General features: G+C 70.9%; 82 protein-coding genes, 1 tRNA gene and 3 pseudogenes (1 of these 86 running past the window's edge). 25 read left to right on the top strand and 61 right to left on the bottom strand.

The features are described 5' to 3' along the window. Positions 1-284: the 5' end (the start) of a M16 family metallopeptidase gene (locus ACFC79_RS19900; protein ID WP_376241833.1), read on the bottom strand. The gene continues 1099 nt to the left of window position 1, outside the view; only the first 284 of its 1383 coding nucleotides appear in the window; the start codon lies at positions 282-284; the stop codon falls past the left edge of the window. Between the two features lie 26 nt (positions 285-310). Next, positions 311-1693, bottom strand: a complete 1383-nt coding sequence (locus ACFC79_RS19895) for a M16 family metallopeptidase (RefSeq protein ID WP_376241832.1) — start codon at positions 1691-1693, stop codon at positions 311-313. Between the two features lie 337 nt (positions 1694-2030). Here ACFC79_RS19895 and ACFC79_RS19890 point away from each other — a divergent pair, with 337 nt between their 5' ends. Next, entirely contained in the window at positions 2031-4481 is a 2451-nt protein-coding gene (locus tag ACFC79_RS19890; RefSeq protein ID WP_376241830.1) for a DNA topoisomerase (ATP-hydrolyzing) subunit A, read from the top strand. Between the two features lie 40 nt (positions 4482-4521). Here the strand turns inward: ACFC79_RS19890 and ACFC79_RS19885 are convergent, their stop codons facing one another. Both ACFC79_RS19885 and ACFC79_RS19880 read right to left on the bottom strand, forming a co-directional pair. Further along, complete coding sequence (locus ACFC79_RS19885; RefSeq protein WP_376241828.1) at positions 4522-5655, bottom strand: CobW family GTP-binding protein; 1134 nt, start codon at positions 5653-5655, stop codon at positions 4522-4524. A gap of 21 nt (positions 5656-5676) precedes the next feature. Further along, positions 5677-6837 (bottom strand): citrate synthase/methylcitrate synthase, encoded by a 1161-nt coding sequence (locus ACFC79_RS19880; protein WP_376241826.1) that lies wholly within the window; start codon positions 6835-6837, stop codon positions 5677-5679. Between the two features lie 104 nt (positions 6838-6941). On the opposite strand from ACFC79_RS19880, the gene ACFC79_RS19875 reads away from it, so the two are divergent. Continuing rightward, the gene (locus ACFC79_RS19875; RefSeq protein ID WP_376241824.1) at positions 6942-8270 is read left to right on the top strand and encodes a citrate/2-methylcitrate synthase; all 1329 of its coding nucleotides are present in this window, start codon (positions 6942-6944) and stop codon (positions 8268-8270) included. A gap of 172 nt (positions 8271-8442) precedes the next feature. Here ACFC79_RS19875 and ACFC79_RS19870 read toward each other — a convergent pair whose 3' ends face one another. The 5 genes from ACFC79_RS19870 to ACFC79_RS19850 form a co-directional block, all read right to left on the bottom strand. Then, positions 8443-10035, bottom strand: a complete 1593-nt coding sequence (locus ACFC79_RS19870; RefSeq protein ID WP_376241822.1) for a cation acetate symporter — start codon at positions 10033-10035, stop codon at positions 8443-8445. Beyond that, the gene (locus ACFC79_RS19865; protein WP_376241951.1) at positions 10032-10475 is read right to left on the bottom strand and encodes a DUF485 domain-containing protein; all 444 of its coding nucleotides are present in this window, start codon (positions 10473-10475) and stop codon (positions 10032-10034) included. Before ACFC79_RS19865 ends, ACFC79_RS19870 begins: the two co-directional genes overlap by 4 nt. A gap of 131 nt (positions 10476-10606) precedes the next feature. Next, a complete protein-coding gene (locus ACFC79_RS19860; protein WP_376241820.1) occupies positions 10607-11284 on the bottom strand; it encodes a response regulator in 678 nt (225 codons plus the stop codon). After that, positions 11281-12444, bottom strand: coding sequence for a sensor histidine kinase (locus ACFC79_RS19855; protein ID WP_376241818.1), 1164 nt, complete (start codon positions 12442-12444; stop codon positions 11281-11283). The genes ACFC79_RS19860 and ACFC79_RS19855 overlap by 4 nt, the downstream gene beginning before the upstream one ends. A gap of 392 nt (positions 12445-12836) precedes the next feature. Further along, positions 12837-14957 (bottom strand): type IIA DNA topoisomerase subunit B, encoded by a 2121-nt coding sequence (locus ACFC79_RS19850; protein ID WP_376241816.1) that lies wholly within the window; start codon positions 14955-14957, stop codon positions 12837-12839. A 439-nt stretch (positions 14958-15396) separates the two neighbouring features. Here ACFC79_RS19850 and ACFC79_RS19845 point away from each other — a divergent pair, with 439 nt between their 5' ends. After that, a complete protein-coding gene (locus tag ACFC79_RS19845) occupies positions 15397-15630 on the top strand; it encodes a hypothetical protein (protein WP_376241814.1) in 234 nt (77 codons plus the stop codon). Between the two features lie 106 nt (positions 15631-15736). Here the strand turns inward: ACFC79_RS19845 and ACFC79_RS19840 are convergent, their stop codons facing one another. The 11 genes and pseudogenes from ACFC79_RS19840 to ACFC79_RS19790 all read right to left on the bottom strand — a co-directional run bounded on the left by ACFC79_RS19840 (position 15737) and on the right by ACFC79_RS19790 (position 30554). After that, positions 15737-16567, bottom strand: coding sequence for a trypsin-like serine protease (locus ACFC79_RS19840; protein ID WP_376241812.1), 831 nt, complete (start codon positions 16565-16567; stop codon positions 15737-15739). Positions 16568-16700: 133 nt separating this feature from the next. After that, the gene (locus ACFC79_RS19835) at positions 16701-18248 is read right to left on the bottom strand and encodes an RNA polymerase sigma factor (RefSeq protein WP_376241810.1); all 1548 of its coding nucleotides are present in this window, start codon (positions 18246-18248) and stop codon (positions 16701-16703) included. A 324-nt stretch (positions 18249-18572) separates the two neighbouring features. Continuing rightward, the gene (locus ACFC79_RS19830; protein WP_376241809.1) at positions 18573-19460 is read right to left on the bottom strand and encodes a FadR/GntR family transcriptional regulator; all 888 of its coding nucleotides are present in this window, start codon (positions 19458-19460) and stop codon (positions 18573-18575) included. 160 nt (positions 19461-19620) lie between these two features. Beyond that, the gene (locus tag ACFC79_RS19825; RefSeq protein WP_376241807.1) at positions 19621-21414 is read right to left on the bottom strand and encodes an ATP-binding cassette domain-containing protein; all 1794 of its coding nucleotides are present in this window, start codon (positions 21412-21414) and stop codon (positions 19621-19623) included. Between the two features lie 112 nt (positions 21415-21526). Next, positions 21527-22291 (bottom strand): NUDIX domain-containing protein, encoded by a 765-nt coding sequence (locus ACFC79_RS19820; RefSeq protein ID WP_376241806.1) that lies wholly within the window; start codon positions 22289-22291, stop codon positions 21527-21529. A 348-nt stretch (positions 22292-22639) separates the two neighbouring features. Next, complete coding sequence (locus ACFC79_RS19815; RefSeq protein ID WP_376241804.1) at positions 22640-23983, bottom strand: DUF4192 domain-containing protein; 1344 nt, start codon at positions 23981-23983, stop codon at positions 22640-22642. Positions 23984-24647: 664 nt separating this feature from the next. Then, the gene (locus tag ACFC79_RS19810; RefSeq protein ID WP_376241802.1) at positions 24648-26912 is read right to left on the bottom strand and encodes a thioester reductase domain-containing protein; all 2265 of its coding nucleotides are present in this window, start codon (positions 26910-26912) and stop codon (positions 24648-24650) included. 57 nt (positions 26913-26969) lie between these two features. Further along, positions 26970-27266: pseudogene (locus ACFC79_RS19805) on the bottom strand (polyketide synthase); the annotation flags it as partial. Then, positions 27200-27703: an acyltransferase domain-containing protein gene (locus ACFC79_RS19800; protein WP_376241949.1), complete on the bottom strand. Its 504-nt coding sequence runs from the start codon at positions 27701-27703 to the stop codon at positions 27200-27202. The gene ACFC79_RS19800 and the pseudogene ACFC79_RS19805, both read right to left, overlap by 67 nt. 58 nt (positions 27704-27761) lie before the next feature. Further along, positions 27762-28292 (bottom strand): annotated as a pseudogene (locus ACFC79_RS19795) (acyltransferase domain-containing protein); the annotation flags it as partial. A 102-nt stretch (positions 28293-28394) separates the two neighbouring features. Continuing rightward, complete coding sequence (locus tag ACFC79_RS19790; RefSeq protein ID WP_376241800.1) at positions 28395-30554, bottom strand: RecQ family ATP-dependent DNA helicase; 2160 nt, start codon at positions 30552-30554, stop codon at positions 28395-28397. 466 nt (positions 30555-31020) lie between these two features. Here ACFC79_RS19790 and ACFC79_RS19785 point away from each other — a divergent pair, with 466 nt between their 5' ends. Further along, entirely contained in the window at positions 31021-31662 is a 642-nt protein-coding gene (locus tag ACFC79_RS19785) for a hypothetical protein (RefSeq protein WP_376241798.1), read from the top strand. Between the two features lie 63 nt (positions 31663-31725). Here the strand turns inward: ACFC79_RS19785 and ACFC79_RS19780 are convergent, their stop codons facing one another. The 6 genes and pseudogenes from ACFC79_RS19780 to ACFC79_RS19755 all read right to left on the bottom strand — a co-directional run bounded on the left by ACFC79_RS19780 (position 31726) and on the right by ACFC79_RS19755 (position 39105). Continuing rightward, on the bottom strand, positions 31726-32379 hold the full coding sequence (locus ACFC79_RS19780; protein ID WP_376241947.1) for a hypothetical protein: 654 nt from the start codon (positions 32377-32379) through the stop codon (positions 31726-31728). A 24-nt stretch (positions 32380-32403) separates the two neighbouring features. After that, positions 32404-33114: a ribonuclease HII gene (locus ACFC79_RS19775; RefSeq protein ID WP_376241796.1), complete on the bottom strand. Its 711-nt coding sequence runs from the start codon at positions 33112-33114 to the stop codon at positions 32404-32406. Positions 33115-33364: 250 nt separating this feature from the next. Next, positions 33365-35062, bottom strand: a pseudogene (locus ACFC79_RS19770) (DUF4153 domain-containing protein); the annotation flags it as partial. A 476-nt stretch (positions 35063-35538) separates the two neighbouring features. Further along, entirely contained in the window at positions 35539-36450 is a 912-nt protein-coding gene (locus ACFC79_RS19765; protein WP_376241794.1) for an ADP-ribosylglycohydrolase family protein, read from the bottom strand. Positions 36451-36462: 12 nt separating this feature from the next. Then, on the bottom strand, positions 36463-37122 hold the full coding sequence (locus tag ACFC79_RS19760) for a histidine phosphatase family protein (RefSeq protein ID WP_376241792.1): 660 nt from the start codon (positions 37120-37122) through the stop codon (positions 36463-36465). Positions 37123-37494: 372 nt separating this feature from the next. Then, complete coding sequence (locus tag ACFC79_RS19755; protein WP_376241790.1) at positions 37495-39105, bottom strand: ABC-F family ATP-binding cassette domain-containing protein; 1611 nt, start codon at positions 39103-39105, stop codon at positions 37495-37497. A gap of 198 nt (positions 39106-39303) precedes the next feature. Between ACFC79_RS19755 and ACFC79_RS19750 the strand changes: the two genes are divergently transcribed. Then, entirely contained in the window at positions 39304-39993 is a 690-nt protein-coding gene (locus ACFC79_RS19750; RefSeq protein WP_376241788.1) for a TetR-like C-terminal domain-containing protein, read from the top strand. A 21-nt stretch (positions 39994-40014) separates the two neighbouring features. On the opposite strand, the gene ACFC79_RS19745 is transcribed toward ACFC79_RS19750, so the two are convergent. Continuing rightward, the gene (locus ACFC79_RS19745; protein ID WP_376241786.1) at positions 40015-40620 is read right to left on the bottom strand and encodes a DUF4937 domain-containing protein; all 606 of its coding nucleotides are present in this window, start codon (positions 40618-40620) and stop codon (positions 40015-40017) included. 330 nt (positions 40621-40950) lie between these two features. Here ACFC79_RS19745 and ACFC79_RS19740 point away from each other — a divergent pair, with 330 nt between their 5' ends. Next, the gene (locus ACFC79_RS19740) at positions 40951-41487 is read left to right on the top strand and encodes a TerD family protein (RefSeq protein ID WP_376241784.1); all 537 of its coding nucleotides are present in this window, start codon (positions 40951-40953) and stop codon (positions 41485-41487) included. 775 nt (positions 41488-42262) lie between these two features. Here ACFC79_RS19740 and ACFC79_RS19735 read toward each other — a convergent pair. Together ACFC79_RS19735 and nrdR are read right to left on the bottom strand one after the other, a co-directional pair. Beyond that, entirely contained in the window at positions 42263-45154 is a 2892-nt protein-coding gene (locus ACFC79_RS19735) for a vitamin B12-dependent ribonucleotide reductase (RefSeq protein WP_376241782.1), read from the bottom strand. A 161-nt stretch (positions 45155-45315) separates the two neighbouring features. Next, positions 45316-45828 carry a transcriptional regulator NrdR gene (nrdR, locus tag ACFC79_RS19730; RefSeq protein WP_376241780.1) on the bottom strand — a complete coding sequence of 171 codons (513 nt, stop codon included), beginning with the start codon at positions 45826-45828 and terminating at the stop codon, positions 45316-45318. 607 nt (positions 45829-46435) lie between these two features. Between nrdR and lexA the strand changes: the two genes are divergently transcribed. Next, a complete protein-coding gene (lexA, locus tag ACFC79_RS19725; RefSeq protein WP_376241778.1) occupies positions 46436-47230 on the top strand; it encodes a transcriptional repressor LexA in 795 nt (264 codons plus the stop codon). Between the two features lie 263 nt (positions 47231-47493). Here lexA and ACFC79_RS19720 read toward each other — a convergent pair whose 3' ends face one another. Genes ACFC79_RS19720 through ACFC79_RS19700 form a run of 5 tightly spaced genes read right to left on the bottom strand, consistent with a single transcriptional unit; the run spans position 47494 to position 55769 of the window. Continuing rightward, entirely contained in the window at positions 47494-49464 is a 1971-nt protein-coding gene (locus ACFC79_RS19720) for an ATP-dependent DNA helicase (RefSeq protein WP_376241776.1), read from the bottom strand. Positions 49465-49502: 38 nt separating this feature from the next. Continuing rightward, a complete protein-coding gene (locus ACFC79_RS19715) occupies positions 49503-51491 on the bottom strand; it encodes an IucA/IucC family protein (RefSeq protein ID WP_376241774.1) in 1989 nt (662 codons plus the stop codon). A gap of 60 nt (positions 51492-51551) precedes the next feature. Beyond that, complete coding sequence (locus ACFC79_RS19710) at positions 51552-52409, bottom strand: GNAT family N-acetyltransferase (protein ID WP_376241772.1); 858 nt, start codon at positions 52407-52409, stop codon at positions 51552-51554. A 44-nt stretch (positions 52410-52453) separates the two neighbouring features. Beyond that, positions 52454-54361 carry an IucA/IucC family protein gene (locus ACFC79_RS19705; RefSeq protein WP_376241770.1) on the bottom strand — a complete coding sequence of 636 codons (1908 nt, stop codon included), beginning with the start codon at positions 54359-54361 and terminating at the stop codon, positions 52454-52456. Between the two features lie 28 nt (positions 54362-54389). Continuing rightward, positions 54390-55769, bottom strand: a complete 1380-nt coding sequence (locus ACFC79_RS19700) for a diaminobutyrate--2-oxoglutarate transaminase family protein (protein WP_376241768.1) — start codon at positions 55767-55769, stop codon at positions 54390-54392. Between the two features lie 345 nt (positions 55770-56114). Between ACFC79_RS19700 and ACFC79_RS19695 the strand changes: the two genes are divergently transcribed. Continuing rightward, positions 56115-57332 carry a trypsin-like serine peptidase gene (locus ACFC79_RS19695; protein ID WP_376241766.1) on the top strand — a complete coding sequence of 406 codons (1218 nt, stop codon included), beginning with the start codon at positions 56115-56117 and terminating at the stop codon, positions 57330-57332. Positions 57333-57807: 475 nt separating this feature from the next. On the opposite strand, the gene hflX is transcribed toward ACFC79_RS19695, so the two are convergent. The 6 genes from hflX to miaA form a co-directional block, all read right to left on the bottom strand. Next, complete coding sequence (gene hflX, locus ACFC79_RS19690; RefSeq protein ID WP_376241764.1) at positions 57808-59328, bottom strand: GTPase HflX; 1521 nt, start codon at positions 59326-59328, stop codon at positions 57808-57810. 153 nt (positions 59329-59481) lie between these two features. Then, positions 59482-60936 carry a M1 family metallopeptidase gene (locus tag ACFC79_RS19685; RefSeq protein WP_376241762.1) on the bottom strand — a complete coding sequence of 485 codons (1455 nt, stop codon included), beginning with the start codon at positions 60934-60936 and terminating at the stop codon, positions 59482-59484. Positions 60937-61033: 97 nt separating this feature from the next. Then, positions 61034-63157, bottom strand: a complete 2124-nt coding sequence (locus ACFC79_RS19680) for a RelA/SpoT family protein (RefSeq protein ID WP_376241760.1) — start codon at positions 63155-63157, stop codon at positions 61034-61036. 208 nt (positions 63158-63365) lie between these two features. After that, positions 63366-64235 (bottom strand): diaminopimelate epimerase, encoded by an 870-nt coding sequence (gene dapF, locus ACFC79_RS19675; RefSeq protein ID WP_376241758.1) that lies wholly within the window; start codon positions 64233-64235, stop codon positions 63366-63368. A gap of 140 nt (positions 64236-64375) precedes the next feature. After that, complete coding sequence (locus tag ACFC79_RS19670; RefSeq protein WP_376241946.1) at positions 64376-64822, bottom strand: hypothetical protein; 447 nt, start codon at positions 64820-64822, stop codon at positions 64376-64378. A gap of 107 nt (positions 64823-64929) precedes the next feature. Continuing rightward, positions 64930-65868: a tRNA (adenosine(37)-N6)-dimethylallyltransferase MiaA gene (gene miaA / locus ACFC79_RS19665; RefSeq protein WP_376241756.1), complete on the bottom strand. Its 939-nt coding sequence runs from the start codon at positions 65866-65868 to the stop codon at positions 64930-64932. Positions 65869-66150: 282 nt separating this feature from the next. On the opposite strand from miaA, the gene ACFC79_RS19660 reads away from it, so the two are divergent. Then, complete coding sequence (locus ACFC79_RS19660) at positions 66151-66420, top strand: antitoxin (RefSeq protein ID WP_376241754.1); 270 nt, start codon at positions 66151-66153, stop codon at positions 66418-66420. A 142-nt stretch (positions 66421-66562) separates the two neighbouring features. Here ACFC79_RS19660 and ACFC79_RS19655 read toward each other — a convergent pair whose 3' ends face one another. Together ACFC79_RS19655 and miaB are read right to left on the bottom strand one after the other, a co-directional pair. Beyond that, on the bottom strand, positions 66563-67276 hold the full coding sequence (locus ACFC79_RS19655; protein ID WP_376241752.1) for a class III extradiol dioxygenase subunit B-like domain-containing protein: 714 nt from the start codon (positions 67274-67276) through the stop codon (positions 66563-66565). Positions 67277-67441: 165 nt separating this feature from the next. Next, positions 67442-68971 carry a tRNA (N6-isopentenyl adenosine(37)-C2)-methylthiotransferase MiaB gene (gene miaB, locus ACFC79_RS19650; RefSeq protein WP_376241750.1) on the bottom strand — a complete coding sequence of 510 codons (1530 nt, stop codon included), beginning with the start codon at positions 68969-68971 and terminating at the stop codon, positions 67442-67444. An 89-nt stretch (positions 68972-69060) separates the two neighbouring features. On the opposite strand from miaB, the gene ACFC79_RS19645 reads away from it, so the two are divergent. Continuing rightward, a complete protein-coding gene (locus ACFC79_RS19645; protein ID WP_376241748.1) occupies positions 69061-70059 on the top strand; it encodes a TAXI family TRAP transporter solute-binding subunit in 999 nt (332 codons plus the stop codon). 46 nt (positions 70060-70105) lie between these two features. On the opposite strand, the gene ACFC79_RS19640 is transcribed toward ACFC79_RS19645, so the two are convergent. After that, complete coding sequence (locus ACFC79_RS19640; RefSeq protein ID WP_376241746.1) at positions 70106-71500, bottom strand: sensor histidine kinase; 1395 nt, start codon at positions 71498-71500, stop codon at positions 70106-70108. 15 nt (positions 71501-71515) lie between these two features. Beyond that, entirely contained in the window at positions 71516-72208 is a 693-nt protein-coding gene (locus ACFC79_RS19635) for a response regulator transcription factor (RefSeq protein WP_376241745.1), read from the bottom strand. Between the two features lie 364 nt (positions 72209-72572). On the opposite strand from ACFC79_RS19635, the gene ACFC79_RS19630 reads away from it, so the two are divergent. The 9 genes from ACFC79_RS19630 (at position 72573) to ACFC79_RS19590 (ending at position 80359) form a co-directional block, all read left to right on the top strand. Continuing rightward, positions 72573-73358 (top strand): amino acid ABC transporter ATP-binding protein, encoded by a 786-nt coding sequence (locus tag ACFC79_RS19630; protein ID WP_376241743.1) that lies wholly within the window; start codon positions 72573-72575, stop codon positions 73356-73358. 32 nt (positions 73359-73390) lie between these two features. After that, entirely contained in the window at positions 73391-74314 is a 924-nt protein-coding gene (locus ACFC79_RS19625; RefSeq protein ID WP_376241741.1) for a glutamate ABC transporter substrate-binding protein, read from the top strand. 108 nt (positions 74315-74422) lie between these two features. Then, positions 74423-75070, top strand: coding sequence for an amino acid ABC transporter permease (locus ACFC79_RS19620; protein ID WP_376241739.1), 648 nt, complete (start codon positions 74423-74425; stop codon positions 75068-75070). Continuing rightward, positions 75067-75984 (top strand): amino acid ABC transporter permease, encoded by a 918-nt coding sequence (locus tag ACFC79_RS19615; protein ID WP_376241737.1) that lies wholly within the window; start codon positions 75067-75069, stop codon positions 75982-75984. The genes ACFC79_RS19620 and ACFC79_RS19615 overlap by 4 nt, the downstream gene beginning before the upstream one ends. A gap of 590 nt (positions 75985-76574) precedes the next feature. Continuing rightward, positions 76575-78200: an FAD-dependent monooxygenase gene (locus tag ACFC79_RS19610; RefSeq protein ID WP_376241735.1), complete on the top strand. Its 1626-nt coding sequence runs from the start codon at positions 76575-76577 to the stop codon at positions 78198-78200. Between the two features lie 32 nt (positions 78201-78232). Then, positions 78233-78319, top strand: coding sequence for a putative leader peptide (locus ACFC79_RS19605; RefSeq protein WP_336621184.1), 87 nt, complete (start codon positions 78233-78235; stop codon positions 78317-78319). A gap of 74 nt (positions 78320-78393) precedes the next feature. Then, positions 78394-78942, top strand: coding sequence for a cysteine dioxygenase (locus ACFC79_RS19600; protein WP_376241733.1), 549 nt, complete (start codon positions 78394-78396; stop codon positions 78940-78942). Then, positions 78939-79346 (top strand): rhodanese-like domain-containing protein, encoded by a 408-nt coding sequence (locus ACFC79_RS19595; protein ID WP_376241731.1) that lies wholly within the window; start codon positions 78939-78941, stop codon positions 79344-79346. Before ACFC79_RS19600 ends, ACFC79_RS19595 begins: the two co-directional genes overlap by 4 nt. A 335-nt stretch (positions 79347-79681) precedes the next feature. Then, positions 79682-80359 carry a hypothetical protein gene (locus ACFC79_RS19590; RefSeq protein ID WP_376241729.1) on the top strand — a complete coding sequence of 226 codons (678 nt, stop codon included), beginning with the start codon at positions 79682-79684 and terminating at the stop codon, positions 80357-80359. 133 nt (positions 80360-80492) lie between these two features. Here the strand turns inward: ACFC79_RS19590 and ACFC79_RS19585 are convergent, their stop codons facing one another. Beyond that, on the bottom strand, positions 80493-81143 hold the full coding sequence (locus tag ACFC79_RS19585; RefSeq protein WP_376241727.1) for a TetR/AcrR family transcriptional regulator: 651 nt from the start codon (positions 81141-81143) through the stop codon (positions 80493-80495). Between the two features lie 165 nt (positions 81144-81308). On the opposite strand from ACFC79_RS19585, the gene ACFC79_RS19580 reads away from it, so the two are divergent. Next, entirely contained in the window at positions 81309-82763 is a 1455-nt protein-coding gene (locus ACFC79_RS19580; protein ID WP_376241725.1) for an MFS transporter, read from the top strand. Between the two features lie 206 nt (positions 82764-82969). Here ACFC79_RS19580 and recX read toward each other — a convergent pair whose 3' ends face one another. From recX to ACFC79_RS19560, 4 genes are all read right to left on the bottom strand, one after another. Continuing rightward, positions 82970-83689 carry a recombination regulator RecX gene (recX, locus tag ACFC79_RS19575; protein WP_376241723.1) on the bottom strand — a complete coding sequence of 240 codons (720 nt, stop codon included), beginning with the start codon at positions 83687-83689 and terminating at the stop codon, positions 82970-82972. 3 nt (positions 83690-83692) lie between these two features. Further along, the gene (recA, locus tag ACFC79_RS19570; RefSeq protein WP_376241721.1) at positions 83693-84820 is read right to left on the bottom strand and encodes a recombinase RecA; all 1128 of its coding nucleotides are present in this window, start codon (positions 84818-84820) and stop codon (positions 83693-83695) included. 335 nt (positions 84821-85155) lie between these two features. After that, entirely contained in the window at positions 85156-86322 is a 1167-nt protein-coding gene (locus ACFC79_RS19565; protein ID WP_376241944.1) for an AI-2E family transporter, read from the bottom strand. Between the two features lie 176 nt (positions 86323-86498). Beyond that, on the bottom strand, positions 86499-86693 hold the full coding sequence (locus tag ACFC79_RS19560; RefSeq protein WP_376241719.1) for a DUF3046 domain-containing protein: 195 nt from the start codon (positions 86691-86693) through the stop codon (positions 86499-86501). A gap of 79 nt (positions 86694-86772) precedes the next feature. Between ACFC79_RS19560 and ACFC79_RS19555 the strand changes: the two genes are divergently transcribed. Further along, positions 86773-87687 (top strand): hypothetical protein, encoded by a 915-nt coding sequence (locus ACFC79_RS19555; RefSeq protein ID WP_376241718.1) that lies wholly within the window; start codon positions 86773-86775, stop codon positions 87685-87687. Between the two features lie 304 nt (positions 87688-87991). Here the strand turns inward: ACFC79_RS19555 and ACFC79_RS19550 are convergent, their stop codons facing one another. The 3 genes from ACFC79_RS19550 to ACFC79_RS19540 form a co-directional block, all read right to left on the bottom strand. Then, positions 87992-88309: an AzlD domain-containing protein gene (locus ACFC79_RS19550; RefSeq protein ID WP_376241716.1), complete on the bottom strand. Its 318-nt coding sequence runs from the start codon at positions 88307-88309 to the stop codon at positions 87992-87994. Continuing rightward, positions 88306-89067: an AzlC family ABC transporter permease gene (locus ACFC79_RS19545; protein ID WP_376241942.1), complete on the bottom strand. Its 762-nt coding sequence runs from the start codon at positions 89065-89067 to the stop codon at positions 88306-88308. Before ACFC79_RS19545 ends, ACFC79_RS19550 begins: the two co-directional genes overlap by 4 nt. Positions 89068-89155: 88 nt before the next feature. Beyond that, a complete protein-coding gene (locus ACFC79_RS19540) occupies positions 89156-90025 on the bottom strand; it encodes an AraC family transcriptional regulator (RefSeq protein WP_376241714.1) in 870 nt (289 codons plus the stop codon). An 81-nt stretch (positions 90026-90106) separates the two neighbouring features. Between ACFC79_RS19540 and ACFC79_RS19535 the strand changes: the two genes are divergently transcribed. From ACFC79_RS19535 to ACFC79_RS19525, 3 genes are all read left to right on the top strand, one after another. After that, positions 90107-94789, top strand: a complete 4683-nt coding sequence (locus ACFC79_RS19535; RefSeq protein ID WP_376241712.1) for a DEAD/DEAH box helicase — start codon at positions 90107-90109, stop codon at positions 94787-94789. Positions 94790-94894: 105 nt separating this feature from the next. After that, the gene (locus tag ACFC79_RS19530; RefSeq protein ID WP_376241710.1) at positions 94895-95734 is read left to right on the top strand and encodes a DNA-formamidopyrimidine glycosylase family protein; all 840 of its coding nucleotides are present in this window, start codon (positions 94895-94897) and stop codon (positions 95732-95734) included. Between the two features lie 142 nt (positions 95735-95876). Then, complete coding sequence (locus tag ACFC79_RS19525; protein WP_376241708.1) at positions 95877-96641, top strand: SDR family NAD(P)-dependent oxidoreductase; 765 nt, start codon at positions 95877-95879, stop codon at positions 96639-96641. A gap of 1065 nt (positions 96642-97706) precedes the next feature. Here ACFC79_RS19525 and ACFC79_RS19520 read toward each other — a convergent pair. The 8 genes from ACFC79_RS19520 to ACFC79_RS19485 form a co-directional block, all read right to left on the bottom strand. Continuing rightward, on the bottom strand, positions 97707-98090 hold the full coding sequence (locus ACFC79_RS19520; RefSeq protein ID WP_376241706.1) for a helix-turn-helix domain-containing protein: 384 nt from the start codon (positions 98088-98090) through the stop codon (positions 97707-97709). A 109-nt stretch (positions 98091-98199) separates the two neighbouring features. Then, positions 98200-98709 (bottom strand): CinA family protein, encoded by a 510-nt coding sequence (locus ACFC79_RS19515; RefSeq protein WP_376241704.1) that lies wholly within the window; start codon positions 98707-98709, stop codon positions 98200-98202. Next, positions 98706-99482, bottom strand: coding sequence for a CDP-diacylglycerol--glycerol-3-phosphate 3-phosphatidyltransferase (gene pgsA / locus ACFC79_RS19510; protein WP_376241702.1), 777 nt, complete (start codon positions 99480-99482; stop codon positions 98706-98708). Before pgsA ends, ACFC79_RS19515 begins: the two co-directional genes overlap by 4 nt. Further along, entirely contained in the window at positions 99479-100954 is a 1476-nt protein-coding gene (rimO, locus tag ACFC79_RS19505) for a 30S ribosomal protein S12 methylthiotransferase RimO (protein ID WP_376241701.1), read from the bottom strand. The genes pgsA and rimO overlap by 4 nt, the downstream gene beginning before the upstream one ends. Before the next feature lie 208 nt (positions 100955-101162). Beyond that, positions 101163-101957: a helix-turn-helix domain-containing protein gene (locus ACFC79_RS19500; RefSeq protein ID WP_376241699.1), complete on the bottom strand. Its 795-nt coding sequence runs from the start codon at positions 101955-101957 to the stop codon at positions 101163-101165. A 273-nt stretch (positions 101958-102230) separates the two neighbouring features. After that, positions 102231-105002 (bottom strand): DNA translocase FtsK, encoded by a 2772-nt coding sequence (locus ACFC79_RS19495; protein WP_376241697.1) that lies wholly within the window; start codon positions 105000-105002, stop codon positions 102231-102233. A 284-nt stretch (positions 105003-105286) separates the two neighbouring features. Then, entirely contained in the window at positions 105287-105964 is a 678-nt protein-coding gene (locus tag ACFC79_RS19490; RefSeq protein WP_376241695.1) for a two-component system response regulator, read from the bottom strand. 244 nt (positions 105965-106208) lie between these two features. Then, positions 106209-111668: a HAMP domain-containing protein gene (locus ACFC79_RS19485; protein ID WP_376241693.1), complete on the bottom strand. Its 5460-nt coding sequence runs from the start codon at positions 111666-111668 to the stop codon at positions 106209-106211. A 402-nt stretch (positions 111669-112070) separates the two neighbouring features. Between ACFC79_RS19485 and ACFC79_RS19480 the strand changes: the two genes are divergently transcribed. Then, a complete protein-coding gene (locus ACFC79_RS19480) occupies positions 112071-114698 on the top strand; it encodes a SpoIIE family protein phosphatase (RefSeq protein WP_376241691.1) in 2628 nt (875 codons plus the stop codon). Positions 114699-114949: 251 nt separating this feature from the next. Here ACFC79_RS19480 and ACFC79_RS19475 read toward each other — a convergent pair. Beyond that, positions 114950-115022, bottom strand: a tRNA-Thr gene (locus ACFC79_RS19475). Between the last annotated feature and the right edge of the window lie 321 nt (positions 115023-115343).

Here is a 115343-nt window from a genome sequence, read left to right as displayed (position 1 = left end):
GCGTCGAGCGTGGCGCCGCAGCGCTCCAGCTCGGCGGCGAACTCCTCGGCGGTGCGCTTGTCGGTGCCCTCGGACAGGGCCCGGGACATGATCGTGGCCACGCCGTCGAGGCCCTCGGGCTCGGCGTCCAGCGGTGCGTCGAGGAAGAGCTCGACCGCCACCACCTGCTGGCCGGGGCGGTGACAGCGCAGCACGGTGAGGCCGTTGGGCAGCGCACCGCGTTCCGGCGCGGGGAAGGCCCACGGGCGGGCGACGCCGGGGGCGGGCTGCGGGTGGTACTGCATCGAAACTCCAGTCGCGGCAGCGTCGGTCACTTGTCCGCCCCTTCGTGCGCGTCGGTGTCGTCGGCGTCGGTCCCATCGGTGTCCGCCGTGTCCGCGGACTCGGCGGGTTCGACCGGTTCGTAGACCAGCACCGCCCGGTTGTCGGGCCGCAACTGGGCCTGGGCGACCGCCTGGACCTCCTCCGCCGTGACGTCGAGAACCCGCTGCACGGCGGTGAGCGCGAGCTGGGGATCGCCGAACAGTACGGCGTAGCGGCAGAGTTCGTCGGCACGGCCCGCGACCGTACCGAGCCGGTCCAGCCACTCGCGTTCCAACTGGGCCTGCGCGCGTTCCATTTCCTCGGGCGTGGGGCCCTCGGCCGCGAAGCGGGCGAGTTCCTCGTCGACCGCGGTCTCGATCTGCGGGACCTCGACGCCGCCGGACGTCTTGACGTCCAGCCAGCCGAGGGACGGGGCACCGGCCAGCCGCAGCAGCCCGAACCCGGCCGCCACGGCCGTGCGGTCGCGGCGCACCAGTCGGTTGTGCAGCCGCGACGACTCGCCGCCGCCGAGCACGGTCAGCGCGAGGTCGGCCGCATCGCACTCGCGGGTGCCGTCGTGCGGCAGGCGGTAGGCGGCCATCAGCGCCCGCGCCGGCACCTCCTCGCGCACCTCCTCGCGCAGCTGCTCGCCGATGATCTCGGGCAGCGTGCCGTCGCGCGGCGGCCGCTTGCCGTCGTGGGAGGGGATGGAGCCGAAGTACTTCTCGATCCAGGCGAGCGTCTGCTCGGGATCGATGTCGCCGACGACGGAGAGCACCGCGTTGTTGGGCGCGTAGTACGTGCGGAAGAACGTGCGCGCGTCCTCAAGTGTGGCGGCGTCGAGGTCGGCCATCGAGCCGATCGGCGTGTGGTGGTACGGGTGGTCCTCGGGGTAGGCGAGCGCCGTCAGCCTCTCGAACGCCGTGCCGTAGGGGACATTGTCGTAGCGCTGGCGCCGTTCGTTCTTGACGACGTCGCGCTGGTTCTCCATGGACTCCTCGTCGAGCGCGGCGAGCAGCGAACCCATCCGGTCCGCCTCCAGCCAGAGCGCCAGCTCCAACTGGTGCGCGGGCATCGTCTCGAAGTAGTTGGTGCGCTCGAAGCTGGTGGTCCCGTTGAGCGAACCGCCGGCCCCCTGCACCAGCTCGAAGTGTCCGTTCCCCTTCACCTGACCGGAGCCCTGGAACATCAGGTGCTCGAAGAGGTGAGCCAACCCGGTGCGTCCCTCGACCTCGTGGCGCGATCCGACGTCGTACCAGAGGCAGACCGCGGCGACCGGGGTCAGATGGTCCTCGGAGAGCACCACGCGCAGGCCGTTGGCCAGACGGTGCTCGGTCGCTGTCAAGCCGCCGGAGCCGGCCTGGGCTGTGGCCGTGTGACCCATGGGCATGTACGTCCCTTCGATCGCGTTTCTGGTTTTCGTGCGAGACCTGCCACTGTAAGCAAGCGCACGTGCACCTGGCGAAGTTCCCATACCTCGGAAGTTTCGCGTGAAAGAGGGGCGCGCGCCCGGCGCGTCCTCGTCGGGGCGCACCCCGGGCCCCGGCACTGCCCTCCCCGGAACGCCGCCGCGGGCTTCTCGGAGCGGCGCGGCAGGCCGCCCCGGCACGGGTGGGAACGACGCTTGGGACGGGTCGAGGTCGGCGATGTCAGCGCGGAGGTCCACAATGGTCCGCGTCAGAACCTGAGGTTGCCCGAACAGAATCCGTGAAGGAGTCGCAGCAGCGATGGCCCGCCGCAGCACGAAGACCCCGCCGCCGGACGACTTCGAGGAGAAGATCCTCGACATCGACGTCGTCGACGAAATGCAGGGCTCCTTCCTCGAGTACGCGTACTCGGTGATCTACTCACGGGCACTGCCGGACGCCCGTGACGGCATGAAGCCCGTGCACCGCCGCATCGTCTACCAGATGAACGAGATGGGCCTGCGCCCCGACCGCGGCTTCGTGAAGTGCGCGCGCGTCGTCGGCGAGGTCATGGGCAAGCTGCACCCGCACGGCGACGCGTCGATCTACGACGCGCTGGTCCGTCTGGCGCAGCCGTTCTCCATGCGGCTCCCCCTGGTCGACGGCCACGGCAACTTCGGCTCGCTCGGGAACGACGACCCGCCGGCCGCCATGCGGTACACCGAGTGCCGGATGGCCGACGCGACGTCCCTGATGACGGAGTCGATCGACGAGGACACCGTCGCCTTCCAGTCGAATTACGACGGTCAGGAACAGGAACCCACCGTTCTCCCGGCCGCCTACCCGAACCTCCTGGTCAACGGGGCGTCCGGGATCGCCGTCGGCATGGCGACCAACATGCCGCCGCACAATCTGGGCGAGGTCATCGCCGCAGCCCGCCACCTGATCAGGCATCCGGGCGCGGACCTGGAGACCCTGATGCGGTTCGTGCCCGGTCCCGACCTGCCGACCGGCGGCCGGATCGTGGGCCTGGGCGGCATCAAGGATGCGTACGCCAAGGGACGCGGGACGTTCAAGATCCGTGCGACCGTCTCCGTGGAGAACGTGACGGCGCGCCGCAAGGGCCTGGTCGTCACCGAACTGCCCTTCGCGGTCGGCCCGGAGAAGGTGATCTCCAAGATCAAGGACCTGGTCGGCTCGAAGAAGCTCCAGGGCATCGCGGACGTGAAGGACCTGACCGACCGCGAGCACGGCCTGCGCCTGGTCATCGAGGTGAAGAACGGCTTCGTGCCGGAAGCCGTTCTGGAGCAGCTCTACAAGCTGACCCCGATGGAGGACTCCTTCGGGATCAACAACGTGGCGCTGGTCGACGGACAGCCGCTCACGCTCGGTCTCAAGGAGCTGCTGGAGGTCTATCTCGACCACCGCTTCGACGTGGTACGTCGGCGCAGCGAGTTCCGCCGGGGCAAGCGCCGGGACCGGCTGCACCTGGTCGAGGGGCTGCTCGTCGCGCTGCTCGACATCGACGAGGTCATCCGGCTCATCCGGTCCAGTGACAACTCGGCGCAGGCGAAGGAACGGCTCATCGAGCGCTTCTCGCTGAGCGAGATCCAGACGCAGTACATTCTGGACACCCCGCTGCGTCGGCTGACCAAGTTCGACCGGATCGAGCTGGAGAGCGAGCGGGACCGGCTGAACGCCGAAATCGACGAGCTGACCACGATCCTCGAATCGGACAACGCGCTGCGCAAGCTCGTCTCGTCGGAACTGGCCGTGGTCGCCAAGAAGTTCGGCACCGAGCGGCGTACGGTGCTGCTGGAGTCGGCCGGTACGCAGGTCGCCTCGGTGCCGCTGGAGGTGGCGGACGACCCGTGTCGGGTGCTGCTCTCGTCGACCGGTCTGCTGGCCCGTACCGCCAATGACGACCCGATCGTCTTCGCCGAGGACGCCAAGCGTGCCAAGCACGACGTGATCGTGTCCGCCGTGCCCGCGACGGCCCGCGGCGACATCGGTGTGGTGACGTCGACGGGGCGGCTGCTGCGGCTCGCGGTCATCGATCTGCCGCAGTTGCCGGACACCCACGCGGCTCCCAACCTCTCCGGCGGAGCGATGGTCTCGGAGTTCCTCACCCTGGGGAGCGACGAGGAGGTCGTCTGCCTGACCACACTGGACGAGGCGTCCCCCGGTCTGGCGATCGGCACCCTGCAGGGCGTTGTGAAGAGAGTGGTGCCGGACTACCCGGCCAACAAGGACGAGTTGGAGGTCATCTCGCTCAAGGAGGGTGACCGCGTCGTCGGTGCGGCGGAGCTGCGCACGGGCGAGGAGGATCTGGTCTTCATCACGTCCGACGCGCAGCTGCTGCGCTACCAGGCGGCGCAGGTACGGCCGCAGGGCAGGCCCGCCGGCGGTATGGCGGGGGTCAAGCTGGCGGCGGACGCGGTGGTGGTCTCGTTCACCGCGGTGGATCCCGCGTCGGACGCGGTGGTGTTCACGGTGGCCGGTTCGCACGGCACGCTGGACGACTCGGTGCTGACGTCCAAGCTCACCCCGTTCGACCAGTATCCGCGCAAGGGCCGGGCCACGGGTGGGGTGCGCTGTCAGCGCTTCCTCAAGGGCGAGGACGTCCTGGTGTTCGGCTGGGCGGGCGCGGCGCCCGCGCGGGCCGCGCAGAAGAACGGCACTCCCGTCGACCTGCCCGCGCCGGACCCGCGCCGCGACGGTTCGGGGGCACCGCTGGCCAAGCCGGTCGCGGTGGTCGCGGGCCCGGTGTAGGCCCGCTGCCCGGCGGCGGACGGGTCCAGCGGCCAGGCCGCTACCCGTCGTCGCCGGGCCTGCGCACGTACCTCAGGACGCCCCACATGCTTCGTTCATGTGGGGCGTCCTGTGCCGTCCCCGCCTCCGGCGGGGTGATCGCGCGGCAGTCGGCCAGCTCCTTGTGCAGAGCCTCCGGGTCGATTCCCGAGCCGATCAGCACCAGCTGGGTGAGGCGTGGTTCGTCCCGCGCCCACGGCTGCGGCTCGAACCGCAGGAACCTGCCGACCGCGTGCAGAACGTACTTGTTGGCGTGGTCGCCCGGCCCGAAGTCGACGAAACCCTTGATCCGGTACAGCCCCGGGGGCCGGGAGTCGAGGAAGTCCATCAGCCGCCGGGGGTCCATGGGCGAGTCCGCAGCGAAGGACACGCTCTCGTAGGCGGCGTGGAGATGGTGCGCGTGCCCGGTGTCGCCCTCCGCCTCGGCCCGCTCCGCCAGCAGCAAATCCTCGAACGTGAGCTGGAGCGCCTTCTCCTCGCCGTCCGGGCGCAGCGACGGGTCGAAGAGCAGCTCGGGATCGATGCGCCCGTGGGTGGCGCCGATGACGGCGGCCGCGCCGCGGCCCGCCGCCCCCTCGCCGCCCGCCGTACCGCGCGTGGCGACGGCGTCGCGGATGCGGACCAGTTCCTCGTCCCCGACGCGGTCGGTCTTGTTCAGAACGACGAGATCGGCGACGGCGAGGTGACGGTCGATCTCCGGATGGCGCTGTCGCGTGGCATCGAACTCCGCCGCGTCGACGACTTCCACCAGTCCGCCGTACACGATGTGCGGGTTGTCGCTGGCCAGGAGCATACGGACGAGTTCCTGCGGCTCCGCCAGCCCACTGGCCTCGATGATGATCACGTCGAGGCGGGCGGACGGCCTGGTGAGCGTTTCCAGGAAGGTGTCGAGTTCGCTCGCATCGACCGCGCAGCACAGACAGCCGTTGCCCAGTGAGACCGTCGAACCGACCTGTCCCGAGACCGTCATGGCATCGATCTCGATGGCGCCGAAGTCGTTGACGATCACGCCGATCCTGTTCCCCGCGCGGTTGGCGAGGAGGTGATTGAGCAGTGTCGTCTTGCCCGACCCCAGGAACCCCGCGAGGACGATGACCGGGATCTGCTTCTTGCGGGGCGGGGGCGACGGGTTCAACGGGAACCTTCCTCGGGAGCGTCAGGGCGCCGGGACCGGCTGCGGCGGGGGTGTACCGACGTATCGGGCCGCCGGACGGATGATCTTCGAGTCCTCCGCCTGCTCCAGGATATTGGCGCTCCAGCCGACCGCCCGCGCCACACAGAACGTCGGCGTGAACATCTCGCGCGGCAGCCCGCACAGCTCCATGACGACGCCGGCGTAGAACTCGACGTTGGTGTGGAGTTCGCGGCCCGGCTTGAGCTCGGCGAGGATCGCCTCGACCTGTCGCTCGACCTCGACGGCGAAATCGACGAGCGGGCCGCCGAAGCCCCGGGCGATGTCCCGGAGCATGCGCGACCGGGGATCCTCGGTGCGGTAGACGGGGTGGCCGAAGCCCATGATCCGCTCCCCCGCGAGCACGCGTTCACGGATCCAGCCGTCGATGCGGTCGGGGGTGCCGATGGCGTCGAGGGTGTCCAGGGCCCGGCTGGGAGCCCCGCCGTGCAGCGGCCCGGAGAGGGCCCCGACGGCCGCCACCAGGCAGGCCGCCACGTCGGCGCCGGTGGAGGCGACGACCCGGCCGGTGAACGTCGAGGCGTTGAAGCCGTGGTCGATCGTGGAGATCAGGTACTGCTCCACGGCCCGGGCACGTGCCTCGTCCGGCACGGACCCGTTGAGCATGTACAGATAGTTGGCCGCGTAGGGCAGATCGTCGCGCGGCTCGACCGGTTCGAGCCCCTTGTCGAGCCGGTACAGAGCGGTGAGCACGGTGGGAACCGCGGCACAGGCGATCAGCGCGTCACCGCGCCGCTGCTCGGCGTCGATGTCGTACACCGGCCGGAATCCTGCCGAGGCACCGAGGAGCGATAGCGCGGTGCGCAGACCGGCCAGCGGGCCGGAGGCGGCCCCCGCACGGGCTATGGCGGGCAGGGCGTCACGCACCTCCGCGGGCAGCCGTCGCAGTGCGGCCGTGCGGGCGGCGAACTCCCGACGCGCGTCGGCGTCGGGCAGTACGCCCTCGGACATCAGGTACCAGACGTCCTCGAAACTGCGGGTCCGCGCGAGCTCGATCGCCGAGTACTGCCGGTAGTGGTAGAAGCCCTCGCGTCCGCGAACGTCGCCGAGCACGGTCTTCGTGACGACGACTCCGGCGAGGCCTCGGGGTACGTCGAGCGAGTCCCGACTGGTCGTGATCGGCATGTCTTCCTCCATGGGTGCACCGGCCATCAAACTTGATTCGACCATCCATGCTTGACTTACATCTTGTCAATGTTGATTGAGTCAATATGGATACGGTTGACGGCATGACGGATCAAGCAGGTACCGGTGATGTCTCCGATGCGGCGGCCCCGCGACGACTCAGCACCAAGGAGACGGCCGACCGTCTCGGAGTGAAGCCCGAGACGGTGTACGCCTATGTCAGCCGGGGTCAGCTGAGCAGCCGGCGCGCTCCCGGTGGTCGTGGCAGTACGTTCGACGCCGCGGAAGTGGACGCGCTGGCCCGGCGCACGGGACGCCGGGAACCCTCCCCCGCCTCCGGTGATCTGGTCTTCCGTACCGGCATCACCCTGATCGAGGACGACCGCTACTACTTCCGTGGTGTCGATGCCACGGAACTGGCCGGACGGTACACGTACGAAGAGGTCGCCGAATGGCTCTGGACCGGCGAACTGCGACCGGGAATCCGGTTCGCGGCACCTGCGGAGGCCCTGGCCGCGGCACGCCGGGCCGTCGCCGCACTGCCCGCGCACAGCGGGTCCACCGACCGGTTGCGGGTGGCCGTGATCGCCGCGGCGACGGCCGACCCCCTCCGGTTCGACCTCTCGCGCGAGGCGGTGCTCGCGAGTACGCGGGGGCTGATCCCGACCTTGGTCGGCGCGCTGCCCCGGGTCGCTGGGGCTTCGACGGCGGACGGCCCGTCCGAGGGAACGGACGGGATTCGGACGGCGGACGGCGGGGCCGCACTGGCCCGGCGCCTCTGGCCCAAGCTCACCGCCCGCCCGGCCGACGAGCCGTCGATCACGGTGCTGGACACCGCGCTCGCGCTGCTGATCGACCACGACCTCGCGGCCTCGACGCTGGCCGCCAGGGTCGCCGCCTCCGCACACGCCCATCCGTACGCGGTGGTCTCGGCGGGTCTGGGTGTTCTGGAGGGGCCCCTGCACGGGGCCGCGAGCGGCCTGGCGCACCGGATGCTGGCCGAGGTCCTGGAGCGGGGAAGCGCGGTCCCGGTGGTCGCGGACCACCTCCGCACCGGACGCCGGGTACCCGGACTCGGTCATCGGCTCTACGTCTCGGAGGACCCGCGGGCGCGCACGCTGTTCACCCTGCTCGCCGACGTCCCTCAGGCGGCTCCCGCGCTCGCCGCCGCGCACGACGTGGTCACCACGACCGCCCGCCACGCCCCGCTGCACGCCAACGTCGATCTGGCGCTCGCCGTCCTCTCGGTCTCCTCCGGCATGGCTGCGGAGGCCGGCGAGACGGTGTTCGCGGTGTCGCGCACGGCGGGCTGGATCGCACACGCGCTGGAGGAGTACGGGGAGCGTCCGCTGCGCATGCGCCCCAGCGGCCGGTACGAGGGGCCTCGCCCTCCTCGTCCGCTCCCGACGGCAGTGGACGAACCGCCTCGGTGACGCCCCGCCGGTCGGGAGATTCCTCGTGACGCGCAGGGACGCTGCCCTCGGGAGCGCGGAGCGGAGAACCGGGTGCCGGCGCCGGGCGGCGGAACCCGTCGTCCACGGCCCCGCGCCGGCCCGTCCCGGTTCTCACGACGTACCACCACCGCCCGTACGGCGCGGGCGGTTGTCACACCGCCCCGGCACCCGTGAGCGCACGGACCTCGGTCTCCGCGTGCTTGGCCGCATCGGGCGGCTCGGCAGAAGTGATCGTGCCGACCCAACCGGCCAGGAAACCCAGCGGAATGGAGATCAGGCCGGGGTTCTCCAGGGGGACGAGCCGGAAATCGACGCCGGGAAAGAGGGAATCGGGGCTGCCTGACACGACCGGTGAGAACAGCACGAGCAGCACGGCGGGAATCAGACCGCCGTAGACCGACCAGACCGCACCCCGGGTGGTGAACCGCCGCCAGAACAGCGTGTAGAGCAGCACCGGAAGGTTGGCCGAGGCGGCGACCGCGAAGGCGAGCCCCACCAGGAACGCCACGTTCAGGTTCTGGGCGATCAGACTGAGTCCGATGGCGACCACCCCGATCCCCGCTGCTGCGAGCCGGGCCACCGTGACCTCGCGGTACTGCTTGGAACCCGAGCTCCGGAGCGAGGCGTAGAGGTCGTGGGCCACCGAGGCCGACGAGGCGAGGGTGACCCCTGCGACAACTGCGAGGATCGTCGCGAAGGCGATCGCGGCGACCACGGCGAACAGGATCGTCCCCGCAGTGGATCCCTCGCCTCCCCCGATGACCAGGGCCAGCAGCGGAACAGCCGTGTTGCCCGCAGGATTCGATTCCCGCACCTCGGCCGAGCCGACCAGCGCCGCCGCCCCGAAGCCGAGCACGATCGTCATCAGGTAGAAACTGCCGATGAGCCCGATCGACCAGACGACCGACTGCCGGGCCGCTCGGGCGGTCGGCACGGTGTAGAAGCGCGACAGGATGTGCGGCAGCCCCGCCGTACCGAGCACCAGGGCCAGTCCCAGGCTGATGAAGTCGATGCGTGCGGTCCAGGTTCCTCCGTAGCGGAGCCCCGGCGAGAGGAACCGGCTCCCGTGCCCGCTCCGTTCGGCCGCGGAGTCGAGCAGGGCGTTGAAATTGCCGTGGAAGTGGAGCAGGACGAGCACGGTCAGCACGACCGCGCCGACCGTCAGCAGCACAGCCTTGACGATCTGGATCCAGGTGGTGGCGCGCATCCCCCCGAGCGATACGTAGATCACCATGAGTGCTCCGACGCCGATGACGGTCCAGGAGCGGGCCGCGCCGCTGGTGCCGCCGAGTAGCAGAGCGACGAGACTGCCCGCACCCACCATCTGCGCCACCAGGTAGAGCACGGAGACCGTGACGGACGATGCGCCCGCGGCGATCCTGACCGGTCGTTCCGCCATCCGAGCCGCCACGACGTCGGCGAGCGTGAACCTGCCGCAGTTCCGGACCAGTTCGGCGACCAGCAGGAGAACCACGAGCCAGGCGACGAGGAAGCCGACCGAGTACAGCATGCCGTCGTAGCCGAAGAGGGCGATCAGTCCGGAGATGCCGAGGAAGGAAGCGGCAGACATGTAGTCGCCTGCGATGGCGAAACCGTTCTCCATCGGAGAGAAGAGCCTGCCGCCCGCGTAGAACTCCTCGGCCGATCCGTGCCGGCTCCGGCTCACCCAGGTGGTGATGGCGAGCGTCACCGCGACGAAGACGCTGAACAGCACGAGGGCGAGCGTCTGATGGTTCCCGTTCAACGTCCCGCCCCCCGTGTCATCTCCTGTGTCTCCCAGCGCAGTTCGAGTGCTGCCCGGTCCCGGCGCAGCCGTGCGTGCCGCGCGTAGGCCCAGGTGAGGAGGAACGTCGTGAGGAACTGCGCGAGCCCCGCGATCATCGCCACATTGACCGATCCGGCCACCGGCCGGGCCATCAGCCCGGGTTCGGTGATCGCGACGACGACGTAGGCGAGATACCAGACGAGGAAGGCGACGGTCGCCGGAATGACGAAGCGCCGGTACCGACGGCGCACCTCCTGGAAGGCACCGCTGCGCTGCACCTCCAGATAGATCTCGGCCGCGCTGTGGCCGTGTCGCGGTTCCACGGGGCCGGATGGGCCGACGGGGGCCGGAATCCACACGCCGCCCGGCTCGCCCCGGCCAGAGGCGAGCGTGTCGTACCACGGGTCGTCGAGCCGCACCGTTGCGGCATCACGCCCTGCTTCCTTCTCCACCGAACAACTCCCCTTGTCCACGGACCACTTCGGCCGCGTACCCAAGAATGGGCAGATTGGGAAGTTCTCGGGCAGTTCATTCGCCGATCTTCACCTCATCAGGTGACAACCCGCCCGGGCGGCTGAGCGATGCCCCGAACGTACGCGTAGCGAACGGCCTGTGCTCGGTCTCGCACTCCGGTCTTCGCGAAGAGGCTGTTGATGTGACTCTTCACCGTGGCCTGTGAGATGTGCAGCCTGCGTGCGATTTCCGGGTTGGACAGTCCTTCCGCGATCAGGGCCAGCACCTCCAGCTCACGTGGTGTCAGGCCGTCGGGCGCTTCCGGATCGGAGGATGGACCGGGCGGGGGCGGCGACATCGTGACGCGTTCCAGGAGCCGACGCTGCACGGACGGCGCGAATCCGGCCTCGCCCGACTGCACCGCCTGAATGGCCCGCACGATCTCCTCCCCTCCCGCGTCCTTGGTGAGATATCCACGCGCCCCCGCCTGCAGCGCGGGAAAGAGCGAGTCGTCGTCCGCGAACGTCGTGAGCACGACCACCTGGGTTCCCGGGTGGTCGCGACGGATCCGCCGGGTCGCCTCCGCCCCGTCGCATCGGGGCATCCGCAGGTCCATCAGGACCACGTCGGGGGCCAGTTCGGCCACGAGCTCCACGGCCTCCTCGCCGTCCCTCGCCGATCCGACCACCTCGATTCCGGGCAACAGCCCCAGAAGCATCACGATCCCTTCGCGCACCACCGACTGGTCGTCGACGACCACCACCCGCGTGTTCACGTGGGCACCCGCAGACTCACCACGAAACCCTCCTCTCCGGAGCCGGCCTCCAGCGTCCCGCCCAGCAATTCGGCCCGCTCTCGCATCCCCAGCAGACCGTATCCGGAACCACTGCGTGCGATTTCCCCCGCCGGACCGTGCCCGCCCGAGTCCCGCACCTCCAGGGCGACTTCGTTCGGCAGGTATTCCAACCGCACGAGGACCTCGGCACCGGGCGCGTGCTTGCGCACATTGGTCAGCGCCTCCTGTGCCACCCTACGGACCGTCTGTGACACCTCGGGGGTCAAGGGCCTCTGTTCACCCATCATGCTGATCTCCGCGGGCTCGGACGCAGCCAGTTGCCTCAGGAAATCCTCCACCGGGGACATCTCCCCCCTGAGTGCCGAGAGAGCCTGGCGGGTCTCCGCGAGCCCGTCACGCGCCATGAACCGTGCCGCCACCACTCGCTCCAGCACCTGGTCACGGAACTCCGCCGCCGGCTCGCGCTCGATCAGTATTCGCGCCGCCTCCAGATGCACCAACTGCGCGGAGAGGCTGTGGGCGAGCACATCGTGGATCTCCCTGGCGATCCTGGCCCGTTCGTCCAGGGCGGCCGTCCGGGCCTCCGCGGCACGCGCCGCCCGCTCCTGGGCCAGGAGTCGCTGCGTGTTGCCACGGGCCTCCGCGTCCAGGCGGATCACATAACCGGCCAGGCAGAGGCCGGTCGTGGTCATGGCCGTGGCCGGCCAGCCGTCGGTGTTGACAGCCGCGTACGCACCGAGCGCGAGGGCCGTGGCGGGGGCGCCCGCCACGAGCGGCAGTCTCTCCAGAGCAGTGACCGCGCACCCGCACCACAGAATCATCGCGGGCAGACCGGCACCCGCCTGTTGAGCACCGAACGCCGCCGCCATCAGCAGCGCCAGCAGCCCCAGTGAAGGCAGCAGCCGGTGCTCCAGACTGGTCCGGAAGAACGCCCACGCGGCGGCCGAGCAGGCAATTGCCCCCATCAGCCCGACCATGACCTGCCAGGGGGTGAAGCTCCCGTTGGCGAAGGTGCCACCGAGCAGGGCAAGGAGCAGCACCAATCTCACGGACCAGGTGATCACCTGTCGCGAGCGACTGTGTGTCTCTGTCGAGAGCGCTTCCCGGGTGGGCCAGCTCAACCATGTCGTACGCGTCATGTGTAGCCCCTTCCCCCGCCCTGCGGCGACATCGCCTCGGTGGATGGTCCGCCGCCGTACGCGGGGAGCACACCGCGATGGGGGCCGACCGGTCCGCGCCCACGGAGCGAGACGTCGGGAAGAACACCCGGCAGGGCCCAAAGGCGCCGGTCGTCGGATATCCCCCGTTCCGAGCGCCGGCGGACCAGGACGACAACGACGGTCACCAGGACACCGATGAACCCCGACATGGCTGCCTCCGTGATGCGGGAAGGTGGGACGCCTTCGACGCTACGGGCTCGACCGGGGCGGAGGATCGGCTCAGGGGTTGATCACGGGTGGAGATGCTGTCTCCACCCGTGGGTGGAGACAGCACACCAGTGGAGACAGCACGCCGGTGGAGACGGCTTTGCTCAGGCGTCGATGCGCGAGCGGTCGAGCGTGGCTGCCGAACTGGTGATGAACTCCTTGCGCGGCGCCACCTCGTTGCCCATCAGCAGGTCGAAGACCTGCTCGGCCGCTTCCAGGTCGCCGATGTTGATCCGGCGCAGGGTGCGGTGGCGGGGGTCCATCGTGGTCTCCGCCAGCTGATCGGCGTCCATCTCGCCCAGACCCTTGTAGCGCTGGATCGAATCCTTGTACCGGACGTTCTTGCGTTGCAGCTCCAGCAGCCGCTGGCGCAGTTCGTTGTCGGAGTACGTGTAGATGTACTTGTCCTGGCCCTTCTTGGGCTGGACGAGCTCGATCCGGTGCAGCGGGGGCACGGCCGCGAAGACCCGGCCCGCCTCGACCATGGGCCGCATGTAGCGCTGGAACAGCGTCAGCAGCAGGATACGGATGTGCGCACCGTCGACGTCGGCATCGACCAGCAGGACGATCTTCCCGTAGCGAGCGGCGTCGATGTCGAAGGTCCGCCCGGAACCGGCTCCTATGACCTGGATGATCGCCCCGCACTCGGCGTTCTTCAGCATGTCCGACACGGACGCCTTCTGCACGTTGAGGATCTTGCCCCGAATCGGCAGCAGGGCCTGGAACTCACTGTTCCGGGCGAGCTTGGCCGTGCCGAGCGCCGAATCGCCCTCGACGATGAACAGCTCGCTGCGGTCGACGTCGTCGCTGCGGCAGTCCGCCAGTTTCGCCGGCAACGAGGAGGTCTCCAGGGCCGTCTTGCGACGCTGTGCGTCCTTGTGCTGACGGGCCGCGATACGGGTGCGTGCGGCGGCCACGGCCTTGTCCAGGACCGCTCGTGCCTGCGCCTTGGCGTCACGCTTCGTCGATGTCAGGAACGCCTTGAGTTCCTTGGCCACGACGTTGGCGACGATACGGTTCGCCGCCGAGGTGCCGAGCACCTCCTTCGTCTGCCCCTCGAACTGCGGCTCGGCCAGTCGGACGGTGACGACCGCCGTGAGCCCCTCCAGGGCATCGTCCTTGACGATGTCGTCCTCGGCCACGCGGAGCAGCTTCGCGGAACGCAACGCTTCGTTGATGGTCTTGGTCACGGAGCGTTCGAATCCGGTCACATGCGTGCCACCCTTGGGCGTGGCGATGATGTTGACGAAGGACTTGATGTTGCTGTCGTACCCGGTGCCCCAGCGCAGCGCGATGTCGACCCCGAGTTCCCGGGTGACCTCGGTCGCCGTCATGTGTCCGCGCTCGTCCAGGACCGGCACGGTTTCCTTGAACGTGCCCTGCCCCGACAGGCGCAGCACGTCGCATACCGCCTTGTCCTGAGCGAGGTACTCGCAGAATTCGCTGATGCCGCCGTCGAAGTGGAAGGTCTCCTCGGTCCTGTCCCCACCGTCGAGACCGCGCTCGTCACGGACGACGATCGTGAGGCCGGGCACGAGGAACGCCGTCTGCCGCGCCCGCTGGTGAAGCGTCTCCAGGCTGAGCTTGGCGTCCTTGAGGAAGATCTGCCGGTCCGCCCAGTAGCGCACCCTGGTGCCGGTACGCGTCTTCGGCACCCGCTTTCCCTTGATCAGGCCGCTGGCCGGATCGAACGGGCTGTCCGGTCCCCGCTCGGTGAAGATTCCCGGGACTCCGCGCCGGAAGCTGATCGAGTGCGTCGCGCTGTTGCGGTCGACCTCGACGTCGAGGCGGGCGGAGAGTGCGTTGACCACGGAAGCACCCACGCCGTGCAGGCCGCCCGACGCGGCGTACGAGCCACCGCCGAACTTTCCGCCGGCGTGCAGCTTCGTCATCACGACCTCGACGCCCGACAGGCCCGTCTTGGGCTCGACGTCGACAGGGATGCCGCGTCCGTTGTCGCGGACCTCGACGGAGTTGTCGTCGTGGAGAACGACCTCGATGCGGTCGCAGTAGCCCCCCAGCGCCTCGTCGACGGAGTTGTCGATGATCTCCCAGAGGCAGTGCATGAGGCCGCGGCTGTCAGTGGACCCGATGTACATACCGGGGCGCTTGCGGACCGCTTCGAGCCCTTCGAGTACGAGGAGGTGCCGCGCGGTGTAGTTGGAACCGTCTCGGTCTGCTCCGGTCAGCAGCGCAGTGGACGGCACGGACGTATCGGCGGTCACGCGGTTCGCTCCTCGCTGAATTTCATGTGGGGCCCGGGTGGGTAACGGGCTTGGCTACGGTTGCCGCTGAGAGGGTACCGAGGCCAGGTAGAGCGGATGCAACGCCACCCCAGGAGAACTCTCACACTAGCCCAGCTTCGCATGCATGTTCGATCGCTTGCCGGAGTGACGCACACATCACGTTCCCTTCCAGGCATGAACCATTTAGGCTCCGGGCACGTCCTCATGAACAAACCGGCAAGCCGGCCGGGAGGATCGATCCACCAAGACAAGCAACGCGAACCCGTAGCGCTACGCAATACGGCACATTCGCCGCCAACCGGCAACAGACAGCCATCTTGAGAAGAAGTTTCGAAGAAAAGCCACGAGCGGGAACGTTTTCGGCCTGGTTGGATGTTGACCCTGGTACGACAGCTCGTCGAGCTAGAGAAGAGGCGACGTGACTACTGTTCTGACCCCCGCGAGCCCGCTGACCGCAGCAGACCGCTGTGACCGTTGCGGCGCCCAGGCATATCTGCGCGTCGTCCTGATCAGCGGCGGTGAACTGCTGTTCTGCGCCCACCACGGTCGCAAGTTCGAGCCGGAACTCAAGAAGATCGCCGCGGAAATACAGGATGAGACGGACAGGCTGACGGCCGTGCAGGCCCACGCCGCCGAAGAGGAACAACGCTGACGCCTCACATCCACGACGAGCCAGGGCCAGGTCGCGGACCTGCCGACGGGCGGCTCCCCGAGGGGAGCCGCCCGTTCTCGCGTCCGCGCTCGCGGTACGGCGTCAGTCAGACACCCTCCGGAATCCAGCCGACTGCGGCGGAGACGCGCGTGTACACGCCGGGGCTTCCAGGCCGACCGCAGCCGTTCCCCCAGGACACCAGCCCGATGAGCCGCCCACGGGCCACCAGCGGCCCTCCGCTGTCGCCCTGGCACGCGTCGTACCCACCCTGCAGTGCGCCCGCACAGAGCATCGCCGAGGCGTCGTACGCACCGTTTCTGCCGCCCGGGTAGGCCTGCTCGCACATACGGTCCGACAGTACGCTCACCTTCGCGGAACGAAGTGACGATGCGTAGTCGCTGTAGCCGGTCGTGTCGCCCCAGCCGTAGACCACCGCCGACGTGCCCGGCTCGTATGCCGCGTCCCCGGATTCGGCCATCGGGATCACACTGCTCGCGGGAAGCGGGTCGGCCAGGGTGAGCACCGCCACGTCTCCCGCATTCGTCGCGGGATCGAATCCGGGATTGCTCCACGTGGCCCGCACCGGAATCTCCTTGCCGCCGCTTCCGCGCAGGCTGTCCCTCCCCACGATGACCTTCAGGTCCCGCACCTTGCCGACATCGACTCCGAGCGCCGCCCGACTGAGGCAGTGCGCGGCGGTGAGCACCTTCTTCGGACCCACCACGGCGCCCCCGCAGAACTGGCCGGCACGCGTCTCCCCGAAGCGTTCCCGGCTGGACAGCGCCACGACCCAGGGGCTGTCCGCGACGTGCGCGGGCTGACCGCCGACGACAATGCTGTCCGCCACGGCGGGAACGGGGGATCCGAGCGGTATGACGGCCGTGGTGGCGGCCAGGGCGAGCGCTCCGGTCACGGCGCGGAAGGCGGTACGGGACATGCTCGCTCCTGACTCTGTGGTGAACCTCTCCCACCCAGAGTCATCCGAGCGGCCACCGACCGCACCCGCAGATGGGCCGAGGACCCCGGACCCTCGTGGGGTTCGGGGCCCTCGGCCCGGAAACTGCTGCGGCTCAGTCCAGGTAGTCCCGCAGGACCTGCGAACGCGACGGATGGCGCAGCTTGGACATGGTCTTCGACTCGATCTGACGGATGCGCTCACGCGTCACGCCGTAGACCTTGCCGATCTCGTCCAGCGTCTTCGGCTGACCGTCGGTGAGCCCGAAGCGCATCGAGACCACGCCCGCCTCGCGCTCGGAGAGCGTGTCGAGTACCGAGTGCAACTGCTCCTGGAGGAGCGTGAAGCTGACCGCGTCCGCCGGAACGACCGCCTCGGAGTCCTCGATCAGATCGCCGAACTCGCTGTCCCCGTCCTCGCCCAGCGGGGTGTGCAGGGAGATCGGCTCGCGACCGTACTTCTGGACCTCGATGACCTTTTCCGGGGTCATGTCGAGCTCCTTGGCCAGTTCCTCCGGCGTGGGCTCGCGGCCCAGGTCCTGGAGCATCTGGCGCTGCACACGGGCGAGCTTGTTGATGACCTCGACCATGTGCACCGGGATACGGATGGTGCGGGCCTGATCGGCCATGGCACGTGTGATCGCCTGACGAATCCACCAGGTGGCGTACGTGGAGAACTTGTAGCCCTTGGTGTAGTCGAACTTCTCGACCGCGCGGATCAGGCCGAGGTTGCCCTCCTGGATCAGGTCGAGGAAGAGCATGCCGCGGCCGGTGTAGCGCTTGGCCAGCGACACCACGAGACGGAGGTTGGCCTCCAGCAGGTGGTTCTTGGCCCGGCGGCCGTCCTCGGCGATGATCTCCAGCTCACGCTTGAGCTTCGGCGCGAGCTTGTCGGAGTTCGCCAGCTTGTCCTCGGCGAAGAGACCGGCCTCGATGCGCTTGGCGAGCTCGACCTCCTGCTCGGCGTTGAGGAGGGGAACCTTGCCGATCTGCTTCAGGTAGTCCTTGACCGGGTCCGCGGTGGCACCGGCGACGGCAACCTGCTGCGCGGGCGCGTCGTCCTCGTCGTCGTCGGAGAGAACGAAGCCCTTGTTCTCGCCCTCGCCCTCCTCTTCCTCGCCCTTGCCGATCTTGACTTCCTCGACCGCCTCGTCGCCGTCGAGGAGCTCGTCGTCCTGCTTTCCGGACTTCTTCGTCGCTGTCTTCTTCGCCGCTGTCTTCTTCGCGGCGGTCTTCTTGGCTGCCGTCTTCTTGGCCGCCGCCTTCTTCGCGGGTCCGGCCGGGGCGGCGTCGTCCGCCACCGCGTCCACGGTCCCTGCCGACGGGGCGGCAGTGGCCGCGACAGTCCTGGTCACGGTCGTCTTGGCCGCGACAGTCTTGGTGGCGGTGCGCTTGACCGGGCTCTTCGCTGCGACGCTCTTGCGGGCACGTTTGGACGGCTCCGCGGCACTGACCATCAGCGTCACACCCTCTTCCTCGAGGATCTGGTTGAGGCTGCGCAGAACATTCTTCCACTGGGTTGGCGGAATCTGGTCAGCCTCGAAGGCCCGACGCACGTCATCGCCGGCGATCTGCCCATCAGCCTTTCCCCGCTCGATGAGCGCCATCACAGACTCGGACTCGGCGATCTCCGGCGGGAGCGTACGGGATGTGCTGGCCGACACGAACAACCTCTCGGAACGATGGAAACGGCTTCCGGCCCGGCCCGTGGGAGGGCTTGAGCCGACGACCGTCGGGCTGGGAATGTACCGACGGCGCGGGTTTGGCCTCAGAACTGCACAGCGCACTGAACGGCTGCTGTATTCCTTCCGTGGCGGTCACCTCTTAGGTCATCGCGCTGTTTCGCGGAGTGTTACGCCCAATCCGCGTGGCCCGAGTCACACCTCATTGGCGACGAAAGGGACCAAGAGTGCCATTCCGCCACATTCATGTCGCCGGGCCGCTCAGAGCCCGGCGACACCTGGTTCGCACCCCCGACCGCGCCGTGTTCAGTGCTCGCGGGGCGCGGGCACGACCCGTTCCACCTCGGGGTGGACGACGAGCAGTTGACGCATGGCGGCCTCGGCGCCCGCCGCATCACCGGACGCAAGGGCGTCGACGATCCGGGCATGGTGGCCGAGGGACGCCTCGGTGGGGCGGTCACAACCGGTGACGGGACCACCCGAGACCTGCAGGGCCGCCGCGACGATGCCGGACAGGTGCTCCAGCATGCGATTGCCCGCGGCCTGGATGAGCAGGGAGTGAAACTCCGCGTCGGCCCGGGAGCAGGTGATCATGTCGCCCTGACCGAGCGCGTGCCCCATGATCTCGACCATGTCACCGAGACGCTGCTGGAGATCCTCACGACCGTGCCCCGCCGCGAGTCGGGCCGCGAGCGGCTCGATGGTCCATCGGAGCTCCCCCAGCTCGCGCCGCTGGTCCTCACGCTGCGGGCCGAAGGCGCGCCATTCGATGATGTCGGGGTCCAGCAGGTTCCAGTCACTGACCGGACGGACCCGGGTTCCCACATTGGGGCGGGCACTGACCAGGCCCTTGGCCTCGAGAACACGCAGCGACTCGCGCACGACGGTGCGGGAGACCTCGAAGCGCTGACCGATCTCCTCCGGCACGAGGGGACGATCGGCACCCAGATCGCCGGAAACGATCATCTGGCCCAGCTGCTGAACGAGTTGGCCGTGGAGGCCGCGTCCCCGACTGGCCGAGCCCCGTCGGCCCGCCCGGCCGAGCTCGACGTCGGACCCCTCCCAGGAACGCAGAGCGGCACGCTCGCCGGCCGGCGCCTCCGCGTACGAGTAGCGGTCGAGTTCACCCGGGCCGGCGAGACCGGAATCGGCGGAGCGGGCAGCGGTCATCATGGTGTGCGCAAGGGTACTCACGCATCCTTTGTCGGCGCCGGTCCGCCGCCCCTTGAGGTCTTTGGTGAAAAGCACACGAAAGGGTGATCGGCACCCACCCCCCAATTGACGCCTTATCGGCGCAAGCCAGGCATTTTCAAGGCAGTTGCCGCGATGTGCGTGCCTCAACGCCGCCACACAGTCACCAACGGACCCTGCCGCGAAGGCTGGTGAACGCGTACGCACAGACCAGAACCGACAGCGACAACGACAAGGCGGTCCCCACCGGGTGCGCCACCACGCGCAGGGCGCCCGCCAGCCAACGGTCCGCCTCGTGCGGCCAGTGCGGCCACACCAGTCTGCGAAGTCGGTCCGGCAGCCCGGCCACCGCACGAGGTTCGACGCCTGCAGATGCCGCGCGGACCAACGGGACGACGAGCACAGGCACGGCGAGAACGGCGGCGACGCCGGCCGATGCCATCCGGAAGACTCCTGCACCCAGCAGCCCCGCCCAGGCACTGCCCACGGTCAACCCCGCCCAACTTGCCCCCAGAAACAGGAAATCGGTCGGAATTCGCATCAAATCGCCACCATGGACGAGGTGAAGGGTCGCAGCGGAGGCCAGCACCGCGGTCACCCCGAGCACCAGGGCAGCCCCCGCTGACACCACCAGCTTGGCGAGAAGCAGCCCGAGGCGGCGCGGAACGGTGCCTCGACCCGTCGCGAGCGCCGGGTAGCGGAACTCGTCACCGAACGAGAGCGCGCCCAGCAGCCCTGCCCCCATCGCCGCGGGCGGCAGCGGCAGCAACGACGGCCAGGCCGCCAACGCCCTGGGCAACTGGGTGTAGTCCGAGCGGGCGAGAAGAAGGGAGAGTGCGACCGAGACGGCCATAACGAAGGACGCGACCAGCGGTGTTGTTCTGACGCCGAGGAGGCGGCGCAGTTCGTAGCGCAGGGGGTGGAACGGACCGCGCGGCGGACGGCGCCGGATCGACAGAGTGGCCGGCGCACCGGTTGCCCGGCCGGTCGGACCGGCCCCCCGTCCCGCCGATCGGCCGACGGCGGGCTCGGCACCGGGATCCACCGGACCGGTGCCGGCGACCTCGCCGCACGAGCCCGTGTGACCGGCGTCGACAACCTCGTCCGTGAGGCGGTGCACGGGAAGGCTGTGACGGAAGGCCGTGTCACCGATCTCGGCGCAGGTGGCTCCGTGCACAGAGAGCCGGCCGCCCGCCTCGGCGACCACCTCGACCGAACGCCTCGCCGCCCGGGCCTCGCGGCTGACGACGGAGGCGAGACGAGCGGCGTGCGGACTGCGGACCGCGACCCGGGCACGGAGGCGGGTTCGCGAGAAGTCGCCGACGCTCTGGTCGGCGACGAGCCGCCCACCGTCGATAGTGACCACCCGGTCGGCGATCCGGACGGCCTCCCTGGGATCGGTCGTGGTGCAGAGGACTGTCCCGCCCTGCGCCGCCCGGTCCTTCATCAGCCCGCGCACCCGCTGCTCCTCACGCGGGGAGAGACCGTCCGCGGGATCGTCCAGGACGAGCGTGTGCGGGTCACCGAGCAGCGCCGAAGCGAACGCGAGCATGCGGTCCATGCCCGGCGAGAGCGTGCCGATGCGCTGGTCCCGGAGTCCCCCCAGACCGACGGTCTCCAGAAGTTCATCGGCCCGGGAGGCCGACACGCCTGCCGCGGCGCAGAGCATGCGGAGCTGACCACGGACGGTACGGGCCGGGTGCCCGGGAACGTCCCCGAGGAGAACACCCACCTCACGCGCGGGGTTCGGGATGCGGTGAAGCGGCCTGCCCCGGAAATAGGTCACGCCGCGCCCCGAATCGAGTTCGAGCATCAGGCGGAGCGCCGCGGTCTTGCCCGACCCGGTCGCCCCCAGAAGGGCAGTGACATGGCCGGACGGGGCATCGAAGGTGAGATCGTCCACGGCGACCGGTCGGCCGCGTCGAGGGGCGCTGGTGAGTCCGATGACCTGGAGCATCGCTTCTCTCGCGGGAGGTGAGACCGCTCGGCGGCAGGGCTGGGTGCTCCAGCAAGATAACGCGACATATCCGACTTTTCGCGCAGCTCCCCTGGCCGGGCGTTCCGCGAGGTCAGACTTCCGGTCTCAGCATCGGCGGGTTGAGCACCGTCGCGGCACCGGCCCGGAAGAGCTGGGCGGGGCGACCCCCCTGCCGAGTGGTCGTCCCCCCGGCGGGCACCAGAAAACCTGGGGTGCCGGTCACCTTGCGGTGAAAATTGCGGGGATCGAGGACCACACCCCACACCGCCTCGTACACCCGCCGGAGCTCACCGACGGTGAACTCCGGCGGGCAGAAAGCGGTGGCCAGAGAGGAGTACTCGATCTTGGACCGTGCGCGTTCGACACCGTCGGCGAGGATCCGCGCGTGATCGAAGGCCAGCGCGGTCTGGCTCACGCCCTCGCGGCCTGTCGCACCCTCCGGCCCGAGCAAATCCTCCACGGGCGCCCAGCGGGCGCTGTTCGCGTCGCCACCCGCCCGGGGGGCCGGCAGATCGGGGGCCAGCGCCAGGTGGGCGACGCTGACCACCCTCATACGCGGATCGCGCCCGGGATCCCCGTACGTGGCGAGCTGCTCAAGATGCGCGCCGTTGCCGACGGCCGGTGCTGCCGGGTCCTGGGCACACAGGCCGGTCTCCTCCACCAGTTCGCGCGCTGCGGCGGCTCCGAGGTCCTCGTCCTCCTTGACGAATCCGCCGGGTAGTGCCCATCGGCCCTGATAGGGCGGCTCGCCACGGCGTACCACGAGCGCGCAGAGTGCGTGGCGGCGCACCGTGAGCACAACCAGGTCGACGGTGACTGCGAAGGGCGGGAAGGTCGACGGGTCGTAGGGCGGCATGCGCTGATCATAGTCGTCTCCCTGACGATAAACACTCCGTACGCCGTGCTTCTCGGGACTGACTGCCGTTGTCGTGCCCCGCGTTGTGCCCCGCCGCTCCGTTTCCGTTCCGTGTGCGCGGTGATCCGCGCTCCCGGCATCCGCCCGCCCGGAGCGCTCGGGACCGTCCGCAGGCCCGGCACGGGCGGATGGTCCCGCCGGCACGTCCGGAGCCGCTGCGAGGACGGAACGGCGGTCCCGGCCCGGTCACGGACATGGGTGTCGGAGTCCTCCCGCGCCCGGGGCCGGGCGGCGCCGCGGGACAGGGCGGGTCACACGTGGTGGGACGGCACCGTGGAGACGGAAGTGTCATCGGCCGCTCCTGGACCCGCGACGGCCGGGCGTCCGCCCTGTGCCACGCCGACCGGGCACCGCCCCCGGGCGTACGGGGCTCTGTGGTGCCTTCTTCCGCCGAGCGTTGGTCCGGTGCAGGGCGTGCTGCCGGGAGCGCCGTACCGACGGATGGCGTGTGCCGTGTTCCGCCGGGTGGCGCGTGGCGTGTTCCGTGGAGTGGTCCGGTCGGTTCATCCTGGCACTGCGCTCTCCCCTGAGGCAGCGGCGCAGCGTTTCCGGGTCGAGGCCCTGATTGCACGCCTCATGAAGAAGTTGGGCAAAGGTGTACTGGGAATCCGCCTTCAGCGCGAGGCCGAGCGCGACCCGCGCACCGGGTTCGTCCCCCGTCGACCAGGAAACCCAGCCGGCCAGAGTGAGCGGCGCGGCGGCGTGCTCCTCGTACGGTGCCACGCAGCGCCGGGAGAGTACGCGCCAGAGCCGCAGTGCCGCCTCGGCTTCGGGCCCTTCCATCCACTCCGCCGCCCTGTCGCGTGTTTCCCGGTCCTGCAGGCCGAGAATCATCTCGGCGGCCTCGTCGTGGCTGATCAACCGGTCGTCGTTGATGTCCGACAGCGAGGGTGTCGTCACCGGTGTCTCCGCGAGGCGCTTCATGAGCCTTCCGGCAAGTCCGAGGGTCTGACGGGACACCTCCGCGCGTCCCGTCTCGTCGAGGAGCTTCGGGATCAACTCGGCACCGACGGAGTCGAATGCGCGCTGCTGCCCGTCCGCCGCCGACGTGCTGGGCGGTGCGAGCCTGGCCTCCATCTCCCGCAGTGTGCCGCGCACTTGAATGCCCGCATACGCGGCGGCGGCCGCCATCACCGATGTCCCCGGCATCACCATCGGGTTTCCTTCGGTCGGGCAGCAGCGCTTGTCCGGGCAGCAGTACGACCAATACCGGCCGTCGGAGATGCAGAGCGCTTCGAGCACGGGCACGTCGAACGCACCGCAGGCCGTACGCAGATGCTGTGCGAGAGGCCGCAGGCGCTCCATGATCTGGTTGCCGTTCTCACCCTCGGCCGGGTCCTGGCAGAGGAACACGACGATCGCGTCGGGGCGTTCGCCGCGTCGCTCGCTTCCCTTGATCAGGCATTCGGCGAGCTGCCCGGCGACGGACGGCCATTCGCGGGGCGACTGCGGGATGCCAAGCCTCAGCCGCCCGCCGAATCGGCCGCGTCCGCCATGCAGGGCGACCATGACAACACTGTCGTTCGGATGGAACCCCATGAGGTACGGAAGGGCGTCGGCGAGGTCGGCAGGCCCTCGCAGGGTGATCTGCTGCTCGTCGACCGGACCGGTGGATTCGTGGTGCTGGTTCATGTCCAAGACCGTCCCGCGAACGGCCCGATTCCGCGACCCCTGTGGATAACTTTATCCACAGGCACCGCGGCTCGCTCGCGGTCCGCCCCGGTCATCGGTTTGCATGGGGTGCATGACCCATGCAAACCACGCAGTGTTCAGGGCTTCGGCCCACCTCTCGATTGCCCGACGGGGCGAATGCGCCTGCGGTACCACACACCCGCGGAAGGACCGGGGTGATGCCCGTCGGGGTGCTCGTCGACGACGACAACAGCACTCCCTCGTCCGGCGCGAGGGCCGGAACAGGACCGCGACGCGCTACGTCGCCACGGCGCCGTTACCCGTGCGGTGGTGGACGCATCGCGACCGCCTCACCATGACGAATGTCGCCGCGCGGCCGAAACGTGATCACCGCCCGGACCGGTGTCCGGGCCCGCGGCACTCATGCCGGAAAGCCTCGTGGCCGGACAACGCCCTGCCTCCGCCGGGTCGCTGCGACCATCCGGTGCGGACGCCCCGTCGCACCACCGGGCCCCGCGGCGGTTTCCCACGCACCGACGCGTCACCGCGCGCAGGCCACCGCCCGCCTCACCGGATTCCACCTCGCCGCCAACCATGTCCGGTCGGCGGCGAGGTGATCCGCGAGAAACGGTCGCGGCCGTTCCATGCCGTCCCCTTGCTCTGCCTACTTCGCCGGGAAGTACCCCTTCCGCACAAAGAAGTCGACGTGTTCGTTGAACAGCTCGCAGGTCGCTTCCGGGCACTTGATTCCGCTGCCCGCCAGCGCCTCGACCGTTTCGCGGTCGTCGATCGGCGGGTAGAAGGCGTCCGGAGCGGCTGCCATCACCTCGAACGCGTCGAGGAGCGGGACCACCGCGTTCTCCGGGTCTGCCGTCACGCGTTCGCGCCAGCCGTCCCAGTTCAGTTCGTCGAGCGTGTACCCGTGGGCCCTCAGTTCCTCCACCACGGCGCCCAGGGCCAGATCCGTGTGGCCGCACACGTGGAACGTCCTGCCGTCGTTCCCGGTCTGCCGGGAGATGTGCAGGATCGCGGCGCTCGCGTAGTCGACCGGCATCAGACGGAACCGTACCGGGATGTCACCCGGCACCGCTGCGGCCTGGAGCAGGCCCTTCAGGCTCAGCCACACGAAGTCACGGGTCTGGCAGGCCCCGCTCCGGTGGTTCCCGGCGATGAGGTCGACCCGGTAGACGGAGACCGGCAGTGCCCTGTCCCGGGCCAGCTCGGTGATCTGTTCCGCCACCCACTTGCTCTGTGTGTAGCCGGTCGGCAGGGTTTCACCGGGACCGCTGGGATCGGTGACCTTGATGCCCGTACCACCGGTGTCCCGCCCGACGTACACACCGAGGGTGGACACGTAGTGCACGGGAACGGTGCGATGGCGGGCGGCCGGCCGGAGGACCTCCTCAGCGCCCGACACATTGGCCGCCTTGATCGTCGCGTACGGCTGGACCCAGTTGACCATGGCTCCCGGGTGGTAGACCGCGTCCACCGTTCGGGCCAGTTCGTCGAAGCGCTCGGGAGCGAGCCCGAGGGCCGGCAGACCGAGATCGCCCACCACGATCGACAGCCGCTCGCCGTCGATCTGGTCCCAGATTCCGTACCACCGGAGATTGGCCCGCAGCCGTTCCAGCGCCTCGGCCTCGTCGGCTCCGCGCACCAGGCAGTGCACGGTCGCGTCGGTGGTCCGCATCAAGTCGCGCAGCAGGTACGCGCCAAGGAATCCGGTGGCGCCGGTGAGGAAGACCTCCATGGGGTGCTCGACGACACGGTGCACCTCGGTGGCCGGACCGATGTCGTCGGCAAGGCGGATCTCCGCCGCGAAGTCGACCGCGGGCCTCTCGGCCGGCCCGTCGTCGGTGTCCGTCCGCCCCACCAGTTCGGTCCACAGGTAAGCGGTGAGACCGGCCGGGGTGGCGTGGTCGAAGACGAGCGTGGTCGGCAGCCTCAGCCCGGTCACCGCGCCCAGCCGGTTCCGCAGCTCGACGGCGGTCAGCGAGTCGAAGCCCAGTTCCGCGAAGGGCCGTTGTTCGCCGATGGTGTCCGGTGCCGGGTGGCCGAGCACCACTCCGGCTTCCGCCCGCACGAGGTCGAGCACCCGGCCGCGCTGTTCCTCCTCCGGCAGACCGCTGAGGTCCCGGGCCAGGGAGCCGACCGGGACATCGCTGTTCCGGGCGACGGCACGCGAAGGTACGCGCACCAGCGAACCGAGCACCGCGGGAACCTGACGCGGCTGTTCGCGCAGGGTCTCGATGTTCAGGGGGGTCGCGACGGCGGTCGCCCGGTCGAGGCCGAGCGCGACGTCCGGCATCGCCGGGCCGTGCTCGGAGGCGATGGGCGGGTATCCGGCCCGGGCGATGCGTTCCAGATCAGCCGACGACAGATCACCCGTGGTGCCGGTTCGTGCCCACAGTCCCCTGGCGACGGAGGTCGCGGCCAGGCCGAGACCGGCCCGGTACTCGGCGAGTACGTCCAGGAAGGTGTTGGCCGCCGCGTAACTGGACTGGCCGACACCGCCGATGACACCCGCGAGGGAGGAGAACAACACGAACGCGGACAGGCCCAGGTCACGGGTGAGTTCGTGCAGGTGCCACGCCGCGTCGACCTTCGGCCGCAGCACTCCGTCCAGGCGTTCCGGGGTCATCGTCGTGATCAGTCCGTCGTCCAGCGTGCCCGCTGCGTGCACCACACCGGTCAGCGGGCGGTCGTGCGGTATCGCGGCCAGCAGGCGGGCGAGCGCGTCCCGATCGGCGGCGTCGCAGGCGGCGACGGCCTCGGCGCCCAGTGCGGCAATTTCTGCCGTGAGCTCCGCAGCGCCCGGCGAGTCGGGGCCCCGGCGGCTGGTGAGCAGCAGCCGGGTGACACCGTGCTCGGCGACGAGGTGGCGGGCGAACAGGCCGCCCAGGATGCCGGTACCGCCGGTGATGAGCACCGTGCCCTCGGGGTCCCAGGTTCCGGAGGGCGCCCCCGCAGCCGTCCGAGGTACCCGTCACAGACGCGGCAGCAGCGTCCTGCCCGCGCGAAGGGCCATCTGGGGCTCGTCGGAGAAGACGCTCGCGGACAGTGCCTCGGGCGAGGGATGGTCGTCGGTCCGGGCGGAGTCCACGAGTACGAACCGGCCCGGGTTCTCCGACTGGGCCGAGCGGATCTGGCCCCATGCGGCTGCCGCTCCGAGATCGTGGATGCCTTCGCCGGGTACGGGTGCCACCGCTCCCTTCGTCAGGACGAGCAGTGGTGTGTCGACGAGCGAGTCGTCGGCGAGCCACGAACGGACCAGCGACAGCACGCGATGCGTGGCCGCGTGCGTGGCGGTGACGGGGTCGTCCGTGTCGTGCGACTCCAGGCATACAACGACGGCGTCGGCGGCCCCGGCCCCCACCGGAATGCCCTCCTGGTCTCCCGCCTCCGCGAAGCGCAGCGGCTCTTCGGGTCGGGTGAGTGCGATCGGTGTCCACGGCCTCCACCTGATGCCGAGTGCGAGGCGAAGTCCGTGGGGAATCGTTTGGTGCGCGCGCCTTCCGTCCGGCATTGCTCGATGAGTTCTCCGAGCGCGTCCCGGTCCCCCGCGACCAGCACCGAACTGGGGCCGTTCTCCACCGCGATCGACAGCCTGCCGCCCCACTGCTCCAGGCGTGCCTCGACGTTCTCCCGCGGCAGTCCGACGGCGCCCACGCCGCCGGCGCCCTGCAGCTCGAGGCCGATAATGCTGCGCAGGGCGACCACTCGGGCGGCATCGTCCAACGACAGTGCTCCCGCAACACACGCGGCGGGCGACCTCGCCCTGAGAGTGTCCGACGACGGCCGCGGGTTCCACACCGTGCGCACGCCACAGGCCGGTCAGCAAGACCATGACCATGAACAACACGGGCTGCACCACGTCGAGCCGTTCCAGCGGCGCCGCTCCCTCCGCGCCGCGCAGCACATCCTCCAACGACCAGTCGATGTACGGCTCCAGCGCCTTGGCGCATTCGGCGATCCGCTCGGCGAACACATCGGAGGTGTCGGGCAGTTCCCTGGCCATCTCGGGCCATTGGCTGCCCTGCCCGGGGAAGACGAACACCGTCCTGCCGGTCTCGCCCGCGGTCCCAATGACGACGTTGCAGTTCTCGGTGCCGTTCGCCAGCGCGTCCAAGGCGTCCAGAAGCTCTTCACGGTCCCGGCCGACGATCAGGGCGCGGTGCTCCATCGCGGCGCGGGTGGTGGCGAGCGACAATGCCACGTCGAGCGGTCCGGGTCCGGTGTCCCGGGTGGCGAAAACATGCAGTCGGCGTGCCTGGGAGCGCAACGCGTCGGGGGTCTTCGCGGACAGCACCCACGGCACGGCAGGCGTGTCAAAGGCCGACACCGGCTCGGGCACCGGCGCACCGGCTCCCCGGTGCGCCGCTGCCCGTCCGCTGACGGCGGGCGGGGCGGTTCAGCCCGCCGCGGCGAGGACCAACGGAAGCACGCGCTCGGCACCGGCCCGACGGAGCATGCGGGCGGCGACCGCGAGGGTCCAGCCGGAGTCGGTGCGGTCGTCCACGAGCAGGACCGGTCCACGGGTACGGGCCAGGGCACCGGCCAGCTCCTCCGGGACGGTGAAGGCGCCACAGAGCGCCCTGAGCCGTTGGGCGGAGTTGCTGCGCCGCGCCGCGTGCGCACCGTCCGGCCCGGTGTACGCCAGGCTTCCCAGCAGGGGAAGGCGGCCGACGCCCGCGATGCCCTCGGCGAGGGAACCGACAAGCCGCGGACGGGTCAGGGACGGTACCGCGACGACTCCCACCGGCCGAGCGGAGGCGTCCGGCGCGTCCGGGGCCCAGCCGCCCGGGGAGCGCGCCCAGTCGGCGAGGACGGCCACCGCGGCTTTCAGGACGTCGTCGGGGACCGGGCCGTCGGGTGCGTTCTCGGCGAGCAGGGGGCGCAGCCGGTTGCCCCAGCCGATGTCCGAGAGACGTCCGAGGGCGCGTCCGGTGGCGCACTGCTCACCCGCCGGGATCCGTCCCTTGAGGCCGATGCCCAGGGCCGGCATGCCCGTGGGCCACATACGGCGCGGGTCGATCTCCACGCCCGGACGGTCCAGTTCCTCGGCCGCCCCTGCCAGCGCCTCCGTCGAGACCGAGAAATCGATCCAGGCACCGGCGCAGTTGTCGCACCGGCCGCACGGGGCCGCGCCCTCGTCGTCCAGCTGTCGGCGGAGGAACTCCATCCGGCACCCGTCCGTGTCGACGTAGTCGCGCATCGCCTGTCGCTCGGCCGCCCGCTGCCGGGCCACCCACGCATACCGTTCCGTGTCGTACGTCCAGGGCCGTCCGGTGCTCTCCCAGCCGCCCTTCACCCGGCGGACCGCGCCGTCCACGTCGAGGACCTTGAGCATCGTCTCCAGCCGGGTGCGGCGGAGGTCCACCGCCGCTTCCAGCGCCGGTACGGACATCGGCCGTGCCGCGTCGGCGAGGGCGGCGAGGGTCTGCCGGACCTGCGCCTCGGGCGGGAAGGCCGTGTCGGCGAAGTAGCGCCAGATCGCCTCGTCCTCCTTGCCGGGCAGCATCAGCACCTCGGCGTGCTCCACGCCCCGGCCGGCGCGGCCGACCTGCTGGTAGTAAGCGATCGGGGAGGACGGGGAGCCGAGGTGGATCACGAAGCCCAGGTCCGGCTTGTCGAATCCCATGCCCAGCGCGGAGGTCGCCACCAGCGCCTTGACCCGGTTCCCCTGGAGGTCGGCCTCGGCCTGGAGCCGGTCGGCGTTCTCCGTCCGGCCGGTGTAGGGGGCCACGTCGAAGCCCCGCTGCCGCAGGAACGCGGTGGCCTCCTCGGCGGCGGCGACGGTGAGGGTGTAGATGATCCCGGACCCGGGCACCTCGTTCAGGTGCTCGGCCAGCCAGGCGAGCCGGTGCGCGGCGTCGGGCAGCCTGACCACGCCGAGCCGCAGGCTCTCCCGCTCCAGCGAGCCGCGCAGCACCAGGGCCTCACCGGCGCCGGTTCCCAGTTGCTCGGCGACATCCGCGGTGACCCGCGCGTTGGCGGTCGCCGTGGTGGCCAGCACCGGCACGCCGGGCGCGAGGTCGCCGAGCATCGATCGCAGGCGACGGTAGTCCGGGCGGAAGTCGTGGCCCCAGTCGGAGATGCAGTGCGCCTCGTCGACCACCAGCAGACCGGTCGTGGCCGCGAGCTTCGGGAGCACCTGCTCGCGGAAGTCCACGGAGTTGAGCCGTTCCGGACTCACCAGGAGGACGTCGGTCCCCCCGCGCTCGACCTCCTCGTAGATGGCCCCCCATTCCTCCGGGTTCGCCGAGTTGATGGTGCGCGCCCGGATGCCCGCCCGTTCGGCCGCCTCGACCTGGTTGCGCATCAGCGCCAGCAGCGGCGAGACGATGACCGTCGGCCCCGACCCACGCCGCCGCAACAGGGCCGTGGCGACGAAGTACACCGCCGACTTGCCCCAGCCGGTGCGCTGCACGACCAGCGCACGCCGACGTTCCCGCACCAGAGCCGCCACGGCCTGCCACTGGTCTTCCCGCAGCTGCGCCGAGCCTCCCGGGGCGCCGACGAGTTCGGCGAGAACGGCATCGGCTTCGGCGCGGAGGTCCTGGGTGTCCATGCCCCCATGCAACCTGATGCGGGGGACCGACGGCCAGCTCACCCAGTGTGACGCCGCGCTCGCGTCCCCGCGCCGCCGGGCACCCGACCGGTGCCACCCCCGGGCCGCGCCCGGCCCGGCCGGACCCGAGGGCCGTGACGGCGTACGAGAGTTCCCGGTCCCGGCCGCGCGGGCGCGGCCGCGGCCGGTGCGCAAGGGATGTTTCCGCTGGTCCTCACCGTTCGCATGGTCCTCACCGTCCGCACGGGACGGAATGCGCCACCCGGGCTGGAGGTGGGCAGGGATATCGGAGTCATTCCCGTACATTCCCGTCGGCCGAGCCGATTGCTCGTTGCCGCCCGCCGATGTGCCAGGAAGAATTGGACTCGCTTCCCGCACAGCCGTTCCCCCGCGGGGAACACCTGTGCCCCGGCGCGCCCCCACTCGTCCCTGCCCGCCTCGTGGGCGCGTATGCGAAGGGAGGACCGTGACCTTCGGATTCATCCCGTCCGCGACCACCTCGGTGTCGGCGCCGACCGCGTCCGCCGTCCCCGCCAACCGCCTTGCCAGAATGCTCGAACCGGCCGAGTGGGCCGAGGCGGGTATCCCCCTGCTGCGCAGCCCCCGCGAGGTCGTCGGCGGGCTGTGCGCCCGGCACCGGCCGGCACCGGAAACCGCCGTGGTCGCCGTGCTGGATCACGAGGAACGCCTCGTCGCCAGTGCCTCGTTCGCCCGCGGTACCACGGCCGCCGACGGCTGGGAGTTCCGCAACGCCCTGCTGGCGCGTCTGCGCCGGGTCGTACCGCACGACCTCCGCCGCCGCACCCCGGTCCGTACCGCCGTCCTGCTCTACTGCCGTGAGGGCGACGCGCGTTGGACGGAGGAGGACGGGGCGTGGATGTGGGGACTGCGGGACGCCTGCACACTGCACGGCCTGCGATGCGGCGCGTACATCACGCTGACCCGTGACGGCTGGCGGGTACTGGGCGAGGGCCGTGGCGGCCGGCGGCCCAGTGCCGTGTCCGGGCCGCCCGCCCCCTCCGGCACCGTGCTCGGCTCCGGCCCAACGCCGCCGGTGCGCAGCGGCGGCGGAGCGGCCCGGACACCACGTCATACGGCGGCACGCTGAACGACGGCCGTGGTGCCCCGGCCGCCCGTCGGACAGCGGAGGCACCACCGCCTGCGTGTCGGCTCAGACGCCGGCGCCGAGCACCGCGTTGATCCGCTCCGGATCGCCGCACACGATCATCAGGGCGCCCGCCCGCGCGCGGGCGCCGGACAACGCGGCGGCGACGCCGTCACCGCCGTCGTTGACCGCGACGACGACCACGGGACGGGGCCTCAACCGATCGGCGGCCTCGGCACGGGCGAAGAAGACGTCCTCCCCGGCCTCGTGCTGAGCCCAGTAGGCGGTCTCGCCGAAGGACAGCTCGTGCGCGGCCCACGGGTGGTCGTCACCGGTGGTGAGCACCAGGATGTCGCCCGGTGCCCGCCCGGAGTCGAGCAGCAGGTCCACCGCCTCGTCGGCGGCGTCGAGCGCACCACCGGCCGAGGCGGGGATCAGCTGGATCTGTGGTGCGGAACGATTCTCCTGACGGGCCGTCTGCGACGCGCCGGAGGTGGGTTGCGGGCGCTGCGCGGGGGGCGCGGGCCGCGCGGGGCCGGGACCCGGACGACCGGGGCGCGGCGTGGCCGCTGAACGCGGGCCGGGTACGGGACGGGGGGTCGACGCGGTGCGGCCTGCGGCCGGAGTGGCGCGGGGACCCTGGGCGCTCTCGTGAATCTGAGGCTCCTCGGGATGAGAGGCATGGGTGGTTGTCGGTGCGTGCGCCGACCCGTGAGGGATCGGCGTACGGGCGCGTGTGCGTGGTCAGAAGTCGAAGCCGAGTTGGCCCCCGCTTTCCAGTGCGGCCGCCTCGGCGGAGATACGGACCTTCTTGAGGTGCTGCCACCTGGGCAGCCCGTCGAGGTAGGACCACGAGAGGCGGTGGTGGGGTGTGGGACCCAGCTCCGCCAGAGCGGCCTTGTGCACGGGCGATGGATAGCCGGCATTGGTACCGAAGTCGAATGCTGCGTACTCGCCGGAATCCGCGCCGAGTTCGGCCATCAACGCGTCCCGTCGGACCTTCGCGATCACCGAAGCCGCCGCGACCGCGATACAGGACTGGTCGCCCTTGATCACGGTGCGGACCTGCCAGGGCTGTCCCAGGTAGTCGTGCTTGCCGTCGAGTATCACCGCGTCGGGCCGCACCGGGAGGCCCTCCAGGGCGCGCACCGCCGCGAGCCGCAGTGCCGCTGTCATTCCCAGGTCGTCGATCTCCTGCGGAGAGGCGTCCCCCACCGCGAACTCGGTGACCCAGTTCTCCAGCAACGGGGCCAGCTCCGCGCGACGCCTGGCGCTGATGAGCTTGGAGTCGGTGAGCCCGGCGGGAGGTCTGCGGAGGCCGGTGACGGCCGCACACACGGTGACCGGTCCCGCCCATGCTCCGCGTCCGACCTCGTCGACACCGGCGACGATCTTGGCACCGGTCGTGGCGCGCAATGAGCGCTCGACGGTATGCGTGGGTGGTTCGTACGGCATGGCGCCTGTCAGCGTACGCCGATGGGGACGTCGGCAACACCCCGGGGGCGCCTGACGACCGCCCCCGGGCCCGCGCCGTGCCGAGGTGCGGCGACGCGACCGTCGTGGACCCCCGGCGCCGCGGCCGCGCGGGGGTTCGTCGACGCCGCTCCGGTGCGGCGGGTACGGCGGCGCGCACGACCCCGTCCCGCCCCGGACGCCTCCGGATCAGCGCGAGGCGGGAACCAGGTCGCCGCGGGATTCCTCGTAGCCCCGATCGCCGTCCACGCCGCTCGTGCGCACGGCCTCGCACGCGCTCTCCGGCGCCTTCAATCCCCCGCTTCCGCAGGATGTCCCGGGCCCGTGCCTCGCCCAGACTCGTGGCGTACCAGGGCGAGTCCGAGGTGCGCAGCGAGCGTTCGATCTCCGCCAGGGCACAGGAGCGCAGTGGTTCGCGCAGGGTATCCAGTGCCGGAACGGCGTCGGCGGACAGGCCGCGGAGGTAGCGGACGCCGATCGCGTGGTCGTCGCGGTAGCGCTGGACGTTCTGTTCCGCGATCAACCCGTCGGGCGAGACGAGCCCTAACGCGAGCACGCCCACGGCCGCGCTCGCGGCGACGGCGCGCGGCAGCAGCCGCGGACCGAACGCGCCGACCATCGTGATCAGGACGAGCACGACGCCCAGCCAGAGTTCCACCGCGGCCACAGAGATACGCAGCCGTGTCAGGCCGTACGCGTCGACGTACAGGTCCATGCGCCGCAGCGCGGACGCCACGACGACGAGCGTGAGCAGGCACAGCGGTCCGAGGACGCCCCGCACGAGCGTGCGGTCCCCGGCCCGTCCCCGGGGAGCCGATCGCAGGGCGAGTCCGATGACCAGCAGGGTCAGAACCGCGGCCCAGAGGAGCTGCCAGAAACCCTGCCGCGCGTACGCGGAGTGGCTGAGGTGGGTCGACGCCATCACCTTGTCGTAACCCCCGAGCAGCACCGCGAGCTGGACGGCGACGAAGGCGGCGAACAGCAGATTCAGCACGATGAGCGGCAGTGCCCACTCCAGCCGTGCGCGCGCCTTCCCGGGGCGGACCGTGATGCCGTCCCAGTGCACCGGCGCGGCGGCGGCGTACGCGGCGGCGAGGGCCCCGACCAGGCCGACCGCGAAGAGCAGCACCCGCCAGGGGCTGCCGCCCAGCGAGGCGTCCGGGACGAGCTTGCCGAGCACATCGGCGAAGGCGGCGTCGGCGCTCGCGAACAGCGTGCCGAACACGATGAGCAGGACGGCCGCCACGGCGGTGCCGCGGAGCACGACGCCCCATCGGCCCCGGGAACCCGCCATTCTCTCTCGCACGCCCCGTCCGCCCCAGGCCAGAGCGCCTGCGACGGAGCTGAACAGTCCCAGCGAGCCGAGGAACATCCCGAGCCGGCTGCGACTGCCGTGCAGGGCGAGCGAACCCAGCGCGACGGCCGACACGACAGCGAGGAAGGTCGGCCATCCGGCGTCCCGCAGGGCCGGTACGACGAGAAGTGCCAGGCCGCCGACCGACCAGACCGCCGTCCACGGGCGCAGGCGCCGTCCGGCCGGGCGTGCGGCGAAGAAGGCCGCGAGGGCCGCCGGGACCGCGACGATCAGCAGGTTCACGCCGAGGCCGTCGCCCAGCAGCAGCGCGCTGAGCACCGCAGTGGCCAGAACGGCGCCGAGGACCGCGCCCCGGACGGGTCCGGGCTCGGCCGGACGCAGCCGCTCGGCCGCGGACGGACCGGCGCCGGTCCGTCGGGGCCGGGCCGGGGGCTGCGGCACGCTCCGTCGGGCGTAGGCCGGCACCTTCGGAGGTTCGGCAACGACGCCGCCACCGGACTCCGGCGACGGTGCCCCGGACGGTCCGGGCTCCCCCGGTGCGGTGGCCTTCCCCTGCGGCCCGGATCCGCCGGGGCTGTCGTCCGGCCGGGATGTCTGTGACGCGTGATCGGACATGGGACCCCTCGCTCACCGAGGTCCGCGCACCGCCGCCGGGCGGCACGGGCACTCCTCGGCTTCTCATTTCGGTGCACGCCCGCCGGGACGATCAACGGGGGCAGCGGCCGAAAGGCCAGCTGCCCGCTCCTCCTCCCCATGCGTACGAGGGGGTGCTGTGGCGGGTCCGTGACAGACGGACGGACCGCCTCCGCCGAGCCGCCCGGCCGCACCACCGCTTTCGGCCCGGGGCGCAGGAGGGGGTGGATCGGTGGGCGGCGAGCGGCGTCACGCGTCTTCGCACCCGAGGCGGAGGAGGAAGTGGGGGTGACGGGGCGGATGCGGCCTCCGCTGTTCGAGCGGAGCCGGGAACGTGGGGAACCGCGCGACCGGCGACAACGCGGGAGACAAGGTCGCAGGGCATCCGGAGCCCACTCCCTCTTGCTCCTCCGGCCGTTGGTCGCACGAACCGGCCCACGTCGCGCCGGGCGGTGTCCTCAGGCCGGACGGCACGGGAGCCAGTTTGGAAGTTGCTCCGTCCGCGCCGACCAGTCGGCGGGCGGCGTGCCGGCCCGGTGCGAGGCGACGATCCCGCCGACGATCGCGCAGGTGGTGTCGACGTCCCCGCCCGCCGCGGCCGTGTTCCAGAATGCCTGCTCGAAATCGCCGAGATTGCGTGCCGCGGACCAGAGTGCGAAGGGGACGGTGTCGTGCGCGCTGGTACGCCGTCCGTTGCCGAGCACCGCGGCGACCGTCCCCGCGTCGTCGTAGTCGAGCATGTCGCGTGCCCGGCGCAGTCCGGCACCGACCGCGCTGCGCGGCACGAGAGCGATCACGCCGTCGAGGAGCTCCTCCGGGGTGGGCGGCCCGGCACTCGCCGCAGCCAGCGAGGCAGCGGCCGCGACGGCCATCGCGCCCACGACCGCTTCCCGGTGCTGGTGCGTGGTGTACGAGGAGATCTCGGCCTGGTGCGTGGCCTGCTCCGGGTCGTCGGCGTACCAGGCCCCGAGCGGGGCGATGCGCATCGACGAGCCGTTGCCCCAGGAGCCCTGCCCCCTGAACAGTGCGGAGGCCAGTTCCCGCCAGTCGCCGCCTTCGCGCACCAACCTGAGCAGCCGGTTGACGGCCGGACCGTAGCCCCGGTCGAAGTCGTGGTGCGTCGCGAAGGAATGAGCCAGCGCGTCCTGGTCGATCCGCCCGTGCACCGCGAGAACGGCCAGTACCGACGAGGCCATCTCGGTGTCGTCCGTCCACGGCCAGGGGCCGGGCGGCAGTCCACGAAGCTTCAGGAGGGGATAGTTGACGGGCACGAAGAACTGGGATCCCAGTGCGTCCCCCACTGCCAGTCCGCGCAGGCTGGCCAGGGCACGTTCGAAGCGTTGATCAAAAACTGCGTCTGCGGTCGTCATCGCCCTTCCACTCTATCCGGTGATGCCGTACGGCTCGGGGGTTCGCCAGCGGTCGAACGGCCGGTCAAGGGTGTAGCGCCCGTCCTCCCCGAGTGTCAGCGTCCGGGTCTCCCCGTTGCCGGGATTGGACAGCGACTCGAACTCGGCGACGGACCAGTGGAACCAGCGCATGCAGAACAGACGCATGGTCAGTCCGTGCGTGACCAGCAGGACGTTCGGCGGGTGGTCGGGGGCTTCGAAACTGCGGTAGAGACTCTCCAGGAAGGCTCCGACCCGGTCGTACACGTCGGCCCCGGACTCCCCCTGCGCGAAGCGGTAGAAGAAGTGGCCGTAGGCGTCCCGGTACTCCTTCTGCAGCCGCACGTCGTCCTGGTCCTGCCAGTTTCCCCAGTCCTGCTCGCGCAGTCGCGGCTCCTCCCTGACCCGTACCCGCTCCAGGTCCAGTCCGAGCGACCGGAACGTCTCGTGCGTGCGGCGGTAGGGCGAGACGTATACGCTGACCCGTTCCGTGCCGAACATCTCGCGCAGCCGCACCCCCGTCTCCCTTGCCTGCCGAAGCCCCGTCGACGTGAGCCTCAGCGCGTGGTCCGGCCGGCGCTCGTACACCGTGTCGTCTGCGTTGCCCTCGGATTCCCCGTGCCGGACGAGGACGATGCGTTGCGGTCGTGCCATGGTTCGACCCTACGGCGTGTCCGAAATCCCCGGCAGGCGCGAGGTGAGAGCTCCGGCACCGCCCCGCCGGACCCCCCATCCACCGGACCCCTGATCCACCCGACTCCGATCTGCCGGACTCCCGCTCGCGCTCCGCATATGGGCGCCCCTCCGCCCTGCGGCGCACCGCACAGGCCCATGCCCCGTGCGTGCGGCCGAGCCGGGACCGGGAGGAGGGCCCGACGCCGCCCACCCGCCCGCCCGGCGGACAGACAGATGGGCAGACGGACAGCAGGCAGACAAGCAAACAGCGTGCGGACGGACAACGACCCCGTCGGCCGCGGTTCAACCGACCCGGTCGGCGGTGGTTCAGCCAGCCCGGTAGGCCGCGGTTCAGTCGAGCAGCCGTCCCGACTCCATCCGGCGGACGTCGCCGCGGAAGCGGCTGCGCAGCGACCGGTCGTGGGAGACCACCACCAGGGCGCCCGGCCAGTGGTCCAGTGCCTCCTCCAGTTCCTGTACGAGTCCGAGGGCCAGATGGTTGGCCGGCTCGTCGAGCAGCAGCAGGTCCGCGGGGTCGGCAAGCAGTCGGGCGAGAGCGAGCCGTCTGCGCTGCCCGGCGGAAAGTGACCCGACGGGCACGTGGAGGTCCCGGGGCCGGAACAGCCCGTACGAGAGGAGCCGTTCCTCCTTCTCGTCGTCGGTCAGCGGCAGCCCCCGCCCGAACGCCGCCAGCACCCGCTCCTCCGGTCGGTGCACCGGTGTCTCCTGCGCAAGAAATCCGATTCCGCCGCGCCGGACCACACGTCCCTCGTCCGGTTCGAGCACGCCCGCCATGACTCGGAGAAGAGTGGACTTCCCCGCCCCGTTGGGGCCATGGACGAGCAGTCTCTCGCCCGCGGCGACGGAGAGCCGGTCGACCGCGAAGCGGTCGCCGACCCGTATACCCGTGAGCGACACCAGTTCTCCGTCGGTCACACCGATTCCGGGGCGGGCCGCGAAGCGCAGCGGGTCCGGCGGCCGAAGGACAGGATGGTCTCTCAGTCGCTCCAGGCGTTTGCGGGCATTGCGGATCCGCGCGGACGCCGATGCCTGGACCCGGCCTCCCGCCCGGTCGTACGCCATCTTGTTGTTGTCCTTGATGCCGCGGTCCGCGGCGACCGTGCGAGCCGTGGTGGACGTGTACGCCTCCAGCTGCGCGGTCTCCTCGCGCCACTGCGTGTAGGACTGCTCCCAGCGCTGCCGCACGGCGCTCCGCTCGCGGAGGAATCCCGCGTACCCGCCCCCGTGGCGGACGACCGTCCGACGATCGGCGTCGACCTCCAGAACAGCTGTGGCCACGCGCTCCAGGAACGTCCGGTCGTGCGACACGGCGACCACCGTGCCGACGTGGGACAGCAGGGCGCCCTCCAGCCAGTCGAGGGCGGTTCCGTCCAGATGGTTGGTGGGTTCGTCGAGCAGCACCACCTCGGGAGACGACGCGATCAGGCAGGCGAGTGCGAGCCGGGCCTGCTCACCGCCGGAAAGGCTTCCCCGCGCCCTGCCGGGTCCGATGTGTGCCAGACCGAGACCGTGCATCGCCTTGTCGACGCGCGCGTCCGCCTCGTAGCCCCCGCGCAGCTCGAACGCGGTGAGCAGTTCTCCGTAGGCGGCGAGCGCGGTGCCGTCCGCCGTGTGCAGTTCCGTCTCGGCGCTTCTCAGCTTCCGCTCGATGGCGCGCAGCTCCGACAGCGCGTCGTCGATGACGTTCTGGACCGTACTGTCGGGCGGCAGCTCCGGTGTCTGGTCAAGGAGTGCCGTGCCGCCGTCCGCAGCCGTGAACGAGCCGCCGGAATCGGGCTTGTCGAGACCGGCGAGAAGGCGGAGGAGAGTGGTCTTGCCCGCCCCGTTCTCCCCCACGATGCCGATCCGTTCGCCGGGGCGCACGGTCAGCGACACATCGTCGAACAACAACCTGTCACCGCGCGTCACTGTCACGTCATGGAGTGAGATCTGCGTGGGCATGGGCACCTCCGGACTCGTACGGCCGACGGACGTCAACGGCATCGACACCTGCGACGACCGGTGCGGGAACCCCGGAAGACCCGGACGAACCACGATCAACCTCAAACGCAACCATCATCGCATTAAGGCGAGTGTGGCACACTGGATCGCACTAACGCAACAGACGTCGCAATTGAATGAACGAGAGGTGATTCCGGCATGGAGCGGGACGAGACCGCGCCGGCACTGGGGAGGAACGCGCAGCAGGCGGACGCACCATCGCCCGCCACCGCCCCGGGTACGCGGCGGCCGGGCGGCCGGACGGCCCGCACCCGGGCCGCAGTCCGCGACGCCGTCCTCGGCGGCCTGGTCGAACTGGGCTATCCGGGGCTGTCCGTCGAATACGTCGCGGAACGCTCCGGCATCCACAGAACGACGCTCTACCGGCGCTGGGGAAACCTCGAAGGGCTGCTCGTGGACGCCCTGGACCTGGCCGGCGAGGACAGCTGGACACCGCCGGACACCGGAAGCATCGAGGGCGACCTGCGCGCCCTCGCGCGCATGACCGCCGCCACGTTCACCGACGCGGCCGCGGCGGCCGCGCCGACCGCGGTCATCGCGGCCGCGTTCCAGTCCGAGCGCGCCGCCGACGCACTGCGCGCGTTCTACGAGGAAAGGTTCGCCCGGTGCGAGGTCATCGTCGCGCGTGCCGTCGCCCGTCGGGAACTGGACCGGAATCCGGATGCCGGGGCCCTGGTCAGGGCGGTGGTCTCGCCGCTGTTCCTGAAGCTGTTCATCACGCGCGAACCCGTCGGCGAACAGCAGGCCGACCAGGCCGCCGACATGGCGCTGGCCGCCGCCCGGGCAGGCGTCTTCGACATTCCGCCGACGTCGGCCGGGGCGGTGTGACCGGACTGCGGTCCCAGCCGGTCACACCGTCCAGGACGGTTCGAGCCGAACGACGTCGCCCGCCACCGCCGCCACGTCGTCCTCGATTCCGGTCCGCTCCGTCAACCGCTCGATGCTGCCCGCACGGTACTTGCCGCGCTCGGCACTCGACTGCCACATCGACAACACGAGGAACTCGTTCCCCGGCGCCTCCCCGAAGACCCCCCGCAGCATGCCCGGCGAACCGGCCATCGCCGGATTCCACACCCGTTCCTGCATCAGCGCGAAGTGTTCGACCCGGTCCTCGTGCACCTTGCTGTGGGCCACCCTGACGACATCGGCGTCCGTGAAGCGCGGCTCGAAACCGGTCTTCACGTCGAAGCGGTACTCGAACAGCTTGACCTGGATGCTGCTGTACGTGCCGGCCTGCGCTGCCGCCTGCTGGTCGTGTGCGCGCGCCATGAACGAGTCGTAGAAGACACGGTTCTCCCAGAACGCGAAGACATGGGCCACGTCGGGATGCCCTCGGCTCCACCCGCCGCCCTGTCCCCTGAATCCCGGCTCTCCCAGCAGCCTCGCCCACTTTCGTTGTTCCCGTTCAAACCCTCGTCGGTCCACCACGGTGCAACGAATCCACTTGACCAGCACCGCGCCATCGTACGGTGCTCACCGTCCCCGCGGTCACGCCCCGGCGCAGTCAGCTCGAACCCGCCGCCCCGGAAGCGGTGTTCGCGCACGGCCGCACCGCCGCCGCATCAACCGGGCACGGTCCGGACCGCGTTCGGAGACGACTCGTACGCCGGGCACGTATCCACCGCCCGCAGGGCATGTCCCACAGCACGCGGGCCGGAGGAACCGGCGGAAGTGGCCCGATTCCGCCACTCGCGGCCAACCCGGTTGGTTCCGCGGCCGGTTGCCGAGATGATCGAGTGGTAAAAACGCCCTGCGGCCCAGCGGCGAACCAAGGAGGGAAGTCCGATGAGCACGCCCAACAAGGACATCGAGAAGGCCGAAGTCAGGCTCAAATGGGATCCCAGCCCGCCCGGAGCCCCCGACCACGACCTCGACATCATCGCGGGAACCTACACCGCGGACGCCCCCTACGGGAGCCCCGCCTACCTCGTGCACTTCGACAGCCGCTCGCCGGACGGCACCATCAATCTCAATCGCGACAGCACGACGGGGCAGGGCTTCGGCTTCGACGAGGTCATGACCCTCGAACTGAGCCGACTGTCGGACAGCTATGCGCGCGTCGTCGTCGGGGTCGCGATTCAGCAGCGCGACGGCCGTAAGACGTTCGGTGAGGTGGCGAACACCGGAGTGCAGGTCCGGGAGGGCTACACCAGCCTCTCGGAGGAGGACTTCTCGGCGGTGGGCGACGCCACGGCGGCGACAGTCGCCGAGTTCGTCCGCGCTTCCTCCGGAGTGTGGGAGTTTCGCACCATGGTCCGGGGCTTCGACGGCGATCCCGGATCGTTCGCCGCGGCGATGGGGAGCCGCGCGCCCGGCGCGTGACACCTCGTCCGCCGCAGGACGACCACGCCCGGCCCGTGGTGGCTCGCCCGCCGCGTGCGGGGCCCGGTCCTCCGAGCAATGCCCCGCCGGGCATGGCTCGGCATCCGCGCGAGCATCGCCGGATCGCTCCCGCCCCTGCCGTGGGCTGCCCGCGGGTCCGCGAACCGGCCGGGACACGAAGGGGGACGGCCACCGACCGGTCCCTCGTGAGCCTGTGGCCGACTGCGCGCGGGTTCCGCCGGACGAGAGGTCCGGGGGAACCCGCGTCGTACGCCGAGTGGGCGACTCATGCCGGAAGCGGCCGACGGCGAGCGGGCCGAGCACAGCCGAACGAGCACCGGCCCTCGGGCGCCTTCTGGCCGCGCAGTCGAGCACGCATCGCATCGTCCGGGCCATGCCGTCGAGGGCGCATCGCATCGTCGGGACGGCTTCCCCGCCTCCACACGACCCGCCGCACGCCCCACCTCACAACCCGCCAAGCGATCCGTCACGCGATCGACCCAACCGCCCCGAACAGACCCGTCACGTCCGAGCAGCGCCGGAGTGCCTGAGTGCCTGAGTGCCGGTGCACCGCAGCGGCCCGCTCCTCGGCGGACGCGGCCGGACCACCGCGTCCCGGTTCGGGAGCCGGCCCGCGCCGACGACCGTTACGCCGCCCGGGCCTGCGGCATGACGAAGGGGACCGGCGGAGTGCCGGTCCCCTTCGTGAGCCGCTGGTCAGCTACCCGTGCGGGCTACGTCGGACGGTGTGCGCCCGACGAGATTGCACCCGCTATCAGCTGCAGCCGCTGGTCGAGCCGCAGCCCTCGCAGATGTAGCAGGACCCGGCACGCTGCATCTTCGTGCCGCAGGAGAAGCAGAGCGGCGCGTCCGCGCTGATGCCCAGCTGCATCTCGACGAGCTCCGCCGAGGTGTGCGCCGTCTTCGCCGGCTTCTCGGCCTCCGGCACCGCGGCGACCGCCTTCAGCGGCTCCGTCCGGACCGGGGCGGACTGGGCCAGGCTCTCGACGTCCAGCTCGTCGTCCTCCAGGGAGGGCTCGTACGAACCGGTGTCGAGGTGACGCTGACGCTCCTCGGCCGAGTGGATGCCCAGCGCCGAGCGGGTCTCGAAGGGCAGGAAGTCCAGCGCGAGGCGGCGGAAGATGTAGTCGACGATCGACTGCGCCATCCGCACGTCCGGGTCGTCCGTCATACCGGCCGGCTCGAAGCGCATGTTGGTGAACTTCGAGACGTAGGTCTCCAGCGGAACGCCGTACTGCAGGCCGACCGAGACGGCGATGGAGAAGGCGTCCATCATGCCCGCGAGGGTGGAGCCCTGCTTCGACATCTTCAGGAAGACCTCGCCGAGACCGTCGTCCGGGTAGGAATTGGCGGTCATGTAGCCCTCGGCGCCGCCCACCGTGAAGGAAGTGGTGATGCCCGGACGGCCCTTGGGGAGGCGCTTGCGGACCGGGCGGTACTCGACGACCTTCTCGACCGCGGTACGGATTGTCTCCTCGGCCTTGGCCGTGACCTCCGCCTTCTCCTTCTCCTTGGTCTTCGCGGAGAGGGGCTGGCCGACCTTGCAGTTGTCGCGGTAGATGGCGAGCGCCTTGACGCCCATCTTCCACGCCTCGAAGTAGACCTCTTCGACGTCCTCGACCGTTGCCGTCTCCGGCAGGTTCACCGTCTTGGAGAGCGCGCCGGAGATCCACGGCTGGATCGCGGCCATCATCCGGACGTGGCCCATCGCGGAGATGGAGCGCTCGCCCATCGCGCAGTCGAAGACCTCGTAGTGCTCGGTCTTCAGACCGGGGGCGTCGACCACATTGCCGTGCTCGGCGATGTGCGCGACGATCGCCTCGATCTGCTCCTCCGGGTACCCCAGGCGACGCAGCGCCTGCGGAACGGTGCCGTTGACGATCTGCATCGAGCCGCCGCCGACCAGCTTCTTGAACTTGACCAGGGCGAGGTCGGGCTCCAGGCCGGTGGTGTCACAGGACATGGCGAGGCCGATGGTGCCGGTCGGAGCGATGACGGACGCCTGCGCGTTGCGGAAACCGTTCTTCGCCCCGAGGCGGATCACGTCCTGCCAGGCCTCCGTCGCCGCGGCCCAGATCGAGTTGTCCAGGTCGTCCATGTGCACGGCGGCGGCGTTGGCGTCCGCGTGCTGCTTCATGACGCGCTGGTGCGGCTCGGCGTTGCGGGCGTAGCCGTCGTACGGACCGACGATCGCGGCCAGCTCGGCGGAGCGCTTGTACGAGGTGCCGGTCATCAGCGAGGTGATGGCACCGGCGAGGGCACGGCCGCCGTCGCTGTCGTAGGCGTGGCCGGTCGCCATCAGCAGGGCGCCCAGGTTGGCGTAGCCGATGCCCAGCTGGCGGAAGGCGCGGGTGTTTTCACCGATCTTCTGGGTGGGGAAGTCGGCGAAGCAGATCGAGATGTCCATCGCGGTGATGACCAGCTCGACGACCTTCGCGAAGCGCTCGGACTCGAAGGACTGGTTGCCCTTGCCGTCGTCCTTGAGGAACTTCATGAGATTCAGCGAGGCCAGGTTGCACGAGGTGTTGTCCAGGTGCATGTACTCGCTGCACGGGTTCGACCCATTGATCCGGCCCGACTCCGGGCAGGTGTGCCAGTGGTTGATCGTGTCGTCGTACTGGATGCCCGGGTCGGCGCAGGCCCAGGCGGCCTCGGCCATCTTGCGGAAGAGGGACTTGGCCTCGACCTCTTCGATGACCTCGCCGGTCATCCGGGCGCGCAGGCCGAACTTGCCGCCCGACTCGACCGCCTTCATGAACTCGTCGTTCACGCGGACCGAGTTGTTGGCGTTCTGGTACTGGACGGACGTGATGTCGTCGCCGCCCAGGTCCATGTCGAAGCCCGCGTCGCGCAGGGCGCGGATCTTCTCCTCCTCCTTCACCTTGGTCTCGATGAAGTTCTCGATGTCGGGGTGGTCGACGTCGAGGATGACCATCTTCGCCGCACGTCGGGTGGCACCACCGGACTTGATCGTTCCGGCGGAGGCGTCGGCGCCGCGCATGAAGGAGACCGGGCCGGAGGCGTTGCCGCCGGAGGACAGCAGTTCCTTGGAGGAGCGGATGCGGGACAGGTTCAGGCCGGCCCCGGAGCCGCCCTTGAAGATCATGCCCTCTTCCTTGTACCAGTCGAGGATCGACTCCATGGAGTCGTCGACGGACAGGATGAAGCAGGCCGAGACCTGCTGCGGCTGGGGCGTGCCGACGTTGAACCACACCGGGGAGTTGAAGCTGAAGATCTGGTGCAGGAGGGCGTACGCCAGCTCGTGCTCGAAGATCTCGGCGTCCGCGGGGGAGGCGAAATAGGCGTGGTCCTCGCCGGCCTTGCGGTACGTCTTCACGATCCGGTCGATGAGCTGCCGCAGACCGGTCTCGCGCTGCGGGGTGCCGACGGCCCCGCGGAAGTACTTGCTGGTGACGATGTTGACCGCGTTCACCGACCAGAAGTCGGGGAACTCGACGCCACGCTGCTCGAAGTTGATCGAACCGTCGCGCCAGTTGGTCATGACGACGTCACGGCGCTCCCAGACCACCTCGTCGTACGGATGCACGCCGGGGGTGGTGTGGACACGCTCGATGCGCAGACCCTTGCTCGCCTTGGAACCCTTGGCGCGGGAACCTCGTGCCGGGCCGCTCGCCGTCTCTGTCATGCCGCCTCCCATATGTGGGCAAAAACGCCCTGAAGTGCCCAGAACTTCCCGGGGCACAGTCTGTCTCTGCTGCTCCGGACGCCACGCGGGACGCCCGGAGCGGGTTCATGAAGTCGCCTGCCGCCGGTCCGTGGCCGTGCCCCGGATTCGGCGGGCGCCGCTCAGTCGGCGGCGACGGCGGGAACGGGGACCTCGACGGCCGCGCCGGTCCCGCTCCCCTCCGTGGGAGGCCGCTGCTCGCGGAGTTCCGCGATGGCGGCCTCGAAGTCCTCAAGTGTGTCGAACGCCCGGTACACGGACGCGAAGCGCAGGTACGCGACGAGGTCGAGTTCCCGCAGGGGGCCGAGGATCGCCAGGCCCACGTCATGGGTGGTCAGCTCGGCACTGCCGGTGGCGCGCACCGCCTCCTCGACCCGCTGGCCGAGCTTGGCGAGGGCGTCCTCGGTGACCGGTCGCCCCTGGCACGCCTTGCGCACCCCGGAGATGACCTTGGTCCGACTGAAGGGTTCGGTCACACCGCTGCGCTTGACCACCATCAGCGAGCAGGTCTCCACCGTCGTGAAACGGCGGGAGCAGTCGGGGCACTGGCGGCGGCGGCGGATCGACGTGCCGTCATCGGTGGTGCGACTGTCGACGACCCGGCTGTCGGGGTGCCTGCAGAAGGGGCAGTGCATGGCTCCCAACCCTCCTTCACAGCACGACTGAACAGCCTCTTCGAGGCCCGTCGGGGCCTCTCGAAGCAATCACAAGCATAGGCGATGGCCGTACCCCCGATGGACCAGGGACCACTACTTCTGGGCGGCCGAGACAATCCAACCACTAGATCTTGGGTTTGGTCGCGCATTCGGCCCTGTAGCGTGTCGCGGTTCGCGGACATCCGGCAGGCAGCCTACGGCCGAGCAAGAGGGTACGGGAACCACCCTGCCGCCGGCATTGCGGGGGCCGTCACGGAACTCGCGCGACGGACCGGGAAATCTCCCGCGTGGCGGCTCCGGCCACCCGGACGCTACCGTGATGATCCGACAGCCCCGCGGGACGCGGCAGCTTCGCACGCGACCCCGCCCACCCGCCACGCGGAAGTCCGCGAGGCCGGGAGGGCCGCTCGCCCGTGCGGGCGACCGCGCGCACCGGCCGTGCATCGACCGCCCCAGATCGCGCATACACCCAGCGATGAGCCAAGGACAGGCTTTTATTCGTTTTTCACTCGAACGTGTGTTTGGCGCAACCTTTCGAAAGCTACTACCGTTGTCCAGCCAGGGAGACCATTCGAGAGGGGCTGACGTGACCACCACCGCAGACAGTGCCACCATCACTGTGCAGGACCGCTCCCAGAGCCGTCTTGAGCCGGTACACGCCATGAATGACCACGTCACGAGCACGGAGGGGCCGGAACCCATGCGCCCAGCACGCTCGCTGCCCGGTCGACCTCCAGGGATCCGGGCGGACAGCTCGGGGCTCACGGACCGGCAGCGGCGGGTGATCGAAGTGATCCGGGACTCCGTGCAGCGGCGTGGCTACCCGCCCTCGATGCGGGAGATCGGCCAGGCGGTGGGGCTGTCCAGCACGTCCTCCGTGGCCCACCAGTTGATGGCACTGGAGCGCAAGGGCTTCCTCCGCCGCGACCCGCACCGCCCGCGGGCGTACGAAGTCCGCGGTTCGGACCAGCCCAGCACGCAGCCCACCGATACGACCGGCAAGCCCGCGGCGTCCTACGTGCCGCTCGTCGGCCGGATCGCGGCCGGCGGTCCGATCCTCGCAGAGGAGTCGGTCGAGGACGTCTTCCCGCTCCCCCGCCAGCTGGTCGGTGACGGCGAACTCTTCGTCCTCAAGGTCGTCGGTGACTCGATGGTCGAGGCGGCGATCTGCGACGGCGACTGGGTCACGGTGCGCCGCCAGCCCGTGGCTGAGAACGGCGACATCGTGGCGGCCATGCTCGATGGCGAGGCCACGGTCAAGCGCTTCAAGCGGGAGGACGGGCACGTGTGGCTGCTCCCCCACAACGCCGCATACCAGCCGATTCCGGGTGACGAGGCGACGATCCTCGGCAAGGTGGTAGCGGTGCTGCGGCGCGTCTGACCGCGCGTCGCTCCTGGCAGGGCCCCGGAGTCCACCGCAGCAGTGCGCTGGTCCCGGGGCTCCCGTACGTCCGCAGCCCCGCGTGAGCAGTCCCGCCTCCGGCGGATGCCCTGCCCCGCTCCGCCCCGAGGAACGAGCAGCCCGGGAACCTGGCCGCGCTCCGCCGTCCCGGCGCCCGCGCGATGGGCGCCGCCCGACCGCTGCTCGGCCGCCCGGCGTGCAGGCGGCCGACAGCATGCGTGACGCTCCGGCCGGATCGTGTCCTACCGCCCGTCGCTCTTGGCCGCCGCGTCGATCGCCGCGAGTGAACGGCGCACCTGGTTGCGATCGGTCGTGTACCAGAAATCGGGCAGCGAGGCGCGCAGATAGCTGCCGTACCTGGCGTTGGCCAGTCGTGGGTCCAGGACCGCGACCACGCCCTTGTCTCCCGTGGCCCGTACGAGCCGGCCGGCACCCTGAGCCATCAGCAGCGCCGCGTGTGTCGCCGCGACAGCCATGAAACCGTTGCCACCGGCCTCCTCCACCGCCTTCTGGCGCGCGCTCATCAGCGGGTCGTCGGGGCGCGGGAAGGGAATCCGGTCCATGACCACCAGCTGGCAGCTCGGGCCGGGGACATCCACGCCCTGCCAGAGCGACAGTGTGCCGAAGAGGCAGGTCCCGGGATCGGCCGCGAAGTTCTTGATCAGCTCGCCCAGCGTCTCCTCGCCCTGGAGCAGAATCGGCTTGTCGAGCCGGCCCCGCAGTTCCTCCGCGGCAGCCTGAGCCGCTCGCATCGAGGAAAACAGCCCGAGCGTGCGCCCGCCGGCAGCCTCCACCAGCTCGGCGAGCTCGTCCAGCATGTCGGTACGGGACGCCTCCCGCCCGGGCGTGGCCAGATGCCGGGCGACGTACAGGATGCCCTGCTTCGGGTAGTCGAACGGCGACCCGACGTCGAGTCCCTTCCACTGCGGGAGGTCGTCGCCCTCGGTGCCCTCGGGTGCGAGTCCGAGCGACGCTCCCACCCCGTTGAAGTCGCCGCCGAGCTTGAGGGTGGCCGAGGTGAGGACGACGGACCGGTCGGCGAAGAGCTTCTCGCGCAGCAGCCCGGAGACCGAGAGCGGGGCGACTCTCAGGGAGGCGCCGAAGCGGTCGTGGCGCTCGTACCAGACCACGTCGTACTCCGAACCCTGGGTGATGCGCTCGGCGACGCCGTGGATCGTCTCCACCGAGGCGAGCGCCTGCTTGCGCACGGCGTCCTCGTCCTGGACGGACTTGTCACGCGTGGCGCCCATGGCCGAGATCACCGTGCGCGCGGCGTCGCGGAGCGCAAGCAGTGCGTAGCCGAGGTCCTCGGGAATCTCCTCCAGGCGGCCGGGGAGCGCCAGCTCCATCACCCGCTCGAAGCCCTCCGACGCCGTCTGCAGGGCGTCGGCGGCCTTCTCGTTCACCAACTTCGCCGCCCGGCGCACGGCCCGGTTGACCTGGCCGGGGGTGAGCTCGCCGGTGGCCGCCCCGGTGACCCTGGAGACCAGCTCATGGGCCTCGTCGATGATCAGCACCTCGTGCTGCGGGAGCACCGGGGCGCCTTCGATGGCGTCGATGGCCAGCAGAGCGTGATTGGTGACGACGACATCGGCGAGCTTGGCCCGCTCACGAGCCGCCTCCGCGAAGCACTCCGCGCCGTAGGCACACTTGGTGGCGCCCAGGCACTCGCGCGAGGAGACGGAGACCTGCGCCCAGGCGCGGTCGGAGACGCCCGGGGTGAGGTCGTCGCGATCCCCGCTCTCCGTATCGTCCGACCAGTCCCGCAGTCGCAGCAGGTCCTGGCCGAGCTTGCTCGACGGGGCCGCCGCCTCGAACTGGTCGAACAGCCCCTCCTCCTCGTCCTGCGGCACCCCTTCGTGGAGCCGGTGCAGACACAGGTAGTTCGAGCGGCCCTTGAGCATGGCGAACTGCGGACGTCTGCGCAGCAGCGGGTGCAGGGCGTCGACCGTGCGCGGAAGATCTCGTTCTACGAGCTGGCGTTGCAGCGCCAGGGTCGCCGTGGCCACCACGACGCGCTCCCCGTGCGCCAGCGCGGGCACCAGATAGCCGAGGGACTTGCCCGTGCCGGTCCCGGCCTGGACGAGCAGATGGGAGTTGTCGTCGACGGCCTCGGCGACGGCCTCGGCCATGGCGGCCTGGCCTGGGCGTTCCGTACCGCCGACGGCGGTCACGGCGGCGTGGAGGAGCTCGGGGAGGGATGGCTTCGTCATAGCCCGACCACCCTACGGGGCGCCACTGACAACGGCGATCACTCCCGGTCGGAATCAACGGGGTGGAGCGGATTCGGGACACTTCCGTGGACGGCCGCGTGCGGGCGCCCCGGGCGGTCGCGGTAGCCGTCCACGTGCAGACGGTTGCGGTTGAGACAGAGGCGGTCGATGCGTGGCGTCAGCATGTCGAACATCTCGAACCGCTCCTTCAGCTCGGGGAAGCGGGCCTGGTACCTCAGGATCTCGGCCCGCACGAGTGACCAGAATTCGTCCTCGGACACTCCCAGTTGTTCCTCGCACAGCGGGGACAGGAAGCGGAAGACGCCGATGAACAGTCCGGCATGGATGAACTGGGTGAGGAAGGACGGCGGCTCGGTGAGCAGGACCTCGCGCACGTCGGCCGGCATGGAGCCGTGTTCCGGCAGCGGCTCGGCGCTGACGTTCACGTCGTCCACGAAGTCCTTGATCGCCAGCCGTACGGGTACGTCCCGGTCGTCGAAGACGACGATGGCGTTCTCGCCGTGCGGGGAGAAGACGGTGCCGTAGCGGTAGAGAAAGTGCAGCAGCGGGGGCAGCAACGCGGCGAACAGCCGGGTCAGCCATATGGCCGGGGCGAGCCCGGAGCGGGTGACGAGCTCGGCCGTGAAGGCACGCCCGCGCGGATCGGTGTGCAGCAGAGAGGCGAGGGTACGGGCGCGTTCGCCGCCCGCGAGCCGGGGCTGGAGCGGTTCTCGCCAGATGGCGCCGAGGATCTCCTTGAACTGGTACGGCGTCTCCGGCAAGTGGTCGTAGAGCGGGTGCTCCACGGTCACGGAGGCGACCTCGCCGAGCAGGATGACCCCGCAGGTGTCGCGCAGATAGGCGTCCCGGTCGCACAGTCCCTGGACCCAGGCGGTGACGGCCGGGGCCGCGAGGGTGCGCTCCGTCGGCAGTCCCCGCCACACCAGGGTGTTGAGGATCGACAGCGGCAGCTTCACGGTGTGCCGGTCGGGGCGGGCCGTGTTGACGAAGGTGCGGATGGACTGCTGCGGCAACCGGAGGTCGCCGTCGGTGTGGAGCGGCACGATGTCGCCCGAGGCGATGGCCGGGGCGAAGACCGGAACGATCCATTCGTCCCACTGCCAGGGATGCACGGGCAGACAGAGGTAGTGCTCGGGATCGAGGCCGCGGGCGCGGAGCACGGCGGCGAAGGAGTCACGGACGGCCGGGTCGAGTTCCCGGGCGTACAGCTGTTCCGGCGCGGTCAGGCCGTTCACGCCCCGGTAGGCGGCGATCCGGGTGGAGACCGCGATCCACGGTAGTCGCACGGGGGTGCGGGCCTCGGGTGTGTAACGGGACGCATCGGTGGCCGAGAAGCCGAGGCGGCCCTTGTTGGCGACGAGCCACGGGTGGCCGGTCTGGTGGCCCTCCAGCTCGGCGTAGTCGAGTTCGGCGAGCCGGGCGGCGGGGAGCGCGGTGTGGTCGAGCCGGGCGTCGGCGGCGAGGGTGGTGGTGACCTCGCGGATGAGGTGGCCGAGCGTGGCGCCGTCGATCCCGAGGAGACGACGGGCACGGGCGAGGAACCGCAGCGGATCACGGAATGGGACCGCGTCGGCGGCCGGGTTCCGGAGCGGTTCGGCGGGCGAGCCCCGGTCGTCGTCGCCCGACGGTCCGGGCGGAGTGTCCCGGGTGCCTGCGGGGAACCGGTCCCCCGCCTCGTGCCGCTCGTCGTCGTCGACGGTTCCGGCCGGTGCGTCCGGGGCGGACCTTTGGAGTTCCCCGATCGAGTCGGGGACGACGAGCCAGTCCCCGTAGACGCCTCGCCGCGCCTCGAACACCAGGATCCCTCCGTCGTCCAGGCCGAGCGCGTACGTATCGGCGCCGTCGGCCCGGCGCGCCGGCTCGATGACTTCCTCGTAGGCGAATTGCCCGAGCATCTTGGCGAGCAGTCGGACGGCGGCTCCCTCCCAGGCCGTCCGGTTCAGTTCGGGTGTCCGGAGCAGCGCGGCGGACTCCGTCGAATCATTGCGCGCGGGATATGTAGGCACGGGGACTCCTCGGGATGGAACCGATGGGGTTCGAGCGGTGTATGTATCGCAGTGGTTCGTTCACAGTTGGTCACGGTGGCTTCGGTCGCGGACCATCAGGGCGGCTCGTTTGTCGGGGAGCTCGATCTCCGCGAAGAAGCGGAAGCCGGCGCTCATGAAGGCGGAGACGGACGGGGTGTTGCGCAGGTCGGGCTCTGCGACCACCCGCGCGCACAGGGGGCGGTTGTCGAGCACGAGGTCGGAGACGGCCCTGAGCAGGGTGGTGCCCAGTCCGCGTCCGCGGTGGTCGACACCGCCGATGAGCAGGTGGATTCCGGTGTCGTGCGGGCGTGCCGGGTAGTGGCGGGCCAGTGGATCGAGATCCGCGCGGTAGATCTCCCAGTAGCTCATGGGGATGCCTGCCAGCACGCCCAGGCACGGGAGGCTGCGTCCGTCGCCGTCGAGTTGGGGACGCAGGTGGTCGGCGGTGACCGCTTCGGTTCCGGCGAGTTCCCAGAACGCGGCGACCGCCGGGTCGTTCATCCAGCGGCTGATGAGGGCGAGGTCGCGTTCCAGTCGTACGGGGACGAGCTGGAAGACACCGGCCGGGGTGGTGACGGGCCCCCACTCGGCGGGCCGGTCCAGCAGGCGGGAGGAAACCGCCCTTCCCTCCGCCGTTCCCGGGACTCCCGCCGGGTCCGCACCGCCGCCCGGTGCCGACGGCACGGACGACGCGGACCGCACCGATGACACCGGCGCGTCCGGTGCCGGGGCCTGCACCCGGGCCGTCGCGGCGGGCCCCGTCTCCTCCCCGCCCCCGAGGAGGCCGAGGAGTTCTTCGGGGAGCGGCAGGTCCAGGGTGTCCTCGGCGCCGGTGTCGGTGCCGGTCTGTGGGGCAGCTCCGGTACCGGCGCCGGTGGGTACCTCGGCGGGAGTCACGGTGACGTTCTCCTCTCGGTGGTTCAGGCGGAGTTCATGGACCTTCAGCCGTGCAACGGGTTGGCGATGGTGACGTAGACGGACTGGGTGTCGACGGGACCGACGAGTTCGTCGAGGCCGTGCAGCCGGGTCAGCAGGTTGGCCTTGCACCGCAGGTGCGCGTGGTCCAGGAGGTGACCGGGCAGGGGGGAACCGAGCCCGGTCGCCGAGACGAGGAACCTGCGGAACGCCGCGATGAGGACCTGTTCGTCGCCGAGGCGCTGGGCGCCGAAGGCCCCGATCAGCCCGAAGACGTTGTTGATGCCGAGGTAGTAGGCGAAGCGTTCGTCGGTGACGGCGTCGGAGACGAAGGTGTCGCTGACCGTGCCGATGCCGGGGAGGCGGCGCTCCAGCACGGCGCGGTGGGACTCGCGGAAGTAGTAGCCCTGGTTGTCCCGGTACCGGCCGCCGACGGGCCAGCCGTGGTGGTCGAGCAGGACCAGGGTGTTCTGCTGGTGCGCCTCGAGTGCCACGCCCGCGTGGGCGTCGAGCCAGAGCACGGGGCGCACGACACGGTCGAGGTAGCGCAGGAACCATTCGGTGGCCACGGCTCCGACGGGCCTTCCGGTGGCGGCCGCCAGGGAGAGCACGGCCGCGGCGAGGCGCGAGTGCATGCCGGTCCGGCCCGGCCAGGGGCGCGGCGCGGTCAGCGCGGCGACGCAGACGGCGTCGTCCTGCGGACCGAACGGGTTGTGCCGGAGCATCACGTCGAGTCCGGTGACGGGTTCGCCGTCCGGGCCGTCGACGGCGAGCCATGCGGGATCGCGGACGATGTCGAAGCCCGGGTGGGCGGCGTGCCACTGCGCGGCGAGTCCGGTCCGCAGCAGCCGGTGGACCTCCACTCCTCGATGGAGTTCCTTGCGGAGGTTCTCGCGGCGGGAGTTGGTGATGCGCAGGCCGAGGGAAAGCTTGAGCATGACCTCGGCACCGGGCCGGTGCACGGTGCGGACGGACGAGGTGGGGTACCAGTGGCCACCGTGCGGTCCGAGGTCGTGGAGGAGCCCGGCGTCGAGCAGCGCGGCGGCTTCGGGGCGGTGCGCCAGGTCGCGTGCCTGCCAGGGGTGGAGCGGCAGTGGCGCGGTGTTCGCGGGGAGCCGCAGCCCTTCGGCCCGTGCGGCGAGCAGTTCCGCGGCGGATACCGGGCGGCCCCGGTCCGTCCAGGCGGAGTCGGTGGCCAGGACGGACCGGTCGACGGCCATCCAGTGCAGGGGGAAGGAGCCGTGCGACTCGGGCGAGTAGCGGCGGGATTCGGCGTCGGAGAGGCCCTCGCGGCTCTTGGGCGTGGGATGGAGCGGATGGCCGAGGAGCAAGGACTGTTCGGCGGCGAGGAAGAGGTCCGCCTCCGCGGGGGCCTCGGGGGCACGGCGTCGTTCCGCGATGAACCCGGCGGTGCGCCGTACCGAGTCGGCGACCCGGGCGACCATGTCGGCCCCCTCGTCGCGGTCTGCCTCGCGGCCGAGCAGCGCCGCGACGGTGACGGCGTCGACGGAGGGAGCCCCTGCGGGAGCCCCCTCCAGGGCGGGCACGCCGAATCGGTGCCACCCGGTGGCGGACCAGTGCACGACGGGAACGAGCAGCGCCGTCCCGCTCGCGGGTAGGGGGATGCGCAGTACGTGCGTCTCCGGACGGGTCCGGCCGCTCTCCCGGACCCAGCAGCGGAGCAGGTTCTCGACGCCCGCCGTGTCGGCGGCGCGCAGCGGGTCCGGATGGTCGAGCGGGTCCGGATGGCCGAAGTGGTGGACCGGTGCCGCACCGACGTCCATGGCCGGTGCGACGGTGTACTGCTCGTCGTGCGGAGCTGCCTTCTGACGCGGCACGGTGTGCTCGGCGACGAGGTTTCCGGTGTGTCCGGCCTGTGCCGACTGCGGCATGGGGAGAGGGCCGTCGGCCTCGGGCGCGGGAGTGGGGTTCACAGCGGTCTTCCTTGTGATGGTGGCCGGGTCAGAGGATCGACCCGGTCGCGATCCGGCGGTGCGGCAGCCGCTCGGCGGCCGCCAGGGCGTCGGCTAGGCGGTCCACGACCGCTGTTGCCTGTTCGTCGGTGAGGGTCAGGGGCGGAAGGAGCCGAACGACGGTGGAGTGGCGTCCGCCGAGTTCGACGATGAGTCCGCGGCGCAGGCATTCCTGCTGGACGGCGGCGGCGAGGGCGGGGGCGGGCGGTGGTTCGGGGCTGCCGTCCGGGGCCGGGACGCCGGGATCGACGAGTTCCACCCCGATCATCAGTCCCCGGCCCCGGACGTCCCCGATGCAGGGGTGTTCCGTCGCCAGCCCCTGGAGGCGGGCGAGCATGCGGGCGCCGAGCGTCGCCGCGCGCTCGGCGAGCCGGTTCTCCCGGACGAAGGAAAGGGTGGCCGTGCCGGCGGCCATCGCGAGCTGATTGCCCCGGAAGGTGCCTGCGTGGGCACCGGGCTGCCAGGTGTCGAGATCGGAGCAGTAGACGATCACGGCGAGCGGGAGGGAGCCGCCGATGGCCTTGGACAACACCATCACGTCGGGGGTGATCCCGCTGTGCTCGACGGCCCAGAAGGCGCCGGTGCGGCCGACGCCCGTCTGGACCTCGTCGGCGATCAGGGGGACGGACCGGGAGCGGGTGATCTCGCGCATGCGGCGCATCCAGTCGTCGGGGGCGGGGTTCACCCCGCCCTCCCCCTGCACGGGTTCGAGGATCATCCCGGCCGGTGCGGGAACGCCGCCCTTGGGGTCGTCGAGGAGATTCTCGGCCCACCGGGCGGCGGTCTCCGCGCCGCGCTCGCCGCCGATGCCGAAGGGGCAGCGGTAGCTGCGCGGGAAGGGCAGCCGGGTCACCCGCACGTCCTCGGCACCGCCGGAGGCGGCCAGGGCGCCCGCGGTCATCCCGTGGTAGGCGCCGGTGAAGGCGAGGAGTCCGTCACGGCCGGTGGCGGCGCGGACCAGCTTGAAGGCCGCTTCGACGGCATCCGTTCCGGCGGGTCCGCAGAACTGGATCCGGGCGTCGTCCGCGAACTCCCCCGGCAGAGTGGCGAACAGCTCCGTGGTGAAGGCGTCCTTGACCGGCGTGGCGAGATCGAGGACGTGCAGCGGCGCACCCGAGTCGAGCACCTTCTTGATGGCCTCCAGGACCACCGGGTGGTTGTGGCCGAGGGCGAGCGTGCCCGCTCCGGAGAGGCAGTCGAGGTATCGCCGCCCGTCCGCGCCCTCGATGGTCATCCCCCGGGCCCGGACCGGAACGATCGGCAGGGAGCGCGCGTAGGTACGGGCGGCGGACTCGCGCATCGACTGGCGGCGCAGGATCCCCTCATGCACCGCCGGTGCTGCCACCGGAGCTGGTTCGGTCACGGCCACGGCTGTCGGTCCTCCCGCTGTAACGGTTGCGTCGCGCGTCCGGCGCGTCGGTGTGACGCGCCGGTGTCGGGGACGGACCGGGGAACGAACGCCGGCCCCGCGGTCCCTCGTACGTACCAACGACGCCGGGCGCCGCGGATCACGGGCGTATCCGAAGATCCTTGCGGAGGTGGAACCACGGACCTGCCTCATGTCGTCCCCATCGGCACCGGCATAGTGGGGGGCCGCACGGAGCACTCGGGCAGTTCATCGGATTTCCACAGGGCGTTCGAGAAGGGCGGTCCGGATCAGTGCCGAAGTGCGGTACCGAAGTGTTGAGTTACGAAGTCCCAGGGGGATCACCACATGCGACTCATTCGACCGGCGCGCGCCGCACGGCAGGGGGGCGCACGCCGCACGCGCTCCTCGGCGCTCACGGTGGCAGCGGTCACCGCCGTCCTCGCGCTCACCGCCACCGCCTGCGGTCCGGAAGAAGACACGGGTGCCCAGCCGGGCAATGCCGCGAGCCAGGCGTCGGACGGCAAGATCACCATCCCGGACGACCTGAAGGACCGGCTCAAGGAGCACGGGATCGACGTCGACCGGTGGCGGAACGGCGAGTGGAAGAACTGGGACAAGGACAAGTGGCTGCGTGAGGCCAAGGACTTCGTCAATCCGATCATCGAGGACCTCTGGGACCCGGACCGGATGCGCGACGCGGACAAGTCGCCCGAGAAGCCGGTCGACAACGACATCTCGGGCGACACCGGTGTGACGGACCCGACGCCCGCACCGGTTCAGGCCGTCGGTGTCGCGACTCCGTACCACGCCAACGCCGCGGAGTCCGGGAAGCTGCTCTTCGACAGCCCCGAGGGTTCCATGGTGTGCTCCGCGACCGTGGTGCAGGACCCGGCGCACCCCGGCAAGTCCAACCTGGTGTGGACGGCGGGGCACTGCGTGCACGCCGGGAAGAAGGGCGGCTGGTACCGCAATATCGCCTTCGTTCCCTCCTACAACAACCAGGGCATGTCGCTCACCGAACTCAAGAAGGCGACGAAGCAGCAGATCGCCCCCTACGGCGTGTGGTGGGGCCAGTGGGCACAGACCTCCGACCAGTGGATCTCGCAGGGTTCCTCGGTGGGCGGGCAGGGCGCCCCGTACGACTTCGCGGTGCTGCACGTCACGCCGGAGAAGGGTTCGACGGGCAAGTCACTGGAGGAGACGGTCGGATCCGCGCTGCCCGTCGAGTTCGACGCCCCGGCCGTGCCCAAGATCGACACCATGACCGCGACCGGATTCCCGGCGGCTCCGCCGTACGACGGCCAGAAGGCGTTCCAGTGCGCGGGCAAGCCGGGCCGGCTGTCGCTGACGGCGCAGGACCCGACGATGTACCGCATCGGCTGCACCATGACCGGCGGCTCCTCCGGCGGCGGCTGGGTCGCGCCCGGCCGGGACGGCAAGCCCGCGCTGGTGTCGAACACCTCCATCGGGCCGGTGCAGGCCGGATGGCTGGCCGGGCCGCGACTCGGCAAGGAGGCCAAGGGCGTCTACGAGGCGGTCAGCAAGAAGTACGCGGGACAGTGACGAAGGGCCTTGTGTCCCTGCGGCGGTGACGGCGACGTCGGTTCGGCACCACCGGTGACGGTGGACAGGGCCCCGTGCGGCACCCGCCCACGGGGCCCCCACCGTCCGGCCGCGATCACCGCGGCCGGAACCGGGCCCGGTCCTGGGCGGACGCACGGCCCGCTCCGCCATGGGGCGGGCACACGTACACGACGGATCCGGCCGCCGCTCCGCGTGACTCACTCATGGCGATTCGGGACGGCGGCCGGTTCGGGCGGGGTGACGACGGCGGCTTCGCGCCGGTTTCGACGACTCCGTCGGCCCGGTGGCCTCGGGCCGGTTCCCCGGTTCCCCGGTACCCGCCCCGGCCGGGGCGCAGGGCGCCTTCGACGCGATGAGCAGGAGGTCCGCCCGCCGACGGCGGCAGGCGATGGATCATGCCGGAGGCCCGTTCCCCGGGTGGGGAACGGGCCTCCGGTCCGTGCGGGGTCGGCCGTCAGTGCGCCACGGGGACGAACGCGGAGAGCTCCGCGGCCAGTTCCTCGTGGACCCGGGCCCTGAGCAGGGTGCCCTCCGACGTGTGCTCCTCGGAGATCACCTCGCCCTCGGCGTGCACCCGGGAGACGAGACCGCCCCGGGTGTAGGGCACGAGCGCCTCGATCTCGACCGACGGCCTGGGCAGTTCGGTGTCGATCAGGGCGAGCAGTTCCTCGATGCCGTCACCGGAGCGTGCCGAGACCGCGATCGCGTGCTTCTCGACGCGCAGCAGGCGCTGGAGCACCAGCGGGTCGGCGGCATCCGCCTTGTTGACCACCACGATCTCGGGCACGTTCACCGCGCCGACGTCGCGGATCACCTCGCGCACCGCGGCCAGCTGCTCCTCCGGTGCCGGGTGGGAGCCGTCCACCACGTGCAGGATCAGGTCGGACTCTCCGACCTCCTCCATGGTGGAGCGGAACGCCTCGACGAGGTGATGCGGCAGGTGCCGGACGAACCCGACGGTGTCCGCGAGGGTGTAGATCCGGCCGCTCGGTGTCTCGGCCCGGCGCACGGTCGGGTCCAGGGTGGCGAACAGCGCGTTCTCCACCAGGACGCCGGCCCCGGTGAGGCGGTTGAGCAGCGAGGACTTGCCCGCGTTGGTGTAGCCGGCGATGGCGACCGAGGGCACCTTGTTGCGCTTGCGCTCCTGGCGCTTGATCTCGCGGCCGGTCTTCATCTCCGCGATCTCCCGGCGCATCTTCGCCATCTTCTCGCGGATCCGTCGCCGGTCGGTCTCGATCTTGGTCTCACCGGGACCACGGGTGGCCATGCCGCCCCCGCCGCTGGAGCCGCCGCCGCCCATCTGGCGGGAGAGCGACTGACCCCAGCCGCGCAGGCGCGGCAGCATGTACTGCATCTGCGCCAGCGAGACCTGCGCCTTGCCCTCGCGGGACTTGGCGTGCTGGGCGAAGATGTCGAGGATCAGGGCGGTCCGGTCGACCACCTTGACCTTGACGACGTCCTCCAGGTGGATCAGCTGGCCGGGGCTGAGCTCACCGTCGCAGACGACGGTGTCGGCCCCCGATTCGAGGACGATGTCACGCAGTTCGAGTGCCTTGCCGGAACCGATGTAGGTGGCCGGGTCCGGCTTGTCACGGCGCTGGTATACGGCGTCGAGCACCATGGCTCCGGCCGTCTCGGCCAGCGCGGCGAGCTCCGCGAGGGAATTCTCCGCGTCGCGGGCGGTCCCCGAGGTCCAGACACCGATCAGCACCACGCGCTCCAGGCGCAGCTGCCGGTACTCGACCTCGGTGACGTCCTCGAGCTCGGTGGAGAGTCCCGCGACACGCCGCAGCGCGGCGCGCTCGGAGCGGTCGAACTGTTCGCCGTCCCGCTCCGTGTCGATCTCGTGGCTCCAGGCGACGTCCTCTTCCATCAGGGCGTCGGCCCGGAGGCCCTCGGTGAGGCTCTCGGTGACATTCTCCGTGGCACTCCGCGCATTCCGCGCGTCCTGGGGAAGGGAAGAAGAGGAGGTCATTGGATCCTTACGTCGATGGAAGTCCGTTACATCAGTCACAACGTGTGACCTCTCACGATGATTCCCCGCCTGACGAATCGGGCGGAATCACCGGTCCGGTCGCCGTGGCGACCCGTCGATAGTGGCATGCGCCGTCGGACACGTCACCCGGGTTTATCGCCGGTCGGCCGGTGTCGCACTGTGCCAGCGGGGGCGCCCGGGCATTGGCGGGGTCTTCGCGCCGTACAGCCAGCCGTCGAGGAACGGCGTCAGGTCACGGCCCGCCACCTGCGACGCCAGCCGGACGAAGTCCTCGGTGTCCGCGTTGGCGTCCCGGTGCTTCCTCACCCAGCTCCGCTCCAGCCGGTCGAAGGCGCTCGCGCCGATCTCCTGGCGCAGCGCGTACAGGACCAGTGCGCTGCCGTCGTAGACCACCGGCCGGAACAGGCTGAGCTTCTGGCCGGGGGCTGGGGCGTCGGGGCGGGCCGGCGGACCGCCGACGGCGCGCCAGCCGTCGGACCTGACGTAGGCGTCGTGCATCCGGCTCTCCAGCGACTCGCCGCCGTGCTCCTCCGCGTAGCGGGCCTCGTACCAGGTGGCGTGCCCCTCGTTGAGCCAGAGATCGGACCAGCCGAGCGGGGAGACGCTGTCGCCGAACCACTGGTGGGCGAGTTCGTGCACCATGATCGATTCGACGTACCACGCGGGGTAGTTGTTCCCGGCGAACAGGGACCGCTCGAAGAGCGAGAGCGTCTGGGTCTCCAGCTCGAAGCCGGTATCGGTGTCGGCGACGAGCAGTCCGTACCTGCCGAAGGGGTAGCGGCCGACCTGCTCCTCCATCCAGGCGAGTTGGCCGGGCGTCCGCGCGAGCCAGGGTTCCAGCAGCTCGCGGTCGGCGCTCGGAACCACGTCGCGCACCGGCAGCCCGTGCGGTCCCGTGCGGTGGAGGACGGTGGAAGTCCCGATGCCGACCTGGGCCAGTTCGGTGGCCATGGGGTGTTGGGTCCGGTACGTCCAGGTGGTGTCGGCTCCGTGCCGGACCTTGCCGACGGGCAGGCCGTTGGCGACCACGGTGATGTCCTTGGGCGCGGTGATCCGGAAGGTGAAGTACGCCTTGTCGGCGGGGTGGTCGTTGCCAGGGAAGACGCGGTGCGCGGCGTCGGCCTGGTTGGCCATGACCAGGCCGTCGGCGGTGCGCACCCAGCCTCCGCTCTCCCGGTCGCCGCTCGGATCGCTGGTGTGGTGGACGGTGATGCGCAGCGGCACCCCGGCCGGGAGGCGGCCGACCGGCCGGACGACCAGGTCCTCGTCCGCCGTGGCGAAGTCGGCCCGCAATCCGTTGACTTCGACGCTGCGGACGGTGCCGTGGGTGAAGTCCAGGTTGATCCGGTCCAGCGGTTCGGTGGTCCGGGCCTCGATGGTGGTGACGGCATCCAGCGGTGCGCTGTTGCTGCCGTGGTAGGTCAGCCCGATGTCGTATGCGAGGACGTCGTATCCGGGATTGCCGAGGTGGGGAAAGAGCGGGTCGCCGATGCCGAGCGGCACGGGTGTCGGAAGGGCTGCGGCGACGAGGGCGGCCGATGCGGTGGCCAGCAGGGCGGCCCGCAGACGGCGGGAGATGAACGGCATGAACTACCGCTACCAGCGACTCGGGGCCGGGCGGGCGCGGCACGCGCCGCACCACTCGAACGAGTCCGCTGCGGCGGATGGTGCTCCGCTCCCGGGGTCAGAGGGCCGCCGCGGGGTGGCGGGCCCGGTTCACGTCGTAGACCCCGGGCACGTCGCGCATGGCGCGCATCAGTGCCGGCAGACCGGCGGCGTCGGGGAGTTGCAGGGTGTAGGTGTGCCGGACACGTTGCTCGCTCGGCGGTTCGACGGTGGCGGAGACGACTGCCGCGCCCGCGGTCGCGATCGCCTCGGTGAGGTCGGCGAGCAGCCCGGGGCGACCGAATGATTCGGCGGTCAGGGTAACCCGGCACCCGGCCGCCTCGCCCCAGCTCACACCGACCGGTGCCCGGCCGGTGGACCGCATCCGGACCGCTGCCGGGCACTCCCGCCGGTGCACGGTGACCACGCCGCCGCGGACGAGGAATCCGGTGATGTCGTCGGGGGGTACGGGGGTGCAGCAGCCCGCCAGGCGCACGGCTCCCGGCCGGTCCGCCACGGCACTCGTGGCGCCGGATCCGGGCCGGTGGTCGCCCCCGGCCGCGGTGTCGGCCTGGGGCTGCGGCTCGGGCCGGGTCCCGGCGGGGCCACTGCCGTGCGGCCCCTGGAGGGCCTCCGGATGGGCGTCCAGCCAGCCGGTGATGGAGATGCGGGCGGCGGGGGTCCGGGCATGGTCGAGCCAGGCGGGCGAGGGACCGGATCCGGCGTCCTCGGCGAGCAGCGGCTGCACCGTGTCACCGTCGTTCAGCACGGTGCCCAGGGTGGCCAGTCGGCCGTTGACCCGGGCCCCGATGCAGTCGTGCGCCCCGTCCCCGTACTGCGCGTAGGCGGCGTCGACGCAACTGGCCCCGGCGGGCAGTCCGAGCGTGCCGCCGTCGGTGCGGAAGACGGTGATCTCCCGGTCCTCGGCGAGGTCGGCGCGGAGTGTGGTCCAGAAGGTGTCGGGGTCCGGGGCCGACTGCTGCCACTGGAGGAGTCTGGAGAGCCAGCCGGGCCGGGTCGGGTCGGCGCGTTCGCCGTCGGCGGGTTCGGCGGCCTGGGCCGCGGAGCCGTGGTCCGCGGCGTACGGATTGCCGAGGGCGATGACGCCCGCCTCGGCGACCCGGTGCATCCGGTGCGTGCGGATGAGGACTTCCGCCACGGCGCCCTCGGGGCCGACGACCGCGGTGTGCAGCGACTGGTAGAGGTTGAACTTGGGGGCGGCGACGAAGTCCTTGAACTCGGAGATCACCGGGGTGAAGCAGGTGTGGAGTTCGCCGAGCACGGCATAGCAGTCGGCGTCCTCGCCGACGAGGACGAGGAGCCGCCCGAAGTCGGTGCCGCGCAACTCGCCGCGTTTGATCCGGACCCGGTGCACGGAGAGGTGGTGGCGGGGTCTGATGAGCACGTCGGCCGGGATGCCGGCCTCGCGCAGGACCGCGGCGACGTTCTCGGCGATGCCTGCGAGCGGGTCCGGGCCGGCGGCGGCGATCAGCGCGCGGGTCCGTTCGTACTCCTCGGGGTGCAGGATCGCGAAGACGAGGTCCTCGAGTTCGGTCTTGAGGGCTTGGACGCCGAGCCGTTCGGCCAGCGGGATCAGCACGTCGCGGGTGACCTTGGCGATCCTCGCCTGCTTCTCCGGGCGCATCACTCCGAGGGTCCGCATGTTGTGCAGGCGGTCGGCGAGTTTGATCGACATCACCCGGACGTCGTCGCCGGTGGCGACCAGCATCTTGCGGAAGGTTTCGGGTTCGGCCGCGGCGCCGTAGTCGACCTTCTCCAGCTTCGTGACGCCGTCGACGAGGTAGCCGACCTCCTCGCCGAACTGCTCCCGCACCTGATCGAGCGTCACGTCGGTGTCCTCCACGGTGTCGTGGAGGAGCGAGGCGGTCAGGGTCGTGGTCTCGGCGCCGAGTTCGGCGAGGATCAGGGTGACTGCGAGCGGGTGGGTGATGTAGGGCTCGCCGCTCTTGCGCATCTGTCCGCGGTGCGAGGACTCGGCCAGCACGTAGGCGCGGTGCAGCAGGGAGAGGTCGGCGTCCGGGTGGCGGGCCCGGTGCGCCTCGACGACATGGCCGATCGCGGCGGGCAGCCGGTCACGGGGGACGGCCCCGAGCAGGGCGACGCGGCCGAGCCTGCGGAGGTCGATCCGGGGACGGCCCCGCCTGCGGGTGGGAACACCTGGTTTGGCGGCCTCTGCGCTCATGGGGCACCTCCGGCGACGTCGACCGGCGAGGGAAAGGTGCGGTCGCGCCTCCGGGCCGGTGCTTGATGCTACCGAGCCCACCACGTGGCGGAGTCCCCCTCTCGCCCAGCGTGAAACGGATCACCCATTCGAGCGAAGTCGTGCTCCCTTCCGTTTCGGCGCGCCGGGAGCCGCCCGGTCGTTTCGCGCGGAGGCCCCGGGGGCGGTGTCAGGGGCGCGGGGCCGACCAGTCAGGATCGATGACTCCCTCGGCGACGATCACGGCGGCACCGGTCATCTCGATCTCGCCGTCCGGCTGTTCGGTGATGACGAGGGTGCCGCCGGGCAGGTCGACGGTGTACGTGACCGGGGTGCCGGTCTGCGCCGGGTCCGTGCCGTCCCTGCGGGCCGTCGCGACGGCCACGGCACAGGCACCCGTGCCGCAGGAGCGGGTCTCGCCCGAGCCGCGCTCATGGACGCGCATGGCCACATGGCGCGGCCCGCGGTCGACGACGAACTCGATGTTGACGCCGTCGGGGTACACGGACGCGGGGCTGTACGGCGGTACGGACAGGAGGTCTCCGGCGTGTGCCAGGTCGTCGACGAAGGCGACGGCGTGCGGATTTCCCATGTTCACGTTGCGGGCGGGCCAGCTGCGGCCGCCCAGATCGACCGTGACGCCGTCCTCGGGCAGGATCGCGCGCCCCATGGAGACGGTGATGTCGCCGTTCTTGGCGAGGTGCACCCGCTTCACACCGCCCCGGGTCGCGACGGCGAGGTCGCCCTCCTCGGCGTGTCCGGCGCGCTGGAGGTAGCGGGCGAAGACGCGGACGCCGTTGCCGCACATCTCGGCGATCGAGCCGTCGGCGTTGCGGTAGTCCATGAACCACTCGGCCTCGCCCGCCATGGTCCGTGCCTCGGGATGCGCGGCGGACCGCACGACGTGCAGCAGCCCGTCCCCGCCGACACCGGCCCGGCGGTCGCACAGGCGGGCGACGAGGGTGGCGGGCAGGTCCAGGGCGTTGTCCGGGTCGGGAACGATCACGAAGTCGTTCTCGGTGCCGTGGCCCTTGAGGAAGGCGATCTGCGAGGTGCTCACAGGGCAACTGTACGAGGCGGCACCGACAACCGCCGAAACCGGGCCGATGGGCGATCGCCGCCGGAACGGGACGGAGGGGCCGTCCGCACGGGGCACGGGGCCGGACGGCTCCGGAGGGGGCCGGGCCGTGCCGGGGCCGGTCAGTGGCGCAGCCGGTCCACGCGCCAGACGGCCAGCGCCACCAGTGCCAGGCACACGGCGACGTAAAGGGCGATCACGCGCCAGTCGGACCGCTCGCCCGTGCCCCGCTGCGGCAGCCCGGGCCAGGTGTGACCGACGCGTCGGGCGGCCATCATGCCCCAGCCCGCGGCGCAGCCGCTGATGAGCAGCCCCAGCATGGCGACGACCGCGCCGCCGTCGCCACCGCCGAACTCGAAGGCGAGGGGGAAGGCGAACATCAGGGAGCCGACGGCCGCGAGCGCGACGATCGGTGCGAGCTGCCAGATGCGCAGACGCCTCGCGGGGCGCAGCTCGACCTCGACCTCCGGGGCCACATCGAGCTCATCGGGTCCGTCGGGGCTCAGGTGGCCCGGCTCGTGTCCCGTGCCCGGTGCGTCGTCTTCCGTGTCGCGAGGGCCGGCCTCCATCGCCACGCGCCCTCCCAACTCGGACTCCACTGATCGATCGATGCTCGATGATGGCACGCTCCGGGGCACCGAAATGACGGGCGGGGCTTCCCGATGCCATCACGTGATCAGGCTGTAACCGCTCGTTCGACCAACGCCTGCGCCTGCCCCGGGAGTTCCCCGCGGTGCTCCGCTGCACCGCTCAGCCAGTGGACCCGGGGGTCGCGGCGGAACCACGAGTCCTGACGACGCGCGAAGCGTTTGGTGGCGCGGACGGTCTCGGCGCGCGCCTCGTCCTCGGTGCACTCCCCGGCCAGCGCGGCCAGCACCTGTTGGTAGCCGAGTGCCCGGGACGCGGTGCGTCCGTCGCGCAGGCCGAGTTCCTCCAGGGCGCGCACCTCCGCGACGAGTCCGGCCTCCCACATCCGGTCGACCCTCCGGGCGATGCGTTCGTCGAGCTCCGGACGGGCCACGTCGACGCCGATCTGCACGGTGTCGTACACCGCGTCGTTGCCCGGGAGGTTGGCGGTGAAGGGCTTGCCGGTGATCTCGATGACTTCGAGGGCCCGGACGATCCGGCGGCCGTTGCTCGGCAGGATGGCCCGGCCCGCCTCGGGGTCGGCGGCGGCGAGACGGGCGTGCAGGAACCCGGAACCGCGCTCGTCCAGCTCCGCCTCCAGCCTGGTCCGCACGTCGGGGTCGGTGCCGGGGAACTCAAGGGCGTCGATGGCGCCCTTCACGTAGAGCCCCGAACCGCCGACCAGGACCGGGGTACGGCCCGCTGCCAGCAGCCGGTCGATCTCGGCCCGGGCCAGCCGCTGGTACTCGGCGACGCTGGCGGTCTCGGTGACGTCCCAGATGTCCAGGAGGTGGTGCGGAACGTTCCCGCGCTCGTCGGGTGTCAGTTTGGCGGTGCCGATGTCCATGCCGCGGTAGAGCTGCATGGAGTCGGCGTTCACCACCTCGCCGTTCAGCTGCTGTGCCAGGAATACTCCCAGATCGGACTTTCCGGCGGCAGTGGGACCGACGACGGTGATGACCCGCGGTGCGGGAGCTGAGCTTCTCACCGCCTCAGTCTCGCAAACGTCCCGCCCCGTTCCCGAACCCATGGGGTGCCCCGGTCCGTATCGCCGGGCCGCACCGGCCCCCGTACCCGCCCTCCTACGTGGACGGTCGTCCGTCGCCCCTCGGCTCCCAACGGCGAATCCCTGCCCGCACCAGTAGAATTCATAGGTGAATACGGGTGTTTCGCATGGTTTGCGATCCGGTGGCGTCGCCGCGCGGTGACACCGTCGGTGGCCCGGCCGACCGGACACCCGGCCATGGTCCCCCAGCAGAGAAGGTGCCCGATGGGCTTCCTGGACACGTTGAAGGCCAAGCTGAGTCCCGCCAAGGACAAGGTCGGCGAACTCGCGCATCAGCACGGGGGCAAGATCGACCAGGGTCTCGACAAGGCGGCACGGACGGTCGACGAGAAGACCAAGCACAAGTACAGCGACAAGATCGATTCCGGCACGAGGAAGGCCAAGGAAGCGGTCGAGCGTCTGGCCCACAAGCCCGAGGAGAGTGCGCACGAGCGGGAGGACGGTACGCCGCCGACCACCCCGCCCGCTCCGTGACCATCAGGCGAACGAGTCGGCGGACGGCCGTGCGGCGGAGCGGTGACACGGCCGCCGCCGTCCCGGTGCGGTACCACGGAGGCGGTCCGGGCGGCATCGCACGGACGGGGCTGCCCCGGCGGGGCAGCCCCGGCTGGCGCGCTCAGGACCAGGCGGCGACGAAATAGCCCACGCCGTACGGGGCGTCCTCGTGGAGCAGTCGGCCGCGCAGGCCGGCACCTTCGGCCGCCCCCGCGAGCACCTGCCACGGTGCCCGGCCCGCCGCCTTGAGCCGGTACGCCAGTGACGCGTCCAGCGCGATCAGCGCGGCGGGATCGGCGGCGCCGAGGGCGCGGGCGGCCGCGGCGTCGAATGCCTCGGCGCGTTCGTCCAGATAGCCGGGGGCCTTGAGCGTGCGGCAGGCGCTGCCGTCGCCCATCACCAGCAGCGCGACCCGGTCCGCCCGCGCGGCCAGGTCGCGGCCGGTGCTCACGCAGTGTTCCGTTTCGAGCGGTTCTCCCACGCCGAGGCCCTCGACCGGCACGTCGGTCCGGTCGGCCCGGGCGAGCAGCCAGGCGCCGACGGCCAGGGACGGCGGAAGCGGACGTTCGGCGGGCGGCTGCTGCGCGCGCCCGAGCCGTACGCCGAGGTCGACGCCGAAGCCCGCGAAGGTGGCTGTGGCTCCCTCGGGGTGCGGCCCGCGGCCGGCGTGGGCCGCGGGCCCGACGACGATCAGCAGGTCGGGCCGTGCGGCGGCGAGTTCCTCCAGGGCCGTGGCGCAGGCGTCACGCAGCCCGTCGAGCTCGGGCGCGGCACCTGCGGCGACCTCGGGCACCAGCAGAGGGGGACAGGGGCAGACTGCGGCGGCGACAAGCATGGTGGGCAGCGTACTGCGTGGGTGCACGGCGCCGGACGGCCGCTGCCGCCCGGCGGGTGGACCGGGGCGGTCGTGGCCGACCGGTCCGACGCCCTCGACCTCGGAACCCGTCGGGCGGCCTCCGACCGGGCGTGACCGCCCGCGCGGAGGCCGCCCGACGGACGCTCAGTCGCAGCCGCAGCCAGGAGCCGCGGCGGCGGGCAGCGGCGCGGGGGCACCGATGCCGGGCAGCCCCAGCATCACCCCGGCCGGCTTGGCCGCCTCGGTTGCGTTGCGCTTCTCCCAGGCGTCGCCGGCCCGGGTCCGCCGCACGCGGGCGGCGGGACCCTCGGCGAGCAGGTGGTGCGGGGCCGCGTAGGTGATCTCCACGGTCACCACGTCGCCCGGGCGTACCTCCTCGTCCGGCTTGGTGAAGTGGACCAGGCGGTTGTCGGGGGCGCGGCCGGAGAGGCGGTGGGTGGCTCCGTCCTTGCGGCCCTCGCCCTCCGCGACCATGACCTCCAGCGTCCGGCCGACCTGCTTCTTGTTCTCCTCCCAGGAGATTTCCTCCTGGAGGGCGGACAGACGCATGTACCGCTCCTGGACGACCTCCTTGGGGATCTGCCCCTCCATCTCGGCGGCCGGGGTGCCGGGGCGCTTGGAGTACTGGAAGGTGAAGGCGTTGGCGAAGCGCGCCTCGCGGACCACGTGCAGGGTCTGCTCGAAGTCCTCCTCGGTCTCGCCGGGGAAGCCCACGATGATGTCGGTGGAGATGGCGGCGTCCGGCATGGCGGCGCGCACCTTCTCGATGATGCCGAGGAACCGCTCCTGACGGTACGAGCGCCGCATGGCCCTGAGGACCGTGTCCGAACCCGACTGCAGCGGCATGTGCAGCTGCGGCATCACATTGGGTGTCTCGGCCATGGCCGCGATCACGTCGTCGGTGAAGTCGCGGGGGTGCGGCGAGGTGAAGCGGACCCGCTCCAGGCCGTCGATCGCCCCGCAGGCGCGCAGCAGCTTGGAGAACGCCTCCCGGTCGCCGATGTCGGAGCCGTACGCGTTCACGTTCTGGCCGAGCAGGGTGATCTCCGAGACGCCCTCGGCGACCAGTGCCTCGATCTCGGCGAGGATGTCGCCGGTGCGGCGGTCCTTCTCCTTGCCGCGCAGCGCCGGGACGATGCAGAAGGTGCAGGTGTTGTTGCAGCCGACGGAGATGGAGACCCAGGCCGCGTAGGCGGACTCGCGCCGGGTGGGGAGGGTGGAGGGGAACGCCTCCAGCGATTCGGCGATCTCGATCTGGGCCTCCGCCTGGACGCGGGCGCGCTCCAGCAGCACCGGCAGCTTGCCGATGTTGTGCGTGCCGAAGACGACGTCCACCCAGGGGGCCCGTTCGACGATGGTGGCGCGGTCCTTCTGGGCCAGGCAGCCGCCGACGGCGATCTGCATGCCGGGGCGCCGGGTCTTCATCGGGGCGAGCCGGCCGAGGTTGCCGTAGAGCTTGTTGTCGGCGTTCTCCCGCACCGCGCAGGTATTGAAGACGACGACGTCGGCGTCGCCGTCGGAGCCCTCCGCGGCGCGCACGTACCCGGCGTCCTCCAGCAGTCCGGACAGCCGCTCGGAGTCGTGGACGTTCATCTGGCACCCGTAGGTGCGGATTTCGTAGCTTTTGGTTCCCTGAACGTCCACTGCGAGGCTCCGGTCGCTGCTGCTGGTCATCCCTCAAGGGTAGGCGGTCCCGGGAGTGCCTCCGGCGCCGGAGGTTCCGGCCCTGGTCATCGCCCCGAACGGCTGGCAGGATCGCCGCCATGCTCCAGGCACTGTCCCGCGTCGGCCGTCGGCGTTCCTTCCAGGTGTGCGCCGCCCTCGTCGTCGTGCTCGGACTGCTGCTGTGGTGGCTGCTCCCGCTCGGAGGGCAGGCTCCGAGCGGCACGCTGACGTTCAGCACCGGGGTGCGCAGCGGGGTGTACCAGCGCTACGGCGAGCGGCTGCGGGGCGATCTGGCCGAGGACCTGCCGCAGGTGTCGATCCGGCTCCGGACGAGCGAGGGGTCGCAGCAGAACATCGCGCGGGTGGCGACCGGCGAGGCGGACTTCACCATCGCCACCGCCGACGCCCTCGCCACCTATCTGCGCGAGGGCGGCCCGGGGGCCGGCCGGCTGCGGGGCTGCGTCCGGTTGTACGACGACTACATCCAGCTGGTGGTGCCCCGGGACTCGCCGGTCCGCCGGGTCTCGGACCTGCGCGGCAGACGGGTCGGGGTGGGGCAGCCGGGCTCGGGCGTACGGCTGGTGGCCGACCGGCTCCTGACGGCCGCCGGTATCGATCCCGTGCACGGCATCACGCCGATTCCCGACGGCATCGACACCATGCCCAAGCAGTTGGAGCGTGATCGGCTGGACGCGTTCTTCTGGTCCGGCGGGCTGCCCACCTCGGCAGTGCAGGAACTCTCGGACCGGTTCCCGATCCGGCTCGTGCCGCTGGAGGCCCAGCTGATCAAGGAGCTCCAGTCGGCGGGCGGGTCCGCCCGTCACTACCGGTCGGCGGTGATGCCGGCGGACGCCTACCGGACCGTGCAGCAGGGGCAGGCGGTGCCGACGGTGGCCATCGCCAATGTGCTGGTGACCACCGATCGCACGGATCCGGCGCTGACCGAGGTGTTCACCCGGACCGTGATCGACAGCCGGGACCGCATCGGACGCGAGGTGCACGCGGCCCAGCTGGTGGATCTGCGCACGGCCATCTACACCGATCCGCTGCCCCTGCACGAGGGGGCCAAGCGCTACTACCGCTCGGTGAAGCCGTGATCCGTGCCTTCGCCGCTTCCTGTCCGCCGCCGTCCCGCGCGCCCGCTCAGCCCTGCGGGCGCTCGCGCGGCAGCGTCACCGTGACCCGGAGCCCGTGCGGCTCATTGGCGGCGTAGCCGAGAGACCCCCCGCCCGCGGCCAGGAGCGCCTGGGAGATGGAGAGTCCGAGACCCGAGCCCTTCACGTTCTGGTGCTGGTTGCTGCGCCAGAACCGGTCCCCGACGCGCTCCCTCTCCTGCGCGGTCAGGCCGGGGCCGCGGTCGGCGACGACGACCGTGACGTCGTCGGCTCCGGAACCGACCGTGACCAGGACCTCTTCGCCGGCCGGGGTGAATTTCAGGGCGTTGTCGATGACGGCGTCGAGAACACTGGACAGCGCGATGGGGTCCGCCCAGGCCGTCACGGCGGACGCACCGTCGGTGCCGAGCCGTACACCCTTCTCCTCCGCGACCGGGCGCCAGGAGGCGACGCGTTCCCCGGCGAGCGCGCCGATGTCCGTGAGTCGCAGGTCCGCCGCGGTGTGTTCGGCGAGCGCCAGGTCGAGCAGGTCGTCCAGGACCTGCGCGAGGCGCTTGCCCTCGGTGCGCACGGAGGCGATCTCCTCGTTCCCCTGGGGGAGTTCGAGGGCGAGCAGCTCGATCCGCAGCAACAGCGCGGCCAGCGGGTTGCGCAACTGGTGCGAGGCGTCCGCGACGAAGGCGCGCTGCTGTTCCAGCACGTTCTCCACGTTGTCGGCCATCTCGTTGAACGACCGGGCCAGGCGCCTGAGTTCCGGCGGGCCGCCGGAAGCGGCCACTCTCGATCTCATCCGGCCGCTGGCGATGTCGTGGGTGGCCGCGTCCAGGGTCCGCACCGGCAGCAGGACCCAGCCGGTGAGTCTGATCGCGGCACCGACCGCCACCAGCATGGCGACCGCCTCGCCGGCGGCGATCAGCAGCCAGCCGTTCAGGGTGCGCGAGCGCATCTGGGAGGTGGGCGAGTCGATGACCACGACGGCGACGACGTCGCCGTCCCGTACGACGGGCGAGGCGATGACGATCCTCCCCCGCTGCCAGGGCCAGACCTGGGGCGGGTCGTGGCTGCGACGGCCGAGGAGCGCCTCCTTGAACGCCTCCCTCCCCTCCCCGTCCAGGGGCAGTTGCCAGTCCGTGGGCGCCTTGGCCAGGGCGCTGTCGTCGCGGTAGAAGACACCGGCGCGGATGCCGTACACCGAGGCGTAGGTGTCGAGTTCGCCGCGCAGGGTGCGCCGCCGCTCGTCGTACCCCGGGCCGCGCTCGGCGACGAACTGGGCCAGCGCGGCGAACCGAGCCGCGTCGTCGATGCGGTCGATGACGACGCGCTGCTGCTGGGCGTTGGCCACGCTCACGGCCAGCGGGAAGCCGAGGGCGAGCAGCACGCTCGCCATGAGCACGATGAGCAGGGGAAGCAGCCGGGTGCGCACCTGGGACGTACGCCTCTACGCGGTCGGGGCGACGAGGCGGTAGCCGACGCCGCGCACCGTCTCGATCAGCGCGGGCAGCCTCAGCTTGGAACGCAGGGACGCGACGTGCACTTCGAGGGTCCGCCCGGTGCCCTCCCAACTCGTGCGCCACACCTCGCTGATGATCTGCTCCCGGCGGAAGACCACGCCCGGCCGTTGGGCCAGCAGCGCGAGCAGATCGAACTCCTTGCGGGTGAGCTGGATTTCGGCGCCGTCGACGCTGACCCGCCGGGTGGGCAGCTCGATCCGGACGTGCCCGAGGTGCAGCGCGGCGACCGGTGTGGACGCGGTGTCCTCGCCGGTGGAGTTGCGCCGGCTGACGGCGTGGATGCGGGCGAGGAGTTCGCCGGTGTCGTAGGGCTTGACGACGTAGTCGTCGGCGCCGAGGTTGAGGCCGTGGATCCGCGACCGGACGTCGGCGCGGGCGGTCACCATGATCACCGGCGTGGAGGTGCGCTTGCGGATCTTGCCGCAGACCTCGTAGCCGTCCTGGTCGGGCAGCCCGAGGTCGAGGAGCACGACGCCGAAGGGTTCCGTGTCCGCGGGCAGCAGCGCGTGGAGCGCCTCCTCGCCCGTGCGCGCGTGCACGACCCGGAAGCCGTGCCGGGCGAGGATCGCGGAGAGGGCGGCCGCGACGTGGTTGTCGTCCTCGACGAGCAACAGTCTCATGCGACTCCCTTCCGTCGTCGGTGCGGTGCCACGCGCCGCGCGAAGGATGCCGCGCGGCGTGCGTGCTGTGTGTCGGTGCCGGTTCCGTGCACCTCTCGTCACTTTCCCGTACGGAGGTGTTTCACGTCATGGCGTACCAGGGCATCCACTCCGATGGGCGGTGTGTCCGTCAAGGGTTCACCGGTCGCATCCAGCCATCCGTTATCCACCCGGTACGCCCGGGATGCCGCATCCGCACCCCCGCTCACGGGGAGTGTCCGGATGCCACCGGATCGTTATCCTCAATTCTCGCTCAGATGTGATGACGCTGGTCGCACCGGCCCCTATGGTCCTTCCCAACCGAGGAGGACGGAGCAAGAAGCCGATGAGCGGAGTTTCAGTGACCAAGGGCGCCGAGGACGCCGCAGCCGCGGCGAACGACCTTGTCGTACTGAGCAACGTCAACAAGCACTTCGGCGCGCTGCATGTGCTCCAGGACATCGACCTGACCATCGCCCGGGGCGAGGTCGTGGTCGTCATCGGACCCTCCGGGTCCGGGAAGTCCACGCTGTGCCGCACGATCAACCGCTTGGAGACGATCGACTCGGGCGCCATCACGATCGACGGCAAGCCGCTGCCGCAGGAGGGCCGGGAGCTGGCACGACTGCGTGCCGATGTCGGGATGGTTTTCCAGTCGTTCAATCTCTTCGCGCACAAGACGGTGCTCGAAAATGTGATGCTGGGTCAGATAAAGGTCCGCAAGACGGACAAGAAGGCCGCCGAGGACAAGGCCCGTTCGCTGCTGGAGCGGGTGGGTGTCGCGACGCAGGCCGACAAGTACCCGGCCCAGCTCTCCGGCGGTCAGCAGCAACGCGTGGCCATCGCACGGGCGTTGGCGATGGATCCCAAGGTGATCCTCTTCGACGAGCCGACCTCCGCGCTCGACCCGGAGATGATCAACGAGGTGCTGGACGTCATGCAGCAGCTCGCCCGCGAGGGCATGACGATGGTCGTGGTCACGCACGAGATGGGCTTCGCGCGTTCGGCCGCGAACCGGGTCGTCTTCATGGCGGACGGAAAGATCGTCGAAGAGGCCGCGCCCGACCAGTTCTTCAGCAACCCGCGCAGCGACCGGGCCAAGGACTTCCTCTCGAAGATCCTTCACCACTGATGACAACGACCTACGGCATAAGGAAAGTTCACATGAATCTCCGCAAGTCGGCCGCCGTCGCGGCCATCGCCGTGCTCACCCTGACCGCGACCGCCTGCGGTGGCAAGGAGGGCTCGGCCGGCGACAAGCCCGCCGGGACCAAGCCCGGCGCCTCGGGCGCACCCGAGTTGCCGAAGTACACCGTCGCGACGGGCGTCGACCTGGACTCGCCGACCTTCAAGGAGGCGAAGAAGCGCGGCAAGCTGATCATCGGCGCCAAGGCCGACCAGCCCTACCTCGGGTTCGAGGACCAGTCGACGAAGGAGCGCTCCGGCTTCGACATCGAGATCGCCACGATGATCGCCGCCGACCTCGGCTTCTCGAAGGACCAGATCGAGTGGAAGACCGTGGACTCGGGCATCCGTGAGACCGCGATCTCGAAGGGGCAGGTCGACTACTTCGTCGGCACCTACACGATCAACGACGAGCGCAAGAAGCAGGTCGGCTTCGCCGGCCCGTACTACAAGGCGGGCGCCGACCTGCTCGTGCGCAAGGACGACACCTCCATCACCGGCAAGGACGCCGTGAAGGACAAGAAGGTGTGCTCCATCGTCGGCTCCACGCCGCTCCAAGAGATCAAGAAGCCCGAGTACGGCGCGAAGGTCGTCGAGCTCGCCAAGTACTCCGACTGCGTGCAGCAGTTGTTGACCAAGCAGGTCGACGCGGTCACCACGGACGACTCGATCCTCAAGGGCTACGCCGCGCAGAACCCCGAGAAGCTGAAGGTCGTCGGCAAGCCGTTCACGGAGGAGCCGTACGGCGTGGGCCTCAACAAGGGCGACAAGGTGCTGCGCGACGCCATCAACAGCTCCCTGGAGAAGCACGTCGGCGACGGAACGTACCAGAAGATCTACGACGCAACCCTCGGTCTGTCCGGCTCGAAGTACGTGGCTCCGCCCACCGTCGAGCGCTACTGACCGAGCAGCCGACCGACGTGTCCCGTACGCGGTTCCGCCTTCCGGAACGCGTACGGGGCGCCCCTTCCCCCCTGCCCCGATGCCGCTGACAGCCGACGCGGAGATCTCATGAATGTACTGCTCGACAATTTCCCGGAATTCCGCGACGGCTTCATAGGAACCGTGTCGATCACCGTCGTCAGCTCGGTCATCGCGCTGGTCCTCGGTGTCCTCATCGCCGGTCTCAGGGTCTCTCCGGTGCCACCGCTGCGGGTCTTCGGCACCGCCTGGGTGACACTGCTGCGCAACACCCCGCTGACACTGCTCTTCCTGGTCTCCTTCTTCGTCGTACCCGAAATCCTCTTCCCCGGCATGAGCCCGTTCCTGCTCGGTTCGCTGGCGCTCGGTTTCTACACCTCGTCGTTCGTGTGCGAAGCGGTCCGCTCGGGCATCGGCACCGTTCCCCTGGGGCAGGCCGAGGCCGCCCGCTCCATCGGCATGACGTTCTCCCAGACGCTGAGGATCGTGGTGCTGCCGCAGGCCACACGGACCGTCATCCCGCCGCTGAGCAGCATCTTCATCGCACTCACCAAGAACTCGGCGATCGCGGGTGCCTTCAGCGTCACGGAGCTGTTCGGCTGGCAGAAGCTCATGAGCGACCGGGGCTACGCCATCACCCCCGTCTTCATCTGGGTGGCCCTCGGCTACCTGGTCGTCACCTTTGCCATCAGCGGCCTGTTCTGGATGGTCGAACGTCGCATGGAGGTCGCCCGATGAGTGCCAGCGTGCTCTATGACACACCGGGCCCGAAGGCCGTCGTACGCAACCGGATCTACGCGGTCGTCGGGTCCCTGGCCATCCTGGCCCTGCTCGCGGTCAGCGTCGTGCGGCTGTCCGACAAGGGGCATCTGGCCCCCGAGATGTGGGACATCTTCAACTACGCCGGTATCCGGCAGAACATCGCCGACGCCGTACTCGCCACGCTGAAGGCATTCGGCCTCGCCGCGGTCGGGTCGCTGATCCTCGGTGTGGTCCTCGCCGTGGGCCGCCTCTCGGACCACAAGCCGGTCCGCTGGCTGGCCACCGCGTTCATCGAGCTGTTCCGCTCGATCCCGCTGCTGATCACCATCTACGCGATCTGGGTGGGCTTCCTCACCGACTACTCGATGTGGGCGCTGGCCCTCGGGCTGTCCGTCTACAACGGCTGCGTCCAGGCCGAGGTGCTGCGCGCCGGCATCAACTCGGTGCCCAGGGGCCAGCGCGAGGCCGCGTACGCCCTGGGCATGAGCAAGACCCAGGTGATGGTCACCGTCCTCATGCCGCAGGCGGTAAGGGCGATGCTGCCGACCATCATCAGCCAGCTCGTGGTCACCCTGAAGGACACCTCGCTGGGATTCATCATCCTGTACCCGGAGCTGCTTCAGACCGCCCGTCTGATCGCGTCCAACACGCAGGTGAACGGCCAGTACCCGTACGTCTCGACCATCATCGTCATCGGCGCCATCTACGTCGGCATGTGCCTGCTGCTCTCGGCGCTCGCCACGTGGATCGAGAAGCGCGGGCGGCGTGCCAGGACCGGCGTCGCGGTGACGGCGGCGGCCGCGCCGGGCGGGGCCCTGCTCCTTCCGGCCGACTCCGGTCCGGCCGGCCCGGACGCGGACGGCGGTACGGCGGGTCCCGGCAGTCACTGAGAGCGGTGGTCCCGCGCGAGGGGGCGCCTTCGGAACACGGGGCATGGGGGAGAGCGGTGACATCGACACCGCTCTCCCCCATCGCCGTCCCGTGCGACGGCTCCGGCCACGGCCCTCGCCCGGCACGCCGTCCCGGCCCGTGTCCCCGGCGGCACGGAAGGGCTGTCGGACGCCGGGGAGTTCGGACGCCCGTACGGTGGGAGGGCCGACGGCCTCGGTGCCGCCGCCGTGACATCGTCCGGGGCCGGGCCGGGCGACGGGCCTCCCGGCGACGAACACCGGTGGTCGCCGGGGTCGCATCCGGGCGCACCGGAGAACATCGGTGCGCCGGCGCTCGTCATGATGGTGGGCGGCGCGGTGCGACGGCCCGTCGCTCCGCGTCCCCGTGGGGCGGCAACGAATGCGCCATCACTGCCTCACCGCCTCCGGTGTCGCTTGACGCAGGCACCGGCAGTGGGTTGCATACGTTCTGTGATCGCGCCCCCTGCCCCCTTCGCCGCCACACCTCCGCCACGCCCCGTCCCGATGCCGGGGCGCGCCTTCGTGTCGCCCTCGTCCGCGCCGTGCGCACCGGTCCGAGGAGCTGCCCCGTGGACCCGGTGATCGTCGTCGGCGCGGGCCCGGTCGGCCTGACGCTGTCGCTCGCCCTCGCCGCGCAGGGCGTGCCCTGCGTCGTGCTCGACGAGGACCCGGCCACGAACGAGACGCGCCCCGCCCGCACCGTGGTACTGCGCGAGGACACCGCCGACCTGGTGGAACGGCTCGGCTGCAAGACGCTCGGGCACGAGGGGACGCGGTGGTCCGGATGGCGGTCCGTCCGGCGCAGGCAGGTCGTCCGCGAACTGCCGCTCGGTGTGCTCGGTGAGGGCTCCCGCGACGGAGATCCGCTGCCCCCCTCCCCCGTCCATCTGCCGCAGCACGCGCTGACGCGCGGTCTGTGGGACGCGGTGGCGGCACAGGACCTGGTGCGGGTGGTTCCGTTCAGCCGGATCGACACGCTGGAGCAGGACGCCGCCGGGGTCACGGTGCACACCAGGGAGCCGAACGCGACCTGGTGGCGCGGGAGTTACCTGGTGGGTTGTGACGGCGCCCGGTCCACGGTGCGCAAGCTGCTCGACATCCGCTTTCCCGGGCGGACGGCGGTGGAGCGGCATGCGGTCGCGGCCCTGCGCACCGAACTGCCCTGGCCGGGGCAGGCGGTGCTGCACCGGCTGCCGCCGTGGCGCGGTGGCGGCGACGAGGTGACCGCACGGCCGCTGCCGGACGGCGCCTGGCGGCTGGACTGGCTGCTGCCGCCGCGCGGCGAACTCGTCACCCCGGACGCCCTGATCACCCGGATCCGGGACACCCTGGCGGGCTGGTGCGGGGAGACACCGCCGTACGAACTGCTGGACACCGGCGTGTACACGCTGCACCACCGGCTCGCGCTGAGCTGGCGGGCCGGCCGGGCCTTCCTGGCCGGGGACGCCGCCCATCTGCTGGGCGCGCTGGGCACCCAGGGCGTCGACGAGGGACTGCGGGACGCGGAGAACCTCGCGTGGAAGCTGGCCGAGGTCTGGCACCACGGTCCCTCGGAGGTCCTGCTCGACAGCTACCAGGCGGAGCGGCGGGCCGCGGTGGCCGCTCGGCTGCGCGCCGCGGACCAGTCGCTGCCGATACTGCGCGGCTCGGGCGGCCTGCGGACCCTGCTCCCGGGGAGCGCACGGGGGCACGACGCGCTCCTCGCCGATGGCCATCTGGGCCATGGCCCGCTCGGTGCGCCCCCCTCCTACGCACACTCGCCCCTTGCGCCCCCACGCGCCGAGGCGCACACGTCCGTCGGTACGCCCCCCGGTACGCCGGTCGCCGACGTACGGGTCACCGCCCCCGACGGCACCACGGTGCGGCTGCGTGAACGACTGGGGCTGGGGCACCTCCTGGTGGTCCTGGTGGCGCCGGGAACAGGGGTGTGGGACCGGCGTCACTGGAAGACCGCGGGCGTCATGCCGCGCCTCGCCGAGGCCGTCGAGGCGCTACCGGTGAGCAGCGAACTGCTGGTGACGGAGGGCTATCCGGGGGCGTCGGCCCACACCGTGCTGCTGATCAGGCCGGACGGTCATCTCGTGGCATCGTTCGGTGGGGTTCGGCCCCAGGAGCTCCATGCGGCGGCGAACACGGTGCGTGGCGGCGACGTGCGCGCCTCCGCACGCTCCGACCGGACAGCGGACGTCAATTGACCGTCGCGGGCCCGCATGGTGTACTCCGGAACATGACCGACACCGATGTGCGCCTGTGGCGGAGGGTCCATATGGACCTCGTCCGCTACGCGGGCTGCGTGTGTCACCCGTCCTGCTGACTCGCCCCTCCCTGCCGTGCCGTGCGCTCCGCCGTGCGGCCGTGCCTCCGTGCGAATCCCTCAGGACGGCTTCCGTGTCTGCCCCCTCCTCCCCCTCTGCCCTCGTCCCCTCCGCCGCCGGGCCCGATTCCGGCCCCTCGGCCGCGGAACTTCTCGCCTTCGTCCGCCGTGTCGCCGCCGACGCCACGGTCGTCGCCTCGCTGCCGCTCGATCCCGAAGGGCGCACCTGGATCCCCCTCGACGGGCCCGCAGGCAGCGAGGCATGGCTGATCGGCTGGCCGCCGGGCACCGGCACCGGCTGGCACGACCACGCCGATTCGATCGGCGCCTTCACCACCGCGGCCGGCACCCTCCGGGAGTTCTCGCTCGCGGCCCGGCTGCCCGCCGACGGCTGGCGGACCCTCGAACTCGCCGACGGCATCGACCGTTCCCGGGAGCTGGCCACCGGACAGGGCCGCGCATTCGGTCGCCACCACGTCCACGAGGTACTGAACGAGTCCGCCACCGAACACGCCGTCTCCGTCCACGCGTACTATCCGCCGCTGCCGCGGATCCGGCGCTTCAGCCGGTCCGGTGTCGTGCTCCGGCTGGAACAGGTGGAAGGTCCGGAGGACTGGCAATGAGCGGCGGCCACGAGCGCGGGCCGGAGCCGGTGGGGATCGATGAGCTGCTGGAACGGGTCCGGGCCGGATTCGTCAGACTCGGCCCTGCGGAGGCCGCTGCCGCGCTCGCGGCCGGAGCGCTGCTCGTCGACATCCGCTACGCGGAGCTCCGGAATCGTGACGGGCTGATTCCGGGGGCACTGGTCGTCGAACGCAACGAGCTGGAGTGGCGGCTCGACCCACGGGGAAGCCATCGGGCCCCGGAGGCGGTGAGCCACGATCTCCGGATCGTGGTCGTCTGCAACGAGGGCTACGCGTCGAGCCTCGCCGTCGCGTCCCTCCGACGACTGGGGTTGCACGGGGCGACGGACCTGATCGGCGGTTTCCAGGCGTGGCGCGCGGCGGGTCTGCCCGTACGGGTGTGACCGGCCGGAAGACCGCTGCCCGTACAGGTGTGACCGGCCGGGCGACCGCTGCCCGTCCACGTGTCACCGGCCGGAAAACCGTTGCCCGTACAGGTGTGACGGACCGGGCGACCGCTGCCCGTCCGCATGTGACCGGCCGACGCCGCCCGTGCCGGGCGGCGAACACCTGCGAGCCCCCGCCCGCGTGTGACGACCGGGGAAGGAGCGGTCGAGGAATCCTCGTCGCCGATCCCCCGAATCCGCGACGACACACCCGAATGCCGCACTCCGGTGGAGCGATCTCCGTGCGCGACCGACATTCGGCTCAACGCCGAACACGTGACGGAGGCCGCGCCATGTCGAGCCCCACCCCCGCTCCTGTCCGCACCCGCATCCCCGCCCCTCTCCCGACCCCCGACCAGCTCGATGTGCAGGCCGCTCGCCTCCATGACACCGAGGCATGGCGTCGGATCGTCTCCGGCTGGGAACTCACCGCCGACGAACCGGAACACCTGCTTCCGCCCTCCGTCGCCACAGACCCGTCTCCGGGCTGTCGGCCGGAGGGCTGGCGTGGGCTGTTGTCCGTACCGGTCGATCAGCTCATCGCCGACTCCGTGCGCGCCCTGCCGACGGCCCCGCCGCGCGAGCGGCCCCTCCCCGGAAAGCTGGGCGCGATCCTTCCCGACCGGCTCCACACCTGGCGCCGTATCGGGCAGCCCGATGTCCGGCCGTCCACCCATCTCGCCCACGCGCGGCGCGTCCTGACGGAGTGGGGCTGGCAGAACACCCCGTACCGCCTGCGCAACGCCCGCGGCGCCCGCTGCGTCTGCGGCGCCCTTCTCACCGCGCACCGGCTCGGCTACGGCTCCCTGGACACCGTGGACCGGGCGGGCGCCTGGATCATCACCGAGCTCCGCTCCCGGGGCTGGACCGACCTGATCGGACCGTGGAACCGCTGCCCGGGCCGCACCGCGGAGGAAGCGCTCGCCCTGATCGACGCCACCATCGCCCGGGCCGCCCTGGCCGGGCAGTGAGCAGCGCCCCATTCCCCGGCCCGCCCCGGCCGCACCGCTTCCCGCGGCGGCCGGGGTGGCGGCACGGCCGTGCGCCGCGTCCCGGCCCCGCCCGGTCGCGTCCCGGCGCGGCCCGGCGCGGCCCGACGGCGCCTCAGCGCCGCCCGGTGAGCAGGGCGTCGACCAGGTCGCTCAACGGCCCGGCAAGATCCTGCTCGGTGGCCGACGCGAGTGGCTCCAAGCCGCGGGAGGCGCGCAGCACCGTGACCCCGAAGGCCACGGACAGCACGAGTTGGGCACGCAGAAGGAGTTCGTCCCGGGCGGGCTCGCCGGCTTCCCGGCCGACCGCCGAGGCGAGTCGCTCGCTGAACGTGCGCAACAGGCCGGTGCGCATCGGCTCGGTCCGCTCGTCGCCGGAGGAACGCAGCAGCAGGAGCAGGGCGTCGCTGTGGTCGTCCGAGGCGAGAAGACCCGCCGCGTAGCTGCCGATCCGTTCCGGCGCACGCCCCAGGTCGCCCACCGCGCCCGTGGTGTGGACCAGTTCGTCGATGACCGCCTTCAGACATGCCTCGAAGAGACCTTCCTTGGACTGGAAGTAACGGTTGATGAGGGCGACGTTGACGCCCGCGTCGTCGGCGATGTCGCGCACGGTGGTGGCCGCGTATCCGTCGTGCGCGAAACGGCGGCGGGCCGAGTCGAGCAGCAGCCCACGGGTCCTGGCACCGCTCCCCCGCCGGGACGCCGACGGGGCGTCGGCCGCTGTCGCCGGTGGTGTGGGACCGGCCTGGGAACCGCTGGCTTGCATGACTTTCCTCTCCGCCCGAACGGTACGTCCGATCGCGCCGCTGTGTAAACAGTTGTTGACCACAGGCCCGGGCTTGCCCTAGCGTCTATGTAAGCAGTTGTTTACTTATGGCTCCGGGCGCGTGGACACACCCCGGAAGTCTCCCTTCACCTTATGGAGTCCCGAATGGACGCCCCCCAGCCCACGGCCCGCACGGGTGGCGTGGTCGCCACGCTGGCTCTCGCCGGAATCACCGCGGCGATCATGCAGACACTGGTCACGCCGCTCATCGCGGAGCTGCCCGAGATCCTGCACACCACGCCGTCGAACGCGGCATGGGTCATCACCGTCACCCTGCTGGCGGGCGCGATCTGCGTACCGATCTGCGGACGTCTCGGCGACCTGGTCGGCAAGCGCCGCATGCTCCTCGCCTGCTCCGTACCGCTCGTGGCCGGTTCGCTCGTATGCGCCCTCGCCTCGTCCGTGGTGCCGATGATCATCGGACGTGGGCTCCAGGGCATGGGCATGGGCATGGTGCCGCTCGGTATCGCCCTGCTGCGCGATGTGGTGCCGGTGGAGAAACTCAGCTCCTCCATCGCGCTGGTGAGTGCCTCCATGGGCATCGGCGGCGGACTCGGTCTGCCGATCGCGGCGGCGGTCGCGCAGTACGCCAATTGGCGCGTGTTGTTCTGGGGCTCCACCGTTCTGGCCGCTGCGATCGCCGCGGCGATCTGGTTCTTCATTCCCGACGTCCCGGCCGCCGCCAGGGGTCAGCGCTTCGACGGCCTCGGCGCGACCGGCCTGGGCGCCGGGCTGATCTGCCTCCTGCTCGCCGTGTCGAAGGGAGCCGACTGGGGCTGGGGCTCCGCCACCACCCTGGGGCTGTTCATCGCCGCCGCGGTGATCCTGCCGGCCTGGAGCGCCTGGGAGCTGCGCACCCGTGATCCGCTGGTCGACCTGCGCACGACGGCCCGCCCGCGGGTACTGCTCACCAACATCGCCTCCGTCTTCGTCGGCTTCGCGATGTACGCGAGCATGCTGGTGGTGCCACAGCTGCTCCAGTTCCCGGAGGCCACCGGCTACGGGCTGGGCCAGTCCATGCTCGCCGCCGGCCTGTGGATGGCACCGGGCGGCGTCATGATGATGATCGTCTCGCCTCTGGGCGGAAAGCTCACCGACGCCCGCGGCCCGAAGTTCACCCTGATCTGCGGCGTGCTGGTGCTGGCCGCCGGGTACGGCCTGTCACTCGCGCTGATGGGTTCCGCGTGGGGCTTCATGCTGGCGCTCATGGTCATCAACAGTGGTGTCGGCCTGGCCTACGGTGCGATGCCGGCACTGATCATGAGCTCGGTGCCGCTCTCCGAGACCGCGGCCGCCAACGGCTTCAACTCCCTCATGCGTTCACTGGGCACCTCGGTCGGCGCCGCCGTGATGGGCGTGGTCCTCTCCCAGATGACCGTCACCATGGGTGGCCACACCTTCACGTCCGAGAGCGGCTTCCGCACCGGCCTGATCATCGGCGGTGGCATCGCACTCGTCGCGGCGGCTGTCGCGAGCGTAATTCCGGCCGTCCGGGCCGCCTCGAACGGGGACGGCAGGAACGTCGGCGCCGCGCCCGAGCAGGCCACCGCCGAGGTCTGACCCCCACTCCACCATCCGGTGGGCCGATGCCATGGCGGGCGGCGCGCCCCGGGTCCGGGACCCGGACGCGAGGAAGCTCCGCGGGTACGAACCTCCGCCACTCGCGGAGCCATGACCACCGCGGGTCCGGATGTGGCACTGCCGCATCCCGCTCGCACGGCGTCCGCGGCTCCATCGCCGTGCGAACCGCCACGGAAACACCCTGATCAGAACGGCTCGTCCAGCCCCTCCGTGTCCTCTCCCTCTTCCTCCAACGCCTGACGCACCACGCGCAGGGCCATGCCCTCCGCGTACCCCTTGCGGGCGAGCATGCCCGCGAGGCGGCGCAGTCGCCTGTCACGGTCCAGGCCGCGGGTGGAGCGCAGCTTGCGGGCCACCAGGTCGCGAGCAGTCGCCTCCTCCTGCTCGGGGTCGAGCTGCCCCACCGCCTCGTCGATCACGGCGGAGTCCACCCCCTTGGTGCGCAGCTCGCGGACAAGCGCCCGGCGGGCGAGCCCGCGGCTGTGGTGCCGGGACTCCACCCAGGCGTCCGCGAAGGCGGCATCGTCGATCAACCCGACGTCCTCGAAGCGCGACAACACCTCCTCGGCCGCCTCATCCGGGATCTCCCGCGCGCGCAGGGCGTCCGCGAGCTGCTTCCGGGTACGCGGGCTCCCGGTGAGCAACCGCAGACAGATGGTGCGGGCCTGCTCGACCGGGTCTCGCGGTTCCCCCTGCTCGGCCCTCGACGAGGAGGGGGAACCGCTGCTTCTGGAACGGGTGCGGGCGCGACGCCCCACCCCTTCGCCGGCACTGCGGCCGCCCCCGGACTCCGGCCCGTGCATGCCCCCGGCCACAACCCCGGAGGTATGCCCGGCGTCGGACTGCGGACCGGGACGGGCGCCCGGTTCGGTGCCACCGACCGGCCATTCCGTTCGACGTGTCACGGCCTAGCTCTTGGCCGCCGCAGCCTTGGCAGCCTTGGTCTTGCCCGCCGCGGCAGGAGCCGGCTTCGCATTGTCGGCCGGGGCCGTGGCACCGCTCGCCGCGCCGGCAGCGGATTCGGCCGCGCTGTCGTCCGGCCGCACTCCGACACCGAGCTTCTCCAGGATCTTCTTCTCGATCTCATTGGCAAGATCGGGGTTGTCCTTGAGGAAGTTCCGGGCGTTCTCCTTGCCCTGGCCGAGCTGGTCGCCCTCGTAGGTGTACCAGGCACCCGCCTTGCGGACGAAGCCGTGCTCCACGCCCATGTCGATCAGACCGCCCTCGCGGCTGATGCCCTGGCCGTAGAGGATGTCGAACTCGGCCTGCTTGAAGGGCGGCGAGACCTTGTTCTTCACGACCTTGACCCGTGTGCGGTTGCCCACCGCTTCGGTGCCGTCCTTCAGCGTCTCGATCCGGCGGATGTCGAGGCGCACCGAGGCGTAGAACTTGAGCGCCCGGCCACCCGTCGTGGTCTCGGGCGAACCGAACATCACGCCGATCTTCTCGCGCAGCTGGTTGATGAAGATCGCCGTGGTCTTGGACTGGTTGAGCGCGCTCGTGATCTTGCGGAGCGCCTGGCTCATCAGACGGGCCTGCAGACCCACGTGCGAGTCGCCCATCTCGCCCTCGATCTCGGCGCGCGGCACGAGCGCGGCGACGGAGTCGATGACGATCAGGTCGAGTGCGCCCGAGCGGACCAGCATGTCCACGATTTCGAGGGCCTGCTCGCCGTTGTCCGGCTGGGACAGGATGAGGTTGTCGATGTCGACACCGAGCTTCTTCGCGTACTCGGGGTCGAGGGCGTGCTCCGCGTCGATGAAGGCCACCGAACCGCCGAGCTTCTGCGCGTTCGCCACGGCGTGCAGCGTCAGCGTCGTCTTTCCGGAGGACTCCGGCCCGTACACCTCCACCACACGGCCGCGCGGCAGGCCGCCGACCCCGAGGGCCACGTCGAGCGCGGTCGATCCGGTGGGAATCACCTCGACGGGCTCGTTCGGCCGCTCGCCGAGACGCATCACCGCGCCCTTGCCGAATTGCCGTTCAATCTGTGCGAGTGCGGCGTCCAGCGCCTTCTCGCGGTCGGTTCCTGCCATGGGTTCCACCCGATTTGCTTGAGTCGATCGCTTCACGTCAAAGACGCTAACCCCTGCCACTGACAATGGGCCTCGACGTCCTCCCGGCCTGTGGATAACTCCGCGATCGGGACCCGGGAGCCCCGGCCGGAATCCCATAAGAACGGATGTTCGATTTTAGTGTCAAGCGCACCACGCCGGACCGGCCCCGCCTCCCGCCGCCGCTCCGCGGCCGGACCCGACGTCGACACGGTCGGCCTCGGCCCGACGTGGTGCGGGCACGGAACGACGCAGGCACTACGCGGCGCAGGCCCGACGCGGGCGCGGAACGGCGCGGCCGCGGCGCCCCGGCGCGGTCAGGCGCGCTCCGGGCGGCCTTCCTCCCCGGCCAGGCCGTCGCGGGCCCCGTCGCCCTCACCGCCCGACCGCCAGGACCGGCGCACCCGCGTGAGCAGCGCCTCGCCACGTTGCGTGCGACCGTTCACCCGTGGGTCGTCCGTCACGTCGTACCGCTTCACATAGGCCCCGAGGAACGCCTGGAGGGTGGCGACGGCAGGGATCGCGATCAGCGCGCCCACGGCCCCCATGAGCGCCGTGCCCGCGATGACGGAACCGAAGGCGACCGCCGGGTGGATGTCGACGGTCCTGGAGGTGAGCTTGGGCTGCAGCGCGTAGTTCTCGAACTGCTGGTAGACCACGACGAAGCCGAGCACCCACACCGCGTACCAGGGGTCGACGGTGAACGCGATCAGCATCGGCAGGGCGCCCGCCAGATACGTACCGATCGTGGGGATGAACTGGGAGACGAGTCCGACCCAGATGGCGAGTGCCGGGGCGTACGGAACGTCGAGGATCACCAGCACGATGTAGTGCGCGATACCGGAGATGAGTGCCATCAGGCCGCGCGAGTAGAGATAGCCGCCGGTCTTGTCGACCGCGATCTCCCAGGCCCTGAGGACCTCCGCCTGCCTGGCGGGCGGCAGCACCGAACACAGGGCGCGCCGCAGCCGGGGCCCGTCGGCGGCGAAGTAGAACGAGAACAAGGAGATCGTCAGGAGGCGGAACAGCCCGCCGAGCACGGTGGTGGATATGTCGAGCACCCCGCTCGCACTGTTCTGGACGTACTTCTGCAGCCAGTCCGAGTGCAGCAGGCTGTCCTGGACCTCGACCCGGGAGAGCTCGGTGCGGAAGTTCTGGTTGATCCAGTTGATCACCGAGTCCAGATACTTGGGAAACTCCTCGACCATGTCGACGATCTGACCGGCGAGCATCGAACCGAGCAGGACCACGAAGCCGGTGGCGGCCACCAGCACGACGAGGAAGACCAGGAAGGTGGCGAGGCCGCGACGCATCCCGCGCGCCGACATCCGGCTCACGGCGGGCTCGATGGCGAGCGCCAGGAAGAACGCGATCAGTACGTTGATCAGCAGCCCGATCAGCTGGTCGAACGCCCAGCTGCCGAGCCGGAAGCAGGCGTAGAGAGCCAGGGCGAGCACCATGGCGCGCGGCAGCCACACGGGCATTCGGGCCGGGCGGCCGGACGGAGCGGTCGGCGGGTCGGGCGGAGTGGGCGAAGTGGGAAGTGGCTGGATCTGGGCTGTCTCGTCTGCAGGTGGCACCGCTCCAGTCTCACCTACCTCACGGAAAACAACTGCCCGCCCCGACCGACAGCACGGGTCCGAACGGTGACGGAACGGAGTCAGCGTTGGTCGGCGGGGATGCCGACCGCCGCGCAGACACCGCGCCAGACGTCCTTCGTCTCCCAGCCCTCGGCCAGTGCCTGATGCACCGTCCGCCCGCCGAGTTCGGCCATCACATGATCGCGTGCGAAGGAGTCGGCGTACGCCGCACCGAAGTGGTCCGCCATCCGTTCCCAGAAAATCGTCAACCGCATGCCCTCAGTATCCCGCTCCTGAGAGTGCAGCCCGGCCGCTACGGCTCGCCGAGAGCGCTTACCGCCCTACGGTCGGTCCATGGCTGGAACCGGAACAAGTCCCCTCAATCGTGCCGAGCAGTTCATCTGGCTCACGGCCCGCGTCCTGGAGCAGCGGCGGTTCGCCCACCACTTCCTGAACGGGAGCGCCGACGCCGTCGAGACCGCGCTCGCCGCCTACATGAACGAGGACGGCGGATACGGCCACGCTCTCGAACCCGATCTGCGCGGCCCCGTCAGTCAGCCGCTGCACACCGCGCACGCCCTCAGCGTCCTCGACTCCATCGGCCGCTGCGGCGGATTGCGGGTCGAGCGGATCTGCCGCTTCCTGACCGATGTGTCGACCAAGGAAGGGGCGCTCCCCGCACTGCTGACGACGCAGCGCGGCTACCCGGCCGCACCGTTCATCCCGATCGTCGACGACCCGCCCGAGGAATTGCTGGCCACCGGCCCCGTCGTCGGGCTCCTGCACCGCAATGCGGTGTGGCACGCCTGGCTGTTCCGGGCCACCGACTTCTGCTGGACGGCGGTCGACGCCCTGGACCGGTCGCATCCCTACGAGATCGAGGCGGCGATCGCGTTCCTGGACGGAGCTCCGGACCGGGCACGTGCGGAGGCGGCGGCCGACCGACTCGGGCGGCTGGTCCGCGAGCAGCGACTCGTCGTGCTGGATCCGGAGAGGCGTGCCGAGTACCCGGTGGCGGCCGGCTACGCGCCGGGCGAACAGCACTTCCCCTACGACTACGCCCGCACACCCGAATCGCTCGCACGCGCCTGGTTCACCGACGAGGAACTGGAGCGCTCGCTCGACCATCTCGTGGCCGAGCAGCAGGAGGACGGTGGCTGGCCGGTGTACTGGCGCCAGTGGGCACCGGGAACGGCTCTGGAGGGCCGCCCCCTCGTGACCCTCAAGGCCCTCCTGACCCTCCGGGCCCACGGACGCGACATCGACTGAACCCGGGCCCATCACCACGACCGACGGACGTCGGGCGTCGGGCATCGGGCATCGGGCATCGGGCAATGAGCAACGAGCTGTGAGCAACGAGCTGTGAGCAGCGGGCCATGAGCAACGGCGGGAACCGGACGCCCCATGCGTCCGGGCCGCCGCCCTCGCTGCTCCTCGCCCTCCGCCCCCTCCTCGGCCCGAACGGCGGCGGCATCGGGCGGGAACGTACGCCGGGCGCACGCACCGAACGCGGACGAGCGAGAGATCCGGCCCGGGGCCGGGACGTCCCGGCCCTCACGGCAGGTGCCGCACCTCACCAGAGGGTCGGCCCGAGAGCGCGCACCACGGCCGTGACAACCACGGCTGCTCCCACCACCACGAGGAAGGGCGCGCGCAGGACGAGGGCGAGTGCCGCGGCGGCGAGCCCCGCGGCCCGGGCGTCCAGGGTCAGGTGCTGCCCGTCACCGAACGTCTGCTGCGCGGTGAGCGCGGCCAGCAGCGCCACCGGCAGAAGCACGGCGAGCCGCCGCGTGAGCGGGCGCTCCAGCACGGCCGCCGGCACCAGCAGCCCGACCAGTTTGGCGAGGTAGCAGCCGACGGCGGTCAGCGCTATGGCGATCCATACGTTCATCGGTCCGCCTCCGCCTCTGCCTCCGCCGTGGTCGCACTCGTCGTCGCAGACCCGGTCGTGCCGGGGAGCGTTCCCCTCCCGCGCCCCGTCAGGAAGAGGACGACGGGTGCGGCGAGCGCGGACACCAGGACGGGGACGCCCGCGGGCAGTACCGGCAGCAACCCGAGCACGAGCAGGACCGCGACGGCGGCGGTGACGCGCTCCGTCGTGCTCGTCAGCATCGGCGCGAGCAGCGCGAGGAAGACCGCGGGCGAGGCCGCGTCCAGGCCCCATGCATCGGTGTCGCCGAGCGCGTCGGCGCCGAGCGCACCCAGCAGGGTCGTCAGGTTCCACAGCACGTAGAGGGTGAGTCCGGTGACGGCGAAGCCGATCCGCGCGGCCCGCCGGGTGGGCTGCGGCAGCGTCACCGCCGTCGTCTCGTCGATGATCCACTGGGCGGCGAACGGGCGCAGCGCGCGCGGGAGCGCGAGGAGCTGCGAGAGTCGCAGGCCGTAGAACGCGTTGCGTATGCCCAGGAAGAAGGCCCCGGCGGCCGCGGTGTACGGATTGCCGCCCGCCGCGAGCGCGCCCACGAGGGCGAACTGTGAGGCACCGGTGAAGACGGCGAGGCTGAGCACGCAGGTCTGCAGCAGACCCAGACCGGAACCGGCCGCGGTCACGCCGAAGGCGAAACCGGAGAGTCCGACGGCCGTCCCGACGCCGAGTGCGTCACGCACGACGGCCACGTCCGGCTTCGGTCCGGCCGCGTCCGGCCGGATCTGTGCGGCCCCGGTCCGGTCACCGCATGTTCCCGCTGCCTCGCCGTGGCTCGCCGAGAGCGATATCTGTTCTGTCACATCCGGGACGCTACGTGTCGAGATCCGGACCAGTCTTGTACGTTCTTGCACGTTCGCGCTGGTACGCGCCCGGGGGCACTCCCACGATCCGGGTGAAGTGGCGGTTGAGGTGCGGCTGGTCGGTGAAGCCGACCTCGGCGGCCGCCTCCGCGGGCGGCCTCCCCGCGTCGAGCATCCGGCGCGCGGCGCGCACCCGGGCATCGGTGAGCCAGGTGTGCGGGGGCATCCCGTACCGCTTCTTGAAGGCCCTCAGCAGCGCGAACGGACTGGTGCCGAGCTCCGCCGCCAGCGCCTCCAGGGTGGGCGGCCGCGCCATCCTGCCCTCCAGCACGTCCCGGGCGCGTGCCGCGTCACGGGCACCGGCCGAGTGGGGCGCGCGGGCGGGCAGTACACCGCCGTGCCGACCGAGCAGGCGCGCGACCAGGGCGCGCAGCACGGTGTCGGCGGCGAGCGCGTTGCCCTCCTCCGCGGCCCGGTGGACCTCGCCGATCAGCCGGGCCGCGTACGGGTCCACGACGCCCGTCTCGGTGAAGGCGACGGTGCCGCGCAGACTCGTCGTCTCGGCCGCGATGTCGTTGATCACCTGCGCGGACGGGTACAGCGTGGCGTACACCCAGCCCTCCGGGACACCCGCCCGGGCGGTGTGCGGAACCTCCGGATTGATCATGACGACGACGCCGGGGCCCGCGTGGACGGTGCCGCCCGGCAGCCCGACGTCCTCCACTCCCCGGGTGATGGTGCCGAGGACATACCCCTCGTGGCTGTGGCGCGGAAAGGTGTGGCGCACGTAGCGGGCACGCAGCAGATCGAGGTCCGGCAGATCCGCGTACTGCCAGTACCTCGCCCACTCCCCGGACCCCGGCTCCGGCACCACCGCCATGCAGGCATTCTCCCAGGTGCCGGACGACCTCGCCGGTGGCCGTCGGGGCCGTTGTCAGTGGCGGGGTGCACGATGGGGGACATGGCCGGATCGGTGCTCGACTCCTTCTCTCCCGCGACCCGCGGCTGGTTCGCAGGAGCCTTCAGCGCGCCCACCGCCGCGCAGGAGGGCGCCTGGCGCGCGATCGGCGAGGGCTCGGACGTGCTGGTCGTCGCGCCGACCGGCTCGGGCAAGACCCTTGCCGCGTTCCTCGCCGCGCTGGACGGCCTGGCGTCCGTGCCGCCCCCGGCCGAGGCGAAGAAGCGCTGCCGCGTGCTCTACGTCTCGCCGCTCAAGGCCCTGGCGGTCGATGTCGAGCGCAATCTGCGCTCGCCCCTGACCGGCATCCGCCAGGAGTCGGTGCGGCTGGGGCTGCCCGAGCCCGAGATCCGGGTGGGCATCCGTTCCGGCGACACCCCGGCCGCCGAGCGCCGCTCGATGACGACCCGCCCGCCGGACATCCTGATCACCACACCCGAATCGCTGTTCCTGATGCTGACGTCGTCGGCCCGCGAGGCGCTGTCCGGCGTCGAGACGGTCATCCTCGACGAGGTGCACGCCGTGGCCGGTACGAAGCGGGGTGCCCACCTCGCCGTTTCCCTGGAGCGCCTCGACAAGCTGCTTCCCCGGCCGGCCCGGCGGATCGGGCTGTCGGCCACGGTCCGCCCGGTCGACGAGGTGGCGCGCTTCCTCTCGCCGCAGCGGAGGGTGGAGATCGTCCAGCCGCCCGCCACCAAGCGGTTCGACCTGTCGGTGGTCGTGCCGGTCGAGGATCTGGCCGAGCTCGGCGGCTCCCCCGCCACCGACACCGACGGGGCGGGCCAGGGGGACAAGCCGTCGATCTGGCCCCACGTCGAGGAACGCATCGTCGACCTCGTCCAGCAGCACCGCTCCACCATCGTCTTCGCCAACTCCCGCCGCCTGGCCGAGCGGCTGTGCAACCGGCTGAACGAGATCGCGTACGAGCGCGCGACCGGCACCGTGCCCGGCGATCACGACCCCGCCCCACCCCTGCCGGAGGCGCAGTCCCCGGCCCAGATCATGGCCCAGTCCGGTGCGGCGAAGGGCGCTCCGGCCCTGCTCGCCCGAGCGCACCACGGCTCGGTCTCCAAGGAGCAGCGCGCCCAGGTCGAGGAGGACCTCAAGGCGGGTCGGCTGCCGGCCGTGGTGGCCACCTCCAGCCTGGAGCTGGGCATCGACATGGGGGCGGTCGATCTGGTCATCCAGGTGGAATCGCCGCCCTCGGTAGCCTCCGGCCTGCAGCGCGTCGGCCGGGCCGGACACCAGGTCGGCGCGATCTCCACCGGCGTGGTCTTCCCGAAGTACCGGGGCGACCTGGTGCAGGCGGCCGTGGTGACCGAGCGGATGCGCGAAGGGTCCATCGAGGCGCTCCGGATCCCTTCCAACCCCCTGGACGTGCTGGCCCAGCAGCTCGTCGCCATGGTCGCCCTGGACACCATGCAGGTGGACGACCTGCTGGCCGTGATCCGCCGCGCCGCCCCCTTCGCGTCCCTGCCCGAGTCGGCGTTCACCGCCGTGCTGGACATGCTGGCCGGCCGCTACCCGTCCGATGCCTTCGCCGAGCTGCGCCCGCGTGTGGTCTGGGACCGCGTGGCCGGTACGGTCACGGGCCGTCCGGGCGCCCAGCGGCTCGCCGTGACCTCCGGCGGGACCATCCCGGACCGCGGGCTCTTCGGGGTCTTTCTCGCCGGCGCCGACCCCAGGAAGGGCGGCGGCCGGGTCGGTGAGCTGGACGAGGAGATGGTGTACGAGTCCCGGGTCGGCGACGTGTTCACGCTGGGCACCACGTCCTGGCGGATCGAGGACATCACCCGCGACCGGGTCCTGGTCTCGCCCGCCCCCGGAGTTCCCGGCCGGCTGCCGTTCTGGAAGGGCGACCAGCTGGGCCGTCCGCTGGAGCTCGGGCGTGCGCTGGGCGCGTTCCTCCGGGAGATCGGCGGAATGCCGCAGGAGGAGGCCCGCCGACGCCTGCTCGACGCCGGTCTCGACGCCTGGGCGGCGGACAACACCCTGTCGTACATCGACGAACAGCGCCGCGCCTGCGGTCACGTACCGGACGACCGGACCGTCCTCGTGGAGCGGTTCCGTGACGAGCTCGGCGACTGGCGGGTCGTCGTCCACTCGCCGTTCGGCGCGCAGGTCCATGCCCCGTGGGCGCTGGCACTGAACGCCCGCCTCGCCGAGCGGTACGGCATGGACGCTCAGGTGATGCATGCCGACGACGGGATCGTGCTGCGGCTGCCCGACGCCGATCTGATGGGCCTGGACCTGCTGGACTTCGATCCCGGGCAGGATCCCGGCCAACCCCCGTCGCCCACGCCGAACCTCCCCTTCGACGGCGATCAACCGCCGGTGGGTGCGGCGGATGTGACGTTCGATCCGGGCGAGATCGGCGGGATCGTCACCGACCAGGTCGGCGGTTCGGCTCTCTTCGCCTCCCGGTTCCGCGAGTGCGCGGCCCGTGCGCTGCTCTTGCCGCGCCGCAGCCCCGGCAAGCGCACCCCGCTCTGGCAGCAGCGTCAGCGTGCCGCCCAACTGCTCCAGGTCGCCTCCGAGTTCGGATCGTTCCCGATCGTGCTGGAGGCGGTCCGCGAATGCCTCCAGGACGTCTTCGACGTTCCCGGACTGACGGAACTGATGGGCGACCTCGAAGCACGCCGGGTCCGGCTGGTCGAGGTGACCACCCCGGAGCCCTCGCCCTTCGCCCGCTCGCTCCTGTTCGGTTACGTCGCCCAGTTCCTGTACGAGGGCGACTCGCCCCTTGCCGAGCGGAGGGCGGCCGCGCTCTCCCTCGATTCCCATCTGCTGGCGGAGCTCCTCGGCCAGGCGGAGCTGCGCGAGCTGCTCGACGCCGACGTCCTGACCGAGTTGGAGCGCGAGCTCCAATGGCTGGCCGAGGACCGCCGGGTCAAGGATGTCGAAGGGGTCGCCGACGTACTCCGGGTCCTCGGCCCGCTCACCGACCCGGAGCTGGCCGAGCGGGGTGCCCGGCCGGGGTGGGCCGCGGAGCTGTCCACCGCACGCCGGGCCATCCGGGTCCGGATCGGCGGCACGGACCACTGGGCGGCGATCGAGGATGCGGGGCGGCTGCGCGACGCCCTGGGGACGGCCCTCCCGGTCGGCGTCCCCGAGGCCTTCACCGAGCCGGTGAAGGACCCCCTCGGCGATCTCCTCGCCCGGTACGCCCGCACCCACGGTCCGTTCACCTCCGCGGAAGCCGCCGCCCGGTTCGGCCTCGGCACCGCGGTCACGGACGGCGCGCTCCAGCGCCTCGCCGCAACCGGCCGGATCGTCCAGGGCGAGTTCCACCCGGCGGGTATCGGTCAGGAATGGTGCGACGCCACCGTCCTGCGCCGGTTGCGGCGTCGCTCGCTCGCCGCGCTCCGCCACGAGCTGGAACCGGTACCGCCCGCCGCGCTCGCGGGCTTCCTCCCGCAGTGGCAGCACCTGGGGGACAACAGCCTGCGCGGAATCGACGGACTGGCCCGTGCCATCGAGCAGTTGCAGGGTGCGCCGGTCCCGGCGTCGGCCCTGGAGAAGCTGATTCTCCCGAGCCGGGTCACCGGCTACACCCCGGCGCTGCTGGACGAGCTGACGACCACCGGTGAAGTCGTCTGGGCCGGGGCAGGGGCGCTGCCCGGCAAGGACGGCTGGCTGTCCCTCTACCCCGCCGACAGTGCGCCCCTGCTCCTCCCGCCCCCGCACCCCCTCGAACTCACCGCGCTGCACGCATCGATCCTGGAGGTCCTGAGCGGCGGATACGGCCTGTTCTTCCGGCAGATCGCCGACCGGGTCCATGCCACAACACATCCTGACTGCACCGATCCGCAACTCGCCGACGCGATCTGGGACCTCGCGTGGTCGGGCCGGCTCACCAACGACACACTGGCCCCGCTGCGGGCGCTCCTCGGTTCCGGCCGGACGGCGGGCTCGACCGCCCACCGCGCCAGACGGAACGTCCCCCGGGGGCGGTACGGCTCGCTCACCGCCTCCGCACGTCCCGTGTCCCGCACCGGCCCGCCCACCGTTTCGGGCCGGTGGTCCCTGCTGCCCACCGCCGAGCCCGACCCGACCCACCGCGCGCACGCCCTGGCGCGCACCCTCCTCGACCGCCATGGGGTCGTGACGCGTGGCGCGGTGCAGGCCGAGGGTGTGGAGGGCGGTTTCTCCGCCGCGTACCGCGTCCTCTCCGCGTTCGAGGACAACGGACAGGCACGGCGCGGCTACGTCGTCGAGGGGCTGGGCGCGGCCCAGTTCGCGATGGACGGCGCGGTCGACCGGCTGCGAGCCGCGTCCACCGCCCGCGACCGCGCGGAACCGGGGGCCGCACCCCGCGCCCTGGTCCTCGCGGCGGCGGATCCGGCCAACGCCTACGGAGCGGCGCTGCCCTGGCCGGAGCCACCGGACGGCGCCGGACACAAACCGGGTCGCAAGGCGGGAGCCCTGGTGGTTCTGGTCGACGGCGAACTGGCGATGTACATGGAGCGTGGCGGCAAGACACTCCTGGTCTGGCCCACCGGCCCCGAGGACCCCGCGCTCGCCGCGGCGGCCGGGGCGCTGGCGGACGCCGCCCGCGCGGGGACGCTCGGCACGGTCACGGTGGAGCGCGCCAACGGGGCCCCGTCCCTGACGTCACCGCTCGGCCGTGCCCTGGAGGCGGCCGGGTTCCTGGCAACGCCCAGGGGGCTCCGGCTGCGCGCCTGACCCCCTTCCCGGCCGCCGCGCACTCTCCGTCCCGTGCCCCGCGGGCCCATTTTCCCGCACCACGAGCGCAGCGCGAGTGCACCGCGCACGTCGCACCATGGAGGCATGCCCGAAGGAGACACCGTCCACCAGACCGCCTCACGTCTGCACGCCGCGCTCGCCGACCGGGTCCTCACCCACTGCGACCTGCGCGTTCCCCGGTTCGCCACGGCCGACCTGACCGGACGGACGGTGCTGGACGTCACGTCGCGCGGCAAGCATCTCCTCACCCGCCTGGAGGGCGGCCTCACCCTCCACAGTCATCTGCAGATGGACGGCGCCTGGCGGGTCTATGCCCCGGACGAACGCTGGCGCGGCGGCCCCGCCCATCAGATCCGTGCCGTGCTCGCCAACACGGACCACACGGTCGTCGGCTACCGACTGCCGGTCCTCGAACTCCTCCGCACGCGGGAAGAGGCGCGGGCGGTCGGCCATCTCGGCCCCGATCTCCTGGGCCCCGACTGGGACCCCGGCACCGCCCTGCGCAATCTGCTCGGCGACCCTTCCCGACCGCTCGGCGAAGCCCTCCTCGACCAGCGCAATCTGGCCGGCATCGGCAACATCTACAAGGCGGAGCTCTGCTTCCTCGCCCGTGCCACCCCCTGGCTCCCCGTCGGTGACCTGGCCGCCCCCACCGCCGCCCGTCTCGTCACCACGGCCGGGCAACTCCTCGAAGCCAACCGCGACCGCCCCGTGCGCACGACCACGACCGGCACGAACCCGCGTGCCCGCACGGGCGGGGTCCTTCTCCGGTACGGCACGAACGAACGGCTCTGGGTCTACGGCAGGACCGGCCGCCCCTGCCTTCGCTGCGGCACACCGATTCGCACCGCCGACCAGAACGCCCGCCCCACCTACTGGTGCCCGCGGTGCCAGGCCGGACCCACGAACACGACGGCCGGGTGAGCGACGACGGGCCGTCGCCCCGCGCGCCCGGCGCATCGCGCGGACGGGGCGACAGCACCGCCCGGCCACCGGACACGGGCCACCGAGTTCCGCCCGCCCCCACTTGTTGACGCATCGTCAGATCAGGTCGTACCGTCCGTTCATGGCCCTCACCGGGTACGACCTCACGGGCCGCTCGGCCTTCGTCACCGGCGCGGCGAGCGGCATCGGCCGGGCGAGCGCGGTCCTTCTCGCGGCAGCGGGCGCCACCGTGCACTGCGCGGACCGTGACGAGCGCGGCCTGCTGGAGACCCACGGCCTGATCACGGGAGCCGGCGGGACGGCCCTCGTCCATTCCCTCGACGTCACCGACCGCGCCCAGGTCGGGGCGGCCGTGACCGCCGCGGGCGATCTCGACATCCTGGCGGCAGTGGCCGGGATCATGCATACCGGCAGCGTTCTGGAGACCTCGGACGACGACCTCGATCGCGTTCTCGCCGTCAATTTCAAGGGCGTGCTGTACGCATGCCAGGAAGTGGCCCGGAGCATGATCACGCGCGGTGCGCCGGGTTCACTGATCACGATGGCCTCGGGGGCCGTCGACGCCGCGAGCCCCGGCTTGCTGTGCTACAGCGCGGCCAAGGCGGCGGTCGTCCAGCTGACGAGGACCCTCGCGACCGAGCTGGGACCGCGGTCCATCCGCGTCAACGCCGTCGCCCCGGGCTGGATCCGTACCCCCATGACCGCCCGCCACGACGCGGAACGGCAGCACCGGGCGGAGGCCGCCGTGGCGCGGATGTCGCCCCTGGGAAGGGTCGGCCGTCCCGAGGACGTCGCCCATACCGTGCTCCACCTCGCCTCCGACGCGTCGGCCTTCATGACCGGTCAGATCCTTCGCCCGAACGGAGGCGCCACCATGCCCTGGTAGCCCGCCGGACCGTGGCGGCACGCTGCAGCACCGCCCCCGCCCACCGGGCAGCACGCCCCGTCCCGACCGGCCGGGCCACGCCTCGCACCCCGGCCCCGGGCCACCGGGCAGCAGCGCTCGGTGCGATGCCGGACCACCGGTCCGCGCACCATTCCCTGAGCCCGGACCACCGGTCCGCGGCCACAGGTGCCGCACCCGCCCCCGTCCGCCGTGTCGCTGCGGCGGCGTGCACGGGCAACAGGCTCAAGCCCCATCCGCCGGCCGCCACCGCGCCCTCGACGAGCCCGGCATGGGCCGGTTCCAGCACCAGCCGCAGCACGGCCCACCACCACACCCCGCCGAGAACGAGCGCCGGCACGCATCGCCGTACCATGGCTGCCTCCTCCGGCCGAACGTAGTCCGGCGTGTCCGCCGACGGGAGAGCGCACCGGAGCACCACCAGCGCGCGGTGCACGGCCGTGGAACGTTGTGCGCTCTCACCCGGAACTCCCCGGGCGTGCCGTGCGGCCGGAACGAGCGGTGCGGGATCGTGGCCTCGCATCGGCCAGAACCGCAGAACCCCTGCGCCCGGCGGTCTTCGGCGCAGGGCCCGACCTCGCCGGGTCCTCGTGCGCTGCGGGTGACCGGCGCCCGCCTTCTCGCAGTCTGTCGCGCCCGCGCGCCGACCGCATCCAGAGGAGCGGACCGAATGCCGCCCGAGGCAACACCGGACCGGATCCATCGGCGAGAACGACAGCGGCCGCCCGCGCCCCCTGGACGCACCGCACGACACCGCCCGGGGGCCCACCATTGCGGGGTGGGACCCCGGGCAGGCACAGTCAGGACGCGTCGCGGCGTAGGGCGTCCGTGATTCCTTGCGCGCGCTCCCGGGTCTCGCCGGTGACATCCTTCGTCTCGGTCCGCCTCGCCCCGCCTCGCCCCGAAGGCCGTACCCCCTCGGACGCACCCGCCCGGACGCACCCGCCCGGACGCGTCCACGGCGGGACGGGCCCACGGAGACGGCAAAGCCCCGGCCGCCCCGCAAGGGGACCGACCGGGGCGTGCACTGCACACCGGACCGCGCGGTCAGGCGGCGACGACATCCACCGCTTCCGCAGGCGCCTTGATGGTCACCCGACCCGTCGGCACACCCGCCACCGATGTCACGGAGACGGAATTGAGCATCGGGCGCACCGGCACGGACACCGGATCGCTGGCTGCTGCCGACGCGGCCAGTTCGGCCAGCGACAGCTCATCGCTCACTTCACGCATGAGCTCGGACATCCGTACGTCAAGCGCGTCGCAAATGGCGGAGAGCAGTTCGGAGGATGCCTCCTTCTGCCCCCGCTCCACCTCGGAGAGATAGCCGAGCGAGACTCGGGCGGACGAGGAGACTTCGCGCAGAGTACGGCCTTGGCGCTGGCGCTGCCGACGCAGCACGTCACCAAGCAGGCGACGGAGCAGAATCATCGGTGGCTCCCTCCTCGGACCGCGTAGCCGCATCCTTCACGCCCCACCGTACCGCCTTGCGCCGCGGCCGTGCGGGGAGCGATGTCGTGTTCACTCAGGGCTGCAAACATCAATTCCCCCCGTTCTGTTCCGTATCCTGTGCGCTTGCATTCTTGCCGAGTTCGCCGGACAGCAGTACGAGAACGTTCCGGACGCTCTCCTTACGAATGTCCGTACGTCCGCCGTTCAATCGCAGCGCGGTCATGTTCCGCGTGCCGTCCGGCCCGGCCACCGCCACGAAGACCGTGCCGACGGGCTTCCCGTCCTGCGGGTCGGGGCCCGCGACACCGGTGGTGGCGGCTCCCCAGTCCGCCCCGAGAAGCCGGCGCACACCCGCCGCCATCTGCAGTGCGACCGCCGGGTCGACCGCGCCCCGTTCCGCCAGGAGGGCGCCGTCCACACCGAGCAATTCCCGCTTCACGGGCGTCGCATAGGCCGTCACGGACCCCAGGAAGGAGCGCGAGGCACCCGGCACGGACGTCAGTTCCGCCGCGACCAGACCGCCGGTCAGCGACTCGGCGACGGCGAGCGTCTCGCCACGCGCCACGAGCTGTTCCAGCACCCGAGCCGCTTCGGTCACCGCTCCGCCTCCGCCGGCCCCCGGACGTCCGAACCCGCCGAGCCCCGCCCGGCGCCCCCGGAAGCCCCCGCCGCCGATTCCGACCCGGGCTCCGCAACAGCGGTTCCGGCCCCGGCCTTCGCTGCCACCCGTCCGGCCGCGAGCCCCCTGCGCCGCAGCACGACGGCCTGGCGCACGTAGTCGAGCCCGGTGGCGACCGTCAGCACGACGGCCACCGCCATCACCCAGAAGCGGATGGTGGCGAGCGGGCCCGTGAGCGCCAGGACGTACATGCCGACGGCAACCCCCTGCGCCAGGGTCTTCATCTTCCCGCCGCGACTGGCCGGAATCACCCCGTGCCGTATCACCCAGAACCGCATCAGCGTGATGCCGAGCTCGCGGAAGAGGATCACCCCGGTGACCCACCAGGGGAGGTCTCCCAGATACGACAGGCAGATCAGCGCCGCGCCCATGATCGCCTTGTCCGCGATCGGGTCGGCGATCTTACCGAAATCGGTGACGAGGTTGTACGTACGTGCGAGGTGACCGTCGAACAGGTCGGTGATCATGGCAATGGCGAACGCCGCCCAGGCGAAGGACCGCCAGGCCGGGTCGTAGCCACCGTTGTGCAGCAGCAGCAGCACGAAGCCGGGCACCAGCACCAGCCGCAGCATCGTGAGCAGATTGGCGACGTTCCACAGACTGGCCTGATTGACGGCCGCACTGCCCAGCTTGCCGCCGCGGACCGGCTTCGCGCCGGAGCCACCTGCCGCGGATGCCGGGACTCCCGTCATCTGGCCGCCTCCACGAGTTCGGAACACTCGGCCACCAGGTCCACTCCTTCGGTACCCACGACCTCTGCTTCGACCATAAGGCCGGGAACCAGTCCCCCGCGTGCGGTGAAGATCACCTGGCCGTCCGTCTCGGGGGCCTGGTGCGCCGCACGTCCCACCGCGCCCTCCTCGTCGTCCACGGACTCCACCAGCACCTGGAGGGTCTCGCCGAGGCGCTCCTCGGCCCGCTGCGAGGTCAGCTCCTCGGCCAGCTGCGAGATGTGCGCGAGGCGCTCCGCGACGACGTCGGCATCGAGCTTGTTCTCGTAGCCGGCCGCCTCGGTGCCCTCCTCGTCGGAGTAGCCGAACACGCCGATGGCATCGAGCCGGGCACCGGTGAGGAAGCGTTCCAGCTCCGCCACGTCGGCCTCGGTCTCGCCGGGGAAGCCGACGATGAAGTTGGAGCGGGCACCGGCCTGCGGTGCCTTGCCCCGGATGGTGTCCAGGAGTTCCAGGAAGCGGTCGGTGTCGCCGAAGCGGCGCATCGCCCGCAGCACACCGGGGGCCGAGTGCTGGAAGGACAGGTCGAAGTACGGGGCGACCTTCGGGGTCGAGGTCAGCACGTCGATGAGACCCGGTCGCATCTCCGCGGGCTGCAGGTAGCTGACCCGGATCCGCTCGATCCCGTCCACCTCCGCTAGTTCCGGAAGCAGCGTCTCCAGCAGCCGGATGTCGCCGAGGTCCTTGCCGTACGAGGTGTTGTTCTCGGAGACCAGCATGATCTCCTTGACCCCCTGCTCGGCCAGCCAGCGGGTCTCCCCCAGCACGTCCGACGGGCGCCGCGAGATGAAGGAGCCGCGGAAGGACGGGATGGCGCAGAACGAGCAACGGCGGTCGCAGCCGGAGGCGAGCTTCACCGAGGCGACGGGGCTGGTGCCCAGCCGACGGCGCAGGGGCGCCCGCGGACCCGAGACCGGTGCGACGCCCTCGGGGAGGTCGTCCGGTGCGGCGGCCGGTGCGGTCTGCTGGGCGTGCCCCGGCAGAGCCACTGCGGCATCCTGCCGCTCGGCAGGGCTGATCGGCAGGAGCTTGCGGCGGTCGCGCGGAGTGTGCGCGGCGTGGACGCCACCGCTGAGAATGGTCTGGAGGCGATCGGAGATGTCGGCGTAGTCGTCGAACCCGAGCACCCCGTCCGCCTCGGGCAGGGCCTCGGCGAGATCCTTGCCGTAGCGCTCGGCCATGCAGCCGACGGCGACCACGGCCTGGGTTCTGCCGTGGTCCTTCAGATCATTGGCTTCGAGCAGGGCGTCGACGGAGTCCTTCTTGGCGGCCTCGACGAATCCACAGGTGTTGACGACGGCGACATCGGCGTCGGAGGCGTCCTCGACGAGCTCCCAGCCGTCCGCTGCCAAGCGGCCTGCGAGCTCCTCCGAGTCCACCTCGTTACGGGCGCAGCCGAGAGTGACAAGGGCGACGGTACGGCGTTCGGGCATGGGCTCAAGACTACTTTGTCCCGGCGGCCGCCCTGCCGTGCAGGTTCCTTCATTACGCGCAGTGACGAAGACGGCGAGCACCGGCAGGAATGCCGTGCGTTCGCCGCCTCGCCGTCGTCGCCGGGGCGCGGCCGCCGTCGCCTTCGGGGGAACGGCCGTCCGCGCCCGGACGAGCACCGCGCCGCCGCACGGGTGGCGCGTGCCCGCGTCAGCCGACCGACGGATCGCCCTTCGTGTACGAGAGCCGCTCGACCTGGCCCGGCCGGAAGGTGTCCTCGACCTTCTTGCCGTTGACGAACAGCTCGATGGCCCCGGCATCGCCGAGTACGAGGTCGATCCGCTCCTGGTCCTGGAAGGTCTTGGACTGGCCCTGCTCCAGCAGCCCGTCGAAGAGCTGTCGCCCGTTGTGGTCCTTGGCGGAGATCCAGCTCCTGCCGTCGTTCGCGCTGAGCTTGACCGTGACCTTGTCCCTGGGGGCCGCCGCGATGGCGCCGTCGGTGGGGTTCGGCTTGGGGTCGGCGGGCTTGGTGGGCTTGGGACTCTCCGTGTTGGCCTTGGGGCCCTCCGCGACCTGCGTGGTGGTGGAGGTGTCGTCACCGCCCTTGAGGACCGTGAAGCCGACGAAACCGACGACGGCCACGATCGCGGCCACCATGGCCGCCGTCCAGTTGGGGCGGCGGGGATCGGAACGGATGCGCTCGGCCTCGAACAGCGGGGCGGCGGACATGGGCGCCGGGCGGCCGCCGTGCTCGGCGTCGTACTGCGCGACCAGCGGCTCCGGATCGATGTGGACGGCGCGCGCCAGCGCGCGGATGTGTCCGCGCGCGTAGACGTCGCCGCCGCAGCGGGAGAAGTCGTCCTCTTCGATCGCGTGCACGATGGGGATGCGCACCCGCGTGGATGTACTGATCTCTTCGACCGTGAGACCTGCGGCGATACGAGCCTGCTGAAGCACTCGACCGATCAAGGGCCGGTCGTCTTCGGGGGAGTTGCCGATGGACACGGGGGCGCCTTTCGAGCGTGAGCCACCTGCTGGGTGTTCAGTCTAGGGGGGGTACGAAAGGGTGGGGCAACCGGGAGGAAGGACTTTGTACGCCATCGGACTCGAACACTGTCCGATGCGCCAAGCCACCCCGGGAAGGACCATCCTGCCGCCCCTCCCTCCAACTTGACGTACGACCCGGCGAAACGGTTGCCCGGAGTTCACCCTGGGCCGCGTCCCCGCACCCACGCCGTACGGCCGGGGCCGGGCGACGGTGCGAGGACGCCGTCCGGGCTATGTCACAGGGGCGTCTTCCCCGCGGATGACAGCCAACACCCCGTCCAGCTCGTCGGGTTTCACCAGGACGTCGCGCGCCTTGGACCCCTCGCTCGGCCCGACGATGTTCCGCGACTCCATCAGGTCCATCAGGCGGCCCGCCTTGGCGAACCCGACACGCAGCTTGCGCTGGAGCATCGAGGTGGACCCGAACTGGGTGGACACGACAAGTTCGGCCGCCTGGCAGAGCAGATCCAGATCGTCGCCGATGTCCTCGTCGATCTCCTTCTTCTTGGCGGTGCCGACCACCACGTCCTCGCGGAAGACCGGCGCCATCTGGTCCTTGCAGTGCTGGACGACGGCCGCGACCTCGTCCTCGGTGACGAAGGCGCCCTGCATACGGGTGGGCTTGTTGGCCCCCATCGGCAGGAACAGCCCGTCGCCCTTGCCGATGAGCTTTTCGGCGCCGGGCTGGTCGAGGATGACCCGGCTGTCCGCCAGCGACGAGGTCGCGAAGGCGAGCCGGGAGGGCACGTTCGCCTTGATCAGCCCCGTGACGACGTCGACCGAGGGCCGCTGGGTGGCGAGCACCAGGTGGATTCCCGCGGCGCGGGCCAGCTGGGTGATGCGGACGATGGCGTCCTCCACGTCGCGCGGGGCGACCATCATCAGGTCGGCGAGCTCGTCGACGATCACCAGCAGGTACGGATACGGCGAGAGTTCCCGTTCGCTGCCCTCCGGCGGCTTGACCTTGCCGCTGCGCACGGCCTGGTTGAAGTCGTCGATGTGCCGGTACCCGAAGGCGGCGAGGTCGTCGTACCGCAGGTCCATCTCCCGCACCACCCACTGGAGGGCCTCGGCGGCGCGCTTGGGGTTGGTGATGATCGGCGTGATCAGGTGCGGGATGCCCTCGTACGCGGTCAGCTCGACCCGCTTCGGGTCGACCAGCACCATCCGCACGTCCTCCGGGGTCGCCCGCACCATGATCGAGGTGATCAGGCAGTTGATGCAGGACGACTTGCCGGACCCGGTCGCGCCGGCCACCAGCACGTGCGGCATCTTCGCCAGGTTGGCCATCACATAGCCGCCCTCGACGTCCTTGCCGAGCGCGACCAGCATCGGGTGGTCGTCCTCGGCGGCGTCCGCGAGGCGCAGCACGTCCCCGAGGTTGACCATCTCCCGGTCGGTGTTGGGGATCTCGATGCCCACTGCCGATTTCCCCGGGATCGGGGAGATGATCCGGACGTCCGGGCTGGCGACGGCGTACGCGATGTTCTTGGCGAGTGCGGTGATCCGCTCGACCTTCACGGCGGGGCCGAGCTCCACCTCGTAGCGGGTGACCGTCGGCCCGCGGGTGAAGCCGGTGACGGCGGCGTCGACCTTGAACTCGGTGAACACGTTGGTCAGGGCCGCCACGATCGTGTCGTTGGCGGCGCTGCGGGTCTTGCCGGGTCCGCCGCGTTCCAGCAGGTCGAGCGAGGGCAGCGCGTAGGTGATGTCGCCGGACAGCTGCAGCTGTTCGGCCCGGGCCGGCAGGGGCTCGGACTGTGATCGGTCGGGCGCGGGCTTCGTCAGGTCGGGCACGCCGCCCGCCGGCACCGCCGCCTCGGCCTGCTTCCGCCTGCCGGTTTCGCCCTCCCTGGCACCCGGCACCGGCGAACCCGCGAGTTCGCGTTCGGCGGTGACGCCCTGGGTGAGGTCGGCGACGGTCGGCGAGGGCGGCATGCCGTTGAGCACGGCTCCGTCGAGCGCGGCGGCCGCCGCGGCGGCGACGTCCACCGCGTCCATGGTGCGGTTCTGCGCGGGCTGGGCGGAGGGCCTGCGAGGCTTTCGGCGCTTGGCGAGCGCCTCAGCCTCGAGGTCGTGGTCCTCGTCCTCGTCGCGCGGCGCCCGGGACCGGCGGGAACGGGCGGGCAGGGCCTCGCGCCACTGTTCCTCGTAGCGCTCGTCGTCGTTCTCCTGGTACTCCTCCGGGTCGTACGGCGGGTCGAGGATGCCGAGCTTGGTCCCGAGCAGCCGCAGCCGCTGCGGAATGGCGTTGACCGGCGTGGCGGTGACCACGAGCAGTCCGAAGACGGTGAGCAGCAGGAGCAACGGGACGGCCAGGACCTCGCCCATCGTGTAGATCAGCGGTTTGGAGGCCGCCCAGCCGATGAGCCCACCCGCGTCCTGCATCGCGCTGGCGGGGTCCCCCCGACCTGGCGATCCGCACGCGATGTGGACCTGCCCGAGCACGCCGACGACCAGTGCGGACAGACCGATGACGATGCGTCCGTTGGCCTCCGGCCGCTCCGGGTGGCGGATCAGCCGCACCGCGATGGCACCGAGCAGTATCGGTACGAGCAGATCCAGTCGGCCGAAGGCTCCGGTGACGAGCATCTCGACGAGGTCGCCGACGGGTCCGCGCAGATTCGACCAGGTGCCCGCGGCGATGATCAGGGCGAGGCCCAGCAGCAGCAGCGCGATGCCGTCCTTGCGGTGCGCGGGGTCGAGCCCCTTGGCGCCGCGCCCCACGCCGCGGAACATCGCGCCGACGGTGTGGGCGGCGCCGAGCCAGAGGGCGCGCACCAGCCGGTAGACACCGCTGGTGGGCGACGGCGCCGGCCGGGGAGCGGCCGCCTTCTTGGCCGGAGCCTTCTTGGCGGGTGCGGATTTCTTCGCGGCGGGCTTTCTCGCGGGCGCGGCTTTCTTCGCCGGCGCGCTCTTCTTGGCGGGCCCCGCGGTACGGCCGACGCGCTTCGCGGTGCCCGCCGTGCCCTGGGAACCCTTGCCGGACGTACGTGAGGCCATGGTTCCGAGGTTACCGGTGTCGACAGCCGTGAACACGCGTGACTGCCGCTTCACCCGACCGTGTCGCTGCACAGAGGACGCAAATTGACGCGCGCTCACGCGCACACAGGAGTCGACGCCTCGTCATGAGCGGGCGAGCGCACGGTGCCGCACGGCAGTTGGGCCGAACGTGGGGCAATCATCCGCCGATCGACCGGACGTCACCACGCGCGTGCCGGCATCGCACCCACCGGTCGGGCCCCGTCACGGTCCGGCACCGCGGCCGGTCCGCGGCCTCTCCGCCGTTACGAGGGAAGGCTGGTCGCTCCGCTGCCGGTTCCGGGCTCCAGCGCGTCGAGCGCCCGGCGCAGACCGGTCAGCTTGCGTTCCAGATGGGCGGCGGTGGCCACCGCGGCGGCGTCCGCCGACTCGTCGTCGAGCTGCTTGGACAGCGCCTCGGCCTGCTCCTCGACGGCGGCGAGCCGCGCCGAGAGCTCGGCCAGCAGCCCGGCCGGCTCGTTCTCGTGGCCCGCGCCTCCGTCGGCGTCGCCCTCCAACTGGAGACGCAGCAGCGCCGCCTGTTCCCGCAGCTTGCAGTTCTTCGTGTACAGCTCGACGAAGACCGAGACCTTGGCCCGCAGCACCCACGGGTCGAACGGCTTCGAGATGTAGTCCACCGCACCCGCCGCATAGCCCCGGAAGGTGTGATGCGGTCCGTGGTTGATCGCGGTGAGAAAGATGATCGGGATGTCCCGGGTCCGTTCCCGCCGCTTGATGTGTGCGGCGGTTTCGAAACCATCCATGCCCGGCATCTGGACGTCCAGCAGAATGACCGCGAAGTCGTCCGTGAGCAGCGCCTTGAGCGCTTCCTCCCCTGACGATGCCCGCACCAGTGTCTGATCGAGCGCAGAGAGGATGGCCTCCAGCGCCAGCAGATTCTCCGGCCGGTCATCGACCAGGAGGATCTTGGCCTTCTGGACCATGGCCCGTCCTCCTCGCCCCGGAATCGCACCGGGCGCCGCCCCAGGGGACGACTCCCTTGCGCCGTCCGTCCTTGTGCCGGTCATGGTAGCCGCACCCTGCCGGTCACCACACCCTGTCACCGTGATGTCACTGTGCACACAAGGAAAACGCCGCAGAGAACGGGAAGGTTCCCCGTGCGGCGCCCTCCCACACCCCCGCGGGCACAATCGATCACCAACCCATCGTCATTCCCGCCAAAACTGATCACTCTCCGCGCATCCATTGCTCCATGACGGAGAGAAGGTGATCAGGGTCAACGGGCTTGGTGACATAGTCGGAAGCACCGGACTCGATCGCCTTCTCCCGGTCACCCTTCATGGCCTTCGCGGTCAGCGCGACGATGGGCAGCCCGGCGAACTGCGGCATCCGCCGGATCGCCGCCGTCGTGGCATAGCCGTCCATCTCCGGCATCATGATGTCCATCAGTACGACGGCCACATTGTCGTGCTGCTCCAGGACTTCGATGCCGACGCGGCCGTTCTCGGCGTACAGCACCGACAGACCGTGCTGTTCCAGCACGCTGGTGAGCGCGAAGACGTTGCGGATGTCGTCGTCGACGATCAGCACCTTCTCGCCGTGGAACCGGAAGGCCCTGCGGGCCTCCGGCACTTCCTGAACTCCGGGCGTCCACTGCTCCTGCCCCGTGGCCGGGGCACCGCTCCGGGCGGGCAGTGCGGGCTGCCGCCCGGCACCACTCAGCGCCTTGCGACGCTGCGGCGTCAGTCCGCCGGCGCCGACGGCACCCGCGGCGGCGTTGCCGGCATCCGCCGAATCGCGGGCACCGGTCCCCGCCCCGGCTCCCGCGCCGGCCTCCGGGTGCAGCGCCTCCTCGGCCGTGCCCCCGCGCGGTTCGGCGGTCTCCGGGCCGTTCTGCGGGTAGCCCTGCGGCGGCAACTCGATGGGGTGCAGGGGCAGGTACAGCGTGAACGTGGAACCGCGGCCCGGCTCGCTCGCCGCGTGGATCTCACCGCCCAGCAGCCGGGCGATCTCCCGGCTGATGGACAGACCGAGCCCCGTACCGCCGTACTTGCGGCTGGTCGTACCGTCCGCCTGCTTGAACGCCTCGAAGATCACCAGCATCTTGCTGGCCGCGATGCCGATTCCGGTGTCGGTCACCGAGAAGGCGATCAGGTCGGCGTCGGCGGCGCGCAGCGAACCGGCCTCCAGGAGTTGCTCGCGGATGGCGTTCGGCACGTCCTCGGTGGCGAGCCGGATCACCAGTTCGACCGCCCCGCTGTCGGTGAACTTCACCGCGTTGGAGAGGAGGTTGCGCAGCACCTGGAGCAGGCGCTGCTCGTCCGTGTTCAGCGTGGCGGGCAGCTCCGGCGAGACCCGCACGGAGAAGTCGAGCCCCTTCTCCGCGGTGAGCGGCCGGAAGGTCGCCTCCACGTAGTCGACCAACTGGACCAGGGCGATCCGGGTCGGGCTGACGTCCATCTTGCCCGCCTCGACCTTCGTCAGATCGAGGATGTCGTTGATCAGCTGGAGCAGATCGGAACCGGCCCCGTGGATCGTCTCGGCGAACTCCACCTGCTTCGGCGAGAGGTTCCCCTCGGCGTTGTCCGCGAGCAACTTGGCGAGAATGAGGAGGGAGTTGAGCGGCGTGCGCAGCTCGTGCGACATGTTCGCCAGGAATTCGGACTTGTAGCGCATCGAGACGGCGAGCTGCTCGGCGCGCTCCTCCAGGACCTGACGGGCGTCCTCGATCTCGGTGTTCTTGACCTCGATGTCGCGGTTCTGCCGGGCCAGCAGCTCGGCCTTCTCCTCCAGTTCGGCGTTGGACGCCTGGAGGGCCTTCTGCCGGTTCTCCAACTCCTTGGAACGGTCCCGCAATTGCTCGGCCAGCTCCTGCGACTGTTCCAGGAGCTTCTCGGTCTTCGTATTGACGCTGATGGTGTTGACGCTGGTGGCGATCATCTCGGCGAGCTGGTTGAGGAAGTCCCGCTGGATCTGCGTGAACGGCTGGAACGAGGCGAGCTCGATCACGCCGAGGACCTTGCCCTCGAAGAGCACCGGCAGCACGATCACGTGCGCGGGCGGCGCCTCGCCCAGCCCGGAGGAGATCTTCAGGTATCCCGGCGGAACGTTGTCCACCTGGATGGTCCGCTTCTCCTCCGCCGCCGTCCCGATGAGCGTCTCGCCGGGCCGGAAGGACGTCGGCATCGATCCGGCCGAGTACCCGTAGCTGCCCCTCATGCACAGCTCGTACGCGTTGTCCTGGTCCGGGTCCGTCCCGACCGTGTCGGTCTCCCCGATCGGCATGGCCAGGAAGAACGCCCCGTGCTGCGCGGAGACGACCGGCGTCAGCTCGCTCATGATCAGCGAGGCCACGTCGTCGAGGTCGCGCCGCCCCTGCATCAGGCCGGAGATCCGGGCGAGGTTGCCCTTGAGCCAGTCCTGCTCCTTGTTGGTGGCCGTGGTGTCGCGCAGATTGGCGATCATCGTGTTGATGTTGTCCTGCAGGGCCTGGATCTCGCCCGCCGCGTCCACGTCGATCTTGAGGTTCAGATCGCCCCGGGTCACCGCCGTGGCGACGGCCGCGATGGCGCGCACCTGGCGGGTCAGATTGCCCGCCATCTCGTTCACCGACTCGGTGAGGTCGCGCCAGGTACCGTCGACGTTCCGCACCCGGGCCTGGCCGCCGAGCTGCCCCTCGGTACCCACCTCGCGGGCCACCCGGGTCACCTGCTCGGCGAACGAGGACAGCTGGTCGACCATGGTGTTGATGGTGTTCTTCAGCTCCAGGATCTCGCCCCGGGCATCGATGTCGATCTTCTTGGTGAGGTCGCCCTTGGCGATGGCCGTGGTGACCGCGGCGATCTGACGCACCTGACCGGTCAGATTGGACGCCATCGAGTTCACCGACTCGGTGAGGTCCTTCCACGTGCCGGAGACACCGGGCACGCGCGCCTGGCCGCCCAACTCGCCCTCCGTGCCCACCTCGCGGGCGACGCGCGTCACCTCGTCGGCGAACGAGGACAGCGTCGTCACCATCGTGTTGACGGTGTCCGCGAGTTCGGCGACCTCGCCGCGCGCCTCGACGGTGACCTTCTTCGTCAGATCGCCGTTGGCGACCGCGGACGACACCCGGGAGATGTTCCGCACCTGGCTGGTGAGGTTGTTGGCCATCAGGTTGACGTTGTCGCTGAGGTCCTTCCAGATGCCGGTCGCCCCGCGCACCCGCGCCTGGCCGCCGAGGATGCCCTCGGTCCCCACCTCGCGGGCGACGCGCGTCACCTCGTCGGCGAAGTTGAGCAGCTGGTCGACCATGGTGTTGACGGTCGTGACCAGTTCAAGGATCTCGCCCTTGGCGTCGACCGTGATCTTCTTGGAGAGGTCGCCCTTGGCGACCGCGGTGGTGACCTCGGCGATGTTGCGGACCTGAAGCGTCAGGTTGTTCGCCATGCCGTTGACGGACTGGGTGAGGTCCTTCCAGGTGCCGGACACGCCCTGCACCTCGGCCTGGCCGCCCAGCATGCCCTCCGTGCCCACCTCGCGGGCGACTCTGGTCACCTGCTCGGCGAAGTTCGAGAGCTGGTCCACCATCGTGTTCAGCACATTCTTGAGCTCCAGGATCTCGCCCCGGGCGTCCACGTCGATCTTCTGCGACAGGTCACCGCGCGCGACCGCCGTGGCGACCTGGGCGATGCTGCGCACCTGATCGGTGAGGTTGCCGGCCATGCCGTTCACCGAGTCGGTGAGGTCCCGCCAGACACCGGCCACCCCGGGCACCTGCGCCTGGCCGCCGAGCCGCCCGTCGGTGCCCACCTCGCGGGCCACCCGCGTCACCTGGTCCGCGAAGGCGGAGAGCTGGTCGACCATCGTGTTGATGGTGTTCTTGAGCTCCAGGATCTCGCCGCGCGCGTCCACGTCGATCTTCTGCGACAGGTCGCCCCGCGCGACCGCCGTGGTCACCTGCGCGATCTGGCGCACCTGGGACGTCAGGTTCCCGGCCATGAAGTTGACGGAGTCGGTGAGCTCCTTCCAGGTGCCGGAGACGCCGTCGACCCGCGCCTGACCGCCGAGGCGGCCCTCCGTGCCCACGTCCCGCGCCATCCGCGTCACCTGGTCGGCGAAGTTCGAGAGCTGCGCGACCATCGTGTTGACGGTGTTCTTCAGCTCCAGCATCTCGCCCGCGACGTCGACCGTGACCTTCTGCGACAGGTCGCCGTTGGCCACCGCGGTCGTCACCTGCGCGATGTCGCGCACCTGGCCCGTCAGGTTCCGGAACGCCGTGTTCACCGAATCGGTGAGGTCCTTCCAGGTCCCTGCCGCGCCCGGTACCTCGGCCTGGCCGCCGAGACGGCCCTCGACGCCGACCTCACGGGCCACCCGCGTCACTTCCGAACCGAAGGACTGGAGCTGGTCCACCATCGTGTTGACGGCGTTCTTCAGCTCCAGCATCTCGCCGGCCACGTCGACCGTGACCTTCTGCGTCATGTCACCGCTGGCCACCGCCGTGGTGACCTGCGCGATGTCCCGCACCTGCGTCGTCAGGTTCCGGAAGACCGTGTTCACCGAATCGGTGAGGTCCTTCCAGGTACCGGCGGCCCCCGGCACCTGCGCCTGGCCGCCCAGCAGCCCCTCGCCGCCGACCTCGCTCGCCACCCGCGTCACCTCGTCCGCGAAGGTGCGCAGCGTCTCGGTCATCTGGTTGATCGTCTCGGCCAGCTGGGCGACCTCGCCGCGCGCGCTCACCGTGACCTTCTGCGACAGGTCGCCGTTGGCGACGGCCGTGGTCACCTCGGCGATGCCGCGCACCTGCGAGGTGAGGTTCCCGGCCATCGTGTTGACGGAGTCCGTGAGGTCCTTCCAGACCCCTGCCACCCCGGGCACCTGCGCCTGCCCGCCCAGCTCGCCCTCGGTGCCCACCTCACGGGCCACCCGGGTCACCTCGGAGGAGAACGAGGAGAGCTGGTCGACCATCGTGTTCACGGTGTTCTTCAGCTGGAGCATCTCGCCGGCCACGTGCACGGTGACCTTCCGCGACAGGTCGCCCTTGGCCACCGCCGTCGTGACCAGCGCGATGTCCCGCACCTGGGCCGTCAGCCGGTACGCCATGGTGTTCACGGAGTCCGTGAGGTCCTTCCACGACCCGGACATCCCGCGCACCTGGGCCTGGCCGCCGAGCTTGCCCTCGGTCCCCACCTCGACGGCGACCCTGGTCACCTGCTCCGTGAACGCCGACAGCTGATCGACCAGATTGTTGACCGTGCGGGCGACCTTGAGGAACTCGCCGCGCAACGGCCGTTCCGTCCCCTCGGCCGTGTGCGACCGCAGTTCCATGCGCTGTTCGAGGTCGCCGTCGGCCACCGCCGACAGCACCCGTCCGACCTCCGAGACCGGGCGCGCCAGGTCGTCGACAAGTTCGTTGGAGGCATCGATGGCGGCGGCCCAGGACCCCTCGCAGGCGCCCGTCTCCAGTCGCTCGGTGAGTTTGCCCTCGCGTCCGACCACGCGCCGCACCCGGGCCAGCTCCCCGGTGAGGTGCAGGTTGCGGTCCGCGACCTCGTTGAACACCGCCGCGATCTCCGCCATCACTCCGTCGCCCGAGACGGTCAGGCGCCTGCGGAAGTTCCCGTCGCGCATCGCCACGAGTCCCGCCAGCAGTCTGTTGAGCGCCGCCGCGTCGACGTCGATGGTTCCATTGCGCTGCTTCTTCACGGACTGTCCGCCTTTTGTGCGCGTACCTGATCCCCGCGCCGCCACGCCAGACTCCACCGTGTCCCTCCCGCAGGGGTTGACCGTATCGCTCGGGTCCTATCCGGGAGCTTGCCCAGATACTCATTGGCTCACCGCCACAGCCCACCGTCGACGGGTGACCATGCGGACGTCAAATCGTTGAAACGTACCAGGCCCGGACCGATCGGCGTGCGGCCTGCGACGGTTGGCGCGGATCGCGCCGTCGCGAAGCCCACACTTGTCCGTCCGCCTGCCCGTTCCTGGCCGATCCTGCGCGAAGTCGGCCCTCGTGTACCCGGCACCGGGAGCGAGCGTCTAGCCTGGCAGAGCGAATCGAAGCGGCGAGAAACGGGCACAGGACTCGGGGAAGCGACGAGACACCACATGGGGAGTGCTGTGATCACCGCGCGCGCGGCTGCCACCTTCGAACCGGTCAGCCGCTCAGTGGCGACCGCACGCGCCTTCGTCCGGGACACCCTCCAGGGCTGGGGGTACACGGATGTGGTCGACGACGCCGTCGTCCTCACCAGCGAGCTCGTGACGAACGCCGTGGTGCACGCCGGTACCGCCGCGGACGTCCTGTGCCTGCGCACGGAGGACGGTGTCCGGATCGAGGTCGCCGACCATTATCCGGAGCGTGAGGTCCCGCTCCAGCACCCGGGGCCGGATTTCGTCTCCCCGGACCGCGAGAACGGCCGCGGACTGATGCTCTGCGCGGCGCTCGCCTCCCGGTGGGGCGTCGAGTACTCGCCCACCCACAAGCACGTCTGGTTCCAGCTCGATCTGCCCGAGCGCCCGGTCGGCATCCGTTCCGCGGGCCCGCAGCTCCCGGTCGGCCTGCTGCCGGTCGCGGACGAACGCGTGCGCGTGGCGGTCGTCCAGATCGGCAGCAACGGTTCCGTGGCCGCCTGGAACGAGGACGCCGCGTTCCTCTTCGGCCACGCCGCGGACCAGATCATCGGGAAACAGCTCACCGACTTCGCCGCCTGGCCGCAGACACCGGGCACCAACACCGGCATCGCCGAGGCCCTGCGGCTCTCGCGCTGGGAGGGCAGTTACGGGATCCGCGGCGCCGACGGCCGCACCATCCCCGTCTACGCCTCGCACCTGCGGATCCGTGACCCGCACGGCGAGCCGTCCACGGTCTGTCTGCTCGTCCGCGACTACGAGCGCGCCGTCCTCCAGTCCCCACCGCGCGCCCCGGTCTCCGACACGAACACCGAGAGCCGCAAGGCGGACCCGTTCGAGATCTTCATCGGCTCGCCCGCCCCCGACGACCTCGACGGCCTGCTCCAGCGCACGGTCGAGCGGGCGCGCGACATGCTCGACGCGGATTCCGCCTTCCTGCTGCTCGCCACGGACGACGAGACGGAGTTGGAGGTGCGGGCCACGACCGGGCTGCCCTCCGCCCGGCAGCGTTTCGCCCGGGTGCCGGTGGAGGCCGGGACGGGACGTTACGGTTCCGCCCGGATGCCCGCCGTCCACGAGGACCTCGACAGCATGCCCGGTGCCGTTCCCCTGCTGGGCGGCACGGGCATGCGCTCGGTCGTCACCGTGCCGCTGAAGGTCGAGGGCCGGCTCACCGGCTCGCTGGGCGTCGCCGCGGAGGCCCCGGGCCGGTACTCCAACGAGGAGGCGCTGCGCCTCCAGTTCGCCGCGGACCGCATTGCGCTGGCCGTCGAGTCGGCCCGGCTGGGCGAGCTGGAACGCCTGCGCCGCGGCTCCCTCTCGTTCCTCGTCGAGGCCTCCGATCTGCTCGCGGGCACGCTGGACCGGGACCAGACCCTCGCGCTGATGGCGCAGATGACGGTCCCCACCCTGGCCACCTGGTGCGCCGTCTACACGATCGCCGACCAGTCCTCGGAGCCGGACCTCTCCTATGTGCTCCACGAGGACGAGGAACGCATCGACGGGCTCAAGGCACTGCTCTCCAGAATCGCTCCCCCGGATCCGGTGCCGACTCCCGGCGCCCGCGTCTGGGCCGCCCCTTCCGAGGCGGCGCATCAGGCGGCTCTGCGCACCTCGATGCGCACGCTCGGGTTCGGCGAACCGGGCGGGCCGGGCCCCGGCATCGGTACGACGCTCGCCACTGCGGCCGCCGTGGGCGGCGAGACGGTGGTCCTGCCGCTCGTCGCCCGGAACCGCGTCATCGGCATGCTCACGCTCGGCAAACCGTCGGACGATCATTTCCGCCAGGAGATCCTGGAACTGGCCGAAGACCTTTCCCGTCGTGCCGCCCTGGCGCTGGACAACGCCCGCCTGTACTCGGAACGCATGGCGATCAGTCAGTCCCTCCAGCGCAGCCTGCTGCCGCCGGGGCTGCCCGAGGTACCCAATGTCGAGATCGAGGTCATCTACCGCGCCGCGGGCGAGGGCAACGAGGTCGGCGGCGACTTCTACGACGTCTTCCCGATCCGCGACGGCGCCTACGGCTTCGCCATCGGCGACGTATGCGGTACGGGTCCGGAGGCGGCAGCGGTCACCGGCCTGGCCCGCCACGCCCTGCGCCTCCTCGCCCGTGAGGGCTTCGGCGGCCCGGCGGTGCTGGAACGCCTCAACGCGGCAATCCTGGACGAGGGAACCCGCAGCCGCTTCCTCACGCTCCTGTACGGAGAGCTGTGGCCCCAGGAGGACGGCAGCGCCCTCCTGAAGGTGGTCTGCGCGGGCCACCCCCTGCCGTTGCGCCTGCGTCAGGACGGCTCGGTCGAGGCCGCGGCCGAACCGCAGCCCCTGCTGGGCGTGATGGAGGACCTCGATCTGTACGAGCAGGCGGTGACCCTCGCCCCGGGCGACGTCCTGCTGTGCGTGACCGACGGCGTGACGGAGCGCCGCGAGGGCACCCGCATGCTCGGCGACGACGGCTTGGCCGATGTCCTGGCGACCTGCACCGGTCTGACGGCCGGTGCGGTGGCCTCCCGCATCCTGCGGGCGGTCGAGCGCTTCGCCGCCGAGCCCGCCTCGGACGACATGGCCATCCTCGCCATGCGCGTGCCCGAACCACCGGCCGCCTGAGCGCTCCTGCACGGCCGGAACTCCGGCCCGTGGCCCCCTCGGAAGACCGGATGGCCCTGCGCATCCTGGTGTCACGGGCCAGGGCTGTGGTCGTCCCGCCGAGCCGAGAACTCCACGGCCATAGCGACCCGGCAGCGTTGGACCCGGCCGGCGACCTTTTCCACAAACCAGCGCATGACCGGGCTCGGGTCACCAACCCCTGAGCATGCAAAAGGCCCTCACCGATTGGTGAGGGCCTTTTGCTTCTTCTGAGCCCCAATGCGGAATCGAACCGCAGACCTTCTCCTTACCATGGAGACGCTCTACCGACTGAGCTATTGGGGCCTGCTGCGCTGTGGCAACGAGCTAAAGCATACCCTGAAGTCGGGGATACTCAAAACCACTGACCGCCAGAGCCTTTGATGGGTTTTCACCGGTCCCGAAGCCGGCTCCGCTCCTCACTCTCCGGCTCCCACCGCCCGCTGGCCGGCCATACGCAAGTAACGGAGCGAGGAACCGAACGAGACGGACACGGCAGGGTGCCACGCATATCAGCCCCTGAAACGCGGAAAAGCCCCGTGCCACAAGGGCACGGGGCTTCCCACAAAAGGAGTCCGGCGGCGACCTACTCTCCCACAGGGTCCCCCCTGCAGTACCATCGGCGCT

The sequence above is a fragment of the Streptomyces sp. NPDC056061 genome, assembly GCF_042266885.1.
GTDB lineage: Bacteria > Actinomycetota > Actinomycetes > Streptomycetales > Streptomycetaceae > Streptomyces.
This window is presented reverse-complemented; position numbering and strand designations above follow the sequence as displayed.

Bases quoted from the DNA above. Each gene is read 5' to 3' on its own strand.
- ACFC79_RS19895 (WP_376241832.1), bottom strand. From the start codon at position 1,693: ATGCCCATGGGTCACACGGCCACAGCCCAGGCCGGCTCCGGCGGCTTG.
- ACFC79_RS19890 (WP_376241830.1), top strand. From the start codon at position 2,031: ATGGCCCGCCGCAGCACGAAGACCCCGCCGCCGGACGACTTCGAGGAG.
- ACFC79_RS19880 (WP_376241826.1), bottom strand. From the start codon at position 6,837: ATGCCGATCACGACCAGTCGGGACTCGCTCGACGTACCCCGAGGCCTC.
- ACFC79_RS19875 (WP_376241824.1), top strand. From the start codon at position 6,942: ATGACGGATCAAGCAGGTACCGGTGATGTCTCCGATGCGGCGGCCCCG.
- ACFC79_RS19855 (WP_376241818.1), bottom strand. From the start codon at position 12,444: ATGACGCGTACGACATGGTTGAGCTGGCCCACCCGGGAAGCGCTCTCG.
- ACFC79_RS19840 (WP_376241812.1), bottom strand. From the start codon at position 16,567: ATGTCCCGTACCGCCTTCCGCGCCGTGACCGGAGCGCTCGCCCTGGCC.
- ACFC79_RS19825 (WP_376241807.1), bottom strand. From the start codon at position 21,414: ATGCTCCAGGTCATCGGACTCACCAGCGCCCCTCGACGCGGCCGACCG.
- ACFC79_RS19820 (WP_376241806.1), bottom strand. From the start codon at position 22,291: ATGCCGCCCTACGACCCGTCGACCTTCCCGCCCTTCGCAGTCACCGTC.
- ACFC79_RS19815 (WP_376241804.1), bottom strand. From the start codon at position 23,983: ATGAACCAGCACCACGAATCCACCGGTCCGGTCGACGAGCAGCAGATC.
- ACFC79_RS19790 (WP_376241800.1), bottom strand. From the start codon at position 30,554: ATGGACACCCAGGACCTCCGCGCCGAAGCCGATGCCGTTCTCGCCGAA.
- ACFC79_RS19775 (WP_376241796.1), bottom strand. From the start codon at position 33,114: ATGCCGTACGAACCACCCACGCATACCGTCGAGCGCTCATTGCGCGCC.
- ACFC79_RS19765 (WP_376241794.1), bottom strand. From the start codon at position 36,450: ATGACGACCGCAGACGCAGTTTTTGATCAACGCTTCGAACGTGCCCTG.
- ACFC79_RS19760 (WP_376241792.1), bottom strand. From the start codon at position 37,122: ATGGCACGACCGCAACGCATCGTCCTCGTCCGGCACGGGGAATCCGAG.
- ACFC79_RS19755 (WP_376241790.1), bottom strand. From the start codon at position 39,105: ATGCCCACGCAGATCTCACTCCATGACGTGACAGTGACGCGCGGTGAC.
- ACFC79_RS19750 (WP_376241788.1), top strand. From the start codon at position 39,304: ATGGAGCGGGACGAGACCGCGCCGGCACTGGGGAGGAACGCGCAGCAG.
- ACFC79_RS19740 (WP_376241784.1), top strand. From the start codon at position 40,951: ATGAGCACGCCCAACAAGGACATCGAGAAGGCCGAAGTCAGGCTCAAA.
- ACFC79_RS19735 (WP_376241782.1), bottom strand. From the start codon at position 45,154: ATGACAGAGACGGCGAGCGGCCCGGCACGAGGTTCCCGCGCCAAGGGT.
- nrdR (WP_376241780.1), bottom strand. From the start codon at position 45,828: ATGCACTGCCCCTTCTGCAGGCACCCCGACAGCCGGGTCGTCGACAGT.
- ACFC79_RS19720 (WP_376241776.1), bottom strand. From the start codon at position 49,464: ATGACGAAGCCATCCCTCCCCGAGCTCCTCCACGCCGCCGTGACCGCC.
- ACFC79_RS19695 (WP_376241766.1), top strand. From the start codon at position 56,115: ATGCGACTCATTCGACCGGCGCGCGCCGCACGGCAGGGGGGCGCACGC.
- hflX (WP_376241764.1), bottom strand. From the start codon at position 59,328: ATGACCTCCTCTTCTTCCCTTCCCCAGGACGCGCGGAATGCGCGGAGT.
- ACFC79_RS19685 (WP_376241762.1), bottom strand. From the start codon at position 60,936: ATGCCGTTCATCTCCCGCCGTCTGCGGGCCGCCCTGCTGGCCACCGCA.
- ACFC79_RS19680 (WP_376241760.1), bottom strand. From the start codon at position 63,157: ATGAGCGCAGAGGCCGCCAAACCAGGTGTTCCCACCCGCAGGCGGGGC.
- ACFC79_RS19670 (WP_376241946.1), bottom strand. From the start codon at position 64,822: ATGGAGGCCGGCCCTCGCGACACGGAAGACGACGCACCGGGCACGGGA.
- ACFC79_RS19660 (WP_376241754.1), top strand. From the start codon at position 66,151: ATGGGCTTCCTGGACACGTTGAAGGCCAAGCTGAGTCCCGCCAAGGAC.
- ACFC79_RS19655 (WP_376241752.1), bottom strand. From the start codon at position 67,276: ATGCTTGTCGCCGCCGCAGTCTGCCCCTGTCCCCCTCTGCTGGTGCCC.
- miaB (WP_376241750.1), bottom strand. From the start codon at position 68,971: ATGACCAGCAGCAGCGACCGGAGCCTCGCAGTGGACGTTCAGGGAACC.
- ACFC79_RS19645 (WP_376241748.1), top strand. From the start codon at position 69,061: ATGCTCCAGGCACTGTCCCGCGTCGGCCGTCGGCGTTCCTTCCAGGTG.
- ACFC79_RS19635 (WP_376241745.1), bottom strand. From the start codon at position 72,208: ATGAGACTGTTGCTCGTCGAGGACGACAACCACGTCGCGGCCGCCCTC.
- ACFC79_RS19630 (WP_376241743.1), top strand. From the start codon at position 72,573: ATGAGCGGAGTTTCAGTGACCAAGGGCGCCGAGGACGCCGCAGCCGCG.
- ACFC79_RS19625 (WP_376241741.1), top strand. From the start codon at position 73,391: ATGAATCTCCGCAAGTCGGCCGCCGTCGCGGCCATCGCCGTGCTCACC.
- ACFC79_RS19620 (WP_376241739.1), top strand. From the start codon at position 74,423: ATGAATGTACTGCTCGACAATTTCCCGGAATTCCGCGACGGCTTCATA.
- ACFC79_RS19615 (WP_376241737.1), top strand. From the start codon at position 75,067: ATGAGTGCCAGCGTGCTCTATGACACACCGGGCCCGAAGGCCGTCGTA.
- ACFC79_RS19605 (WP_336621184.1), top strand. From the start codon at position 78,233: ATGACCGACACCGATGTGCGCCTGTGGCGGAGGGTCCATATGGACCTC.
- ACFC79_RS19595 (WP_376241731.1), top strand. From the start codon at position 78,939: ATGAGCGGCGGCCACGAGCGCGGGCCGGAGCCGGTGGGGATCGATGAG.
- ACFC79_RS19590 (WP_376241729.1), top strand. From the start codon at position 79,682: ATGTCGAGCCCCACCCCCGCTCCTGTCCGCACCCGCATCCCCGCCCCT.
- ACFC79_RS19585 (WP_376241727.1), bottom strand. From the start codon at position 81,143: ATGCAAGCCAGCGGTTCCCAGGCCGGTCCCACACCACCGGCGACAGCG.
- ACFC79_RS19580 (WP_376241725.1), top strand. From the start codon at position 81,309: ATGGACGCCCCCCAGCCCACGGCCCGCACGGGTGGCGTGGTCGCCACG.
- recA (WP_376241721.1), bottom strand. From the start codon at position 84,820: ATGGCAGGAACCGACCGCGAGAAGGCGCTGGACGCCGCACTCGCACAG.
- ACFC79_RS19565 (WP_376241944.1), bottom strand. From the start codon at position 86,322: ATGCCCGTGTGGCTGCCGCGCGCCATGGTGCTCGCCCTGGCTCTCTAC.
- ACFC79_RS19560 (WP_376241719.1), bottom strand. From the start codon at position 86,693: ATGCGGTTGACGATTTTCTGGGAACGGATGGCGGACCACTTCGGTGCG.
- ACFC79_RS19555 (WP_376241718.1), top strand. From the start codon at position 86,773: ATGGCTGGAACCGGAACAAGTCCCCTCAATCGTGCCGAGCAGTTCATC.
- ACFC79_RS19550 (WP_376241716.1), bottom strand. From the start codon at position 88,309: ATGAACGTATGGATCGCCATAGCGCTGACCGCCGTCGGCTGCTACCTC.
- ACFC79_RS19540 (WP_376241714.1), bottom strand. From the start codon at position 90,025: ATGGCGGTGGTGCCGGAGCCGGGGTCCGGGGAGTGGGCGAGGTACTGG.
- ACFC79_RS19535 (WP_376241712.1), top strand. From the start codon at position 90,107: ATGGCCGGATCGGTGCTCGACTCCTTCTCTCCCGCGACCCGCGGCTGG.
- ACFC79_RS19530 (WP_376241710.1), top strand. From the start codon at position 94,895: ATGCCCGAAGGAGACACCGTCCACCAGACCGCCTCACGTCTGCACGCC.
- ACFC79_RS19525 (WP_376241708.1), top strand. From the start codon at position 95,877: ATGGCCCTCACCGGGTACGACCTCACGGGCCGCTCGGCCTTCGTCACC.
- ACFC79_RS19520 (WP_376241706.1), bottom strand. From the start codon at position 98,090: ATGATTCTGCTCCGTCGCCTGCTTGGTGACGTGCTGCGTCGGCAGCGC.
- pgsA (WP_376241702.1), bottom strand. From the start codon at position 99,482: ATGACGGGAGTCCCGGCATCCGCGGCAGGTGGCTCCGGCGCGAAGCCG.
- rimO (WP_376241701.1), bottom strand. From the start codon at position 100,954: ATGCCCGAACGCCGTACCGTCGCCCTTGTCACTCTCGGCTGCGCCCGT.
- ACFC79_RS19495 (WP_376241697.1), bottom strand. From the start codon at position 105,002: ATGGCCTCACGTACGTCCGGCAAGGGTTCCCAGGGCACGGCGGGCACC.
- ACFC79_RS19490 (WP_376241695.1), bottom strand. From the start codon at position 105,964: ATGGTCCAGAAGGCCAAGATCCTCCTGGTCGATGACCGGCCGGAGAAT.
- ACFC79_RS19480 (WP_376241691.1), top strand. From the start codon at position 112,071: ATGGGGAGTGCTGTGATCACCGCGCGCGCGGCTGCCACCTTCGAACCG.